Source organism: Arthrobacter sp. B1805, assembly GCF_002929745.1.
Classification (GTDB): domain Bacteria; phylum Actinomycetota; class Actinomycetes; order Actinomycetales; family Micrococcaceae; genus Arthrobacter_D.
Genome location: NZ_PJIQ01000002.1, coordinates 170369 through 285236, shown reverse-complemented (window position 1 = coordinate 285236; position 114868 = coordinate 170369). Strand labels below are relative to the sequence as shown.

At 67.8% G+C, this 114868-nt stretch carries 109 protein-coding genes, 1 tRNA gene, 1 pseudogene and 1 riboswitch (2 of these 112 cut by a window edge); of the genes and pseudogenes, 46 read left to right on the top strand and 65 right to left on the bottom strand.

The window, feature by feature from the left end; all coding sequences use genetic code 11:
• From CXQ96_RS03975 to CXQ96_RS03965, 3 genes are all read right to left on the bottom strand, one after another.
• A protein-coding gene (locus tag CXQ96_RS03975; protein ID WP_104116727.1) for a carbohydrate ABC transporter permease crosses the window boundary here: on the bottom strand, positions 1-246 show its beginning. It extends 756 nt beyond the left edge of the window; the window shows 246 of its 1002 coding nt (coding positions 1-246); it begins with the start codon at positions 244-246; its stop codon lies off the left edge, out of view.
• The gene (locus CXQ96_RS03970; RefSeq protein ID WP_104116726.1) at positions 239-1138 is read right to left on the bottom strand and encodes an NAD(P)-dependent oxidoreductase; all 900 of its coding nucleotides are present in this window, start codon (positions 1136-1138) and stop codon (positions 239-241) included. Before CXQ96_RS03970 ends, CXQ96_RS03975 begins: the two co-directional genes overlap by 8 nt.
• 67 nt (positions 1139-1205) lie before the next feature.
• On the bottom strand, positions 1206-1973 hold the full coding sequence (locus CXQ96_RS03965; protein ID WP_104116725.1) for an RraA family protein: 768 nt from the start codon (positions 1971-1973) through the stop codon (positions 1206-1208).
• Between the two features lie 193 nt (positions 1974-2166).
• Between CXQ96_RS03965 and CXQ96_RS03960 the strand changes: the two genes are divergently transcribed.
• A complete protein-coding gene (locus CXQ96_RS03960) occupies positions 2167-2880 on the top strand; it encodes a GntR family transcriptional regulator (protein WP_104116724.1) in 714 nt (237 codons plus the stop codon).
• A gap of 49 nt (positions 2881-2929) precedes the next feature.
• Here the strand turns inward: CXQ96_RS03960 and CXQ96_RS03955 are convergent, their stop codons facing one another.
• Positions 2930-4012, bottom strand: coding sequence for a TerC family protein (locus CXQ96_RS03955; RefSeq protein ID WP_104116792.1), 1083 nt, complete (start codon positions 4010-4012; stop codon positions 2930-2932).
• Between the two features lie 224 nt (positions 4013-4236).
• On the opposite strand from CXQ96_RS03955, the gene CXQ96_RS03950 reads away from it, so the two are divergent.
• The 7 genes and pseudogenes from CXQ96_RS03950 to CXQ96_RS19030 all read left to right on the top strand — a co-directional run.
• Complete coding sequence (locus CXQ96_RS03950) at positions 4237-4938, top strand: MSMEG_4193 family putative phosphomutase (protein ID WP_104116723.1); 702 nt, start codon at positions 4237-4239, stop codon at positions 4936-4938.
• A 15-nt stretch (positions 4939-4953) separates the two neighbouring features.
• On the top strand, positions 4954-5505 hold the full coding sequence (locus tag CXQ96_RS03945) for a DUF3090 domain-containing protein (protein WP_104116722.1): 552 nt from the start codon (positions 4954-4956) through the stop codon (positions 5503-5505).
• Positions 5505-6272 (top strand): SCO1664 family protein, encoded by a 768-nt coding sequence (locus tag CXQ96_RS03940; protein WP_104116721.1) that lies wholly within the window; start codon positions 5505-5507, stop codon positions 6270-6272. Before CXQ96_RS03945 ends, CXQ96_RS03940 begins: the two co-directional genes overlap by 1 nt.
• Before the next feature lie 374 nt (positions 6273-6646).
• On the top strand, positions 6647-7168 hold the full coding sequence (locus CXQ96_RS03935; RefSeq protein ID WP_258058819.1) for an HAD family hydrolase: 522 nt from the start codon (positions 6647-6649) through the stop codon (positions 7166-7168).
• A gap of 136 nt (positions 7169-7304) precedes the next feature.
• Positions 7305-8273 (top strand): 5'-nucleotidase, encoded by a 969-nt coding sequence (locus tag CXQ96_RS03930; RefSeq protein WP_104116720.1) that lies wholly within the window; start codon positions 7305-7307, stop codon positions 8271-8273.
• Between the two features lie 248 nt (positions 8274-8521).
• Positions 8522-9424 (top strand): hypothetical protein, encoded by a 903-nt coding sequence (locus CXQ96_RS03925; RefSeq protein ID WP_104116719.1) that lies wholly within the window; start codon positions 8522-8524, stop codon positions 9422-9424.
• Positions 9425-10016: 592 nt separating this feature from the next.
• Positions 10017-10493 (top strand): annotated as a pseudogene (locus CXQ96_RS19030) (helix-turn-helix domain-containing protein); the annotation flags it as partial.
• 169 nt (positions 10494-10662) lie between these two features.
• Here the strand turns inward: CXQ96_RS19030 and CXQ96_RS18765 are convergent.
• Positions 10663-11136 carry a hypothetical protein gene (locus CXQ96_RS18765; protein WP_258058818.1) on the bottom strand — a complete coding sequence of 158 codons (474 nt, stop codon included), beginning with the start codon at positions 11134-11136 and terminating at the stop codon, positions 10663-10665.
• A gap of 139 nt (positions 11137-11275) precedes the next feature.
• On the opposite strand from CXQ96_RS18765, the gene CXQ96_RS03915 reads away from it, so the two are divergent.
• Entirely contained in the window at positions 11276-11662 is a 387-nt protein-coding gene (locus CXQ96_RS03915) for a hypothetical protein (RefSeq protein WP_104116717.1), read from the top strand.
• A 743-nt stretch (positions 11663-12405) separates the two neighbouring features.
• Here CXQ96_RS03915 and CXQ96_RS03910 read toward each other — a convergent pair.
• A complete protein-coding gene (locus tag CXQ96_RS03910) occupies positions 12406-13434 on the bottom strand; it encodes a LacI family DNA-binding transcriptional regulator (RefSeq protein WP_258058817.1) in 1029 nt (342 codons plus the stop codon).
• A gap of 95 nt (positions 13435-13529) precedes the next feature.
• On the opposite strand from CXQ96_RS03910, the gene CXQ96_RS03905 reads away from it, so the two are divergent.
• From CXQ96_RS03905 to CXQ96_RS03885, 5 genes are all read left to right on the top strand, one after another.
• Positions 13530-14468: a carbohydrate ABC transporter permease gene (locus CXQ96_RS03905; RefSeq protein ID WP_104116716.1), complete on the top strand. Its 939-nt coding sequence runs from the start codon at positions 13530-13532 to the stop codon at positions 14466-14468.
• 71 nt (positions 14469-14539) lie between these two features.
• Positions 14540-15409 (top strand): carbohydrate ABC transporter permease, encoded by an 870-nt coding sequence (locus CXQ96_RS03900; protein WP_219816081.1) that lies wholly within the window; start codon positions 14540-14542, stop codon positions 15407-15409.
• Positions 15410-15458: 49 nt separating this feature from the next.
• Positions 15459-16808, top strand: coding sequence for an ABC transporter substrate-binding protein (locus CXQ96_RS03895; protein WP_104116714.1), 1350 nt, complete (start codon positions 15459-15461; stop codon positions 16806-16808).
• Positions 16809-16962: 154 nt separating this feature from the next.
• On the top strand, positions 16963-19011 hold the full coding sequence (locus CXQ96_RS03890; RefSeq protein WP_258058816.1) for a beta-galactosidase: 2049 nt from the start codon (positions 16963-16965) through the stop codon (positions 19009-19011).
• A 44-nt stretch (positions 19012-19055) separates the two neighbouring features.
• On the top strand, positions 19056-22247 hold the full coding sequence (locus tag CXQ96_RS03885; RefSeq protein WP_104116713.1) for a glycoside hydrolase: 3192 nt from the start codon (positions 19056-19058) through the stop codon (positions 22245-22247).
• 111 nt (positions 22248-22358) lie between these two features.
• Here CXQ96_RS03885 and CXQ96_RS03880 read toward each other — a convergent pair whose 3' ends face one another.
• Positions 22359-22745, bottom strand: coding sequence for an STAS/SEC14 domain-containing protein (locus CXQ96_RS03880; protein ID WP_104116712.1), 387 nt, complete (start codon positions 22743-22745; stop codon positions 22359-22361).
• A gap of 283 nt (positions 22746-23028) precedes the next feature.
• On the opposite strand from CXQ96_RS03880, the gene CXQ96_RS03875 reads away from it, so the two are divergent.
• Positions 23029-25287: a bifunctional diguanylate cyclase/phosphodiesterase gene (locus CXQ96_RS03875; protein ID WP_181036340.1), complete on the top strand. Its 2259-nt coding sequence runs from the start codon at positions 23029-23031 to the stop codon at positions 25285-25287.
• Between the two features lie 422 nt (positions 25288-25709).
• On the opposite strand, the gene CXQ96_RS03870 is transcribed toward CXQ96_RS03875, so the two are convergent.
• The 4 genes from CXQ96_RS03870 to CXQ96_RS03855 all read right to left on the bottom strand — a co-directional run bounded on the left by CXQ96_RS03870 (position 25710) and on the right by CXQ96_RS03855 (position 30273).
• Positions 25710-26081, bottom strand: coding sequence for a hypothetical protein (locus CXQ96_RS03870; RefSeq protein ID WP_146070804.1), 372 nt, complete (start codon positions 26079-26081; stop codon positions 25710-25712).
• 68 nt (positions 26082-26149) lie between these two features.
• Positions 26150-27946: a S8 family serine peptidase gene (locus CXQ96_RS03865; RefSeq protein ID WP_146070803.1), complete on the bottom strand. Its 1797-nt coding sequence runs from the start codon at positions 27944-27946 to the stop codon at positions 26150-26152.
• A 269-nt stretch (positions 27947-28215) separates the two neighbouring features.
• On the bottom strand, positions 28216-28914 hold the full coding sequence (locus CXQ96_RS03860) for a TetR/AcrR family transcriptional regulator (protein WP_104116708.1): 699 nt from the start codon (positions 28912-28914) through the stop codon (positions 28216-28218).
• Between the two features lie 45 nt (positions 28915-28959).
• Positions 28960-30273 carry a DUF3500 domain-containing protein gene (locus CXQ96_RS03855; RefSeq protein WP_104116707.1) on the bottom strand — a complete coding sequence of 438 codons (1314 nt, stop codon included), beginning with the start codon at positions 30271-30273 and terminating at the stop codon, positions 28960-28962.
• Positions 30274-30492: 219 nt separating this feature from the next.
• Here CXQ96_RS03855 and CXQ96_RS03850 point away from each other — a divergent pair, with 219 nt between their 5' ends.
• Genes CXQ96_RS03850 through CXQ96_RS03825 form a run of 6 tightly spaced genes read left to right on the top strand, consistent with a single transcriptional unit; the run spans position 30493 to position 39396 of the window.
• Positions 30493-31989, top strand: coding sequence for an amino acid permease (locus CXQ96_RS03850; protein WP_104116706.1), 1497 nt, complete (start codon positions 30493-30495; stop codon positions 31987-31989).
• 43 nt (positions 31990-32032) lie between these two features.
• On the top strand, positions 32033-32908 hold the full coding sequence (locus CXQ96_RS03845) for an urea amidolyase associated protein UAAP1 (protein WP_104116705.1): 876 nt from the start codon (positions 32033-32035) through the stop codon (positions 32906-32908).
• On the top strand, positions 32905-33570 hold the full coding sequence (locus CXQ96_RS03840) for an urea amidolyase associated protein UAAP2 (RefSeq protein WP_104116704.1): 666 nt from the start codon (positions 32905-32907) through the stop codon (positions 33568-33570). The genes CXQ96_RS03845 and CXQ96_RS03840 overlap by 4 nt, the downstream gene beginning before the upstream one ends.
• Complete coding sequence (uca, locus tag CXQ96_RS03835; protein WP_104116703.1) at positions 33567-37310, top strand: urea carboxylase; 3744 nt, start codon at positions 33567-33569, stop codon at positions 37308-37310. The genes CXQ96_RS03840 and uca overlap by 4 nt, the downstream gene beginning before the upstream one ends.
• Positions 37307-39166, top strand: coding sequence for an allophanate hydrolase (gene atzF / locus CXQ96_RS03830; protein ID WP_104116702.1), 1860 nt, complete (start codon positions 37307-37309; stop codon positions 39164-39166). Before uca ends, atzF begins: the two co-directional genes overlap by 4 nt.
• 2 nt (positions 39167-39168) lie before the next feature.
• Positions 39169-39396 (top strand): hypothetical protein, encoded by a 228-nt coding sequence (locus tag CXQ96_RS03825; protein ID WP_104116701.1) that lies wholly within the window; start codon positions 39169-39171, stop codon positions 39394-39396.
• Positions 39397-39416: 20 nt separating this feature from the next.
• Here the strand turns inward: CXQ96_RS03825 and CXQ96_RS03820 are convergent, their stop codons facing one another.
• The 4 genes from CXQ96_RS03820 to CXQ96_RS03805 all read right to left on the bottom strand — a co-directional run bounded on the left by CXQ96_RS03820 (position 39417) and on the right by CXQ96_RS03805 (position 43340).
• Positions 39417-40223, bottom strand: coding sequence for an ABC transporter ATP-binding protein (locus CXQ96_RS03820; protein WP_104116700.1), 807 nt, complete (start codon positions 40221-40223; stop codon positions 39417-39419).
• Positions 40220-41278: an iron chelate uptake ABC transporter family permease subunit gene (locus CXQ96_RS03815; RefSeq protein WP_104116699.1), complete on the bottom strand. Its 1059-nt coding sequence runs from the start codon at positions 41276-41278 to the stop codon at positions 40220-40222. Before CXQ96_RS03815 ends, CXQ96_RS03820 begins: the two co-directional genes overlap by 4 nt.
• Positions 41275-42240, bottom strand: a complete 966-nt coding sequence (locus CXQ96_RS03810; protein WP_258058843.1) for an iron ABC transporter permease — start codon at positions 42238-42240, stop codon at positions 41275-41277. Before CXQ96_RS03810 ends, CXQ96_RS03815 begins: the two co-directional genes overlap by 4 nt.
• A 77-nt stretch (positions 42241-42317) precedes the next feature.
• Positions 42318-43340, bottom strand: coding sequence for an iron-siderophore ABC transporter substrate-binding protein (locus CXQ96_RS03805; protein ID WP_104116697.1), 1023 nt, complete (start codon positions 43338-43340; stop codon positions 42318-42320).
• A gap of 267 nt (positions 43341-43607) precedes the next feature.
• Between CXQ96_RS03805 and CXQ96_RS03800 the strand changes: the two genes are divergently transcribed.
• Positions 43608-44006, top strand: a complete 399-nt coding sequence (locus CXQ96_RS03800) for a VOC family protein (protein WP_104116696.1) — start codon at positions 43608-43610, stop codon at positions 44004-44006.
• A gap of 27 nt (positions 44007-44033) precedes the next feature.
• Here the strand turns inward: CXQ96_RS03800 and CXQ96_RS03795 are convergent, their stop codons facing one another.
• From CXQ96_RS03795 to CXQ96_RS18315, 3 genes are all read right to left on the bottom strand, one after another.
• Complete coding sequence (locus CXQ96_RS03795) at positions 44034-44846, bottom strand: YsnF/AvaK domain-containing protein (protein WP_181036339.1); 813 nt, start codon at positions 44844-44846, stop codon at positions 44034-44036.
• Positions 44847-44926: 80 nt separating this feature from the next.
• Positions 44927-45106, bottom strand: a complete 180-nt coding sequence (locus tag CXQ96_RS03790) for a hypothetical protein (RefSeq protein WP_104116694.1) — start codon at positions 45104-45106, stop codon at positions 44927-44929.
• 11 nt (positions 45107-45117) lie between these two features.
• A complete protein-coding gene (locus CXQ96_RS18315; protein ID WP_181036338.1) occupies positions 45118-45285 on the bottom strand; it encodes a hypothetical protein in 168 nt (55 codons plus the stop codon).
• Between the two features lie 82 nt (positions 45286-45367).
• Between CXQ96_RS18315 and CXQ96_RS03785 the strand changes: the two genes are divergently transcribed.
• Positions 45368-46405, top strand: a complete 1038-nt coding sequence (locus tag CXQ96_RS03785; protein ID WP_104116693.1) for a helix-turn-helix domain-containing protein — start codon at positions 45368-45370, stop codon at positions 46403-46405.
• Here CXQ96_RS03785 and CXQ96_RS03780 read toward each other — a convergent pair.
• From CXQ96_RS03780 to CXQ96_RS03770, 3 genes are all read right to left on the bottom strand, one after another.
• Entirely contained in the window at positions 46392-47318 is a 927-nt protein-coding gene (locus CXQ96_RS03780; RefSeq protein ID WP_104116692.1) for an AEC family transporter, read from the bottom strand. The two genes, CXQ96_RS03785 and CXQ96_RS03780, sit on opposite strands and share 14 nt — an antisense overlap.
• Before the next feature lie 76 nt (positions 47319-47394).
• Positions 47395-48036, bottom strand: coding sequence for an alpha/beta hydrolase (locus tag CXQ96_RS03775; RefSeq protein ID WP_104116691.1), 642 nt, complete (start codon positions 48034-48036; stop codon positions 47395-47397).
• 111 nt (positions 48037-48147) lie between these two features.
• Positions 48148-48453, bottom strand: a complete 306-nt coding sequence (locus CXQ96_RS03770) for a DUF4193 domain-containing protein (protein ID WP_087072246.1) — start codon at positions 48451-48453, stop codon at positions 48148-48150.
• Positions 48454-48744: 291 nt separating this feature from the next.
• Here CXQ96_RS03770 and CXQ96_RS03765 point away from each other — a divergent pair, with 291 nt between their 5' ends.
• Both CXQ96_RS03765 and CXQ96_RS03760 read left to right on the top strand, forming a co-directional pair.
• Entirely contained in the window at positions 48745-49539 is a 795-nt protein-coding gene (locus tag CXQ96_RS03765; RefSeq protein ID WP_104116789.1) for an SDR family NAD(P)-dependent oxidoreductase, read from the top strand.
• A complete protein-coding gene (locus CXQ96_RS03760; protein ID WP_258058813.1) occupies positions 49536-50399 on the top strand; it encodes a DNA-3-methyladenine glycosylase in 864 nt (287 codons plus the stop codon). The genes CXQ96_RS03765 and CXQ96_RS03760 overlap by 4 nt, the downstream gene beginning before the upstream one ends.
• Here CXQ96_RS03760 and CXQ96_RS03755 read toward each other — a convergent pair.
• Positions 50396-51592: a CdaR family transcriptional regulator gene (locus CXQ96_RS03755; RefSeq protein ID WP_104116690.1), complete on the bottom strand. Its 1197-nt coding sequence runs from the start codon at positions 51590-51592 to the stop codon at positions 50396-50398. The genes CXQ96_RS03760 and CXQ96_RS03755 overlap by 4 nt on opposite strands.
• 96 nt (positions 51593-51688) lie before the next feature.
• On the opposite strand from CXQ96_RS03755, the gene CXQ96_RS03750 reads away from it, so the two are divergent.
• Together CXQ96_RS03750 and CXQ96_RS03745 are read left to right on the top strand one after the other, a co-directional pair.
• The gene (locus tag CXQ96_RS03750) at positions 51689-52801 is read left to right on the top strand and encodes a ferredoxin reductase (protein WP_104116689.1); all 1113 of its coding nucleotides are present in this window, start codon (positions 51689-51691) and stop codon (positions 52799-52801) included.
• A gap of 21 nt (positions 52802-52822) precedes the next feature.
• The gene (locus tag CXQ96_RS03745; protein WP_104116688.1) at positions 52823-53968 is read left to right on the top strand and encodes an acyl-CoA desaturase; all 1146 of its coding nucleotides are present in this window, start codon (positions 52823-52825) and stop codon (positions 53966-53968) included.
• Between the two features lie 180 nt (positions 53969-54148).
• Here CXQ96_RS03745 and CXQ96_RS03740 read toward each other — a convergent pair whose 3' ends face one another.
• Together CXQ96_RS03740 and CXQ96_RS03735 are read right to left on the bottom strand one after the other, a co-directional pair.
• Positions 54149-54646, bottom strand: coding sequence for an SRPBCC domain-containing protein (locus CXQ96_RS03740; protein WP_104116687.1), 498 nt, complete (start codon positions 54644-54646; stop codon positions 54149-54151).
• Between the two features lie 12 nt (positions 54647-54658).
• Complete coding sequence (locus CXQ96_RS03735; protein ID WP_104116686.1) at positions 54659-55006, bottom strand: metalloregulator ArsR/SmtB family transcription factor; 348 nt, start codon at positions 55004-55006, stop codon at positions 54659-54661.
• Positions 55007-55076: 70 nt separating this feature from the next.
• A riboswitch (TPP riboswitch) is annotated at positions 55077-55184 on the top strand.
• 9 nt (positions 55185-55193) lie between these two features.
• On the opposite strand from CXQ96_RS03735, the gene CXQ96_RS03730 reads away from it, so the two are divergent.
• The 4 genes from CXQ96_RS03730 (at position 55194) to CXQ96_RS03715 (ending at position 60353) form a co-directional block, all read left to right on the top strand.
• Complete coding sequence (locus CXQ96_RS03730) at positions 55194-56486, top strand: MFS transporter (RefSeq protein WP_258058811.1); 1293 nt, start codon at positions 55194-55196, stop codon at positions 56484-56486.
• 145 nt (positions 56487-56631) lie between these two features.
• A complete protein-coding gene (gene pta, locus CXQ96_RS03725; protein ID WP_104116684.1) occupies positions 56632-58713 on the top strand; it encodes a phosphate acetyltransferase in 2082 nt (693 codons plus the stop codon).
• Between the two features lie 33 nt (positions 58714-58746).
• A complete protein-coding gene (locus tag CXQ96_RS03720) occupies positions 58747-59862 on the top strand; it encodes an acetate/propionate family kinase (RefSeq protein ID WP_104116683.1) in 1116 nt (371 codons plus the stop codon).
• 152 nt (positions 59863-60014) lie between these two features.
• A complete protein-coding gene (locus CXQ96_RS03715; protein WP_104116682.1) occupies positions 60015-60353 on the top strand; it encodes a YnfA family protein in 339 nt (112 codons plus the stop codon).
• A gap of 27 nt (positions 60354-60380) precedes the next feature.
• Here CXQ96_RS03715 and CXQ96_RS03710 read toward each other — a convergent pair whose 3' ends face one another.
• Positions 60381-60692 (bottom strand): AzlD domain-containing protein, encoded by a 312-nt coding sequence (locus CXQ96_RS03710; protein ID WP_104116681.1) that lies wholly within the window; start codon positions 60690-60692, stop codon positions 60381-60383.
• The gene (locus tag CXQ96_RS03705; protein ID WP_104116680.1) at positions 60689-61426 is read right to left on the bottom strand and encodes an AzlC family ABC transporter permease; all 738 of its coding nucleotides are present in this window, start codon (positions 61424-61426) and stop codon (positions 60689-60691) included. The genes CXQ96_RS03710 and CXQ96_RS03705 overlap by 4 nt, the downstream gene beginning before the upstream one ends.
• Before the next feature lie 98 nt (positions 61427-61524).
• Here CXQ96_RS03705 and CXQ96_RS03700 point away from each other — a divergent pair, with 98 nt between their 5' ends.
• Positions 61525-62715, top strand: coding sequence for a zinc-dependent alcohol dehydrogenase (locus CXQ96_RS03700; RefSeq protein ID WP_104116679.1), 1191 nt, complete (start codon positions 61525-61527; stop codon positions 62713-62715).
• An 86-nt stretch (positions 62716-62801) separates the two neighbouring features.
• On the opposite strand, the gene CXQ96_RS03695 is transcribed toward CXQ96_RS03700, so the two are convergent.
• Positions 62802-64634, bottom strand: coding sequence for a glycoside hydrolase family 15 protein (locus CXQ96_RS03695; protein WP_219816077.1), 1833 nt, complete (start codon positions 64632-64634; stop codon positions 62802-62804).
• Between the two features lie 21 nt (positions 64635-64655).
• Positions 64656-65528 carry a glycerophosphodiester phosphodiesterase family protein gene (locus tag CXQ96_RS03690; RefSeq protein ID WP_104116677.1) on the bottom strand — a complete coding sequence of 291 codons (873 nt, stop codon included), beginning with the start codon at positions 65526-65528 and terminating at the stop codon, positions 64656-64658.
• Positions 65529-65649: 121 nt separating this feature from the next.
• Here CXQ96_RS03690 and CXQ96_RS03685 point away from each other — a divergent pair, with 121 nt between their 5' ends.
• On the top strand, positions 65650-66897 hold the full coding sequence (locus tag CXQ96_RS03685) for a DUF445 domain-containing protein (protein WP_104116676.1): 1248 nt from the start codon (positions 65650-65652) through the stop codon (positions 66895-66897).
• Between the two features lie 55 nt (positions 66898-66952).
• Here CXQ96_RS03685 and CXQ96_RS03680 read toward each other — a convergent pair whose 3' ends face one another.
• Positions 66953-67738: a hypothetical protein gene (locus tag CXQ96_RS03680; RefSeq protein ID WP_104116675.1), complete on the bottom strand. Its 786-nt coding sequence runs from the start codon at positions 67736-67738 to the stop codon at positions 66953-66955.
• Positions 67739-67928: 190 nt separating this feature from the next.
• Positions 67929-68195 carry a GlsB/YeaQ/YmgE family stress response membrane protein gene (locus CXQ96_RS03675; RefSeq protein ID WP_104116674.1) on the bottom strand — a complete coding sequence of 89 codons (267 nt, stop codon included), beginning with the start codon at positions 68193-68195 and terminating at the stop codon, positions 67929-67931.
• Between the two features lie 347 nt (positions 68196-68542).
• Here CXQ96_RS03675 and CXQ96_RS03670 point away from each other — a divergent pair, with 347 nt between their 5' ends.
• The 5 genes from CXQ96_RS03670 to CXQ96_RS03650 all read left to right on the top strand — a co-directional run bounded on the left by CXQ96_RS03670 (position 68543) and on the right by CXQ96_RS03650 (position 73229).
• Positions 68543-68800 carry a DUF6458 family protein gene (locus CXQ96_RS03670; RefSeq protein ID WP_104116673.1) on the top strand — a complete coding sequence of 86 codons (258 nt, stop codon included), beginning with the start codon at positions 68543-68545 and terminating at the stop codon, positions 68798-68800.
• A gap of 188 nt (positions 68801-68988) precedes the next feature.
• Positions 68989-69756: a DeoR/GlpR family DNA-binding transcription regulator gene (locus CXQ96_RS03665; RefSeq protein WP_104116672.1), complete on the top strand. Its 768-nt coding sequence runs from the start codon at positions 68989-68991 to the stop codon at positions 69754-69756.
• Positions 69753-70775, top strand: coding sequence for a 1-phosphofructokinase family hexose kinase (locus CXQ96_RS03660; RefSeq protein ID WP_104116671.1), 1023 nt, complete (start codon positions 69753-69755; stop codon positions 70773-70775). Before CXQ96_RS03665 ends, CXQ96_RS03660 begins: the two co-directional genes overlap by 4 nt.
• Positions 70775-72901, top strand: coding sequence for a fructose-specific PTS transporter subunit EIIC (locus CXQ96_RS03655; protein WP_104116670.1), 2127 nt, complete (start codon positions 70775-70777; stop codon positions 72899-72901). Before CXQ96_RS03660 ends, CXQ96_RS03655 begins: the two co-directional genes overlap by 1 nt.
• A gap of 49 nt (positions 72902-72950) precedes the next feature.
• Positions 72951-73229, top strand: a complete 279-nt coding sequence (locus CXQ96_RS03650) for an HPr family phosphocarrier protein (protein ID WP_104116669.1) — start codon at positions 72951-72953, stop codon at positions 73227-73229.
• Between the two features lie 276 nt (positions 73230-73505).
• Here CXQ96_RS03650 and CXQ96_RS03645 read toward each other — a convergent pair whose 3' ends face one another.
• The 5 genes from CXQ96_RS03645 to CXQ96_RS03625 all read right to left on the bottom strand — a co-directional run bounded on the left by CXQ96_RS03645 (position 73506) and on the right by CXQ96_RS03625 (position 77571).
• On the bottom strand, positions 73506-74243 hold the full coding sequence (locus CXQ96_RS03645) for a hypothetical protein (protein ID WP_146070800.1): 738 nt from the start codon (positions 74241-74243) through the stop codon (positions 73506-73508).
• Complete coding sequence (locus CXQ96_RS03640; protein WP_104116787.1) at positions 74225-74959, bottom strand: hypothetical protein; 735 nt, start codon at positions 74957-74959, stop codon at positions 74225-74227. Before CXQ96_RS03640 ends, CXQ96_RS03645 begins: the two co-directional genes overlap by 19 nt.
• A 137-nt stretch (positions 74960-75096) precedes the next feature.
• On the bottom strand, positions 75097-75300 hold the full coding sequence (locus CXQ96_RS03635; protein WP_104116667.1) for a hypothetical protein: 204 nt from the start codon (positions 75298-75300) through the stop codon (positions 75097-75099).
• Between the two features lie 253 nt (positions 75301-75553).
• The gene (locus tag CXQ96_RS03630; RefSeq protein ID WP_104116666.1) at positions 75554-76822 is read right to left on the bottom strand and encodes an endonuclease/exonuclease/phosphatase family protein; all 1269 of its coding nucleotides are present in this window, start codon (positions 76820-76822) and stop codon (positions 75554-75556) included.
• A gap of 125 nt (positions 76823-76947) precedes the next feature.
• Positions 76948-77571 (bottom strand): hypothetical protein, encoded by a 624-nt coding sequence (locus tag CXQ96_RS03625; protein WP_146070799.1) that lies wholly within the window; start codon positions 77569-77571, stop codon positions 76948-76950.
• A 197-nt stretch (positions 77572-77768) separates the two neighbouring features.
• On the opposite strand from CXQ96_RS03625, the gene CXQ96_RS03620 reads away from it, so the two are divergent.
• On the top strand, positions 77769-78524 hold the full coding sequence (locus CXQ96_RS03620) for a ZIP family metal transporter (RefSeq protein WP_104116664.1): 756 nt from the start codon (positions 77769-77771) through the stop codon (positions 78522-78524).
• Between the two features lie 55 nt (positions 78525-78579).
• On the opposite strand, the gene CXQ96_RS03615 is transcribed toward CXQ96_RS03620, so the two are convergent.
• Positions 78580-78653 (bottom strand) — tRNA-Lys (locus tag CXQ96_RS03615).
• 145 nt (positions 78654-78798) lie between these two features.
• Here CXQ96_RS03615 and CXQ96_RS03610 point away from each other — a divergent pair.
• The 3 genes from CXQ96_RS03610 (at position 78799) to CXQ96_RS03600 (ending at position 81289) form a co-directional block, all read left to right on the top strand.
• Entirely contained in the window at positions 78799-79446 is a 648-nt protein-coding gene (locus CXQ96_RS03610) for a hypothetical protein (RefSeq protein ID WP_104116663.1), read from the top strand.
• Between the two features lie 214 nt (positions 79447-79660).
• A complete protein-coding gene (locus CXQ96_RS03605) occupies positions 79661-80278 on the top strand; it encodes a DUF47 domain-containing protein (RefSeq protein ID WP_104116662.1) in 618 nt (205 codons plus the stop codon).
• The gene (locus CXQ96_RS03600) at positions 80279-81289 is read left to right on the top strand and encodes an inorganic phosphate transporter (RefSeq protein ID WP_104116661.1); all 1011 of its coding nucleotides are present in this window, start codon (positions 80279-80281) and stop codon (positions 81287-81289) included. It abuts the gene before it with no gap.
• 73 nt (positions 81290-81362) lie between these two features.
• Here the strand turns inward: CXQ96_RS03600 and pstB are convergent, their stop codons facing one another.
• From pstB to pstS, 4 genes are all read right to left on the bottom strand, one after another.
• On the bottom strand, positions 81363-82142 hold the full coding sequence (pstB, locus tag CXQ96_RS03595) for a phosphate ABC transporter ATP-binding protein PstB (RefSeq protein WP_104116660.1): 780 nt from the start codon (positions 82140-82142) through the stop codon (positions 81363-81365).
• A 30-nt stretch (positions 82143-82172) separates the two neighbouring features.
• Positions 82173-83279, bottom strand: coding sequence for a phosphate ABC transporter permease PstA (pstA, locus tag CXQ96_RS03590; RefSeq protein ID WP_104116659.1), 1107 nt, complete (start codon positions 83277-83279; stop codon positions 82173-82175).
• Positions 83280-84212, bottom strand: a complete 933-nt coding sequence (gene pstC, locus CXQ96_RS03585; RefSeq protein ID WP_104116658.1) for a phosphate ABC transporter permease subunit PstC — start codon at positions 84210-84212, stop codon at positions 83280-83282. It abuts the gene before it with no gap.
• A 147-nt stretch (positions 84213-84359) separates the two neighbouring features.
• Positions 84360-85478, bottom strand: coding sequence for a phosphate ABC transporter substrate-binding protein PstS (pstS, locus tag CXQ96_RS03580; RefSeq protein ID WP_104116657.1), 1119 nt, complete (start codon positions 85476-85478; stop codon positions 84360-84362).
• Positions 85479-85701: 223 nt separating this feature from the next.
• On the opposite strand from pstS, the gene CXQ96_RS03575 reads away from it, so the two are divergent.
• The 3 genes from CXQ96_RS03575 to disA all read left to right on the top strand — a co-directional run bounded on the left by CXQ96_RS03575 (position 85702) and on the right by disA (position 89625).
• Positions 85702-86829 (top strand): FUSC family protein, encoded by a 1128-nt coding sequence (locus tag CXQ96_RS03575; RefSeq protein ID WP_104116656.1) that lies wholly within the window; start codon positions 85702-85704, stop codon positions 86827-86829.
• 62 nt (positions 86830-86891) lie between these two features.
• The gene (gene radA / locus CXQ96_RS03570) at positions 86892-88277 is read left to right on the top strand and encodes a DNA repair protein RadA (RefSeq protein ID WP_104116655.1); all 1386 of its coding nucleotides are present in this window, start codon (positions 86892-86894) and stop codon (positions 88275-88277) included.
• A 271-nt stretch (positions 88278-88548) separates the two neighbouring features.
• Entirely contained in the window at positions 88549-89625 is a 1077-nt protein-coding gene (disA, locus tag CXQ96_RS03565) for a DNA integrity scanning diadenylate cyclase DisA (protein WP_104116654.1), read from the top strand.
• An 88-nt stretch (positions 89626-89713) separates the two neighbouring features.
• On the opposite strand, the gene CXQ96_RS03560 is transcribed toward disA, so the two are convergent.
• Positions 89714-90475 (bottom strand): hypothetical protein, encoded by a 762-nt coding sequence (locus CXQ96_RS03560; RefSeq protein ID WP_104116653.1) that lies wholly within the window; start codon positions 90473-90475, stop codon positions 89714-89716.
• 86 nt (positions 90476-90561) lie between these two features.
• Between CXQ96_RS03560 and CXQ96_RS03555 the strand changes: the two genes are divergently transcribed.
• A complete protein-coding gene (locus CXQ96_RS03555; protein WP_104116652.1) occupies positions 90562-91581 on the top strand; it encodes an A/G-specific adenine glycosylase in 1020 nt (339 codons plus the stop codon).
• Between the two features lie 98 nt (positions 91582-91679).
• Here the strand turns inward: CXQ96_RS03555 and dhaM are convergent, their stop codons facing one another.
• From dhaM to dacB, 24 genes are all read right to left on the bottom strand, one after another.
• The gene (gene dhaM / locus CXQ96_RS03550; RefSeq protein WP_104116651.1) at positions 91680-92429 is read right to left on the bottom strand and encodes a dihydroxyacetone kinase phosphoryl donor subunit DhaM; all 750 of its coding nucleotides are present in this window, start codon (positions 92427-92429) and stop codon (positions 91680-91682) included.
• Positions 92426-93076 (bottom strand): dihydroxyacetone kinase subunit DhaL, encoded by a 651-nt coding sequence (gene dhaL, locus CXQ96_RS03545; RefSeq protein WP_104116650.1) that lies wholly within the window; start codon positions 93074-93076, stop codon positions 92426-92428. The genes dhaM and dhaL overlap by 4 nt, the downstream gene beginning before the upstream one ends.
• A gap of 2 nt (positions 93077-93078) precedes the next feature.
• On the bottom strand, positions 93079-94080 hold the full coding sequence (dhaK, locus tag CXQ96_RS03540) for a dihydroxyacetone kinase subunit DhaK (protein ID WP_104116786.1): 1002 nt from the start codon (positions 94078-94080) through the stop codon (positions 93079-93081).
• Positions 94081-94332: 252 nt separating this feature from the next.
• A complete protein-coding gene (locus CXQ96_RS03535; RefSeq protein WP_104116649.1) occupies positions 94333-94512 on the bottom strand; it encodes a CsbD family protein in 180 nt (59 codons plus the stop codon).
• A gap of 131 nt (positions 94513-94643) precedes the next feature.
• Complete coding sequence (locus CXQ96_RS03530; RefSeq protein WP_104116648.1) at positions 94644-95153, bottom strand: amino-acid N-acetyltransferase; 510 nt, start codon at positions 95151-95153, stop codon at positions 94644-94646.
• A 35-nt stretch (positions 95154-95188) separates the two neighbouring features.
• Complete coding sequence (locus CXQ96_RS03525; RefSeq protein WP_104116647.1) at positions 95189-97213, bottom strand: prolyl oligopeptidase family serine peptidase; 2025 nt, start codon at positions 97211-97213, stop codon at positions 95189-95191.
• 168 nt (positions 97214-97381) lie between these two features.
• The gene (locus CXQ96_RS03520; RefSeq protein WP_104116646.1) at positions 97382-99889 is read right to left on the bottom strand and encodes an ATP-dependent Clp protease ATP-binding subunit; all 2508 of its coding nucleotides are present in this window, start codon (positions 99887-99889) and stop codon (positions 97382-97384) included.
• 122 nt (positions 99890-100011) lie between these two features.
• On the bottom strand, positions 100012-100341 hold the full coding sequence (locus CXQ96_RS03515; RefSeq protein WP_104116645.1) for an Lsr2 family protein: 330 nt from the start codon (positions 100339-100341) through the stop codon (positions 100012-100014).
• An 83-nt stretch (positions 100342-100424) separates the two neighbouring features.
• A complete protein-coding gene (locus tag CXQ96_RS03510; RefSeq protein ID WP_308662430.1) occupies positions 100425-100586 on the bottom strand; it encodes a hypothetical protein in 162 nt (53 codons plus the stop codon).
• Positions 100587-100623: 37 nt separating this feature from the next.
• Positions 100624-102126: a lysine--tRNA ligase gene (gene lysS, locus CXQ96_RS03505; RefSeq protein WP_258058810.1), complete on the bottom strand. Its 1503-nt coding sequence runs from the start codon at positions 102124-102126 to the stop codon at positions 100624-100626.
• A 59-nt stretch (positions 102127-102185) separates the two neighbouring features.
• Positions 102186-103118, bottom strand: coding sequence for a pantoate--beta-alanine ligase (gene panC, locus CXQ96_RS03500; protein WP_258058808.1), 933 nt, complete (start codon positions 103116-103118; stop codon positions 102186-102188).
• Between the two features lie 61 nt (positions 103119-103179).
• Positions 103180-104145, bottom strand: coding sequence for a Rossmann-like and DUF2520 domain-containing protein (locus CXQ96_RS03495; protein WP_104116642.1), 966 nt, complete (start codon positions 104143-104145; stop codon positions 103180-103182).
• The gene (locus CXQ96_RS03490; protein ID WP_258058807.1) at positions 104132-105877 is read right to left on the bottom strand and encodes a PH domain-containing protein; all 1746 of its coding nucleotides are present in this window, start codon (positions 105875-105877) and stop codon (positions 104132-104134) included. Before CXQ96_RS03490 ends, CXQ96_RS03495 begins: the two co-directional genes overlap by 14 nt.
• Positions 105874-106389, bottom strand: a complete 516-nt coding sequence (locus tag CXQ96_RS03485) for a PH domain-containing protein (protein ID WP_104116641.1) — start codon at positions 106387-106389, stop codon at positions 105874-105876. Before CXQ96_RS03485 ends, CXQ96_RS03490 begins: the two co-directional genes overlap by 4 nt.
• Positions 106382-106867 carry a DUF3180 domain-containing protein gene (locus tag CXQ96_RS03480; protein ID WP_104116640.1) on the bottom strand — a complete coding sequence of 162 codons (486 nt, stop codon included), beginning with the start codon at positions 106865-106867 and terminating at the stop codon, positions 106382-106384. Before CXQ96_RS03480 ends, CXQ96_RS03485 begins: the two co-directional genes overlap by 8 nt.
• A gap of 6 nt (positions 106868-106873) precedes the next feature.
• Positions 106874-107365 carry a 2-amino-4-hydroxy-6-hydroxymethyldihydropteridine diphosphokinase gene (gene folK, locus CXQ96_RS03475; RefSeq protein ID WP_104116639.1) on the bottom strand — a complete coding sequence of 164 codons (492 nt, stop codon included), beginning with the start codon at positions 107363-107365 and terminating at the stop codon, positions 106874-106876.
• Positions 107362-107769, bottom strand: a complete 408-nt coding sequence (gene folB / locus CXQ96_RS03470; protein ID WP_104116638.1) for a dihydroneopterin aldolase — start codon at positions 107767-107769, stop codon at positions 107362-107364. The genes folK and folB overlap by 4 nt, the downstream gene beginning before the upstream one ends.
• Positions 107766-108677 carry a dihydropteroate synthase gene (gene folP / locus CXQ96_RS03465; protein WP_104116637.1) on the bottom strand — a complete coding sequence of 304 codons (912 nt, stop codon included), beginning with the start codon at positions 108675-108677 and terminating at the stop codon, positions 107766-107768. Before folP ends, folB begins: the two co-directional genes overlap by 4 nt.
• A 10-nt stretch (positions 108678-108687) precedes the next feature.
• Positions 108688-109305 carry a GTP cyclohydrolase I FolE gene (gene folE / locus CXQ96_RS03460; RefSeq protein WP_104116636.1) on the bottom strand — a complete coding sequence of 206 codons (618 nt, stop codon included), beginning with the start codon at positions 109303-109305 and terminating at the stop codon, positions 108688-108690.
• A 66-nt stretch (positions 109306-109371) separates the two neighbouring features.
• The gene (gene ftsH, locus CXQ96_RS03455; RefSeq protein ID WP_104116635.1) at positions 109372-111429 is read right to left on the bottom strand and encodes an ATP-dependent zinc metalloprotease FtsH; all 2058 of its coding nucleotides are present in this window, start codon (positions 111427-111429) and stop codon (positions 109372-109374) included.
• A 167-nt stretch (positions 111430-111596) separates the two neighbouring features.
• Positions 111597-112148, bottom strand: coding sequence for a hypoxanthine phosphoribosyltransferase (hpt, locus tag CXQ96_RS03450; protein WP_104116634.1), 552 nt, complete (start codon positions 112146-112148; stop codon positions 111597-111599).
• 3 nt (positions 112149-112151) lie between these two features.
• Positions 112152-113255 (bottom strand): tRNA lysidine(34) synthetase TilS, encoded by a 1104-nt coding sequence (gene tilS / locus CXQ96_RS03445; RefSeq protein WP_104116633.1) that lies wholly within the window; start codon positions 113253-113255, stop codon positions 112152-112154.
• Entirely contained in the window at positions 113248-114384 is a 1137-nt protein-coding gene (locus CXQ96_RS03440; RefSeq protein WP_104116632.1) for a zinc-dependent metalloprotease, read from the bottom strand. The genes tilS and CXQ96_RS03440 overlap by 8 nt, the downstream gene beginning before the upstream one ends.
• Positions 114385-114485: 101 nt before the next feature.
• Positions 114486-114868, bottom strand: the 3' portion of a protein-coding gene (dacB, locus tag CXQ96_RS03435) for a D-alanyl-D-alanine carboxypeptidase/D-alanyl-D-alanine-endopeptidase (protein ID WP_258058804.1). Its footprint extends 1057 nt past the window's final position; only the last 383 of its 1440 coding nucleotides appear in the window; its start codon lies beyond the right edge, outside the window — the gene reads right to left on this strand; the stop codon is at positions 114486-114488.

Sequence of the window (114868 nt, the reverse complement as noted above, 5' to 3'; positions counted from 1 at the left end):
CGAGAGGAGGTCGTACCTCGTGAAGGACAGGTACAGGGAGTAGAGCATCGGGCCGATGGTCAGCAGCAGGAGGCCGACGATCCAGGGCGACAGGAACCCGAAGGCGACCCACGCCTCCCGCCGTGAACCTGACCGGCGGGACGCCGTCCGGCGCTTCGTGCCGGTGCCCCCGCCGTCGGACGGACCGCCAGCGAGCGGCGGCGTGTCCAGGAGGGCGGCCTGTGCGGTTCTGGTGACGTCAGTCATCGTTGTCCTTCCCGTCGTGGTCGTGTTCCTCGCCGGCCGCTGCGTCCCGCGCGTGGGACTCGACGTAATCCGGCAGCAGCTGGCTCAGGAGGGCTGCGAAAGGGGCGGAGGTTTCTGCTGTCCGTGCAGCGGTGAGGAACTCGAAGAGGTCCTTGCTCCAGGGCCTGTCCTTGACCGCTGTTCCGCCCGCGGAGTACGCGGCCGCCGTGTCGTCGAAGAACCCCCAGTTGGTGGCCACCCATGACGCTCCGGTGGAGGTGGCCACGGCCTTGAGCACCGTCTCGGGAGCTACCCCGTACTTTCCCGCCACGTCCAGCGCCTCGTGGGCACCGGCCAGCGCGGAGAACATCATCATCTGGTTGGCCAGCTTGGTGGCCGCTCCGGTGCCCGGAGCGCCGGCCAGCAGCACCTCGCTGCCGACGGCACGCACCACGTCCTCGACGGCGTCGAAGTCCTCGCGCTCCGCTCCTACAAACACCGTCAGGTCGCCCTTGCGTGCCCTGGCCGAACCGCCACTGACGGGAGCGTCGATGAAACGCGTCCCGTGCTCCCGGGCCGTCGCGGCGAGGGACTGGGCCGATGCCGGGAGGATGGTGCTGTGGACGATCACCGCTCCGTCGGTGCTGGTGGCGAAGTACCCCCGCTCCCCCAGCAGGATGGACTCCACGGCGGCGTCGTCCGGAACCACGAGCACGAGGACGTCCGCGGACGCGAGCTCCTCGACGGACTCGGCGCTCTTCGCGCCGGCGTCCACACAGGATCGGGCTTTGTCCGGCGCCGGGTCGAAGACGGTGAGGGGCCAGCCGTCGTCGAGCAGGGCGTGTGCCATCGGCAGGCCGAGGTTCCCGAGTCCGGCGAGGCCGATCGTTGTGGTGCGTGGCTTCGTTGCCATACTTCCTCCGGAAGCGTTGCAGTGGTGCCGGGCGGGCCCGGCACCACTGACTGACAGTGATGGGGAGTTACAGGCCTTCGTAGTAGGCGACGACGGCGTCGATGTCGACGGAGCTGTCCTTCGGCCGGCCCTGCGCCTTGTACAGCTTCGTGCGGGCGTGCATGTCCGCCAGCAGGATCGCGCGGGCGTGGGTCGCCACTTCGTGGGCCACGGCGGCGGGGACGACGATGATGCCGTCGTCGTCGCAGCCGACGATGTCCTCGGGCTGGACCTGCACTCCGCCGCAGGCGATGGTCGTCTGGACCTCAACGACCTCGATACGGCCCGGGATGATGGTGCGTCCGCGTTCCCGGACACAGATGGGGTTGCGCTGGAGGGTCACCTCGCCGGTGTCGCGGCAGTAGCCGTCCGTGATGATGCCCGCTGCGCCTGCGCCGACGGCGGCCATGACGTTTTCGGAGCCCCAGAAGCCCACTTCGCGGCCTCCGCCGGAATCCATGACGATCACGTGGCCGGGTCGCAGGTCCGCCGGGAGCTTCTTGTGGCCGTGCTTCTCGAACCAGATGCGGTGGGCCTCGACGATGTCCTGGGTGGAGTCCAGCTTCCACATGGGCTTGTTGGACGGCACGCAGCGGATGGTTGCCGCGTGCCCCCAGAACTTCATGCCGTACCAGAGGGGGTGGATGGCGGGGTCCATGAGGTTGATGTCGAAGTAGCCGATGCCATCGAGGGCGTCGGCCACGTCCGCCACGCGGAGGTGCTTGTACAGGCTGTTGAGGTTCTCGGGATCGGCCTTCTCGTAGTCGGGGGCCGTGCTGTTGGTCAGCGTCGTCATGGGACACCTTTCGCTTCTTCGGGAACAGTTGTCGCGCAGCGACCTGCCATCGATCTGCTGCCGGGTTTCGCGTCAGTGATCCGTGTCACTTTCTCGCTTGCATATTGTCTACAGCATTCAGTCGACATAAGACAAGAGCCAGCGGCATAATGGACGGAACGTCTCATCCTCAACCCTCGATGGAGGATCCCCCGTGGTCACGTCCACCAGTGCCTCCGCCCCGTCGGTCTCCGGCCGCATCAAGTCCTCGAGCCTCGTGGACCTCGCGGCCGAGGCCATCCGCAAGCAGATCCTGTCGGGGTCACTCGGCCCGGGCGACCGCCTCATCGAGGAACGCCTGACCGAGGAGTTGGGCATCAGCAGGCCGCCACTGCGGGAGGCGTTGCGCATCCTGTCGCAGGAAGGGCTTATCGAGACGCGTCCACGTCAGGGCTCCATCGTCGCCACCCTCACGGACCAGGACGTGTTCGAGATCCTGACCCTGCGCTCCGCCCTCGAGAAGCTCGCGGTGGAACTCGGCGTGCCCGTGTCGGACCCGCACAGGCTCGAGCGCTGCCGGCATGCCCTCGAACAGATGGAGGACTGCGCGCGGCGCGAGGACAGGGCAACGCTCGTGGAGCGAGGGTACGCCTTCCATGCGTCGATCGTCGCCCTGGCCGGGCACCGCCGGCTGGAAACCACCTACGCCTCGGTGCAGCAGCAACTGCTGCTCTGCATGGCGCGGAACCTGTACGTACGGGAGCACTACCACGAGAACCTCGTGGACCACGTGGCCCGGCACCGGTTCCTGCTGGAGCTGATCGAGGCGGGCGACCCGCAGGCTGTACTCGCGGAACTGGCCGTGCACGGGGAGCGGTCGTTCACGGAACCGCAGCCGGGAAAGCCGGACGGACGCCAGAACACCTAGGGAAGGCACCGGCGCCGGCAGGTACCTTCCCCAGGATGAGCTGACAGTTTTACCGTGAGGATCCCGCGGTCGAACTCCGGGTCTCGTCGGACTCGGGATCATCGGTCCGGTCCTCGGAGTCAGCGGTGGTCATGCTTCCGCCCTCCACCTGGTCGCGGGCGAGCCTGGCGTCGTCGCCCCGGGTCTTCATGAGGCTGGCGACGGTGGCGACGGCGATGGTGGCGCCGATGAAGAGCAGCGAGAACCAGATCGGGATCTCGGGTACCCAGAGGAGCGGCTGGCCACCGTTGATGAAGGCCAGCTCGTTGACGTGCAGGGCGTGGAAGACGAGCTTCACGCCGATGAACGCGAGGATGACGGCGAGCCCCTGGGCGAGGTAGACGAGACGTTCAAGCAGTCCACCGATGAGGAAGAACAGCTGGCGCAGGCCCATGAGCGCGAAGGCGTTGGCCGTGAAGACGATGTACGCCTCGTTCGTCAGGCCGTAGATCGCGGGAATGGAGTCGACGGCGAAGATGAGGTCCACGAAACCGATCGCGATGATCGTGAGCAGCATCGGCGTGACGAAGCGGGTGCCGCCCTTCTTCACGGTGAGCTTGTCCTCGTGGTACTCGTCGGTGACGGGCAGCACGCGGCGGACGAGCTGCATGAACCTGCCGTCGGCCGGGTTGGCGTCGTGGCTGCCGAACGCCTGCTTGTAGGCGAGGAAGAGCAGCAGGGCGCCGAAGATGTAGAAGATCCAGGAGAAGTTCTCGATCAGTCCCGCGCCGATGGCGATGAACCCGCCGCGGAGGACCAGGGCGATGATGATGCCGATCATCAGCACCTTCTGCTGGTACTTCTTCGGAACCGCGAAGCCCGTCATCACGATGAGGAAGACGAACAGGTTGTCGATCGACAGGGCCTTCTCGGTGAGGTAGCCGGCGAAGTACTCGCCGCCGTACCTCCAGCCCGAGACGACGCCGATACCCACGCCGAACAGCAGGGCGAGGCCGATGTAGAACGCGGACCAGCGGGCCGATTCGGCGATGGTCGGTTCGTGGGGTTTGCGCACGTGCGCGAAGAACTCGTAGACGAAGAAGAGGATCGTCACGGCAAGCGTGATCAACCAGATCAGGGGTGTGACCTGCATGAGGGGTGCTCCCAAGGGTAGGCGTCGGGCATAGGCGCCAAGGTCTCCTCCGCCCGGCCAGAAGCCGGAGCCGATTGCCCGGGATGCAACGGTGCATCCGTAGTGACGGGTCAATCGCAGTCGGGAGTACTCCCCTTGATACATCCAGCCTAACGGACGCTCTGCTGTTCCCGTTCCCGAGGTGCTGCGCCCGACGCCGTCGGGCGGGTGGTTAGGCTGGGTGGATGGCGACAGTGATTCTCGTGCGGCACGGCCGCACCACAGCGAATGCGTCCGGTCTGCTGGCCGGTCGGACCCCCGGCGTGAGCCTCGACGACGTCGGCCGCGACCAGGCGGCCGCCGCCGGAGCGCGGATCGCGGCGGTGCCCGTCGTCGGGGTCGTGTCGAGCCCCCTCGAGCGCTGCCGGCAGACCGCGCAGTTCATCCTCGACCGCCAGGGCGGAACGCCCCAGTCAACGCTCGACGACGATCTCACCGAATGCGACTACGGCCAGTGGCAGGGCCGCACGCTCACCGACCTTGCAACCGAGAGCCTGTGGTCGGTGGTGCAGTCGCAACCGTCCGCCGTCACCTTCCCGGGCGGTGAGTCCATGGCCACGATGCAGGCCCGGTCCGTGGCTGCGATACGGCGTCAGGACGCAGCCTTCGAAGCCGAGCACGGGCCGGGGGCCGTGTGGGTGGCGGTGAGCCACGGTGACATCATCAAGTCGATCCTCGCCGACGCGCTCGGCATGCACCTCGACCTGTTCCAGCGCATCACGGTGGGCCCCGCGTCGGTGTCGATCGTGCACTACGGTGCGAGCCGCCCGAGCGTGTACGCGACCAACACCGACGCCGGGGACCTGTCCTGGCTGGCCGCCAGCGTCGCCCCCGCCGATGCGCCGGTCGGCGGTGGCGCAGGGCACACGGCGCCACCGGCCCGTTGAGCCTAAAATAGACCCATGCCTACAACTGTTCACGAGTTCGCCTGGCCTGATCGCGTCGTCGTCGGCACCATCGGCGTTCCGGGGCAGCGCACGTTCTACCTGCAGGTGCGCACGGGGAAACAGATCGTCAGCATCGCGATGGAGAAGCAGCAGTCCGCGCAGCTCGCCGAGAAGATCGACGAGATCCTCGACCAGCTCATTACCCTCGACGGCAACCCCTTCAGCGTTCCCGCCAGCACTCCCATCGAACTCGTCGACAATGACCAGCTCGAACCCGTTGAGGAGCAGTTCCGCACCGGTGTCATGAGCCTTGGCTGGGATCCGACGACGGCGCAGATCGTCATTGAGGCGTACCCGATCGCCGATCTCGAGACGGAGGACGAAGTCTTCCCCGAGGACGACGACGTCGACGCGTCCGAGGTGCTGCGGGTGCGCATGCCCGTCGGGACCGCGCGGGCCTTCGCCAAGCGCACCCGGGAGATCGTGGGCGCCGGGCGTCCGATCTGCGTGATCTGCGGCCAGCCCATCGACGCCGACGGGCATACCTGCGCCATCCCTGAGGTCTGATGCCGGCGCCGGACCTGGTGACCGCCGAGCTGACGCTCACGGGGCGCATCACGACGGCGTCGAACGCCACCTTCCTGGGCAGCATCGGTGACACGACGGTCGTGTACAAGCCGATCAAGGGCGAGAAGCCGCTGTGGGACTTCCCCGACGGTCAGCTGGCTTACCGGGAGGTAGCTGCCTACCTGCTGTCGGAGGCCCTCGGCTGGAACATCGTGCCGCGCACCTGGCTGCGCGACGGCCCGTTCGGTGAGGGCATGGTGCAGCTCTGGCAGGAGACGGACCCCGACCAAAGCGCGGTGGACCTCGTCGCTGCGGACGACGTGCCGGAGAACGGCTGGAAACAGGTGCTCGAAGGTCAGGACGAGAAGGGTCGGATGGTCGCTCTCATTCACGAGGACACTCCGGCGCTAAGACGCATGGCGGTGTTCGACGTGATCGTCAACAACGCTGACCGCAAGGGCGACCACATCCTGGCTATGAGCGACGGGCACCGGTACGGCGTGGACCACGGGCTCACCTTCCACAGCGAGCACAAGCTGCGGACGGTGCTGTGGGGGTGGCTCGGTGATCCGCTGAGTGCGGAGGAACTCGAGGGCGTCGACCGGGTCAACTCCGGTCTCGACGGTGACCTGGGCCAGGACCTGGCGGAGCTGCTTACTGACGAGGAAGTCGCTGCGCTCGCCGCCCGCTGCGCGCGGTTGCGCTCGGCAGGTCGATTCCCGGCTCCGCGTGGCGAGATGCCAGCGGTGCCCTGGCCGCTGTTCTAAGGGGATTGCTGCAGAGCTTCACGCGTAGCCCCGGACGCGGCCCTATGCCCTGCGGGGAAACGGGACTCATCAACGGAGAGCGGCAGTGGTGCATAGATTCTGACTCTGAGTATTGCTACACAGAAGTGCGTTGGAGGAGCCGGGCAGTGTCGATTCTCGAAGTCGCCTGCACAACTTCCCAAAGTCGCCTGCACGGGCGCAGACCGACCGGCATACGGACGCCCGAAAGTGCTGGCAGGATTGCACGATGACGAAAATACGCTTGCCGGCTGAAGTGCGTGCCGTGGTGTTCGACGTCGGAGAAAACGCTGGTTGATGAATCGCGCGCGTGGTCAGCCCAGGCAGCGCGGGCTGGAGTTACGCCGTTTACGTTAATGGGGCTTCTTGGTGCACTCATCGCTCGGGACGAGGACCACCGACGTGTATGGGACATACTCGGGGTCGAGCGTCCAACCGCACCGCCACCGATCGAGCAAGCCGACCTGTACCCCGACGCGCTCACTTGCCTGCGCGCCGCTAAGCGAGCGGGCCTGTCGATCGGTATTGCCGGCAATCAACCAGCTGGTGTCGAAGCCCAGCTACGCGATGCTGGCTTCGATGTGGACTTCATTGCGTCCTCTGCCGCGTGGGGCGTAACGAAGCCTTCACCAGAGTTCTTTTCTCGAGTAGTTACCACAGCACAGCTTGATGCCCGGCAAATCCTTTACGTTGGTGACCGTCTCGACAACGATGTCCTGCCAGCCCGTAGGGCCGGTATGCGAACTGCGTTCATTCGTCGTGGCCCGTGGGGGCACCTCCACGCCCAACGCCCGGAGGTCGGTCTGGCCGACCTGCAGATCGAATCCCTGACTGAACTCTCTATGGCCTTCATCCAGCCTGGGACGTTGCCTCTTTGATCTAGATGCGCTGATGGACCGGCTTGCGGGCAGGCTAAAAGAACTGAGATCCCTCAAGCATCGAGTTACGTCCGGTAGCGTGATTGGAGGATGTTTCGCGGGGGAGCAGGAGCAACATGGCATACGATCTGGAAAAATGCTTGTAGTAGGAGTAGCTTCAAGTGCGCTCTTCGATTTGTCAGATGCTGACTCTGTTTTTCGCGAGCACGGGGAAGCGGTCTATCGCGAATATCAGGAAACTCATATCGACGAGGCGCTAGAGCCAGGGGTCGCTTTCCCTTTCATCAAGCGCCTTCTCTCGCTAAATGACCTTGCGCAAGGCGAGGTTCCGCTGGTGGAAGTCATCGTGCTCTCACGCAACGACCCGGAGACCGGCCTTCGCGTGATGCGATCCATAGCGCACCATGAGCTACCCATATCGCGCGCAATTTTCATGCAAGGACGATCGCCCTTCGCTTTCATGGGCGCTCTCAACATGTCCTTGTTCTTGTCTCAGAACAAGAACGACGTTCGGATCGCCATATCCAAGGGTTTTGCCGCTGGTCAGGTACTGGGCTTGCCCGCAGCCGATCTTGACGGCACTGACCTTCGCATCGCCTTCGACTTCGACGGAGTCCTCGCCGATGATTCGTCGGAACGGGTCATGCAGGCCGAAGGTTTGCCAGCGTTCCACGAAAACGAAACAAAACGTCTCACAGAGCCTCTTCCTGAGGGCCGGTTGTTTGAGTTCCTCCGCGGCATCAACCGCATTCAAGACATCGAGGAAAAGCTTGTGGAAGACCAAGCCGACTATAACCGCCGAGTACACGTCGCCATCGTTACAGCTCGTAACGCACCGTCTCATGAGCGAGTGGTTAGAACACTTCAGTCGTGGGGCGTTCGGGTCAATGATGCGTTCTTCCTTGGTGGAGTCGAGAAAGCCAAAGTATTGCGCGTCCTCAAACCACATGTGTTTTTTGACGACCAGTTGCGCCACCTTGAGGGTGCGGCCGATGAGATCCCCAGCGTGCATGTTCCGTTTGGAATTGTGAACGAACCATCAGATCCTGAGCTCAAGGATGAAGGGGACGCTGACAGCATGGTTGCGGCTGGCCTTAGCGGTTGACGCTCCATGACATGCGGGAATGTGACAGTGGAGGATCGCTTTGCGGGACCAACCGTGCACTGTAGTGGCTACTGACCCCGCCAGTTACCCGTCAAAAACTTCCGCCATCTTCGAAAAAGTCCACACTTCGGGTGTACTCGGCGCAACGCGACAACCGCCACCTTGGCCAGCTGTCGCCTGGCCAACTACTAGTCCATCTACCGGTAGTCGGAGAAGATGACGAGACGACACATCTAGAAGGGTGCGCAATGAGTATTCGGGCAGCAGCAGAGCAGTACGCGACCAACGACGTGGGCCTAGTCCTTGAGTGGGTGCTGCAAGAGGGCGACGGGACCTCGGAAACTCCTCCGTGGATGAGTGAGTACGACCGACTCGATATGAACAAAATTTTGATCAGCGCGGGGCTGATTCATAAGGAGCAGTCCGCTGCAGGAGAGTGGACGTTATCGACTCAAGGCCGGAAGATCGCCGAAGAGTTGGCTGCTGGTCGAAAGCCGAATGGCTGGCTTAGGCGTCAACTCATCATCCGCGCAATGCTGCGATGGATCGACGAGGAGGAACCACGGTTCGTTGCGGATTTCGTCGGCCAGTTGGTGGATGGCGTTGAGGTGACAGAACCCGAGGTCAACAGAGCGCTTAAGTACTTGAAGGATCATGACTTAGTGACGGGCAACGTTGTCGGCGACACCCTAATGACCCCGCGACTCACCGCTCTGGGTGATCGGGTAGGGGATCATGACGCCCTCCCCCAGCAGTTGCTGGATCAGACAGTAGGCGTGACGAATGATCACAGCAGTCACATAGATCAGAGCAACAATGTGAACGTTCAGCACAGTAACGTCGGTGCTGTGAGCGCAGGTAATAACGTCGTTCAAAGTGGTAACAGCGTCTCGGCTCAAGAGACAGAAGAACTGCTCGAGTTGATCAAAAGTATGAGGGAGCAGCTGGCCGCTCGATCAGATGCACCACCTTCGAGTGACGCCAAGCTAGATGCCTTGGAGGAAGCGGCTAGCGCGCCGTCCGCAGATAGATCACATCTGAAGGAGCTGTTGGGCGCCTTCCTCGCGTCTATCGGTACGAAGCTGGCTGAGAGTTCTTGGGCGGGAGTGGTGAAGTCCGTAGCGATGGTTGCTGCGATTATTGGGCTGTAGTAGGACCTGACAGGCCGGTCGTGTGCGACTTTTTCCCCGCTTCATGATGTTGCGACCAAAACGATCTGCCGTGAGTAGACCCAGGGCGCGGCCGGAAGGCCCAAGCTATGTATGGTGTGGGCGGCGGTTCGTCGCAGGTGATCCGCGCTCGAGGCTCTGAGGGTGCGACGAACCGCCCCGGCACCTAGGCGACGTCACCCCCTTCGCTCCTGTCGCTGGGCTTGCCGTGCTGGGCGGGTGGTACCCGCCCAGCACGGCGCCCATTTCTCCTACTCGGCGGCTAGTCCGTAGGCCATCAGTTCTTCTTCGGCGTGATTGTCCGCGAACGTCTCGCCTCCCTCGTGATCCTCGCTTTCGTCCAGCTCGTCGGTGTCCAGCTCGTCCGACACGTTGGTCCCATCAGTCGGCTTGGTGCCCGGTGATCGATCTTCTTAGGGAGCAGTCTCACTAGGTAGCGCGTAGGCCTTTCTCAACACTTGATTTGCCGTCGGTAAGCCGATCGTGAGCGTGCCTGCTCACGTCATCCAAGCTCACGGAGTAACGGTCTGGCTGCTTGAGGGGGGTCTGCATTACCGTCATCACTACTTCGACGATGGGGTCGGTGATGGATGAGGTCCAAGGATCTGTGGATGAGCGCGGTCTTCTGACCGCGAGCGATGAAGCATGGAACCAGGCGGTCCGGGCGGCTGCTGTCATCGGCCCGCTTGCAGCTCTTCCCCGTGTTGGTCGTGGCCAGGTAGGTGACGCGGCTGCGGCGTTGGGTGTGTCGTATCGGCCGGTGTATGTGCTCCTAGACCGGTGGCGTGAGGGTGGGTGTCTTGTCTCGGGTTTACTGCCGGCACGATCCAGCGGCGGCCGCGGCCGTACTCGCCTACCCGATGCTGTCGAGGCTATTGTCATCGCAGCGATCCGGAAGGGGTTCCTGACCCAGCAGAAGAGATCGGTCGCGGCCGTCCACAGGGACATCGTCGCGGCGTGCCGCGCTCAGGGGTTGCCGGCGCCATCGCGGATGACGGTCGAACGCAGGATCGCGCAGTTGGATCCGGTTGAACGGGTCACGCGGAGGCAGGGGCCGGACGCAAGGCGGTCGCATCTGTCGGCTGCGGGCCCGGTTCCGCCGGTGCGGCGTCCGTTGGATCAGGTGCAGATTGATCACACCGTCGTGGATCTCATCGTGGTCGATGCGCGTCACCGTCTTTCGATCGGTCGCCCGTGCGCAACTCTTGATGGTGAACTGTTCACCAGACACCTTTGTCACCCCTCGAACGACGGCCTTTCGACTGTGTCGACGAGTCCAGGCCCTTTTCCGGGTGGTAGTGCTTTTTGTCGTAGAGCTTGTCGTACGCCGTTCCGGTGTACTTCCAAACCTTCAGGGCCGAAGGCGTCGTTCCTGTGACGGTGCCGATGGCAGCTGCTACGGGGAGGTAGACCAGCAAGTAGACCATGACGATTGAGTACACGACTGTCACGACGAACTGGAGCGCAGCACGAACATGAGGATCGTGGTCGAACGGGACTGTCAGCCTGAGTTCCGTCGCGGCATATTGAAGCAGTTCCTCGCTTTGCCCCAAACGTTCGAACTGCCGCTCTAGCTCAGTGATTCCAACCCGATCCTCATCCTTTCGGATGGACTCGACTAGGGCATCGAATCGGGGTCCTTCAAAATCTCGAAAGATACCCCCAGGCCACTGGCTTTCGATTGCTTCTGCCACCACGTCATGGAGTTCGCCGCTCTTAGCGGTGTCGCTAAGTACATCCGCTGCATCTCTCAGGGAGTGGGGTGGGACTCGCTCGCTTAGCTTTTTAGGGACTGGTTGGCGTAGCGGAGCCTGTCGCGAGTCTCCGAATGCCGTGTTCGCCGGTAGGGACCCGACTGACCGCATAAGCGACTCAACAGCCGAGCGCCCCGACGCCATCGCAGCCACATCGGCAGTCAACGTACTCACCGGCAACGAACCAATCGACCGCATAAGCGACTCAACAGCCGAGCGCCCCGACGCCATCGCAGCCACATCGGCAGTCAACGTACTCACCGGCAACGAACCAATCGACCGCATAAGCGACTCAACAGCCGAGCGCCCCGACGCCATCGCAGCCACATCGGCAGTCAACGTACTCACCGGCAACGAACCAATCGACCGCATAAGCGACTCAACAGCCGAGCGCCCCGACGCCATCGCAGCCACATCGGCAGTCAACGTACTCACCGGCAACGAGATTTGCTTCAATGCTTGTTGAGCTGCTGATCCGCTGACACGATCATAGGCATCTCGGAAAGGCTTGCCGTTGGCACGGTCGAAAGCATCTCGGAAGGCCTTCCCACTCGCTTGGTCGATTGTTCTTTGGGTAATCGAATCGTCAGAATGGCTCACTAAGCGATTGTCCCCCACGCCAACGACATGGCACTGTCATCACTTGTCGATGAGGCAGCTGCGGGCCGCTTGGACAAGCCTCCTGTCCACAGGTGCACGGCATAAGCTCCCTCACGCTCCGCTGCTTATCCCGCACACAGGGGGATAGCAGGAACCAGGGGCCCGCCTGCACACACCCACCTGAGTCACCGACACGGGTAGCTCACCTCGAGCGAGCGGTGGCCGTGCACAGCCTCCACGGGTGCGGGGTGGGCCAGAACAAGCACTACCAGCAGAACCACGAAGAGTTCGTAGCGGGAAAACTGCTGGTCTTCTTCACGCGCAGGATCGACCGCTGTGCAAGTTCACTTTTGTGTCATCGATCCCTTGGGATACAAGCCGCGCCGGCGTGCCTCCGCCCTTCCCTCAGCTGATACTGCTCTCCCATACCGAAGAGCTCTCCTTACCGCCAAAACTGTCCAAAGCCGTGCACCTGTGGGTGAACCTCCAGATTTCCGACCCGTACGACGCGGGGTCGGATTACGAGACGGTTCTAAGGTCCTGCCGGCTTGAGTCCGAGGGTACGCGGTGATCGCCAGATAGACCTACCGAAGCTCGGGCGCAGCGCCGTCAACGCGCAGAGGTGCTCTCCCGCACCACCAGCCGCGTCGGCACGAGCTCCCGCCCCGGCTCCGTCGAGTTGTCCCGCATCTGCTTCAGCACCTTGTCCACGCAGCGCCGGCCCAGCTCCGCGAAGTCCTGATGCACCGTCGTCAGAGGCGGGCTGAAGGAGGTGCTGTCCGGGATGTCGTCGAACCCGACGATCGAGACGTCCTGCGGCACCCGAACGCCTTTCTCGTGGAACGCCCGCAGGATCCCCAGCGCCATCTGGTCGTTCGCCGCGAACACCGCGGTGCAGTCCGACTCCGCCAGTGTCAGGCCCGCGACATACCCCGAGTCCGCCGACCAGTCGCCGCGAAGCAGCGGCGGCTCGATAGAGCCACGAGCGGCAAGGGTCTCGCGCCACGCGTTGACGCGCCGTTCAGCAGCAAAGGACTCCGACGGCCCGGCCACGTGCCACACGGTCTCGTGCCCGAGGTCCAGCAGATGCTCCACAGCCTTCTGGGCGCCGTCGGCCTGGTCAGTGTCGATCACGCTGTAGCCGTCGCTCGCGTTCGAGTCCACCACCACGGCGTGCACGCCCGGAGGCAGCGGCACCGTCGCGGCATCCAGCAGGTGCACCTCCATCACCACGATGATCGCGTCCACCGCCAGCTCGTTCAGCCGCGAGAACGCTCCCCGCACACCGGCCTGCGTCGGCGCGGACACGGGGATCAGCGTGACGACGTAATCCTCCTCCGCGGCCCTCGCGGCAATCGCCTCCAAGGTGCGGACGTTGCCGGTGGTGGAGAGCGTGAAGAGCAGGACGCCGATGGTCCGGAAGCTCCCCCGCTTCAGCGCCCGCGCAGCACTGTTGGGCCTGTACCCGAGCTCGTCCATCGCGCGAATGACCTGCTGCCGCGTTGACTCGACCACACCCGGGCTGCCGTTGGACACCCGGGACACCGTCTGCGCCGAGACGCCGGCCAGGCGGGCGACGTCGGACATGGACACGCGACGTTCCTCTCGGACGAGGTGTTGACGCGGCGTGGAGGACATGTGACCATCGTAACAACAATGTTTGCGCAAACATCCAACTCGAAGCCCTGCTATGTTTACGCAAACATCACCGACAGAGTCAGAAGGAACCACCCATGACGACGGCGTCACCACCACCGGCCGCGCTCGGCACGCAGCCCAAGCCCGCGAAGCGAGCGCAGAAGCGCACCCAGAAGCGATCCTGGTCCGGCTGGCTCTTCATCGGCCCCTTCATGGCGGTCTTCGCGGTCGTCTTCCTCGCACCCATCGCCTACTCGATCTGGCTCAGCTTCTTCCGCAACCAGCTCGTGGGCGGCAACGGCTTCGTGGGCCTCGCCAACTACTCCCAGGCGCTGCAGGACTCCCAGTTCTGGTCCTCGCTCCTCCGCGTGACGCTGTTCCTCGCGGTGCAGGTGCCCGTGATGCTGCTGATCGCCCTCCTGGTGGCCCTGGCCCTGGACAGCGGCAGGCTCTACGGGAAGTCCTTCTTCCGGATCTCGATCTTCCTGCCGTACGCGGTTCCCGCCGTCGTCGCCAGCCTCATGTGGGGCTTCATGTACGGAACGCGGTTCGGCCTGGTGGGCAACATCAACAGTGCGCTCGGCATCAACCTGCCGAACCCGCTCTCCCCGGACCTGATCCTCGCCTCGATCGGCAACATCGTCACGTGGGAGTTCATCGGCTACAACATGCTGATCTTCTACTCGGCCCTCCGCGTGATCCCGAAGTCCCTGTACGAGGCCGCGGAGATCGACGGCGCCAGCCAGTTCCGCCTCGTCACCGCTATCAAGCTGCCCGCCATCCGCGGAGCCCTCGTGGTCGCGGCGATCTTCTCGGTGATCGGCAGCTTCCAGCTCTTCAATGAGCCGGCCATCCTGCAGAGCCTCGCGCCGAACTCCATCTCCACGTACTTCACCCCCAACCTCTACGCCTACTCGCTGAGCTTCTCCGGCCAGCAGTACAACTACTCCGCCACCGTGGCCATCATCATGGGCGTCATCACCATGGTCATCGCCTACGCAGTCCAGCTGCGCGGCATGCGGAAGGAGAGCTGACCATGAGCGTCGCCGTCGAACCCGCCCACACCCGCAAGGACCACCAGAAGCAGAAGCCCGGCTACGTGCGCATGAAGAGCACGCGCCGCGGCGTGGACAACCCGAGGCGCAGCGTCCTGCTGACCGTCCTCACGGGCATCGTCCTCATCTACAGCCTCATCCCGCTGGTCTGGCTGTTCATCAACTCCTCGAAGACCCAGGCAGATCTCTTCACCTCGTTCGGCCTCTGGTTCAGCGGCGACTTCGCCCTGTTCGGCAACATCGGCGACACCCTCACGTACGACGACGGCATCTTCGGCCGCTGGTTCCTCAACACCGTGCTGTACGTGGTGGTGGGCGCCGGCGGAGCGACGTTCCTCGCCGTCCTCGGCGGGTACGCCCTCGCGAAGTTCAACTTCCCTGGCAAGAAGGCCGTGTTCGCCGTCGTCATCGGCGCGGTGGCCGTTCCCGGCACCGCACTGGCGGTCCCCACGTTCCTCATGTTCAGCGAGATGGGCCTGACCAACACCCCATGGTCGGTGATCATCCCGTCCCTCATCTCGCCGTTCGGCCTGTACCTGATGTGGACGTTCGCCTCCGAGGCCATCCCCACCGAACTGCTGGAATCGGCCCGCATGGACGGCGCCGGCGAGTTCCGCACGTTCTTCCAGATCTGCCTGCCACTGCTGGGCCCTGGCATCGTCACGGTGTTGCTGTTCACCATGGTCGCCACGTGGAACAACTACTTCCTGCCGCTGATCATGCTCAAGGACCCGGCCTGGTACCCGCTGACCCTGGGCCTGAACGCCTGGAACGCGCAGGCGTCGACGGCGGGCGGTGAGGCGATCTTCAACCTCGTCATCACCGGTTCGCTTCTCACCATCCTGCCGCTCATCGCAGCGTTCCTGCTGCTGCAGCGCTACTGGCAGTCCGGCCTCAGCGCCGGCGCCGTCAAAGAGTAATCCCCTCCCGTTACCCCTTCCGAAAAACAATGAAGTGAAAAGGAACCCCATGAAGAGCAAAATCTCCCCGGCGGTGCTGCGCGGTTCGGCACTCGCCCTCGCGGCAGCCCTCACCCTCACCGCATGCGGTGGCGGCGGGAACGACGCCGGCGGCGCAGCACCCGAGGAAGTCAGCGCGGACGACGTCCAGGCAGCCCTCGAGGAGGGTGGCGACCTCACCATCTGGGCGTGGGAGCCCACCCTCGAGAAGGTCGTCGAGGACTTCGAGGCCGAGCACCCGAACGTGAACATCGACCTCGTGAACGCCGGAACGGGCAACGACCAGTACACCGCGCTGCAGAACGCGGTCGCGGCCGGCTCGGGCGTGCCCGACGTCGCGCAGATCGAGTACTTCGCGCTTCCCCAGTTCGCCCTGGCCGAGTCCGTCAAGGACCTCACCGGCTACGGCGCTGGCGACCTCGCCGACACGTTCAACCCCGGCCCGTGGAGCTCCGTCCAGGCGGGCGAGGGCATCTACGGCCTGCCGATGGACTCCGGGCCCATGGCCCTGTACTACAACACCGAAGTGTTCGAGAAGCACGGCGTCGAGGTCCCCACCACGTGGGACGAGTACGTCGAGGCAGCCCGCGCGCTCCACGCCGCGGACTCCAGCATCTACATCGCCAATGACACGGGCGACGCCGGCCTCACCACGAGCCTCATCTGGCAGGCAGGCGGCCAGCCCTACAAGGTGGACGGCACCGACGTCACCATCGACTTCTCCGACGAGGGTTCCACCAAGTTCGCCGAGACCTGGCAGCAGCTGCTCGACGAGGACCTCCTCTCGCCCATCACCTCCTGGAGCGACGAGTGGTACCAGGGCCTCGGCAACGGCACCATCGCCACCCTGGCCACCGGCGCCTGGATGCCCGGCAACTTCACCTCCGGCGTCCCCGCGGCGTCCGGCAAGTGGCGCGCGGCACCGCTCCCCCAGTGGGAAGAGGGCGGAACCGCGAGTGCCGAGAACGGCGGCAGCTCTCTGACCATCCCGACCGCGAGTGAGAAGGGCGCCCTCGCGTACGCCTTCCTCGACTACGCGAACGTGGGCGACGGCGTGCAGACCAGGATCGACGGCGGCGCGTTCCCCGCCACCGCGGCGGCCCTCGAATCGGAAGAGTTCCTCAACGCCGAGTTCGAGTACTTCGGCGGCCAGCAGGCCAACCAGATCTTCGCCGAATCCGCCCGCAACGTCCCCGAAGGCTGGTCCTACCTGCCCTTCCAGGCGTACGCCAACAGCATCTTCAACGACACCGCCGGCCAGGCCTACGTCTCCGACACCCCGCTGACCGAGGGCCTCAAGAGCTGGCAGGACGCCAGCATCAAGTACGGCTCCGAGCAGGGCTTCACCGTCTCGGAGTAGACGTCCCAGCAGCTCGACCAGACCCGGGTCGGGCGGGAGCTCGCGCACCCGCCCGGCCCGTTCCATATCTGCTACAACCCCGCTGCACCGAACCCGCAGCGGGAGCACCACCCGTGCATCGAACGCCTCACGAATCGCCTCTAGGAGCTGTACCGTGTCAACACCCACCACCCACCGCTGGCTGCGCTGGCCGTCCGAGCCCAACCGCAAGCGCATGGCCTTCGGCGCCGACTACAACCCGGAGCAGTGGCCGCGCGAGACGTGGGACGAGGACGTACGGCTCATGCGTGAGGCCGGCGTCAACGTGGTGTCCCTCGCGATCTTCTCCTGGGCGCGCCTGCAGCCCGAGCGGAACACCTGGAACTTCGCGTGGCTGGACGAGGTCATCGACCTGCTGCACGCCAACGGCATCGCCGTCGACCTCGCGACCGCCACCGCTTCCCCGCCACCGTGGCTCGCGACCGAGCACCCCGAGATCCTGCCCGTGACGGCCGACGGCGGCACCCTCTGGCCGGGCGCGCGCCAGCACTGGCGCCCCACCAGCCCCGTCTTCCGCGAGCACGCGCTGAACCTCGTGACCGCGATGGCCGAACGATACAAGGACCACCCCGCGGTCTGCGCGTGGCACGTCTCCAACGAGCTCGGCTGCCACAACATCTACGACTACTCCGACGACGCCGCCCGCGCCTTCCGCACCTGGCTCACTGAGCGCTACGGCAGCATCGACGCGCTGAACGACGCGTGGGGCACCGATTTCTGGTCCCAGCGCTACACGCGGTTCGAGCAGATCCTGCCCCCGCGGCAGACCGCCTCGCACCCGAACCCCACGCAGCAGCTCGACTTCAAGCGGTTCTCCTCGGACGCGCTCAAGCAGTACCTGCGCGAGGAACGCGACATTCTGCACCGCATCACGCCAGGCATCCCCGTCACCACCAACTTCATGGTCATGGGCGAGACCAAGGGCATGGACTACGCCGACTGGGCCGCCGAGGTGGACTTCGTCTCCAACGACCACTACTTCGTGCCCGGCCCGCAGGCCGTCGACGAGCTCTCCTTCTCCGCGAACCTGACCGGCAACATCGCCGCCGGCAAGCCCTGGTTCCTCATGGAGCACTCCACGAGCGCCGTGAACTGGCAGCCCATCAACACACCGAAGAAGCCCGGCGCACTGCGCCGCGACTCCCTCACGCACGTGGCCCACGGCGCTGACGCCGTCTGCTTCTTCCAGTGGCGGCAGTCCAAGGCCGGCGCCGAGAAGTTCCACTCCGCGATGGTCCCCCACGCGGGCGAGGACAGCCCGATCTTCCGCAGCGTCGTCGACCTCGGCCGTGAACTCGGCGAGCTCTCCGCCGTCGTCGGATCCCGCCGCAGCAAGGCGCCGGCCGCGATCCTCTTCGACTGGAACTCGTGGTGGGCCTCCGAGCAGGACTCCCACCCGTCCGACCGTCTGCGCTACAAGCAGGAAGCCCTCGACTGGTACTCCGCGTTCCTCGCCCTCGGCATCCGCGCCGACGTCGTCCCCTCCGCAGCAGACCTCAGCGGCTACGGGCTCGTCGTGGCGCCCATCCTGCACTCCGTCCCCGCGGCCCTGAAGGCGCGCCTCGAGGACTACGTGACCGGCGGCGGGCACCTCGTGGCCAGCTACTTCAGTGGCATCACCGACGAGAACGACCACATCTGGCTCGGCGGCTACCCGGGCGCCCTCGCGGACCTCCTCGGCGTGCGCATCGACGAATTCGGACCCCTGCTCGACGGCGAGACCGTGCAGCTGGACAACGGCACCACCGCGACGCTCTGGGCCGACCGCGTGCTGCCTCGCGCCGACGGCGTCGAGGTCCTCGCGCGCTACACCACGGGTGAGCACTCCGGCGACGCCGCCGTCACGCGCCGCACGGTCTCCTCCGACCCCGGAGCAGGCAGCGCGGCCTACGTGGGTGCGCGCCTCGGCGCGGCAGGCATCGAACCCGTCCTCGCGGACCTCGCCGCCCGCGCCGGGATCGAGAGCGAGCTTCCCGCCGACCTCCGCGGCGCCGTCGAGCAGGTGCTGCGCACCGACGACGACGCCGACTACGTCTTCCTCATCAACCGCACCGACGAACCGGTGGACATCGCCGGCGTCGACGGCGACACCCTCACGGGCGAGGAGTCCAAGCTGGCTCCCCGCTCCGTCGCCGTGCTCTCGAGGAAGGGACGCACCACCTAGCAGTGCCCCTGCAGTTCATCCCTTTGCTGGAAGGAACATATTCAATGACGAATCGATCCAGGCGCGCCACTCAGGCCGCCGCCGTGGGGGTGGCCGCCGTCCTGGCTGCCGCCTCCCTCATCGGGGGTGCGGCGCAGGCCGCTCCCCCGGCTCCCCCCGCACCTGCGGCCGTGCCCGACGGCGCCCTCACCCTCACGCCCGACCCCTCCTACCAGGGCGAGGAGTTCGAGGGCTGGGGCACGAGCCTCGTGTGGTTCGCGAACGCGACCGGCGATTACCCCGACGAGATCCGGAACCGCCTCGCCGAGCTGGTGTTCGGGCCCGAGGGGCTCAACCTCAACATCGCGCGCTACAACATCGGCGGCGGCAACGCGCCGGACGTCAAGGACTACCTGCGCCCGGGCGGTGCCGTGGAGGGCTGGTGGAAGGCGCCAGAGGGAACCACGCGCGAGGACACCGACTGGTTCGACCCGGAGGACCCGGCCGACTGGAACCTGGAGGCGGACGCCACGCAGCGGTGGTGGATCGACCGCATCAAGCAGGACATCACGCACTGGGAGGCGTTCAGCAACTCGCCGCCCTACTTCCAGACCGTCAGCGGCTACGTCTCGGGCGGTTTCAATGCCACCGCGGACCAGCTGAAGACCGAGAGCATCGACGACTTCAACGCCTACCTCGTCCGCGTGGTCGAGGAACTCGAGGACGCCCACGGCATCACCGTCGACACGCTCGACCCGTTCAACGAGCCCAACACCAACTACTGGAGCACGCGACTCGACGCGAGCGGCCAGCCGGTCGGGGGACGCCAGGAGGGCGCGCACATCAGCCCGCAGCTCCAGCAGCAGGTGCTGCGGAACCTCGCACCCAAGCTCGACGCCGCCAGCACGGACGCCACCATCTCGGCGATGGACGAGACCAACCCGGGCACGTTCGCCACCAACTGGAACAGCTACCCCGAGGACGTCCGCGCCCTCGTGGACCAGCTCAACGTCCACACCTACGGCACCGGCCAGCGCACCACGGTGAGGGACATCGCCAAGGGCGAAGACAAGCCGCTGTGGATGAGCGAGGTCGAGGGCTCCTGGGGCAACGGCCAGAGCTTCACGAGCATGGAACCGGGCCTCGGCATGGCCAAGCGCATCACCGATGACCTCCGTGAGCTCGAGCCCAGCGCCTGGGTGTTCTGGCAGCCCGTGGAGGACTACGACAACATGAAGCCCGGCGGCGAGAGCGCTGCCGGCGCCAACTGGGGCAGCATCCAGATGCCGTTCGACTGCACCGATGCGGACACGCTCGAGAGCTGCCCCATCTACACGAACACCAAGTTCAACACCGTGCGCAACTACACGCACTTCATCAGGCCCGGCGACCGCCTGGTCCAGGTGAACGACGTCGACACCACCGCCGCCATCACGGAGACCGGTGCTGCCGTCGTCCACATCAACGAGTCCACCGACGCCAAGCCCGTGGTCCTCGACTTCTCGAAGTTCGCGTCCGTCGCCGCCGGCGCGACCGTGACCCCCGTGGTCAGCGACGCCAACGGAGCGCTCGTCGAGGGCACTCCGGTCGCGATCGAGGGCGGCTCCGCCGTCGTCACCGCGCCCGCCGAGTCCGTCACGACCTTCGTGGTCGAGGGCGTCTCCGGGATCGCCGAGGACGCGGCCGCCATCCAGGACGGTCACGTGTACCGGCTGCAGGGTGTGCAGAGCGGCAAGTCGATCGAGCCGACCGGCACCACCGCCGTCATCAGCGCGAGCGACCCCGGCGACGCCGGCCAGCTGTTCCGCTTCACGAGCCTGGCCGAGGACAACACCAACCGCGAGCGCTACTCCATCACCACGCTCGACGGCGCCTCGCAGCTCGCGGACGAGGGCGGCGCCGCCGTCGTCGCTCCTGCGGGAGCCAACCCGCGCGCGGAGTGGATCGCCTCGACCACCGGCGACGGCACCTACACGTTCGTGAACGCCGAGACAGGCCTGCTGCTCGAAGTGGGCGGCGGCTCGACGGCCGAGGGTGCTGCCGTGACCCTGTACATCGCGAACTCCGGCGCCAACCAGCGCTGGACGCTCATCGACGAGACCGTGCTGTCCGTGCAGGACGCCACGGTGTTCACCGTCCCGGGCATCGCACCCGTGCTGCCCGAGACCGTGACACCGGTGTACCGTGACGGCGAGCGCGGCGCGATCCCGGTCGAGTGGAAGGTCCCGAACGACAACCGCTGGAAGAAGCCCGGCACCGTCAAGGTCAAGGGCATCGCAACCGACCTCACCGGCACGCAGTTCCCCGTGGAGCTCACCGTCACCGTGGACACGCTCGTCTCCACGCAGCCGGCACGCGCGAAGGCCGTCGTCAACGGCCTGCCGACGCTGCCCGCGACCGTCACTGCCGTCGGCAGCCAGGGCGGAACCGTGGAGCGACCCGTCAGCTGGAACACCGCCGTCGGCTACCCGGCCCCCGGCGTGTACGAACTGGCGGGCACGGCCGACGACGGCAACGGCGGCACGCTTCCGGCAACCGTCCGCATCCAGGTCACCGAGGGCACGCTGGACAACGTGGCCGACGACGGCAACGGCGGCACCACCGCCCGCGCGACCTACACCGAGCCGGGTTACGGCACGGCCGGCCTGTTCAACGGCGACACCCGCGACAAGGCGTGGTCCAACTGGCGCTCCGGCACCAAGAACGCCGCCGACACGCTGACGGTCACGCTGCCGAAGGCGCAGACCCTCGGGGGCGTCGTCGTCCACTTCTTCCGTGACGGTTCCTCGGACAGTTACGCGCAGACCGTGCAGCTGCAGGTCCAGGGCGCCAACGGCCAGTGGACCGATGCGGGCGGGCCGGTCGCGGTGCGCGCGGGCTCTCCCGCGCCCGCGGTGACGCTGCCGATTGCGAGCCTGACGGCGTCGAGCGTGCGGGTGGTCATGACCGCCCGGTCGCAGACGCACATGGTGGTCAGCGAGATCGAGGTGCTCGGCTCCGTTCCGGCTGCCTCGTCGGATGCGGCTCTCGCGTCGATCAGCCTCGACGGTACGCCGATCGAGAGCTTCGATCCTGCGGTCACGGAGTACTCGGTGCCCGCTCGGGGCGAGGTGCCAGCGGTCTCGGTCGTCACCGCGGACCCGTACGCCACGGCTACCGTGACGCAGCCCTCGGGTGGGGACCGCACCGCCGTCGTCACCGTGACGAGTGAGGACGGTACCGCCACGAGCACCTACCGGGTGGACCTCACGAAGTAGTAGCTACTCCAGATCGACACGACGGGGCGTCCGCAGCAGCGGGCGCCCCGTCGTCGTTCCGCGGAACAACCGCTGAGCATGCGCGGAGCGTCTCCCGGCGTAACAGGTGCGTCAGGCGCTGTGCGGGTGGTTCGTGAGCCAGGCGCGCGCCTCGTCGTAGTCATCGAAGTGGCGGGTGGGATACGGCGGTTCGTGTACCTGTCTGAAGTACTGGCTCAGGGTTCGATCGACAGCCGAGGGGCCCACCAGTGCCAAGGCCGCTATGTTCAGGCCGGTCGCAAAATAGTGCAATGCGCCGCGGGCGAGGGACACCATCCCGTTGAGTTCCACGAGCATCGGCGGACACAGGTTCGGGCAGATCTGGTCGGCTCGCTTGATGAGTGCCACGGCCATGTCCTCGCTGACCGTCTCGCTGCTGCTCCACTTCACCCAGAGGATGCTGCCGCGCATCCCCGCCGTGAATGCTTCCACGTCCGTCACCTGTGGCTGACCGTCCACGCCGTCCTCCTCCGTGCCACATCTCCGTGGTGTCAGCAACACTACGTCCAATAGATGCGGGGCGTCGGGAGATACGGGTGACGTCGGGAAGCTGACCGGTGGTTCCGCACCCCGTCCTGACCGACTTGGCGCAATGCTTCGTGGTTCCTCGACAAAAACTCAGTGAGACTTCGTTTTCACCCGGCAGACTGAGGAGCAGCCGTGCCGAACGAGATAGGAGTGGTGAGGGTCGATGATTCGTCAGGAGCCCGTCGAGGTGCGCCGCCCTAAGGGCGGGGGTCCAATGGTGTGGTTTCTCGTCAGCCTTCTCCTGGTGGTCTCCGCGGCGTATGCGGCCGCTGTCGTCCTCAAACCCTCCGAGGAGTTCGATCCCCTGGTCGATGGCGCCCTGGGCCTCGTGGCCATGTGGGTGCCGGCCGCCGTGTCCTGGTTCACGGTCTGTCGGGCGGAAAGCCGCCGGCCGGACATCCTCCTCTCCGCGTGTGCCGTGTCCTGTTGGGCTGCAGGCACCACTTACTACGTGCTGTACGCAGCGGCCGGTGAGGATGTTCCCCTGCCGTCCCCGGCAGACTTCGGGTATTCCGGGTTCTACCTCCTGATGTTGGCTGCTCTCGCCTTCATCGTCCGCGACCGGCTTCGGGCCATGACGTGGTCGGTCATCCTGGACAGCGTCATCGGTGCCCTTGGAGCGGCTGCGGTGCTCTGCGTCGTCCTCGATCCGCTTCTGAACTCCACCATGGGCGGTCCCTGGACCCCCACGGCCTTGCTGGGGACGGGTTACCCGCTGATGGATCTCCTGCTGGTGGCGACCGTCATCGGGATCACCGCATCAACCGGGTTCTCGTTCGGCGAAGGGTGGGTCCTCGTTGTCCTGGGACTCCTGCTCTTCACTGGAGCCGATGTGACGTATGCCCTGTTGGAGCTGAACCATGATTACGTCCTCGGCACGCCCCTGGATGCCTCGTGGGCTGTCGGGCTGGCGCTGGTCGCAGCCTGGATTGCGCTTCAGGCACGAACCCCTGGGCGGCACAGCCGCCGGCGCGTAGCCGTCCCGGCACAGACCGTGCCCACGCTCGCAACGGTTGCCGGGTTGGGTGTCCTGATCCTGGCGTCCCAGGAGCGGGTCCTGGTGCTTGCCGTGGTCCTGGCCAGCCTCACTCTGACCCTTGCGATACTTCCGCTGGTGTTTCGCCAGCGGCTCCGGTTGTCACAGGCCACCACCCAGGCGCGCACGGATGAACTGACGGGCCTTCCCAACAGGCGGGCTCTCTACGCGGACGTGCCCGAACGGCTGGCAGCCGCCAGGCGTCGACGCAGTGCCGTACTGCTGCTGGATCTGGACAAGTTCAAGGAGATCAACGACGGCCTGGGCCATGACGTGGGGGACCGGCTCCTCGTTCAGGTGGCGGCGCGACTGTCCGGACAGCTACGGCCGACCGATCTGCTCGCCCGCATGGGCGGCGACGAGTTCGTGATCCACCTCGACAACTGCGGGCAGGAGCAGGCGCAGGCCGTCGCCCTGAAACTCAGGGCTGCCCTGGTAGAACCGTGCGACCTGGGCGATATCACTGTCCACGTCAGCGCGAGTATAGGGATTTCGTGCTACCCGGAGCAGGGCCAGGACCTCACCCTGCTGCTGCGCAAGGCCGACATGGCGATGTACTCGGCCAAGTCGACACGCAGCGGGCACGCCGTCTATGCCGACGGCGCGGCGGACCTCATCCCCCACCAGTTCCACACCGTGCAGGCCCTCAACGAGGCACTCCTCGAGGATCAGCTGATCCTTCATTTCCAACCGAAGATCGACCTCGCGACAGGAGCAGTGCGGGCCGTCGAAGCCCTGGTCCGGTGGGACCATCCAGCGCTGGGGCTACTCCAGCCCGAAGCTTTCCTCGCCCGGTTCGAGGAAGCCGGGCTCATGCCGGCGCTGACCAACGTCGTCCTGGGCCGGGCCCTGGACCAGGCCGCCGTGTGGGCGAAGGAAGGCCAGCCGCTGTCGGTGGCGGTCAATCTCTCCGCCTGTTCGGTCATGGACGCGCGCCTCCCTGCGCAGGTCGCCGAGATGGTCTCGGACCGAGGACTCACCCCGTCCGTACTCGTCCTCGAGATCACCGAGGACGTGCTGGTGGGTGATAGAAGCCGGGCGTCCACGACACTCTCGGCGCTTCGAGGAACGGGGGTGCGGATCGCGGTGGACGATTTCGGGAAAGGCTACAGTTCCCTGTCCTACCTCCGCGACCTGCCGATCGACGAGCTCAAGCTCGACAAGTCCTTCATCCTCACGATGATGGACGACACCCGCGCCACGGCGCTCGTGGTGTCGACGATCGACCTCGCGCACAGCCTGGGGCTCCAGATGACGGCGGAGGGCGTCGAGAACCTCGACACCTACCGAAGCCTCAGCGACTACGGCTGCGACTTCGCCCAGGGCTTCCTGGTGTCCAAGCCTCTGACAGCCCCGGAACTGGACGCGTGGTTCCAGACCCGAGGCCCCCTGCCTTCTGCCGCCGACTACGTTCCTACCGCTTCCCAGGCCGAATAGGGGGCTGCGCCGTGGTGCCGTTCGGAGGGATTTCGCTGGACAGCCGGGAACCTTCACTTCGGCACTCCAAGGAGGGCCCCCTTACCGGCATTTTCGAGTACCCGCCTGAGCAGATGGAGTAGCCAGTACTCGCGAAACCGGCACGGCCCTCCTCCTAGTGTTAACCGGGAAGATGCATTCCGTGCCCGCCGTTGTGCTGTGGCTGGGATGCCCTCTTCGTGCCGATCTTCTCTTGAGACCGGAAGATCACGGCACTGCGGCTTCCTCTGCCCCTTGGAGGCCGCCCCCAGTAAGTCGGCGGCGCCGAAGGCCCTCCTGAGACCAGGGACTTCATCAGGCGCCGCCGACTCCACGGACACATGTCGAGCGGGTCGGCCCGCCATGCGCCAACGGGTGGATCACCTTCACGGCCAATAGCGGCTTCACGGGCAATATCGGCGAAGCCAACCGATCGCTCTGGGTTCAGAGGTGAAGAACCGCGTGGGGTGCAGCGCCTGCTCCGCCCTCGCCGCGAGGACCCTGTCCATGGGGCCGGAACCGAGGAACGCGGCAGCGACTGCTCCTGTCTCCGTCGCGAAGGCCCGATGCGCATCGAGGCTCACGTAGCGGATGCCCCGGAAATCGATGAGGACCGCGTACGGCGCGTCGGCGGCGAGAACGGTGCTGCGGGCGAGAACATCCCGAGCAGCGGCTACAGAGATCTCGGCATTCGGGACCCATGCGAATCTGAGCAGACTTCGACCGATGCTGCTGACGCTGGCCTTTCCGCCCACGGCATCGCCATATCCCATCACGTGGCTGCCCTCCGTCCGGTGCAGGGGCTCATCCCCACCCGAACCCGGCGGCGTCGGGTTCGCGCTGATCAGTTGAGGGCTGTGATCGAGTTGGACCGCGATGACGCAGGGCTGCTGCCGACCCTATTGGTCGCCGTCACCGTGAAGGAGTATGTCCTGCCCGCAGTGAGACCTGTGATCCTCGCCGTAGTGGCGGTGCCCGCGATCGTGACGGCGCCGATTCTCTGGGTTCCGGAATAGGCGGTGATGGTGTGGCTGGTCAGTGCTGAGCCGCCGTCGCTGCCCTTGGTCCAGGAGAGTGACGCCGACCTGCTACCGGCGGTTGCTTTCACGGCGGTCGGAGCGGCAGGCGCTGTGGCGGCCAAGGGGGTGATGGTGTTGGATCTCGCCGACGCAGGGCTACTGCCGATGCTGTTGGTCGCAGTAACGGTGAAGGCGTACGCCTTTCCTGCGGTGAGGCCCGTGATTCGTGCGGTAGTGGCAGACGCCGGCACCGTCACGTTACTGATCACCTGGGTCCCGGAGTAGACCGTGATGGTCTGCCCGGTCAGGGCTGACCCGCCATCACTTCCCTTGACCCAGGACAGCGCTGCCGCCGACACCTCCGCGGTAGCGCTCACGGTGGTCGGCGCGGTCGGCGCCTTGGCAACGGGGGCAGGAGCGGGGGCAGGAGCGGGGGCAGGAGCGGGCGAACCCGCGTAGAGGAGCCTGTTCGGGGTTCCGGTACCGGCAGCCATCACCACGCCGGTGGTAGCCGTGCCGTTGAGCGTCGCCGCGACCTGCGCCGGGGCCATCGACGGCTGCTGGCCGAGCAGCAGCGCTGCTGCACCGGCAGCGTGCGGGGCGGCCATCGAGGTGCCGGACATCGTGGCCGTCGAGGTATCCGAGGTGTAGGACGCGGACAGTACGGACGCGCCGGGCGCGTACAGGTCGACACAGGACCCGAAATTCGAGAAGGAGGCCTGTCGGTCCGAGGAATCACTCGCCGCGACGGTCAGGGCTGCTGCCAGTCTCGCCGGGGAGGTGGAGCAGGCATCGGCCGCGGAGTTGCCCGCTGCCACGACGGCGGTGACGCCGTCGTTGATCACGCCCTGCAGTGCAGCGTCCACAGTAGAGCTCGCCGCACCGCCCAGGCTGAGATTGACGACGGCAGGGGTCCCTGCGGCGTGATGACCGGCCACCCAGTCCAGACCGGCGATGACGTCCGAAGTGTAGCCGGAACCGGTGCAGCCGAAGACCCGCACCGGGACGACCGTCGCGGCTTTCGCGACACCATAGGTGGCGCCCGCGATCGTGCCTGCGACGTGTGTGCCGTGCCCGTTGCAGTCGCCGGCACCTCGACCGTCCGCGATCGCGGACCAGCCCGTGCCGACGCGGCCGCCGAACTCCGCGTGGGAGCCGAGGACTCCGCTGTCCACCACGTACGCCGTGACGCCGGCCCCGGTCGTCGCCGTCGTGAACGAACCGGAGAGCGGCAACGTGCGCTGATCGATGCGGTCAAGTCCCCAGGGAGCTGGTTGCTGCGTCGCCGTCACTTCCATGACGGCGTCGACCTCGACGGCCTGCACCTGCGCCGACGCCGCCAGGTCCGCGGCCGCGGCCGGGGTGAGCGTGACGACGGCTGCACGCACCGCGTGGGAGAACTCCCGCTCCACCCGGATGCCCTTGCCGCGGAGAGCCCGTGCGGCGGCAGGGACGTCGGTGCCCGGGGCGTATCGGACGACATACCGGGCGGGCTTGTCTGCTGCAGGCTGCGCGACCTCCGGGGGTACCGGCACGACAGCCGAAGCGGCAGGCGTCACGCCGGCGAGCACTACGGAGGACAGCAGGGCGGCGGTGAGGATACGGGGCACCACAGGCAGCACGGAGGCCAGCTTTCACGTCGGGGATTTCCAGGGGAGGGACGGTGCGGGCATGCCCGCTACTTCACGGTAGAACGACGACGATCGGCATTCCCCTGATCTCGCACAATCCTGCGCGAAGCCTGACGATCATCGGGCTTTCGCTGCGCAACTGCCCGGTGTGCCCCGAGAAGGGCAGGCTCCGACACCGGTCACAGCCCTATCGGCCCGGAGCGCTCGCGGCCCTCGGCGCTGGTTCGTCCCCGGCCGCCCTGCTCGGCGCGGTCGCCTCGTCAGGCGTGCGGCAGCTCGCGTCCGAGCCGGTCGACGAGCTCCAGGCTCTGCTTCCGGATGGACCCGAGCATGCTGCCGGCTCCGCACAGGACCATCGCCGCGTCGGCCACCTGGAGTGGGGAAGCCGGCGTCACCTGCCCGTCGGCGCGAAGGCTCACGAGGGATTCGACCAGGCGGAAGGCCAGCTCCCCCTGGTGCTGGGGATCCCCCGGCCGGAGCGGTGCCGGGACGGCGGCGGCGCCGAGATTCCGGTATAGACCCCGCAGCTCCGCCCGATCCGCGAGGAAACCGCTGAAGCGCTCGTCCCGTGCCTCCGGCAGGTGGTAGAGGATGCCGACGTTCCACCGGCCGCTGCACAGTTGCGTGCCGTCGAACAGCGCGACGGCGTGAAGCCTGGCGGCCGGCGATGCCGCGCCCTCGTCCGTTGCCGGAACCTCGGCCACCGCCCGGGCGAAGGCGAGCCCTTCCGCGACCGTCCCGGCCAGGAGGTCCTCGAGGATGTCGTCCTTGGTGCCGAAGTGGTGATAGAGGGAGGACTGCCGCATGCCGACGGCGTCCGCGATGGCCCGCGTCGATGTCGTCGCGTAGCCCTGCGTCGTGAAGAGCTCGGCTGCCGCGTCGAGTATCTCCTCGCGGGCCGTGGCACCGGGTCGTGTCGATTGTCGCGCACGGGGGCGCCCTGGTCCGGCTAGTGTCACGCCCTCATTCTTGCACCCGGCACATCGGCTCCCGTGCGCTCCCGTCTAGCCGTTCGGCGGAGTTCCGCCGGGTGCGCCCATGCCGCCCATGCCGGTGGCCTCTTCCTGGGTGACACTGCCCGCGTAGTCGTTGGCGGGGTCGCGGTAGATGGTGTGGATGTGCCCCCAGCCACCGGTCACGACGCCGGCGACGTCGGCGCCTGCCGATCCCTGCTGGTTCGAGAACTCGATGAAGACATCGGGCCCGGAGATCTGGAAGTAGATCCCGTTCCCCTGCGTCATGTCGTAGACCGTGGCCCCGGACCAGTTGACGTAGGTCTCGTCGAGGGTTGCCTCGATCCCGGCGAGCGCATCGGCGGTCGTCTGCTCGTCCGCCAGGCCCACCCAGTTGGCGATCACGTCGAGGAGCAGTTGCTTCTGCTCGTCCGTGAGGTCCGAGCCGGGAATCCCGGTGCCCGTCGGGTAGTCGCACGTGCCGCCGGGAGCGCAGGTCAGGTTCGAGACCTCCGTGCCCTGGTAGAGGGCGGCCTGCTGCTCGGCGGTGAGGCTGTCGTAAAACGCGAACGCTGTCTCGTACATGCCGGACAGGGGCTGCACCTCCGTGCCGTCGGCGGCCGTATACACCGCGGGCTGCGAGCCGAGGTGGGTGGGGGCGAAGGTGATGGCATTTGCGGTGCCGTCGAGGGTGGCGTTGATGCCGAGGTGGTGGCCGCCGAACTGGACCTCCCATGCGCTGGTGTCGGAGGGGTCGCCGAAGAGGGCGATGTAGTACTGGCCGAGGGACGCCTCCGTGCTCGTGCTGTTCTCGAGGAGGTACTGGTCGCCGGCCATGATCCCGGTGACTTCCGCGTAGGCCTCCTCGCTGAGCAGCGATTCGAGGACGGCGAGTGCTGCCGCCTGCTGCTCCTCGGTGAGGGCGGTCAGGTTCAGGCCGGCCCGTTCGACGAAGGTCACCGGGAAGTTGGACCATGACGTGGTTCTCGTCGCGTCGTCGTAGGCGTACAGGACCTGCTCCTGCTGTTCCGCGGTGAGGGTGGCGAGGAAGGCCTGCGCTGCGGCCGCAGTGTCCGAGATCGTCCCCGCCGTCGTCGTCGCGCTGCCCGTCGTGACGCTGTCCCTGGCACTGTCCGTGGCGCTGTCCGTCGTACCGGAGGAAGCGGTTGAGGAGTCGGTGGCGGCTGACGCGGCGGAGGACGAGGATGTGGCGGCCGTCCCGGTGCCGATGGACGCCGGATCGGCGGACACGCTGCAGGCGGCGAGGGAACCCGCGAGGGTCAGGGCCGCGAGGGACGACGCGAAGCGGTACCAGAGGCGTCGCGAGGGGGACGTGGGCTGAGGGGCGGTGCGGGAAGTAGTCATGGGAACAGTGAAGTGGCGGACCCTATCCGCCCTGTAGGTGGGCGCTGTGTCCGACCTGTGAGGGCGAAACATCACGGAAACAACCTCCTCACACGCCTTTTACCTCCGGGAAACCCGAGCGGGACGTCGGATTGGAAAACTATCAAGTGATCGGTATTACGCAGGAACCGCGCTCCTGCTCCCGCCGGCACCCATCCCGTTCGAGCCCCGGAGACACCGATGACGATTCCAACCTCGACCCACACGGACGACGCCGACCTCACGTCCCTCGGCTACGAGCCCTCCCTGCACCGCAAGCTGGGCCGGTACGCCTCCTTCGCGGCGGGATTCTCCTTCGTCTCCATCCTCACCACGATCTTCCAGCTCTTCGCCTTCGGCTACTCGTTCGCCGGCCCGGCGTTCTTCTGGACGTGGCCCATCGTCCTCGTCGGGCAACTCCTCGTGGCCCTCAACTTCGCCGAACTCGCCGCACGGTATCCGCTTTCCGGTGCCGTCTACCAGTGGGCCCGGCGCATCGGCGGCGAGACGGTGGGCTGGTTCGCCGGGTGGTTCATGGCGGTGGCCCAGGTGGTCACCGCGGCCGCTGCTGCCATCGCCCTCCAGGTCGTGCTGCCGCAACTGTGGAGCGGCTTCCAGCTCGTCGGCGGGGACCCCGCGCTCAACACGGTCACGGGTGCAGCGAACGCCGTCGTTCTCGGTGCCATCCTCCTCGTGGCAACGACCGTCATCAACGCGATGGGCGTCCGGCTCATGGCGCACGTCAACTCCGTCGGTGTGACCTGCGAGATCGTCGGCGTCGTCGCCGTTGTCCTCGCCCTCATCACCGCGGCGCAGCGCGGGCCCGACGTCGTGATGGACACCACGGTGCTGCAGAGCTCGGACCTGGGCGCCGTCGGGGCGTTCCTGGTCTCCGGCCTCATGGCCGCCTACGTCATGGTCGGCTTCAACTCGGCCGGCGAACTCTCCGAGGAGACCCGCGATCCCCGCCGCACAGCACCGCGCACCATCATCTCCGCCCTCGTGATCTCCGGGATCGGCGGGGCCCTCATGATCATCACCGCCCTCATGGCGGCGCCGAGCCTCGACGACGGCCGGCTCGCCACCGAGGGTCTCCCCTACGTCCTGACCGCCGTGCTGGGCACCTTCTGGGGGAAGGTGCTGCTGGTCGACGTCGCCATCGCGATCTTCGTCTGCACCTTGGCCATCCAGACCGCGGGCTCGCGCCTCGTCTTCTCGATGGCACGTGACGGCAAGCTCCCCGCCTCCACGCTCCTGGCCACGGTCCACCCCCGCCGCGGAACCCCGATGTGGCCGTCGATCGTCATCGGCGCGCTCGCCGTCGGAGTCCTGGCCATCAATGTGGGCAACGCCGCGCTCTTCACCACGCTGACCAGCGTCTGCATCGTCATGGTCTACATCGCCTACCTGCTGGTCACCGTCCCGCAACTGGTCAACCGCCTGCGCGGCGACTGGGACCGCGTGGGGCAGACGATGCCGGCCGGCCTCTTCTCGCTCGGCCGCTGGGGCCTTCCCGTGAACGTCCTCGCTGTCCTCTACGGCGCCGTCATGGTCGTGAACCTCGCCTGGCCCCGCCCCGAGGTGTACGACCCCGCCGGCGAGAACGGGATCCTCCTCTACTCCGCGCCCCTCATGGTGACCGTCGTACTGCTCCTGGGTCTGTGGATCCGGAGGAGCATCACGGCCAGGGCCTCCTGAACGCCAGCCACCGCACCTCTGCCGCACTTCAGACAGGACCGACATGACACAGACCACCGACACCCCGGCAGGCACGGCCACCACGGCCGGAGCCCGGGCCCACGCCCGGGAGCAGCACCACCGCACCGCGGACACGATGCGCCACATCCCGCTGACCACCGCTCCCACCCGAGTCACTGGCGCGCTGCCCGATGGCGCCGCAGACAGCCTGGTCTGGTCGGAGACGCTCGCGTTCGGTCGCTACACGACCCTGCAGCTCGCCCGCGGCACACGCCTCCGGCTCACCGACTCCGGGGATTCGTGTGTCCACACCCTCCTGTACAGAGCCGGAGCACTCCACGAACGCTACAACGCGGCTGATTCCGTCAAGGTCCCGTGGCAGGCCTATCCGGGAGCAGGGCACCCGCTCCTGTCCGACGCCGGGCGCCTTCTGGCCACGATCGTCGAGGACACTTCGGGCAGCCACGATGCGCTGACGGGCGCCACCACCCTCGCCGGTAACACGGCGCGGTACGGGGCAGGCACGGCGCACAGTGCTTCACCCGCGGCGCGCGAACTGCTGACGCTGGGAGCACTGAAGAACGGACTCGGTCCGCGCGATGTCGCGCCGTCGCTCACCTTCTTCAAGGGCGTCCGGGTCGACGGCGACGGCGGCATCCGCTTCACGGGAAGCGCCGGCCCCGGAGCACACGTCGACCTGCTGCTGCAGGTGGACGCCGTCGTCGTGCTGGCCAACACCGCCCATCCGCTGGACCCGCGCGCCGACTTCACCGGCACCGCCGTGGACATCGCCGCGTGGCGGTCACCAGGGGACCTCGCCGCACTGGCGCACGGGAACCTGGTGGGGCCGTTGACGCCGGAGCACCAGCAGGCACTGAACAACACCGAGCACGATCTCGCCGCAAGGAGCACCCGATGACCACCACCCTCTCGCAGCCCGCGAGCAGCATCGCCCTCGCGCCGGGCGCCGTCGTCCTCGACGAGTACGTCGAGGCACGCGGGCCCTGGTCCGCCGTCGTCGCAGCCGGTGACGTCCTCACCATTGTGGACCTCGACGGCAACCAGGCCGTCGACTGCCTGCTCTACGCCGCCGAGGACACCACCGTTCGCTACTCCGCATCGGTCACCATCGCCCAGCAGCAGTCCATCGTCCTCACCACCGGCTCCGTGCTGCGCGCCGACACGGGGCTCGCGCTCATGACCGTCGTCGCCGACGAGGTGGGCGTGCACGACACCATCGGGGGCGCGTGCTCGCAGGAGTCGAACACCCTGCGGTACGGCCAGCACACCCGCGAGCAGCACGCCTGCGTGGAGAACTTCCTCATCGAGGGCTCCCGCTGGGGACTCGGCAAGCGGGACCTCGTCTCCAACATCAACTGGTTCATGAACGTGCCGGTCGACCCGGACGGTGCCCTCGGGATCGTCGACGGCCTCTCCGCTCCCGGCAAGCGCATAGCGCTCCGCGCCGAGGTGGACACCCTGGTGCTCGTCTCAAACTGCCCGCAGGTCAACAACCCCTGCAACGGCTTCAACCCCACGCCCGTCCGCATGATCGTCACCCGCCCGGAGAACATCGCATGAACCGCTTCGACACCCTGCTCGTCGCCAACCGCGGCGAGATCGCCTGCCGCATCATCGAGTCCGCCCGGAAGCTCGGCCTGCGGACGGTCGCCGTCTTCTCCGAGGCGGACCGCGGCGCCCGCCACGTCCGGCTGGCCGACGAGGCCGTGCTCCTCGGCCCGGCACCCGCCAAGGAGTCCTACCTGCGGGTCGACGCCCTGCTCGCCGCCGCCGCGTCGACCGGTGCTGGAGCCATTCACCCGGGCTACGGCTTCCTCTCGGAGGACGCCGAGTTCGCGGAGGCCGTCGAGGCCGCCGGGCTGGTCTTCGTCGGCCCCACTCCAGAGCAGCTGCGCATCTTCGGCACCAAGCACACCGCCCGCGACGCCGCGCAGGCCGCCGGCGTTCCCATGATCGCGGGGTCCGGACTGCTCGACGGCGTCGAGGACGCCCTCGCCGCCGCGCAGACCATCGGCTTCCCGCTCATGCTCAAGGCGACCGGCGGTGGAGGCGGCATCGGCATGACGGTGTGCCGCACGGAGGAGGAACTCGCGGAGAGCTTCCCGAGGGTCTCCCGGCTCGCCGGCGCGAGCTTCGGCACCGCCGGGGTCTTCGCGGAGCGGTACGTGGAGAACGCGCGCCACGTCGAGGTCCAGGTCTTCGGCGACGGAGCCGGCCGGGTGGTCAGCCTCGGTGACCGCGACTGCTCCCTGCAGCGCCGCCACCAGAAGGTCCTCGAGGAAGCACCTGCACCGGACCTGCCGGACGCCCTCCGCGAGGAGCTGCACCGCAGTTCGCGGGCACTCTGTGCGTCGCTCGGCTACCGCTCGGCGGGAACCGTCGAGTTCGTCTACGACTCCGCCCGGCAGGAGGCCTCGTTCCTCGAGGTGAACGCCCGCCTGCAGGTCGAGCACCCCGTCACGGAGTCGATCACGGGCGTCGACCTCGTCGAGTGGATGCTCCACCTCGCGCAGGGCGGACCCGACGCCGCAGCCGTCCTCGCCGACGTCCCCGACAGCGTGCCGGTCTCGGGCTGTTCCGTCGAGGCACGGGTGTACGCGGAAGACCCCGCCCGTGGCTTCCAGCCCAGCGCGGGCACGATCACCAACGCGGAATACCCCGCGGCGGAGCACGTCCGCGTGGACACGTGGGCCGAGACCGGCAGCGAGGTCTCCACCAACTACGATCCCCTGCTGGCGAAGATCATCACCTCCGGCACCACCCGCGACGAGGCCTTCGACCGGCTCGCCGACGCCCTGCGCGGCACTCGGATCGACGGCATCGAGACCAACCTCGGGATGCTCCGCACCGTCAGCACGCTCGACGTCGTCCGCGTGGCGGCGCACTCCACCAGCACGCTCGACGCCGTCGGCGACCCGGAACCACGCATCACCGTCGAGCGCCCGGGACTGCAGACGAGCGTGCAGGACTGGCCCGGCCGCACCGGCCTGTGGCAGGTCGGCGTCCCGCCGAGCGGTCCGATGGACGACCTCTCCTTCCGCCTCGGCAACCAGGCCCTCGGCAATCCGGAGGGTGCCCCCGGCCTCGAGTTCACGATGACCGGGCCCAGCCTGACCTTCTCGCACGAGACCACCGTGTGCGTGACGGGCGCCGACGTGCGCATCACGGTGGACGACGTCGTCGTTCACGCGTGGGAGCCGATCACGGTGCCGGCAGGCGGAACGCTCGACGTCGGCGCGGCGGAGGGAGCGGGTCTCCGCGGCTACGTCCTCTTCGCGGGGGGGCTCGACATCCCGCAGTACCTCGGCAGCGCGTCGACCTTCACGCTCGGCCAGTTCGGCGGACACGCAGGGCGCGTCCTGCGGACCGGCGACGTGCTGCGGACCGTTTCCGCGGAGGAATCCGGCGGATCACCGGTGCCGCTCGACGCCCGGCCCGCGCTGACGAGCCGCTGGGAGCTCACCGTCGTCGAGGGTCCGCACGGGGCCCCCGAGTTCTTCCAGCGCGAGGACATCGACGACCTGCTCGCCACGGACTACGAGGTGCACTTCAACTCCGCGCGCACCGGCGTCCGGCTCATCGGCCCGAAGCCGCGCTGGGCACGGAACGACGGCGGCGAGGCCGGCCTGCACCCCTCCAACATCCACGACACCCCGTACTCGGTAGGTGCCCTCGACTTCACCGGAGACACCCCGATCCTCCTCGGACCGGACGGGCCGAGCCTCGGCGGGTTCGTGTGCCCGGTAACGGTCGTGACGGCCGACCGCTGGAAGCTCGGGCAGCTCCGCCCGGGCGACACCGTGCGCTTCGTCCCGGTGCAGGCCGTCCAGGCGCCGTCGCTGCGGGACCTCGGTCCCGGGCGGCAGCTGATCCTGCCCGGCACGGCGGGATTCGCTCCCGGCGCACCGGCCGGGATGAACACCCGAGCGTCCCGCCGCGGCGACGGTGACGACGGCGTCCTGGCGCGCGTCGCCGAAGAACCGGGCAGGCCCGCCGTGACCTACCGCCGGTCCGGCGACGACAACCTCCTCGTCGAGTACGGCGACATGGTGCTCGACCTCGGTCTCCGGGCCCGCGTACACGCCCTGCACCAGGCCGTCGAGCAGATGCGGCTCGCCGGCGTCGTGGACCTCACGCCCGGCATCCGCAGCCTCCAGATCAAGGTAGATCCCTCCGTCCTTTCCAGCCGCCGCCTGCTCGAGGTGGTTCAGGACATCGAGAGCTCCCTGCCCGCCAGCTCGGAGCTCGTGGTGCCCAGCCGTTCCGTCCGCCTGCCCCTCTCCTGGGACGACCCCGCCACGCGTGAAGCGATCGAGCGGTACATGGCCGGAGTGCGCGACGACGCCCCCTGGTGCCCCTGGAACATCGAGTTCATCCGGCGCATCAACGGGCTCGAGTCCGTGAACGACGTCTTCGACACCGTGTTCGACGCCGAGTACTTGGTCCTCGGCCTCGGCGACGTGTACCTCGGGGCCCCTGTCGCGACGCCGCTCGATCCCCGGCACCGCCTCGTCACCACCAAGTACAACCCTGCACGGACCTGGACGCCGGAGAACGCCGTCGGCATCGGGGGCGCCTACATGTGCATCTACGGCATGGAAGGCCCCGGCGGGTACCAGTTCGTGGGCCGGACCACCCAGGTCTGGTCACGCTACGCCGATGCCGCGCCGTTCGAGCCGGGATCCCCGTGGCTGCTGAGGTTCTTCGACCGCATCTCCTGGTACCCGGTCAGCCCGGAGGAACTGCTCGACCTGCGGGCGGACATGGCCGCGGGTCGGGGCCGCGGCGTCGAGATCGAGGACGGGACGTTCTCCCTCGCGGAGCACGAGCGCTTCCTGGCGGACAACAGCGCGTCCATCGCGGAGTTCCGCGTGCAGCAGTCGGCGGCCTTCGCCGTCGAACGCCAGGCCTGGGCCGACGCCGGCGAGTTCGACCGCGCCGACGCCGCAGCCGCCGTCGTTCCCGACACCGAGGACCTCGTGGTGCCCGACGGCGCCTCCCTGGTCTCCGCGCCCTTCGCCGCCAGCGTCTGGAAAGTGGATGTGGCCCCGGGCGACACGGTGCTGAAGGGGCAGCCCCTCGTCTCGCTCGAGGCCATGAAGATGGAGACCGTCCTCAGCGCACCCTGCGACGGGCTGGTGTTGCAGGTCCTGCCCCTCGCAGGTTCGCAGGTCGTGGCCGGCGAGGCCCTCGTCGTGCTGGGCGCGTCCCCCGGGACGGAGCCCGGGACTGATCAGGACCCGTCATCCCGGCCGGAGCAGCAACCCGAAGCACGCGAGACGGAAGAGGTAGCCGCATGAGCACCCTGGCAACCGACCGGGTACGGGCCGCACTGGCGGCCGTGGACGCCGTCGACCGGCCCGAGATCTGGGTGACCCTCCGCACGGAGGAGGACCTCCTCGCCGAGGCCGCCGCCGTCGACGCGCGGATCAGCGGCGGCGAGGAGCTCCCTCTGGCGGGACTGGTGCTCGCCGTGAAGAACAACGTGGACGTGGCAGGCGTGCCCACCACCGCGGCCTGCCCGGGCTTCGCCTACCTCCCGGAGCAGGACGCGGAAGCGGTGCGCCGCCTGCGGGCAGCGGGCGCAGTGGTGCTGGGGGCCACCAATCTGGACCAGTTCGCCACCGGACTCGTGGGCACGCGCAGCCCCCACGGCGCGGTCCGCGACTCCCGGCGCCCGGAGTACATTTCCGGCGGGTCCAGCTCCGGGTCGGCCGTCGCCGTCGCGCTGGGACTGGCCGACATCGCGATCGGGACCGACACCGCCGGCTCGGGCCGCATCCCCGCCGGCCTCCAGGGGATCGTCGGTATCAAGCCGACCCTGCACGTCGTCCCGACCGACGGCGTCGTGCCGGCCTGCCGTTCCTGGGACGCCGTCACCATCCTCGCGCGGGACCTCGCGATGGCGGAACGCGCAATGGGCGTCATGGCAGGCGGCTCGCGGGCCTGGCCGTCCGGGGTCCGCCTCGCAGCCCCTGCGCGGCCGCGCGTCGCCTATCCCTCCGAGCTGCCCGAGCTGTCCCCCGCCTGGGCTGCGGAGTTCGGCCGTCAGGTCGCCCGGCTCGAGGCGTCCGGCGTCGAGGTCCGGCCCGTGCCGATCGATGTGTTCCTGCAGGCTGCGCGGCTGCTGTACGACGGCGCGCTCGTCGCGGAACGGTATGCCGCCGTCGGAGCCTTCGTGGACAGCGCAACCGGGGACGGCAATCCCGCGGGCCTCGATCCCACGGTCGCGGGCATCATCGGCCGCGCGGGAGCACTTCCCGCGCACCAGTACGTGACGGACACCGCCCGGCTGGCCGTCCTCGAACGGGAAGCGCTGGCACAGCTCGAGGGCTTCGACGCCCTTCTAGTCCCGACGGCACCAGTCCATCCCCTCCTTGCCGAGGTTGCTGCGGACCCCGTGGGCGTGAACTCGCGCATGGGCACGTACACGAACTTCTGCAATCTCTTCGACCTCTGCGCGGTGGCCGTGCCCGCGGGCGAGGTCGACGGCGCCCAGTTCGGCGTGACCGTCGTCGGACGCACGTTCGACGACGCCGTGGTGGCGGACATCGCCCGCCGGATCGAGCTCACTCCCGCTCCGCCCGCCCTCTTCGCCTCCGGTGCTGTCGCCCCGACGGGCACTGCCGGTCAGCCGTGGCCGCTGGCAGCCGGAGCGGCCGGCGTCCCGCTCGTCGTCGTCGGCGCGCACCGCCGCGGTCAGGTACTCGCCCGCGAGCTCGAGGCGCTCGGCAGCTACTGGGATGGTCCCGTGCGGCTGGCCGCCCGCTACCGCATGGTGGCCCTGGACACGGAGCCGCCCAAGCCCGGCGTGTACCGCGCGGACGACGGCGGCGAACTCGTCGCCGAACGCTGGATCCTGGCCGAAGCTGCACTCGGACGGTTCCTCGCGGCCCTGCCCGAACCCATGCTGCTCGGCTCGGTCCGCCTGACCGATGGCACCACCGCGGTCGGCTTCGCCTGCGACGCCGTCGCCGCCGCCAGTGGCCGCGACATCACGCACTACGGGGACTGGCTCGCCGCGACAGCAGCGGTTTCTGCCGGATCGGAAAGCCCGGAGCGGAAAGCGCCGGGCGAACCGGCCCACGGCGGCCTGCGTGATTTCCTCGTCACCGGGCTCTCCCGCGGCCTTCATGCCGATACCAGGCGCGGCTAGCCGTGGAACGCACCTCCGATGCGCACCTGCCCGCCGCACGCGCCGCCGTCGGCCGGGGCGGGAACGCCCAAGGGAGCAGGACCCGATGGTGGGAACGGATCACCGGCCGTCCCGGCGAGCGCCCGGCACGATCCGCTGTCCCGGACGCGAGGGCCGAGGTGGAGTGGCAGTACCTGTGGTTGCTCCCCGGTGACGCGCCCTACGCCGCGCCGCCGGTCAGCAGCTCCTAGCCACGTCGGACGGGCACGGCCTACCCCGCCGTGGTGTGGTGGCGCCCCAGTGGAAGCATGAGCGGCTTGTCTGAGGTGGGATCGCGGACCACTTTGCAGTCGAGTCCGAAGACCGCACGGATGGTGCCCTCGGTGAGCACCTCGTCGGGCGTGCCCACCGCGTGGATCCGGCCCGCCGTCAGTGCGATCAGGTGGTCCGCGTAACGCGCGGCCAGGTTCAGGTCATGCAGGACGATGACGATCGTGGTCCCACGGGTGCGGTTGAGGTCCGTCAGGAGGTCGAGCACCTCGAGCTGGTGGCTGACGTCCAGGAAGGTGGTCGGCTCGTCGAGCAGGAGCACATCGGTCTGCTGGGCCAGGGCCATGGCGATCCATACGCGCTGGCGTTGCCCTCCGGACAGTTCATCGACGGGCCGGTCGGCGAGCGCGGCGGTGTCGGTCGCGGTGAGGGCGTCGGCGACCGCCTGGTCGTCCGCGGGCGTCCAACGGGAGAACAGGCCCTGGTGCGGGTGCCGCCCCCTGCCCACGAGGTCGGCCACGGTGATGCCCTCCGGCGCGGTGGGCGACTGCGGGAGGAGGCCGAGCGTCCGTGCGAGTTCCTTCGCGGGAATCTGGTGGACCGCGCGCCCGTCCAGCACCACCTGTCCGCCGCGGGGTGACAGGAGCCTCGACATCGCACGCAGCAGGGTCGACTTGCCGCACGCATTGGCTCCTACGATCACCGAGATGCTGCCCATCGGCACCTCGAGGTCGAGGTGCTCGATGACGGTGCGGGCTCCGTAGCCCACCGTCAGTTGCTGGACCTGGAGAGTGTGGGCCGATGTCATAGCGAGCCTCCCGCGCGGTTCGTCCGCACAATCAGATAGACGAGGTACGGCGCCCCGAGCACGCCGGTAATGACTCCCACCGGGTAGCGGACGCCGAAGGCGTACTGCCCCAGGAAATCGGCCATGACCACGAGCAGGCTGCCGACCAGGGCGCTGGGGATGAGCAGGGACCCTCCCGGGCCGACGATCCTGGCGGCGATCGGACCGGAGAGGAACGCGACGAAAGCGATAGGCCCTGCGGCCGCTGTCGCAAAGGCGATGAGCCCCACGGCAGCGATGATCACGAGGATCCGCGTGCGCTCGACCCTGACACCCAGGGCCGCCGCGGTGTCGTCCCCGAGTTGGGACGCGGTCAGGTTGCGGGACTGGGTGAGCAGGATGGGCATGAGGACGGCGAGCGCGATGGCAACGGGCACCACCTCGGACCACCTCGCACCGTTCAGGCTGCCCGTCAGCCACCGGGAGGCCTCCTGCAGGTCCCACTGGGCGGCCCGGCTCAGGACGTAGGCCGTCACGCTGTCGAGCATGGCGGCGATGCCGATGCCGATCAGGATAAGCCGCGTCCCCACGACGCCGTCCCTGAAGGACAACCCGTAGACCAGCAGCGCTATCCCGAGGCCCGTGGCGATCGCGACGACGGACACCTGGGTCGCCCCGAGGCCGAGCGTGATGATGGCGAAAGCCGCCGCGGCACTCGCGCCCGCACTGATGCCGATGATGTCCGGACTCGCGAGCGGATTCCGGAGCATGGTCTGGAAGGTGACGCCGCCGACACCGAAGCAGAGTCCGGCGATCACCGCGAGCGTGGCCCGGGGCAGCCGAAGCCGCCCGACGGTGAAGCCGGCACCGCCGACGTCCTGGCCCAGGAGAACGCCGAGGACGTCCTTCGGGGAGTAGTAGGTCTGCCCGAAGGAGAGTGAGGCCGCGAAGGCGATGACGATGAGCGCGGCGAGCACGCCGATGACCGTGCGCCGCCGCCCGGTGCGCCGCCGTCGTCCCGCTGCGATCTCCGCGGCCGAAATCCCTGCCCGCGGGGGTGCCTGCAGAGTCGTCATAGTTCCCGGACCTTCTGGCGGCGGACGATATGGATGAAGAACGGCGCACCCACGAGCGCGGTGATGATCCCGACGTCGATCTCCTCGGGGCGCGCAACGATGCGTCCGAGGACATCCGTGGAGGTGAGCAGGACTGCCCCGAGGACCGCGGACATCGGCAGGAGCCAGCGGTGGTCCACGCCGAAGAGCAGACGGCATGCGTGCGGTACGACGAGCCCGACGAAACCGATGGGCCCCGTCACCGCGGTCACGGCCCCGCAGAGGAGGACGGCTCCGAACGCGGCCGTCCCGCGCGCGACGGCCACGCGTTCGCCGAGCCCCGCAGCGAGCTCGTCACCGAGGGCGAGGGAGTTCAGGGAGCGTGCGGAGACGAGGCTGAGGACGAGGCCCCCGACCAGGAAGGGCAGGACCTGCGTGATGCTCTGCACGGTGGCGCCGCCGACGCCACCGATGAGCCAGGACCGTACGCTGCCCGAGATGTCCCCGCGGGGTAGCACGATGGCACTGATGAGCGAGGTGAGCGCTGCCGAGGTGGCTGCACCCGCCAGCGCGAGCTTGAGGGGAGTGGCTCCCCCGCGGCCCAGCGAACCGACGACATAGACGAACACCGCCGTGACGGAGGCGCCCGCGATCGCGACCCAGATGTAGCCCGTCGCCGAGCTGAGACCGACCGTCGCGATGGCCACCACGACCGCGAGGGAAGCACCCGTGTTGACGCCGAGGATCCCGGGGTCGGCCAGGGGGTTCCGGGTGACGCCCTGCATGACCGCGCCGGAGAGGCCCAGCGCTGCTCCCGCCAGCACGGCCAGCACCGTTCGCGGGATGCGCTTCGCCACGGCCGCCTCGTTGAACCCGTCCGTCGACCCGCCGAGGGCTGCCACGACGTCCGACAGTGGGACGTCCCGGGAGCCGATGGTGACCGATGCGAACAACGTGACGCCCAGGATTCCTACCAGGACCAGGAGCCAGAACGGCCGAAGCCGCCGGAGGTCCCGCACGTCGGCGGAACCTTCGGCGGCCCGGACAGCGGAACCAGCCACTACGACTTGTCTGCGGCTTCCGAGATGAGCGTGAGGTAGTCCTTGAGCACCCAGGAGATGGACAGCGGGGTGGGGTTGGCCGCGGTGCCGACCGGCGTGGTGCTCGGCAGGTTCACGATCGCCTTGTTGGCCACGGCGGGGATCTGCGAGAGCAGCGGGTCGGCTTCGAGGGTAGAGACGAGCTCGTCGTCGCCGTAGGTCACGATGATGTCGACGTCGTCGAGCACGTCTGCCTGTTCGGTGCTGATGGTGCCGGAGAACAGCTCTGTTTCGGCCGATGCCGTCGCGACGCTCTCGGGAGTCGCCAGACCGAGGTCCTCGAAGAACATGGCGCGCGTGTCATGCGTCGTGTAGTAGCTGACCTCGCTGAGGTCGGTGGGATCGACGTGCGTCATGAACATGGTCTTCTTGCCCGCGATCGTCGGGAATCCCGCCGTGGCATCGCTGATCTGCTGGTCGAGGTCCGCGATGAGCTCCTTGCCCTCCTGGGCCATGCCCATCCCGGCGCTGTTGAGTTCGATCATCTCGCGCCAGGGGGTACCCCACGCGGTCTCGGGGAACGCGACGACCGGAGCGATCTCGCTCAGGGTGTCGTAGTCCTCCTGCGTCAGGCCCGAGTAGGCCGCGAGGATCACGTCCGGATCGGTGTCCGCCACGCCCTCGAAGTCGATGCCGTCGGTCTCGTCGAACAGGACCGGGGTCTCGCCGCCGAGCTCGTCGAGCCTTTCCGAGACCCACGGGAGGATCCCGTCACCGTTGTCGTCCCCGAAGGTCGCCGCGGCCATGCCGACCGGCACGACACCGAGTGCCAGCGGGACTTCCTGGTTGGCCCATGCGACCGTCGCGACACGCTCCGGCTTCTCCGGGATCGTGGTCGTGCCGAACGCGTGCTCGACCGTGATGGCTCCGGCGCTCGATGACGCCGCATCCTCCGTGCCGTCCGCGGGTGTGGCGCAGGCGGCGAGGACGACGGTCATGGACGCCGCTGCGGCGAGGGCGATGAGTTGTGGGGCGCGGCGCATGGAAGCCTTCCGGATGGTCGATCGGGCGGGTACCGGGTACCGCCGGTTCGAGGGAAGCCGCAAAGCACCAGGTAAGGATGACCTTAGCAGCATTAGCGCACGCATCCGTGACGTTATTCGGGGCGCTCTTCAGGTGTGATTCTCAGGGCCGTCCTCCAGGGCGTCCTGCCACACCGCGCCGGGCACAGGTCGACTCCCGGGATCAAAGCGGACACAGGCTGTCCGGAGTGGGGTGCGCGGAGGACCCCGCAGGAGCACAATCACCGCATGACTCTGCGCTGGTACTCCACCGTCATCGAATCCACCGACCACCGCGTGCTCGCACGCTGGTGGGCCGAGGCGCTGGGCTGGGAGGTGATGTTCGAATCCGACGACGAAGCGGTCCTGGTCCCGCCGTGGGCGCGGGAGCTCGGTTCGACGCTGGCTTTCGACCAGGTGCCGCCGGGGCTCGTGTTCGTCCTCGTCGAGCACGAGAAACAGGGCAAGAACCGGCTGCACCTCGACTTCGCCCCGCACACCAGCCAGGACCGGGCCGCGGAGCTCGACCGGCTCCTTGCCCTCGGCGCCGTGCGGGTGGATGTCGGACAGGGCCCGGACGTCAGCTGGGACGTCCTCGCTGATCCCGACGGCAACGAGTTCTGCGTCCTGTCCTCCCGCGACTCCTAGCGGGCCTTCCAGTGCCGGGGCCGGGTGCTACGGCTCGATCCGCTCCGTCTCGATGACTTCCTTGCGAACCTGGCCGCTGACGACCTCGTCCTGGGTGTGCACCTCACGGGCGATCCGGACGCGCTCGATCGGCACGACGTCCACCTCGACGCGCGGCTTTTCCTCGTAGAGGACCATCTCGACGACGTCGCCGTTGAAAGCTGTCCCGACGGCGTTGTAGAGGCGCTCACGCTCGGCATCGGTGAAGGAGCCCTCGCCGTCGTCGTACAGCGGTGCCCCGTCCCTCACCGGTACGCGCTCCACGACGAGTTCCTCACGCCGGATCTGGACCGTCAGCGTCACGTCCTCGGTGACGACGCGCTTGACGAGGCGGACGCGCTCCGTCTCGCGCAGTTCGGTTCCCACGCGAAGTTGCTCCTCGGAGCGCGTCATCGCGTAGTCGTCGCCCTCGGGGCGGGAGGAGCGGGTCCCGGCCGGCTCACCCACGGACCGACCCTGGCCGGCGAGCTCCTCGTCCTTCGTCGCCATGAGCCCGTAGTAGCGCAGGAGGTGCTGCTCCTCCGCCGGACTGAGGTGCCCGTCCTGGGACATCTTCGGGGAGTCGTAGACCTTGGAATGCGAATAGGGGAGGCGCACGTCGCGTCCGTCGAGGGTTGCACCCTGCAGTGGCGCGAAGGATTCCGGATTGCCGGCCTTGTGCGTCGCGACGGTGACCCAGCTGGGTTCCCCCGTGGCGTCGTCGACATAGAGCTGCCCCATGGGGCCGAGCACCGCGCCGTCCTCGCTCAGCACGTTCGCGCCGGCGTTCATCGATTCCTTCATCTGTTCGAGCGTGATCATGATGGCCCTTTCGAAGAGGTTGCTCCCCTCACCGTAGGTCCCACCCGACCCGATAGCAAGCATGCTTACTACCGCATCGGTCACCGGAGCGGCAACCGGTCCTGGAGCGGGGCCCACACCTCGAGCCCGCGAAGAAGGTTCCGCCACGCGTCGAGCACGGTCCAGTCCCGGAGTGCCAGCCGTTCAGGCCTCGGCGTGACCCAGCGCCCCGCCATGGTGAAGGCGGAGAGGACGAGGCCGACGATCACGATGAGCGACATGACCGCCCCCCCTAGGCTTCGCGCCGGAGCGCGTAGGCGGAGCTCGGCAGGGACTCCGCGTTCCAGTCCGCGTGCGACGGCGGGCAGTGCGACGGCGAATCCGCCGCGACCGCACGCAGCAGGCAACGTACCAGGAGTGCCGTCAGGGTGATGGCCAGAAGGATCAGCAGAATGTTCATGCTTCGATCCTGATCCCGCGACTATCGGAAAAAGAGTGGCAGGATCGACCCATACCGCTAAAAAACTGCCATACTGCAGTGCATGCTCACCAAGGTCGCCGTGATCGTCCTGCCGGGTCTGTCCCTCTTCGAGTTCGGGGTGGTCTGCGAGGTCTTCGGACTCGACCGCTCCGGCCTCGGCGTCGGGCTCCCCGCCTTCGACTTCCGTATCTGCACACCGCACCCCGGCGCGATCCGCACGGACGCGGGCGTCACCCTGGCGGTCGACGCCGGACTCGAGGGGGTGGAGGATGCCGACCTCGTCGTGATGACCCCGTTCCCCGCCGGCTCGGCCGTGCCCGCCGAGGTCCTGGACGCCCTCCGGGCCGCGGACGCCCGCGGTGCCCGCGTCTTCTCCGTGTGCTCCGGAGCCTTCGCCCTCGCCGAAGCAGGGCTGCTCGACGGACGCTGCGCGACGACGCACTGGCGGTATACCCGCAGGCTCGCGGACACCTATCCCGGCACGCGCGTGGACGAGAACGTGCTGTACGTCGAGGACGGCAACGTGCTCACCAGTGCGGGAACCGCTGCGGGGATCGATGCGAGCCTGCACCTGATCCGCCAGGAGTTCGGGCCGAAGGCGGCGACCGCGATAGCGCGAAGCATGGTGGTCCCGCCCCACCGCGACGGCGGCCAGGCCCAGTTCATCGAGCGGCCGATCCCGCAGGAGTGCGGCGCCTCCATGGAGGAACTGCTGATCTGGCTGGCCGACCACCTCGACCAGGACATCTCGGTGGCGATGCTCGCCCGTCGGCTGCACATGAGCGAGCGCACCTTCGCGCGGCGCTTCCGTGCGGAGACGGGCACGACGCCGGCCGCATGGCTGACGGGCCAGCGCCTCCTGCGGGCACAGTCGCTGCTCGAGGAGACGCGGCTGACCATCGACGCCGTCGCCCGCGCATCGGGTTTCAGCCAGGCCGTCCTGCTGCGGCACCACTTCCAGAAAGCCCTCGGCGTCAGTCCGGCCGCGTACCGCAGGACCTTCAGGGGATCGGAGAAGGGCTGCGATCTCGACCTGCACGACCTCGAGGAGCAGTTCGGCGGGCAGCGCGCGGGGACGGGCGCGATCAGCCGGCGATGACCGGGATGACGAGGAACACGAGCGGCAGGTAGAGCACCCCGGCCACCGTCTGGAGCGTGATCGTCGAAGCCATCAGGCGCGAGTCGCCGCCCAGTGCCCGCGCCATGACGTAGGCCGAGGACGCCGTGGGCAGGGACAGGAAGAGGATCACCGTCGCGGCCGGTTCTCCCGTGAGCCCGAACACCAGGCACCCTGCGATGCCGAGCCCGGGCATCACCGCGAACTTGACCACGGTCGCGAGCCCCACGGCACCCAGGTTGCGCCCCATGCTGCGCAGCTCCAGTGCCGCGCCGACGCACAGGAGGCCGAGGGGAAGCGACGCACTGCCGAGGGTCCGCACGAGCTCGGCCGTCCCCGGCAGCAGGCCGATACCCGTGACGTTCAGCAGGATGCCGACGACGCAGCCCGCGATCAGCGGATTCGTCCCGATGCTCCGGACCGTTCCGCCCACGCTCAATCTCTCCGAGCCGTAGCGCGCGAAAGCGAGCGTGCAGATGACATTGACGAGCGGCACCAGGATGGTGTTCGCGATGGCGGCCAGCGCAACACCGTCGGTTCCGAACAGTGCGAGGGCGATGGACAGTCCGAGGTAGTTGTTGAAGCGGATGCTTCCCTGCATCACCGAGGTGAAGGCCGGCCCGTCGAGGTCGAGCCAGCGCTGCGCGACCACCAGCCCGGCCGCCGTCAGGACGACCGGACCGGCGAGGATCGGGGCCATCAAACCGATCGGCAACCCCGAGAGGTCAGCCGTCGCCGTGCCGCTGATGAACAGCGCCGGCAGGAGGATGAAGTAGCACAGGCGTTCGGCGGGCGGCCAGAACGCCGGAGCGAGGAAATTCCGCGCGCGGAGTCCGTACCCGAGGGCGATCAGGGCGATCACCGGCCCCAGTGCCACGAGGGCCTGGGCGATCACCGTGCTGGTGGCAGCGGGTGGGTCCGGGCGGCGAGCGTCCAGCCCCGAGAGGACGCTCCGCTCACGGTCGGACCGGTCACCAACCCTGGGCCTGGAGCCACTCGGCCGCCAGGCGGCTCCACTGCTCGGCTGCGCCGCTGCCCTCCGCCAGCCCGAGGCCGTGCTCTCCCTCCGCGAAGACGTGCAGGGCATGCGGGACCGCATGGGCGGCCAGCGCCTGGCCGAGCAGGTACGCGTGCTCGACGGGCACGGCCTCGTCCTCCGCCGTGTGCCAGACGAAGAACGGTGGGGCATCAGGGGTGACGAGGCGATCCAGTGACGTCGCCGCACGGAGCCGGCCATCGGCGTCGGGCCCGATCAACTCGTCCTGCGAGCCCCGGTGCGTCGCCAGCTGCATTGAGACGACCGGGTAGCAGAGGACGGCGGCGTCCACGCGTTCGTCGTCGTGCTCGCGGCTCGCGAGCGCCGCGTGCCCGGCGAGGTGCCCGCCGGCGGAGAACCCGAGCAGTGCGAGACGTTCGACGCCGGCGGAGCGGGCACGCCGGACCTCCGCGCGTACGGCGTCGACCGGTCCGGGATGCCTCGTCTGCACGGGGTAGGAGAAGACGCCGGCCGACAGGCCGAAGGAGCGCAGCCGCTCGGCGACGACCTCCCCCTCGTTGTCCGACAGCATGGTGTAGCCGCCTCCGGGCAGGACGATGACGTGTGAGGACTCCATGGCACCACCGTACTGCGATCGGGCCGGTGCTGGATCAGCCCTGACTCCCGCGGTTAACGGACAGAGCCCCCGGCCATCGGACCAGGGGCTCGGGTACGTCCGGACGCGCTGTCAGCCCTCGCACTCCGTGCAGAACTTGTCGCCGTTCTTCTCGCGCGCAAGCTGGCTGCGGTGGTGCACCAGGAAACAGGACATGCAGGTGAACTCGTCCTCCTGCTGGGGGATGACCTGAATGAGGAGTTCCTCGTGGGAGAGGTCGGCCCCGGGGAGGTCGATGCCTTCAGCGGTTTCGCCGTCCTCGACATCGATCAGCGCGGTCTGCGTGGTCGCGCTGCGCTGTGCCTGGATAGCCTCGAGTGACTCGTTGGCCGGCTGGTCTTCCGGGCGAACGCGTGGCTCGTCGTAGTCGGTTGCCATGGGGGTAGATCTCCTTCTATGGGCGGGAATGACGCCCAGATGCCACTCTCAACCTCGGAAGAGGCGGAAGTATTCCATATACCGGGAGCAATATACCCGGTTCGGCCGACTCTTTTTGCCAGCATGCGCAACCCCGTTCCTCCCTACCGCTTTGTGACGCGGAGGCGTAGAAGGGCTACGTCGTGGCGGTATGCGCCGCTCCAGTGGATCGCGCCCCCGGGGAGCGGTGGGCCGCGCGTCGTAGGGTTGATACCTGCCCCCTTCCCGAACGTCTCAGGAGCTCCCATGGCATTGTCAATCGACCTCAGCGGCAAGACGGCGCTCGTCACAGGTTCGACGCAGGGCATCGGACTGGCCATCGCGGCGGGCCTTGCGGCGGCGGGCGCGCGCGTCGGCGTGAACGGTCGCAGCAACCGCAGCGTCGCCCGCGCGATGGAGGCGATCCGTGCGGACCTGCCCGACGCCGATCTCGTGGCCGTCGCCGCCGACGTCACCCGGGACGACGGCGTCGCGAAGGCCCTGGCCGTCCTGCCCGCCGTCGACATCCTGATCAACAACCTCGGCATCTTCGGTGCGCAGCCGGCCCTGGAGATCGACGACGCCGAGTGGCGCCGCTACTTCGAGGTCAATGTGCTGACCGCCGTCCGTCTCACGCGCTCCTACCTGCCCGGCATGGTGGGTGCCGGCTGGGGCCGCGTCCAGTACATCGCGAGTGATTCCGCCGTCGTCATCCCCACCGAGATGATCCACTACGGCGTCTCGAAGACCGCGCTGCTCGCCGTATCCCGGGGATTCGCCAAGGAGGCCAAGGGCACGGGCGTGACGGTCAACTCGATCATCGCGGGCCCCACGCACACCGGCGGCGTGGAGGACTTCGTGTACCAGCTCGTCGACAAGGACCTCGAGTGGGAGGACGCCCAGCGGCAGTTCATGAAGGACCACCGCCCCCAGTCGCTGCTCGAGCGCCTCATCGAGCCCACGGAGATCGCCAACATGGTGACCTACCTCGCCTCACCGCTGGCATCGGCCACCACCGGAGCAGCCGTGCGTGTGGACGGCGGATACGTGGACGCCATCCTTCCGTGAGCCGGTCCGCGGTCCTCCGCCCGAACGGCGCCCTCGACCCGGGGCCGATGGCCGCGATCCTCGCCAACCACGCCATTCCCGGCTGTGAGCTCACGGATCGCGCCGCGCGGGTGCACACACGCCTGCTCTCGACGCCGGGCGGTCCACGCCGGGTCACGGTCACCATACGGTCCGACGACGTCCAGCTCACGGCGGACACGGAGGACGACGGCGAGTTCACCCACCTCGTGCGCACCACCCGCACGTGGCTGGACCTCGATACCGATACCGGGGCCGTAGCCCGGGCCTTCGACGCCGACCCGCTCCTCGGACCCCTGGTCCGCGAGCGCCCGGGGCTCCGCGCGGTGGGCTACCCGGAGCCCTTCGAGGCCGCGATCATGACCGTCCTCGGGCAACAGGTGTCCATCGCCGCGGGCAGCACGTTCGGCGGGAGACTCGCGGCTGCGTACGGCTCGCCGTCGGCCTCCGGCCTCACCGTGTTCCCGACGCCCCGGGCGCTCGCCGACGCTCCGCAGGAGGACCTGCGCAGTGCCGTCGGTGTCACCCGGACGCGCGCCGCGACCGTGCAGAACGTCGCCCGCGCCGTCGTCGACGGGCTGGTTCTCGATCCCGAGGCCGATCCTGTGGCGCTCCGCAGGGCGTTGCTCGCCATTCCGGGTATCGGTCCGTGGTCCGCGGACTACCTCGCGGTGCGGGTCCTGCGGGATCCGGACGCCTTCACTCCGGGCGACCTCGTAGCGCGCCGGGCCATGGGCAATCCGAGCATCCGCGATGCCGGAACGCTGTCCGAGTCCTGGCGCCCGTATCGCGCCTACGCCCTCTTCCATCTCTGGACGTCGGCGACCTACAGCGCGCCCTAGGCTGAAGCCCTGCGGCTCCGGAGGGCGATCTCGAGCTCGAAGCGCACCTTCGGATCCTTCAGCTCGTCCCCGAAGAGTTCGCGCAGCTGCAGGACGCGGTAACCGACGGTCTGCGCGTGGATGCCGAGCTCCTCCGCGATCGGCGCCCGCTGCCCCCAGTGCCGCAGCCAGGCGAGCAGCGTCTCCTCGAGCTTCTCGCGCTGGCCGTCGGCGAGACCGTCGAGTGGGGCCAGGCGGCGGTGGGCGAGCTCCGCGGTGGCCGAGGGCTCCGCGGCCAGCACCACTTCCGTGAGGTGTTCGTCCGCCCAGACGGGCGGATCGTCGTCGCCCTCGCGAGGCGGGAGCATCGACGCCGCCAGGACGGCCAGGCGCAGCGACTGCGCGACCTGCCTCAATCCGCCGGTGGGGCCGATCGCCGCGCTCCTGCCGGCCAGCACGCGGTCGAGTTCCGTCCGCGTGGCCGGCCCGCGATCCGGGACGAGGGCGACGACGTCGGTCTCGCGCTCGATGACGATCGCGCCGCGTACGAGGCGCTGCCGCAACCCCTGGGCGCGGTTCAGCGGCAGGGTCACGACAGCGAGCTGTGCGGGCACGGCCCAGTCCGCGAGTGACGCGGCCTGACGCAGCGCTGTCTCGTCCGCTCTCCCGAGCAGCAGCAGTTCCAGCAGTTCGGCCCGACGGCGGTCGACCGCCCCGGCGTGGTCGGACTGCTCGAAGGCGTACGCCTCGGCGCTGACCGCGGAGAGTTCGTCGATGTACGCCATGATCGATTCGCCGAGGTTCACCACGACCGCGGAGCCGAGACCCATCTCCATCGACCGCCGGGACATCTCGCGGAAGGTCACCCGCGCGCCCATCCGGTACGCGCCGAGCAGCGAATCCATGCTGCGTCCCTGGCGGAACTCACCCCGGCCGAGGCCTGCCACCAGCTGGCGGCTCTGGTCGGACAGGGCGGGCAGCCTCGTACCCGGCAGGTCGAGGAACCGCTCGAGGGCGACGGCCACTCCCAGGCGCAGTCCCCGCCCGAAATCGCCTTCGATCGGCCGGGCGTAGGCAGGAACCAGCTGGGGAACGGTCTGGATGATCGCCTCGACGAGGTCCGGAGTCAGGGGGCGCAGCTTGTCGCTGACATCGGGCGGCAGCGCGAGCCAGGGCGGTTCGGGTGGAGCAAGTGCTGCCTTGGCCGGATCCATATTCCCCTCCCGTCTATCACGTCAAGATAATTCTGCTCCACCAACTGTATGTCGTAAGCGAAGAAATTTAGCGGGAGAGGTTATAGCGTTAAGCCAATGATCCGGTTCAAACAGCTGGCGCGAGCAGCAAACGCGCTCATCACCCCGCTCACGCCGGAAGACTTCCTGTCACTCTTCGATCCGGTGCACTCCTCCCGTCAGCTCCGCGGCGTCGTGACCCGCGTGGTGCGCGAGACCGAGGACTCCGCCACCATCTACTTCCGCCCGGGCAAGGGCTGGCATGCGCACCAGGCCGGGCAGTGGGCGCGCATCGGCGTCGAGCTGAACGGCGTGCGCCAGTGGCGGTCCTATTCTCTGAGCAACGCGGCGGGGCACGATCCCGCCATCACCGTGAAGGACGCCGGTTCCGTCTCGCATGTACTCGTGCGCGATACGAAGCCGGGTGACATCCTTTTCCTCGCGCCACCCCAGGGCGACTTCATCCTGCCCGAGCACCCGAGGTCGCTGCTGATGCTCACGGCAGGCAGCGGCATCACCCCGGTCATGTCGATGATCCGCACGCTCATCCCGCGCCGACCGGACGCCGACGTCGTGCTCATCAACTCGAACAGCACACCGGAGAAGAGCCTGTTCCGCGAGGAACTCGACGAGCTGGCCGACCAGTTCCCCAACCTCACCGTGCGTCACTGGTTCACGAGCGCGCGCGGCAGGCTCGAGTTCACGGCGAAGACCATCGCGGATCTCTGCCCGGACTGGCGGTCCCGTGCCGCTTTCGCGTGTGGGCCCGAAGGGTTCCTGAACGCCGCGGAGGAGCTGTGGGAGCGTGAGGCCGCCCTCGAGACCGCTCGCACCGTGCCGGAGGTCTCAGCAGGAGCAGCCGCACGGGTGGCCCCGAGCGGCACGCTCACCATCGAGCGGTTCACCACGGACCTCACCGCCGGCGCCGGCCATGACGGAGGCCTCGTCACGTTCGAGCAGTCCGACCGCGAGGTCCAGGCCGACGGCGACACCCCCCTGCTCGACATCGGCGAGGACGCCGGCATCCTGATGCCCAGCGGCTGCCGCATGGGCATCTGCCACAGCTGCCTGATCCCGCTGCGGTCCGGTCAGGTCCGTGACCTCCGGACCGGTGAACTGCACAACGAGCCCGGCCAGCTCATCCAGACTTGCGTCTCGGCAGCCGCCGGGCCGGTCAACCTCGACCTTTAGTCCCCCACCAGAGGAGTCCCCATGACCACCACGCTGACCCGCCCCGGCGCCCTTGCGGCATCCGGGCACCCACTGGTCCGTCCCGATGCAGCGAAGCACCTGACGGACGAGCAGGTCGAGGAACTCGGCCGCGAGCTCGACGCCGTGCGTGACGAGATCCTCGCCAAGCGCGGAGCGTCCGACGCCGCCTACATCCGCCGCGTCATCAAGGTGCAGCGCAGCCTCGAGTTCGCGGGCCGCGGCACGCTCCTGTTCAGCAAGTACAAGCCCGCCTTCTTCGCCGGCACGGCAATGCTGAGCATCGCCAAGATCCTCGAGAACATGGAGATCGGCCACAACGTGCTGCACGGCCAGTGGGACTGGATGCGCGATCCGGACATCCACTCCACCACCTGGGAGTGGGACTTCGTGACGCCCGCGCGTTCGTGGCAGCACACCCACAACGACCTGCACCACCGCTGGACCAACGTCATCGGCAAGGACAAGGACATCGGGTACAACCTGCTCCGCATGGACCCCGACCAGCCGTGGCGCCCGTTCAACATCGGCAATCCGCTGTACAACGCGATCTTGGCGCCGGTCTTCGAGTGGGGCATCGCCCTGTACGACCTCGAGATCCCGGAGTACAAGGAGGGGATCAAGTCCAAGGAGGACATGAACCGCGACCTCAAGGCGCTGGGCAAGAAAGCCTTCAAGCAGTTCGCGAAGGACTACGCGGCCACTCCCGCCGTCGCGATGCTGACCGGTTCCGGCAAGCAGGCCCTCTACGGCACCCTCGCCGCCAACGCCATCCGCAACTTCTGGGCGCATGCCGTGATCTTCTGCGGCCACTTCCCGGACGGTACGGACACGTTCACGGAGGAGGAGGTCGACGGCGAGACCCGCGGCGACTGGTACGTGCGGCAGATGATCGGTTCCGCCAACATCTCCGGCTCCAAGTTCATGCACCTCATGACCGGCAACCTGTCCCACCAGATCGAGCACCACTGCTTCCCCGACCTGCCCTCCAACCGGTATGCCGAGGTTGCAGTGAAGGTCCGTGACATCTGCTCGCGGTACAACCTGCCGTACACCACAGGCCCCCTGCCCAAGCAGGTCGGCTCCACCTGGGCGAAGATCTTCAAGCTCGCCCTGCCGAACCGCCGGCCGAAGACCGCTACGGCCTAGGATCCACGCTCTCCTGCCGGCGTGGCCCGAGCGGCCACATCGATCCACTCCACGTGCCGCCGCCCGGTTCTCCGGACGGCGGCGCGGGTGCGTCGGGCCCTCCCTGGCACGTGAGGCCGCGTCAGCCAAGCGGTGGCGGCAGAGACGGCGTCGAGTCCTCCTCCGGCAGGGGCAGGCCGGTCAGACGGGAGCGTCCTCGGCGAGCAGGACGTCCACCTGCCCGAGGGCGAGCGTTAGGCCCTCCTCCATGCCCATCTCGACCATCTGGTTGAGCTGCTCGAGGGATTCGAACGTGGTAGTCATGGTCATGCGTGTCCGTCCACCGAGGTCCTCCAGCTCCACCGTCGCGTGGGTCTCCCCCATCTCCGCCACGGGGTCGCCTTTCTCGTCGGCGAACCCGTCGTCGAATGTCAGGCGATGGGGCGCCTCGATGCCGGTGATGCGCCACCAGCCCCGGGCCTTCTCCCCGTCGGGTCCGGTCATGAAATAGGCCGCGCGGCCACCGGGTTCGAACTCGTAGGCGTCGAACGTCGCGGGCCATGTCGGCGGGCCCCACCACCGTTCGAGTTGGCGCGGGTCCTCCCAGATCTGCCACACGCGCTCCACCCCGGCGTCGAATTCGGCGACGAGCCTGAAGCTGAGCGCTTCGGTGTCCTTCTGGGTGCTGATGACTGCCATGATGCTGCTCTCCTAGTCCTCATCCTCGGCATCCTCGGCGAGGATGTCCGCGATCTGATCGACCCGCTGCCGCCAGATCCTCTCGTAGTCGTCCAGCAGACGGCGCGCACGCTGCACGCCGTCGACCTGTCCGCGCACGATCTGCTCCCGTCCGCGCTTCTCCTTCGAAACGAGTGAGGCCCGCTCGAGCACGGCCACGTGTTTCTGCACCGCGGCGAAACTCATGTCGTACTGCTCGGCCAGCCCGGATACCGAATACTCGGCGACCAGGACGCGCGCCACGATGTCCCGCCGTGTCGCGTCGGCGAGCGCGTGGAAAAGGCGGTCCACCTCGTCCTCGCTCGCCCGTCCTACAACCATGTGGTTGTACGTTACGTGGGGGAATGGACCGGGTCAAGGGGTGCACCTGCAGACGTGGCAGGATGGAGCCACCTATTCCCGCGGGAGCCCCGGCAAGGGCTGAGAGGAAGCTGCTGCAGCTTCGACCGCCGAACCTGCTCCGGATCATGCCGGCGAAGGAAGCGAGAATGCAATGCCCCATTCCTCCATGTCATCCAGGTCATCCACCAGCGGCGTGCAGGCCGACGACAACCGGCGGGCACGTCATGCAGTCCGCGGTGGGATTCTCGGGAACTTCGTGGACCAGTTCGACATCTTCCTGCCCGTCATCGCCCTCGCGCCGGCTGCGAGTACCCTGCTGGGCGCGGAGAACGTCATCGCGACCGCCGGGCTCGTGTTCACCGCAACGCTCATCGGACGACCCCTCGGAGCGGCGATCTTCGGGCCCGTCGCCGATCGCGTGGGAAGGACGGCCACCACCAGGGTCGCCCTCGCAGGCATAGCCGCAACGACCCTGCTGATCGCCGCCGTGCCCGGTCACGAGGTACTGGGCTGGGGCACCGTGGCGCTGATCCTCACTTTGCGGTTCCTCGGCGGGGTGTTCCTGGGAGGCGAGTACACCTCGGCCGTGCCGCTGGCCATGGAGTGGTCCGCGCCGCGGCGACGCGGACTGGCGAGCGGCCTGATCATGGCGATGTCCCCGGTTGCCAACGCGAGCATCGCAGCCCTCGTCCTGGTCCTGCTGGCCGTTCTGGACCCGGCCTCCTACGCGGCCTGGGGCTGGCGCGTGCCGTTCGTCGTCGGCGGCCTCCTGGCGCTTGTCATGCTCGGGTACTACCGGCGCCAGGTGGCGGACGCTCCCGCCTCCCACCAAGCCCCCGCACCGGCCTCGCCCCTGCGGGATGTCCTCGTGGGACCCGACCGCCGCGTGTTCGTGCAGACATTCATCCTGATGACCGGTCTCTGGCTCCTGACCTATATGGCCATCCCCACCCTCACGGCCGAACTCACGCGCGCCGAGGTCTTCGACGGCCGCGGCGTCACCCTCGCCCTGCTCTGCGCCACAGCTGTCTCGGCCGTCGCCATGGCACTGTGTGGACACCTGTCCACCCTCGTGGGACGGCGCCGCTTCTTCATCGGCTTCGGCCTGCTGGCCGCCGTCCTGGCTCCCCTAACCTTTTTGGCGATCTTCGCCGTCGACTCCCCCGTTGCCGTCGTCGCTCTCTGCGCCGCCCTGCAGGTGGTCACGGTCTCGGTCTACGGGCCGGTCGGCGCCTACCTGTCGGAACGGTTCGCCGGGGGCGTCCGGTCCAGCGGCTACGGGCTCGGCTACAGCCTGTCGATCATCGGCCCGGCGCTCTACCCCTACTACCTGCCGCCCCTGCAGGAGGCTTTCGGCACCTACGGGCCGGTCGCCGTCCTGCTCGCCATCGCCGGTCTGCTGGTCGCACTGGGCGGTTACCGGGGGCCGGAGACGGACACCCGGGCGCCGCTCCGCTGAGAACGGGGCGGCGCCTGGCGGGGAGGAAACGCCGACAAGTCGCGGAACGAGCGAGCAGCAGCGCCGTGCCGGCACCCCGAAGGGCGTTCCCGACGACGTGATACCCGTTATGGCGGGCACCAGAGGACCCTGCAAGACTGGCCCCATGACCCGCGGAATATATGTGAGCGCCATGACCAACGGCTCCGGGAAGTCCCTGATCTCCCTGGGCCTCGCCGACATGCTGCACCGGCACGCCGACCGCGTGGGGTTCTTCCGGCCCATCGTCGAAGGCAGCGACCCTGCCGCGGATCCGATGGTGCGCCTCATGCAGCGTGCGTTCGACCTCCCGGCGAACCGTGCCCGCGGCGGCCTCACCCGCGCCGAGGCCCGCGCCCTCCTCGTGACCGGCGACCGCGCCGAGATCGACGCCCGCTGCGTCGCCATCTACAGCGAGATCGCGGCGGAGTGCGACGTCGTCATCGTCGAAGGGACGGACCTCTCCGGCAACGACGCCGCTGTGGAGTTCGACCTCAACGCCCGTCTCGCCAACAACCTCGGTGCCATGGTCCTCGCCGTCGTCGGGGCCAAGGACATGTCGGTCGAGGAGGCGGCGGACACCGTCGACGTCGCCCGCCGCGAACTCGACGCCGCGAAGGTGTCCCTCCTGGCGATGATGGTCAACCGGGCAGCGGACGACGCCGTGACCGCGATCAGCGAACACGTCCGCCCGGGCCGCTCCGGCCGCCCTGTCTACGTCATCCCGGAACTGACCGAGATCTCGCAGCCCACCGTCTCCGAGGTGTCGACGGAACTGGGGGCGCGGCAGATCGCCGGCAACTCGAACCTGGAGCGGGACGTCACCAGCGTGCGCGTCGCCGCCATGAACGTCGGCAACTTCCTGCACCTGCTGACGGACGGCGCCCTCGTGATCGTGCCGGGTGATCGCGCGGACGTCCTCGTGGCAACCCTGGCGTCCTCGTTCTCCCCCGAGTTCCCGGTGCCCTCCGGCATGATCCTCACCGGAGGGCTCGCGCCGGACCCGAACATCCTCGCCCTCCTCGCACAGGCACCGTTCCCGGTCTTCTCGCTCGACGACGACACCTACACCGCCGCGCGCCGCGTGAGCGAGGTGCGCGGCGAGATCGCCAGCGGGCTCCGCCGGAAGGCCGCAGCGGCGCTCGGGGCCTGGTCCCGGCAGGTCGACGAGAACGAGCTGCTGGAGCGCCTCGAGCTGCCCCGACCGGTCACCATCACCCCGCTGCGCTTCCTCCACGAGCTGATCCAGCGGGCACGGTCGGAACGCCGGCACATCGTGCTTCCCGAGGGTGAGGACGTGCGCGTCCTGAAGGCAGCCGAGATCCTTCGCCGCCGTGACGTCTGCGACCTCACTGTCCTCGGCCCGGAGGCGCGCGTACGCGAGCTCGCAGCGGGCCAGGGCATCGATCTCACCGGGCTCACCCTGATCGACCCGGCGGCCTCCGAGCTGCGCGAGGAGTTCGCTGCCGAATATGCGCAGCTCCGGGCGCACAAGAACGTCTCCCTGGACCAGGCCCGTGAACGGATACTCGAAGGGGCATACTTCGGCACGATGATGGTGCAGCTCGGCAGGGTCGACGGCATGGTCTCGGGCGCCGCCCACACGACCGCGAACACCATCCGGCCCGCGCTCGAGTTCGTGAAGACGAAGGACGGCGTGAAGATCGTGTCGTCGGTGTTCCTCATGCTGCTGCAGGACCGCGTGCTCGTGTACGGCGACTGCGCGGTGAACCCGGAACCCAACGAGGAGCAGCTCGCGGACATCGCGATCGCCTCGGCGGAGACGGCGGCCCAGTTCGGGGTCGAGCCCCGCATCGCCATGCTGTCCTACTCGACCGGAGAGTCGGGACACGGCGGAGCTGTCGACGAGGTGCGACGCGCCACGGAGATCGTGCGCCGGCAACGCCCGGACCTCGCGGTCGAAGGACCCATCCAGTACGACGCCGCCGTCGACGCCTCGGTCGCGGCATCCAAGCTCCCCGGGTCGTCCGTGGCCGGCCAGGCGACGGTGTTCATCTTCCCTGACCTGAACACGGGCAACAACACCTACAAGGCAGTGCAGCAGTCGGCCGGGGCGGTCGCCGTCGGCCCGGTGCTCCAGGGGCTCCGCAAGCCGGTCAACGATCTCTCCCGCGGCTGCACGGTGGAGGACATCGTCAACACGGTCGCCATCACCGCCGTGCAGGCCCAGCAGCCCGCCGCCTCCTAGCCGTTCCCGCCGCCCCCTACAGGACAGGACCCCATGCTCATCCTCGTCATCAACTCCGGCTCATCCTCGCTGAAGTACCAGGTCCGCGAGGGCGACGACGTCCTGGCGGAGGGCCTGGTGGAGCGCATCGGCGAGGCCGAGGTGCCGGACCACGCAGCCGCACTGGACCGGGTGGACCAAGAGGTCTCCAGGGCGCTCGACGGCCGGGAGATCGACGCCGTCGGCCATCGCGTGGTGCACGGCGGTGAGCGCTTCAGCGAACCGGTGCTGATCGACAACGAGATCACCCGCGCCATCGAACGGCTCAACCCGCTGGCCCCGCTGCACAACCCCGCTGCCGTCACCGGCATCCGGGCCATCACCGACAAGTGGCCGAGCATGCCGCAGGTGGCGGTGTTCGATACGGCGTTCCACCGCACGCTGCCCGAGCGCGCGTGGCGTTACGCGGTGCCCGACGAGCTCTACCGGAAGTTCGGTATCCGCCGCTACGGCTTCCACGGCACCTCCCACGCCTACGTCGCCAGGGGCGCGGCGGAGCTGATGGGTACGGACACGTTCACGGGTGTCATCGCCCATCTCGGCAACGGCGCCTCCGTCACGGCCGTTCGCGACGGCGAGAGCATCGACACATCGATGGGTTTCACTCCCCTCGAAGGCCTCGTCATGGGAACGCGATCGGGCGACATCGATCCGTCCATCCTGCTGTTCCTCCTGCGCGAGGGATATTCGGAGCAGGACCTCGATACGCTGCTCAACCGCAACAGCGGACTGAAGGGCCTCACGGGCACCAATGACATGCGCTCGGTATCGGAGTCCGCGGACGCCGGCGAGGATCGCGCGAAGGTCGCCATCGACGTGGCCTCGTACCGCCTGGCGAAGTACGTGGGCGGGTACCACGTCGCGGTCGGCGGCGCCCAGGCACTCGTGTTCACGGCCGGCATCGGGGAGAACGCGGGCGCCTTCCGCAGCGCCGTCGTCTCGAAGCTCGGCGCCCTCGGCCTCGAGCTCGACGAGGAGAAGAACAGCAAGCGCAGCAGGGAGGCGCGGACCATCAGCACGCCGTCGTCGGCCTTCCCCGTGCTCGTGGTGCCCACGAACGAGGAGGCGGCCATCGCGGAGGCGACCGCCGCCGTCGTCGCCCGCTCCTAGTCGACGCAGCTCGCGCTCACGGGAGGCAAGCCGGCCCTGTCGTGCCGGCGTGGCGTTGCGGTGCGCGGACAACCCCCGGCACAGCGCGCCAGCGGGGCGACCCCACCGCCGGCGCAACCGTGTGGCGCACCCAGCTCCGGCAGACTGGAACCATGACGATCCTCCGGATGACCCTTCTGTTCGTGCTCGCTGCGGGTGCCGAGATCGGTGGCGCCTGGCTCATCTGGCAGGCGGTCCGCGAGGGCAGGCCCTGGTGGTGGGCGGGGCTCGGCATCACGGCGCTCGGAGCATACGGCTTCGTGGCGACCTTGCAACCGGACCCGAACTTCGGGCGGATCCTCGCGGCCTACGGGGGCGTGTTCGTCGCGGGGTCGCTGGCGTGGGGCGTGCTCGTCGACGGCTTCCGGCCGGACCGCTGGGACCTTCTCGGCTCGGCGGTCTGCCTCGTCGGTGTTGCGCTGATCATGTTCATGCCTCGCTCGAGCCCGTGAGCTGGGCCCGCTGTCCAGCTCACGGGCTTACGCTGCGCCGAGCAGCCGCGCGACCGCGGCCGCCAGCGCCCCGACCGCGACCACCACGAGGAACGGAGCCTTCAGCCATAGCGCGACGGCGGCCGCACCCAGGGCTGCCACGCGTGCGTCGAGCACGAGCGACTGACCGGACGCGAACGCGTTCACGGCGGTCAGGGCGGCGAGCAGGCCGATCGTCAGCGAACCCGCGACCCTCAGCATCCTCGGGTTGTCCAGCAGCTTCGCGGGCACGAGGAACCCGAGGAACTTCGTGGCGATCGACACCGCGCACGCGAGCAGGATCCAGCCCCAGAGCGTCATGCTGTCCCCTTCCCCGCGGATCCGGACTCCGAGGGGTAGGGTTCGACGTCGGGTTCGAGTCCTTCCGTCGCAGGGCCCAGACCCGAGAGCCCGAGGAGGGCGGCCACCACGGCGGCGATCAGGATGGGCACGCCCGGCGGCACGAGCGGCACCGCGACGAGCGTGACCACCGCGCAGACAACCGCGATGGCGGCAGGCTCCTTCGCGCGGATACGGGGCCAGAGCAGTCCCAGGAAAGCCGCGACCGCCGCTCCGTCCAATCCCCATCGCGCCGGGTCGCCCATGGCGTTGCCCGCGAGGGCGCCGACGAGCGTGAAGACGTTCCACAGGACGAACACGCCGATGCCCGCGGCCCAGAAGCCCCGGCGCTGCTCGGCCGGGTCGGCCTGCCCCGTCGCCGTCGCCACCGACTCGTCGATGGTCAGATGGGCCGCCGGCAGCTTCTGCCAGCGCGGGGGACGCAGGAGGACGTTGACCTGCATGCCGTACACGCCGTTCCGGATGCCCAGCAGGGCGGACGCCGACATCGCGGAGATCCCGCTCCCACCACCTGCGATGACGCCGATGAACGCGAACTGGGAGCCGCCGCTGAACAGCAGGAGGCTGAGCGCCATGGTCTGGGCGAGATCCAGCCCCGCAGCGACGGACAGGGCACCGAAGGACAACCCGTACAGACCGGTGGCGATGGCCACGGAGAGGGCGACGCGAACCGCCGGAGACTGGAGAAGGACCACCCGACAAGGCTAGGTGACGGCCCGGTCGGCTTTCCATTCGGGGAGAAGAGGTGAATAGTAGGAAAGGAAAGCCTACTTACTACCCGGAGGAGCACCACATGAAGGCAGTGACATGGCAGGGCAAACGCACCGTCAGCGTGGAGAACGTGCCCGACCCCACCATCCAGGAACCGACGGACGCGATCGTCCGCATCACCTCGACCGCGATCTGCGGGTCGGATCTCCACCTCTACGAGGTGCTCGGCCCCTACATGCACAAGGGTGACATCCTCGGTCACGAGCCGATGGGCATCGTCGAGGAAGTCGGATCGGCTGTCACCAACCTCAGGGTGGGCGACCGCGTCGTCGTGCCGTTCAACATCTCCTGCGGCTACTGCTACATGTGCACGCGGGGCCTGCAGTCGCAGTGCGAGACCACACAGGTGCATGACAAGGGGTCCGGAGCCTCCCTCTTCGGCTTCTCCGAGCTCTACGGATCGGTTCCCGGCGGCCAGGCCGAGTACCTGCGTGTGCCCTTCGCCGACTACGGACCCGTGAAGGTCGGGCACGACCTGCCCGACGAGCGCTACCTCTACCTCTCGGACATCCTGCCCACGGCGTGGCAGGGCGTCCAGTACGCGGACGTCCCGCAGGGCGGCGTGCTCGCGGTGTACGGACTGGGCCCAGTGGGCCAGTTCGCCGCGCGCATCGGCAAGTACCTCGGTCACCGCGTGATCGCCGTCGAACCCGTGCCCGAACGCCGGGCCATGGCCAAGCGCCACGGGATCGAGACCATCGATTTCTCGAAGGACACCGCCGAGGAACTGCGGAGCATGACCAGCGGGCGCGGACCGGACGCCGTCGTCGACGCCGTCGGGATGGAATCGCACGGATCACCCGTCGGCGCCTTCGCGCAGAACGCCGTTGGCATCCTGCCGGACAGGCTGGCACAGAAGGTGATGGAGACCGGCGGAAGCGACCGCGTGAGCGCCCTCCACTCGGCGATCGACGCCGTGCGCCGCGGCGGCACCGTGTCCCTCAGCGGCGTCTACGGCGGTGCCGCGACACCGATGCCGATGCTGTCCATGTTCGACAAGCAGATCCAGTTCCGGATGGGCCAGTGCAACGTGCGCCGCTGGACGGACGAGCTCCTGCCGATCGTCGAGGATCCCTCGGACCCGCTGGGCGTCACCGACCTCATGACGCACGAGGTCTCGATCGACGAGGCACCGGCGGCCTACCGGAACTTCCAGAAGAAGACGGACGGCGCCATCAAGGTCGTTCTCAAGCCCCAGGGCCTGACGGTCTAGTCTGTTCGACGGCGAAGGCCGGCCCGGCAGGGGCCGGCCTTCGCCGGCTGCCACAGGTCATCCCGGTCGCCCGAGGCCAGGCGCGGTCACTCCCGGGCGATCGACTCGTAGGACCCTGCCTCACCACGGGCCATCTGCAGGGCATCGGCCGCGCGCACGAGCCCCAGGTGCGAGAACGCCTGCGGGAAGTTCCCCGCCATCCGCTTGTTCTCGGCGTCATACTCCTCGGACAGCAGACCGAGTTCGTTGCTGTAGCCGACGAGCTGGTCCATGAGCCGCGTCGCTTCGTCCAGCCTCCCGCCGTGCGCGTACTGTTCCACGAGCCAGAAGGAGCACGCGAGGAACGGGTGCTCTCCCGGCTCGAGGCCGTCGTCCGAGTTAGCCGTGCGGTAGCGGAGCAGCAGCCCGTGCGGGTCCAACAGGTCCTTCTCGATCCGTGCGACCGTGCCGAGCATCATCGGATCGTCGTAGTCGAGGAAACCCACCTGCGGCAGTTGCAGCAGCGATGCGTCAACCTCCGTGCCGCCGTACACCTGGGTGAACGAACCGAGCTCGCGATTGAACCCGCGCGCGAGGATCTCTTCGCGCAGTCCGTCACGGATGGTTGTCCAGTGCTGCAGCGGTCCACTCAGCCCGTGGTCCCGTACCGCCCGGACCGCACAGTCGAAAGCCGCCCACATCATCACCCGGGAATGCGTGAAGTACTGGAGGTCGCCGCGCATCTCCCAGATGCCGTGGTCGCGGTCGTCGAGGTGCTTCTCCGCGAACCCCAGGAGCGCGCGCTGCAGGGGCCAGGAGAAACTGTCCTCGGTGACGCCGTGGCCGCGCAGCTTCTCCAGGGCCACCATCACCTCCCCGACGACGTCCGCCTGGTACTGGTCCACAGCGCCGTTGCCGATACGTACGGGAGCGGAATCGGCATAGCCCGGCAGGTGGTCTAGTTCGCGCTCGGGCAGGTGCCGCTCCCCCGCCACGCCGTACATGATCTGCAGGTCCTCGGGATCGCCGGCCACTGCGCGCAGCAGCCAGTTGCGCCAGCCCAGCGCCTCGTCCGCGAAGCCGTGCGTCATCATGGCCTCGAGCGTCAATGCGGCGTCGCGAAGCCAGCAGAACCGGTAGTCCCAGTTCCGGGCACCGCCGAACTGCTCGGGCAGGGAGGTGGTCGGGGCCGCGACGATGCCGCCGGTGTCCTCGTGGGTCAGCGCACGCAGCACGAGCAGCGAGCGCTGCACGGCGTCGGCGTACTCGCCGTCGTCCAGGCAGCTGGCACCCCAGGCCCGCCAGTAGCTGATGGTGCTGTCCAGGGCTTCGTCCACATCCTGTGCCGGGGGCTTGTCACGGTGCGAGGGGTACCAGACCAGCTCGAGGTCGACGACGTCGCCTTCGGACACCTCGAACGTGCCCTCGTGGCGGTGATCGGTGGCTCTCAGCCGGGGTCCGCGCAGCAGCAGTGCGTCCGGACCCGCGATGGCGAGGAGCACCGGCACGCCCTCCTCCGTCCCCTGGCTGACCCACGGGACGATCTCGCCGTACCCGAAGCGGATCTCGAGCTCCTGGTGGACGGTGACGGTGCCGCGCAGTCCCTGCACCCGCCGGATCACGTTCGCGCGCCGGTCGGTCACCGGCATGAAATCGGTGATCAGCACCTCGCCCCCGGCGGTCCTCCAGCGGGTCTGGAGGACGAAGGTCGAGTCGATGTAGCTGCGCTCCACCACCTCGGCGTCCGGGGACGACGGCGCCACGAGCCAGCGTCCGTGCTCGGGCGTGCCCAGCATCGCGGCGAACACGGATTCGGAGTCGAACCGGGGGAAGCAGAGCCAGTCGACGCTGCCGCTGCGTGAGATGAGCGCACCGGTGTGGAGGTCGGAGACGAGCGCGTAGTCCTCAATCGGTGATTGCATTTTCCAACTCAACCACACGCGCCCGTCGTGGTCGTACGGTTACTCCTGGTTGCCCTCGAACGCCATCCGGATCCTCGCGGGATAGTCCGTCGTCATCTCCTGCACGCCGAGATCCGCGAGGAACCGGGCGTCCTTCACGGTGTTGACGGTCCAGGCCCGCACCCGCACGCCGTCGCGGACCCACTTCCGCACGCGCTCGGGGTGATGACGCGCGTACCGCACCCCCGGTCCCACCATGCCCACCTCGTGGTGGTTGACGAGCTGCTCGCCCTCCTTCAAGGCCCTGCGCATCAGGGTGATGAGGGCACCCTCGGCGATCGGCCCGAAATGCAGTGCGTCGCGCACTTCCTTCGGGCTGACGTCGGATACCAGCTGGCAGAGCATGTGGTGCGGTGCCGACTCCGCCAGTTGGCGCATGGAGTCCGGATTGAAGCTCATGAAGCTCACCTCGATGTTCCCGAGCATCGATGACTCCGGGTCCCACCCCTCGTCCATGAGGAACGCGATCAGGGACTCCTCCAGCCGCAGGCCGAACGGGCTCGGATGCTTCAGCTCGATCGCCAGCTTCACAGGACGTCCGGCCCGTCGCAGGATCAGCAGGAGGTCGGCCAGCGACAGGAACTGCTCCGAGCCTCCGCCGTACTCCGCCGGAATGCCCGCGCCTTTCCAGGAGGCGACGTCGAGCGTCCGCAGTTCGGCGAGCGTCAGGTCGGCGACGGGGCCGGCACCGCTGGTCGTGCGGTCCAGCGTCGTGTCGTGGATGCACACCAGGTGTCCGTCGCGGCTGAGGTGCACATCGCATTCGACGCCGTCCGCGCCGTCGGAGAGCGCCTGGAGATAAGCGGCGCGCGTATGTTCGGCGTAGGTTCCGCTGCTGCCACGGTGGGCGAAGATCACTGGGGGCACAGGCATTCCTCACGTCGGTGGGTTGTCCGTACCACCGTACGGGAGCACGTGTTCGGCGCACCATCGGCCCACCCGTCGGGACGCATCGCGCACCACCATCGATAGACTCGGGAGGGTGGACGCTCAGATGACAGGCACCGATGCGGAGCGTGCCGCCGCCCTCCGCCGCATGAAGCTGCTGGCCACCGGACTGCTGGCGGTCATGGCGATCATCTTCGTGGTGGCCTTCGCACTCCAGGACGCCTATCCATGGCTCGAGTACGTGCGCGCAGCAGCGGAGGGTGGCATGGTCGGCGCCCTGGCCGACTGGTTCGCAGTGACCGCCCTGTTCAAGCATCCGATGGGGCTCAAGATCCCGCACACAGCGATCATCCCGCGCAAGAAGGACCAGATCGGCGAGTCCCTCGGACAGTTCGTCGAGGAGAACTTCCTGTCGGAGGACGTCGTTCGCGCCAAGCTCGACTCGGTCGGAATCGCCCAGAAGGCCGGCGCCTGGCTGGAGAAGCCGGAGAGCGCGGACCGCGTGGCCGCCGAGGGAGCGGCACTCATCCGCGGCATGTTCACGGTGCTGAACGACGACGCCGTACAGGGCGTCATCGAGTCGATGGTGCGCAAGCACGTCCTCGAGCCACCCTGGGGTCCACCCATCGGCGGCATAGCGGAGCGGATCTTCGCCGAGGGACACCACCACCGGCTCGTCGACCTGCTTGTGGACCGCGCGGGCGACTGGGTGGACGCGAACTACGCCGTGGTCACCAGGGTCGTGGCACAGCGCTCACCGTCGTGGGTCCCGCGGCTCGTCGACGGCGTGGTCGGCGACCGCGTGCACGCAGAACTCTCGAAGTTTATCCGCGCGGTGCAGGACGATCCGCAGCACGATGTACGGCTCGCGATCGACAAGTACCTCCGCGACCTCGCACAGGACCTCCAGCACAAGCCCGAGACCATTGCCAAGGCGGAGGAGATCAAAGGCCAACTGCTCGACGATCCCCGCGTCCGCGACCTGACCGCCCGCACCTGGGCAACGATCAAGAACGCCCTCCTGGAAGCGGTCAACGACCCGGACAGCGAGCTGACGTCCAACTTCAAGGCGGCCGTGCGTGATTTCGGGTCACGCCTGACGAACGACGCCGAACTCGCCGGCAAGGTGAACCGCTGGATCGCGGACGGAGCGTCCTACGCCGTTCGGACCTACCGCAGCGAGATCGCCGGGGTCATCTCGGAGACGGTGGGCCGCTGGGATGCCGAGGAGACCTCGCGCAAGATCGAACTGCAGGTCGGCAAGGACCTGCAGTTCATCCGGATCAACGGCACGGTGGTCGGTTCGCTGGCCGGGCTGTCCATCTTCGCCGTGGCGAACGCGATCTTCGGTTAGGCCCGTCCATAGGGGCAAAAGGCGCCCGACGGCAGGAACTGCTTTCGCCGGCGGCTCAGGCCTGCTGCTGCCGGGTGCCCGGCTCGGGAAGCTGCAGCACGTCGGCCAGCTCCCCGGGGATGGTCTGAGGCAGCGGGCCGAAGGCCTCGCGCGTCGTGCGGATCACGGCCTTGCCCATGAGGTGGTTGCCCGTACCGCCGATCACAGCGCCCGCACCGAAGGGCAGGGCGCGTCCCAGCATGAAACCTCCCTGTTTGGCGAGGAACTTCTTGAGGAACCGCCGCTGGATGGAGGCGGTCAAGGTCTTGACCATCGAGGACGGCGCCGACTTGTTCACCAGTTGGCCCCAGTACTGCGGAGCACCCTGGCCGGCGGAGGCGCCGAGGACCGACCGGATCAGCGCGGTTCCCTCCTCACCCATGAGGATCGCCATGACCATGGCACGGGAGCGCTCGGGATCCTCGGTGTTCACACCGTGCAGTTCGGCGATCGAGTCCGCGTAGAGGGCCGTCGCTTCGAGGAAGCCGATCGTCGCCGCTGCCGACAACCCGAGTGACGCGATCGTTCCGACGGCGGGGACCGCAGCAGTCGCTCCCACGGCGGCTCCAGCAGCCGTCGTCGCGCGGAGATAGTCACGCTCCAGGAGGCGGGCGAGCTCGGCGGGGGACGCCTCCGGGTGTCGGCGACGGAGCCGGTTCAGGTTCGAGATGATCAACGGACGCTGGACGTCGAGAGCCCGCTCGATACCACGGAGGATGGCGGGCTTGGGGTTTCCGTCCTTGTCGAACAGCGTTCCGTTCGCAGCCTTGACGGCTGGGTTTTCCTTGTTTCGGCCGAACATGGTGGTTCCTCCCGGACTGGGCTGGATCGGATCGGTAAGCGGTCTGTGATGAGTGTAGGGGCGCCGCGCGAGAGGACGGGGCTTTCTTCTCCTGGCGCACGGGCCGTGAACAGCGAAGGGCGCCACCGTTGGTCGGTGGCGCCCTTCGGCAGCTGTTCCCCCCAAAGGTCCAGCTACATGCTGCTGATGCTTAGACGCGCGAGCCGCGCTTGGTGATGGCGCCGTAGATGACGAGCACGATCAGCGCACCGATGACTGCGAAGAGGATCGACATCAGCGAGAAGGTGCCACCGAGATCGACGCCCAGGAGGCTTCCGCCGATGAATCCGCCGAGGAAAGCCCCGATGACGCCGAGCAGCATCGTGATGAAGATTCCGCCACCCTGCTTACCGGGCAGGATCAGCTTGGCGAGTGCTCCGGCGATGAGGCCGAGGATAAGAAAACCGATGAAACTCATAAGGTGCTCCTTGAGTGATTGTGAGCTTCCCATCCGCGGACGGGATGCTGCCGAATATTCTGATGCACCGAAGCGCAACTCTTAACGATTGTACTTCATCAGCATGCTTAGAGTGCAATCCTAGCACCGTACTAATCGCGCTTCTCAAGTCGTCCCGGTGAATCTTTCCCAAAATGTAGCGTTGCGACTCCGTGGACCCTGATCGACCGAGAACCGCAGAAGGACGGGAGTTCGCCCGTATGATGACCAGCAGTGGGGCCGGTTCGGCGACGATCCGCGCGCACGGTGAAACCCGTTGGGGGATTTCTCGAAACACATACGAACGTCAACCCGAAGGAGCTTTTCTAATGCGAATCGGTTCATCTATTTTCCTCATTGCACTCGGTGCAATTCTTGCTTTTGCCATTCGGGCCGACGTCATCAGCATCGTCGACATCAACCTCGTGGGGTACATCCTGATGGCGGTCGGCGTGCTCGGCCTCATCGCCTCCCTACTCCTCGCAGCGCCCAGGAGGCAGAACCGCATTTCCGAGTCACGGTCCGTCGTCGACCCGCACACGGGCGAGACCGTCACGAGGAACGAGACACGCGACACCGGCCTCTAGTCCGCCGGAGAACTTGCGGCCGCACCTTAGAAGGGGCCGGAGCGGGCAACCGCTCCGGCCCCTTCGTCATCTGTGTTTGCTTCTGGGGCGGGGAAAACCTGTTGACGATGCGCGCCAACCACAGATAGAGTCACTCAAACACAGATAAACCCACACGCTGCGGAGCAGTCGGAGACAACGGAGTCCTCATGTTCGCCGAAGAACGCTATCGCCAGATCAGCGAGCTGGTGCTCGCCGACGGCCGGGTCACGGTAGCAGCCCTCTCTTCCCGCTTCGGCATTACGAAGGAGACCGTCCGTCGCGACCTCGCGCTCCTCGAGGAGGACGGCGTGCTGCGTCGCGTCCACGGTGGCGCCATTGCCGGCAGCGGTGCGACGACACACGAGCCGAGCCTCTCGAGCCGCTCCTCCCAGCACTCCCCGGAGAAGAAGCGCATCGCGCAGGCGGCACTGGCACTCACTCCCGACACGGGCGCCGTCGTGCTCGACGCCGGCAGCACCACCGGCGCCCTCGCCGAACTGCTCGTCGAAGAGGCGCGGTCGGATCTCTCGGTGGTCACCCATTCCGTTCCGATCGCGGCCCTCGTCTCCGGTGCCGGCCTGAGTGTGGAACTCGTCGGCGGACGTGTCCGTGCCCTCACCAGCGCGGCCGTCGGCAGCAGCACCGTGGCACACTTCGCCCGGCTCCGCGCCGACGTCGCGTTCATCGGCGCGAACGGCCTCGCCACCGGCTTCGGCCTCAGCACGCCCGACGTCGATGAGGCCGCGGTGAAGACGGCGATCGTGCGCTCCGCGCGGCGAGTGGTGCTGCTCTCCGATTCGTCGAAGTTCAACGAGGAGACACTGGTCAGTTTTGCCCAACTGGAGGATATCGATGCACTCATCACAGACCGGGCGCCCAGCGCCGATCTTGCGGCGGACCTCGCCGACGCCGACGTGGAGGTGATCGTCACGTGATCCTGACCCTCACAGCGAACCCCAGCATCGACCGCACGGTCGAGCTCGCTGCCCCGCTCGTCCGCGGGGCCGTGCAGCGAGCCGTGCACGTCGTACAGGAAGCGGGCGGAAAGGGAGTCAACGTCAGCCGCGCCCTCGCCATGTCCGGCACCCGGACGCTCGCCGTCGTCCCGGGCGACGACGACGACCCCGTCCTCGCCGGGCTGCGCAGCGTCTCCGTCCCGTTCCGCAACGTGCCGATCGGGGCAGGGCTGCGCACCAACACCGCAATTACCGAGCACGACGGCACCACGACGAAGATCAACGAGCCCGGACCGGCACTCAGCGCGGCACATCTCGAGGAACTCCTCGCCGTCGTCGTCGCCGAGAGCGATGGTGCGGACTGGCTCGTCCTTGCCGGGTCGCTCCCGCCCGGTGTCCCTCCGACCTTCTATACGAGGGTCACAGCGGCCGTCCGGGAGGCCTACGGCCTGTCGGCGCCGCTCGTCGCCATCGATTCCTCCGGCGAACCCCTGATCGAAGCCGCCGCCGGTGTACCTGCACCGGATCTCCTCAAGCCCAATGCCGAGGAGCTCAGCGAGCTGACGGGCATCGGGACGGGTGATGAACTCGAGAAGGACCATGAACTCGCCGCGAAGGCCTGCGCGGTGCTCATCACCGCCGGGGTGGGAGCGGTGCTGGCGACCCTTGGCTCCAAGGGTGCCCTGCTCGTGACGAATGCGGGAGCATGGCACGCCGTGCACCCGCCCGTCACGGCGCGTTCGACGGTCGGTGCGGGAGACTCCGCGCTGGCCGGCTATCTGCTGGCGCACAGCGCAGGCGAACTCCCGGAGAACTGCCTGCGCCAGGCGGTCGCCCACGGGTCGGCGGCCGCCGCCCTTCCCGGTTCCACCGTTCCATCGCTCGACCAAACCACGCCGGCCGCCGTCGCGGTCACTCCCCTCAAGATCACATTGCCCGTGATCGAACCAAGCGCAACCGGGTCCACCGCAGGGCCCCTCGCACAGGAGGAATTCTGATGTCCGATCTCATCACTCCGGAGCTTGTGGCTCTGGACCGGAACCTGGGGAGCGACCGCTCCTCGGTGATCCGTCATCTCGCGGAGCAGGTCGCCGCACAGGGGCGCTCCACGGAGGTGGACGGCCTGTTCGCCGATGCGCTCGCCCGGGAGGAGAAGACCGCCACCGGCATACCCGGCGGCATCGCCATCCCGCACTGCCGCTCCACGGCGGTGTCGGAAGCGACACTCGCCATGGCACGCCTGTCTCCCGCCGTGGACTTCGGCGCCAAGGACGGCCCCGCCGACCTCGTCTTCTTCATCGCCGCACCCGAAGGTGCCGACCAGGAGCACCTGAAGCTGTTGTCCAAGCTCGCGCGGTCGCTGATCAAGAAGGACTTCACCGCGTCATTGCGGGCCGCACGGACCCCGGACGACGTCGTCGCTCTCGTCAACGGGGCACTCGGGCTCGGTGACGCGCCGGCCGGAACAGCCGCCACCAGCTCGACGAGCCGGTCGGAGAACGCTGCCCGTGCCGGTGAAGCGGCCGCGACGCTCGGTACGTCACCCGCTGGCACCGACACGACCGGACCGGCCGTCGGCCATGGCCGTTCAGAGGGCGGCACAGAGGGCAGCACCGGGGGTGGCACCGACACCGGGGTCCGCCGCCTCGTCGCCGTCACCGCGTGCCCGACCGGCATCGCCCACACCTACATGGCCGCCGACTCACTCGTCGCGGCCGCAAAGGAGCGGGGAATCGACCTCCAGGTCGAGACGCAGGGCTCCTCCGGTGCCACTCCCCTGGATCCCGCAGTGATTGCAGCGGCCGACGCCGTCATCTTCGCCGTCGACGTCGATGTCCGCGACAAGCAGCGCTTCGCCGGCCTCCCCGTCATCAGTTCCCCCGTCAAGCGCGGCATCGACGAGCCCGGCGTGATGGTCGAGGAAGCTGTCGCAGCCGCCCGGAACCCGAATGCGCGACGGGTCGCCGGCACTGCCGGCGGCAACGAACAGACGGACGACGACGGCGCCAGGGACAGCATCGGCAGCACCCTCAAGCGGGCCCTGCTCACCGGCGTCAGCTACATGATCCCGTTCGTCGCGGGAGGTGGGCTGCTCATCGCGCTCGGCTTCCTCCTCGGGGGCTACCTGATCACCGAGACGGCTGACACCGTCGTCCTGGAGAACAGCCTCACGAACCTGCCCGCGGGTGGGCTCGGCGAGTACCTCGGCGCCGTCGCCTTCAAGATCGGCCAGTTGTCCCTCGGCTTCCTCGTCCCGGCCCTCGCAGGCTACATCGCGTACGCCCTCGCTGATCGTCCGGGTATCGCACCAGGTTTCGTCGCCGGTGCCGTTGCCGGATTCATGGGCGCAGGGTTCCTCGGCGGCATCGTCGGCGGCCTGCTCGCCGGCTACGTCGCCATGATGATCGGACGCCTCTCGGTTCCCCGATGGCTCCGCAGCCTCATGCCGGTCGTCATCATCCCGCTCGTGGCGTCCATCGTCGCTTCGGGCCTGATGTTCCTCGTGCTGGGCGGCCCCATCGCCGCGATCACCACCGGACTCAACACCTGGCTCTCGGGCCTCACCGGGACTGCCGCCGTCGGCCTCGGCGTCATCCTCGGGCTCATGATGGCCGTCGACCTCGGCGGTCCGGTCAACAAGGTGGCCTACTCCTTCGCCGTCGCCGGTCTGAGCGCCGGTTCCATCGACAACCAGGCGCCCTGGCAGATCATGGCCGCCGTCATGGCAGCCGGTATGGTCCCACCTCTGGCCATGGCTCTGGCCACCACCATCGATCGTCGTCGCTTCACGGTGGCGGAACGCGAGAACGGCAAGGCGGCCTGGCTGCTGGGCGCGGCGTTCATCTCCGAGGGGGCCATTCCCTTCGCCGCCGCCGATCCACTCCGCGTCATCCCTGCTTCCCTGGTGGGATCGGCTGTCACCGGTGCCATCGTCATGGGGACCGGAGTGACGTCGCAGGCACCGCACGGAGGCATCTTCGTCTTCTTCGCCATCGGGAACGTCCTGATGTTCGTCCTCGCGATCATCGTGGGAACGGTGGTCTCGGCCCTCGCCGTGATCGCGCTGAAGCGCTACGCCACCCGCAAGAAGGACACCCCCGTCGTCGAGCCGGTTGCAGCCTGACCAGCAGTCCGCTTGGCTGTACTGGAACCAACTACAGAAGGAGCACATCATGGCAGAACGCAAGGCGACGGTAGCGAGCCGCGTCGGACTGCACGCCCGGCCCGCGTCGATCTTCGCCGAGGCCGCCGGCGAGCTTCCCCTCGAGGTCACCATCGCCATGGACGGTGAGCCGGCAGAGGAAGCTATGGACGCCTCCAGCATCCTTTCTCTCATGAGTCTCGGCGCTTCGAACGGCGACGTCGTCGTCCTGCGCGCCGAGGGTGAGGGCGCGGAGGAAGCGCTCGAAGGCCTGGCCCTCATCATCGAGACGGATCACGACGCCGAGTAGGCACTCAACGAGAAAGGGCACTCTTCGCCGCAATGTCTGGCGAAGGGTGCCCTTTTCGGCGTTCTGCGGGCTTAAGAACAAGTAGGTGGGTCCACCCGTTCTCATGGACTCACCTACTTGCCGGATAACAATCCGCTGACCCCCCACGGACAGCGGCAGTTACATAATCATTATTTTTGCACAGGATCATGAATACGTGAATACCGGCAGGACACGATTCGGTCACACTCGCCCCTGCGATGCAGCAGGCGGTGTCCATGCTCGCGGCGCGGACCTTCAGACGAGTTTGTTCGCCTGCCGGGTGCGCCTCCGGCCGAGGGTGTGGCTCAGCCAGATCAGGCACAGACCCACCACTGTCAGCACGATCGCCGAGAACGGGAGAACGATGTCCCACGCCATCAGGTTCACCGGCGTAAGCCTCAGGAGCACGAACACCACAACAATGGAAAATGAACAGGCGAGGAACGCAGAGGCAACCCTGTGGATCGTGCGGGCCTCGTGATCGAGAACCGCCGCCACCGCGGGGATGACCAGGCAGGCCGCGACGTAGCCGGGGTAGAGGCGCCCCGCCGCAGCATAGTGCTGCACCGTGTCCTGGTCCCCGAAGTCGCGAAGCGCCGTGGAACTGCCGGAGAGCTCACTCGTCACGAAGAAGTACAGCGTTGCAGCGACCACCAGGGCCAGGATGGTCACTCCGACAGGTCCGACGACCAGTCGACGGGCCAGGTTCGAGTCGAACGCTGCGGCCATCCTGATGCCGAGGAGCAGGAAGACGGCGTACAGCATCAGCCGGAGCAGCAGGTTCGCGATGTTCGCGCCCCCCAGGAAGCCGTCGACCGCCAGATAGATGGGCTCGATCGACAGGGCGACGGCGACCGTGAGCAGGACGAGCGCCGCGAAGATCGTGCGTCCATGCCGCTTGCGCAGTCCCGGGATCCGCACCGCCGCTCCCACGACGCACAATCCCAGGGCGACCCACTGGATGGTCAGCGCCGTCATCCGAGGTTCTCCCACATCGCGCGATCCTTGCCGTCGTCGAGCTCGGCTCGCCGGATCTGCTTGCCGAGCACGTCGAGCCGGTCCCGGGCCAGGAACACGAGGTCCAGGTCCGCCAGCGCGCACAGGGCGCGCGCCCTGCCGTCCGGCGGCCATCCGCCCTCCACAGGGGTCAGCAACCCCGTCACCACCAGTCCGCTGGTCAGGGACACCCCTGCTATCCGCGCCGCCTGCACTGCGATCTCCGGAGCGAGGCGGCCCGCAGTGAGTTGCGCCGAGAGGTTCTGACGCGCAACACCGGTGCTCTCGGCAAGTCGCTGCCGAAGATCCCCCGGATCCACGGCTTCGACCCATGCACGAACCGAATTGCGGTGCGGGAAGGAGGCGAGGTCCAGTTGCAGATCAGTGCCCGCACACTCCCTGTCCTCGCTGCGCGCCACGAGCAGTCGCAGGATGTCGATGTGCGAGACCTGACTGACGAGCTCGGCGTCCGTCGGGGGCTTGATGCCATCCGGAAGGTCCTCGTAGCCCTCGAAGACGGCGAGCGCATTCACCGGCGGGAGCCCGTACCCGCGGGCGATGGCGACGACGGTTGGCACCGAGACCTTGCCCCGGACGAGTTGCTGGGCGAGCGTTGATCGCTTTATTCCCGCAACGCGACATACGTCGGACACCGTGTCCTGCGGTGCGATCCGGGAACGCCACAGCTGGAACGCTTTGGCTGTGACGGCCATCATCACCTTTCGATTGGACTTTTCGGTCTGTCGTCGCAGTATACTGATATGGCTGGCTCCGATTTCTGCGATTCCCCCATACGCAGAACTCGGAGCCAGCTCCACTTTAACCGTTCGGCAGCTGTCCCGGTTCGGGCCTACCAGCGCACTTTCTTCTCCTTTTTGCCCTGCTTGCTGCTCTCCTGCGCGGCCTTCGTATGGCCTGCGCCGGTTGCGGCCGTCGGGGCAGCGCCGTGATTCTTCTTGGCGAGCGCGAGTTGCGCCCGGGGATCGTCCTGCAGTTTCCGGGCCGCCGTAGCCTTGGCGGCACCGGGCTGATTCTTTTTCGGGGTGCTGGTCATGGTGTACCTTCCTGGTGCTTGCGCCCACCGGAAGCTCCAGACCAGGCACCACGGCACGCGTCAGGACGCGGCGTAGGTGCTCGAACATGGACACGATCAGTGGACGCCCTTGGAGTGCTGTCATCGACAAGTGGCGCTGAACTCGGCAGGAGCCGGCTCAGTTACTGAAAAAGAAGTGTCCTCATGATTTCGACGGTACACCCGCCGTCGCGCGAAGGACAAGGGTCGCTCGAAGCCAGGGCGCCCGCGAGGCCTACCTCTGTTTGGTGCCGCTCACGACGACGTCGGCGTAGACCAGCCGGTGGTCGCTCGTGGGGAAGGGGAAGATCCCGGTCAGCTCCGAACCGGGCGAGCCCACGCGCGGCCAGAAGACGCCCGATCCCGAGACGCGCAGGGTGCGCGAGGGAAGCACGTAGTCCGCCCTGATGTTACCGGCATTCCGATCCTCGAAATCGGCCGTGTCCAGACGCGGATCGCTCCGGTGGCCCGCGTTCGCGCCACCCTGCAAGGCGGCAGCCTCCGTGGCTCCGGACGAGGACGGCTGGGGGTCCTGCACCAGCTTGTTGCCGAGGAGCTGGTCGATCGCCCCGGGCAGTGAGTCCCCATCGAAAGGGTCGCTGTTCTGGTCACCGAGGATCACGAAACGATCGCCGCGCTTGAGACCGCCCGTAACGCCGCCGTCGTCGTAGATGTAGGAGGCACTGGGGCCGCCGGTCACGTAATCGGACCAGAACCGTATCTCGTCACTGTTGCGCTTGCCGTTGCGGTCCTCCTTGCCATCGAAGACGGGAGGAGTCGGGTGGCTTGCAAGGACGTGGACCGTCTTCCCGCCGACGCTCAGCGGGACGTCCCAGTGCGATTTGCTGGACAGGGGAAGGACGTCGAGCTCGGCCTCCGAGTACCAGTCACCCTGCTCCGCGGTGGCCGGGTTGTCGGGAAGGAGCGCGCCTGGCATGTCCTTCCACAGGAAGTGCTGGAATGTCCGGACCGACTCCGTCTGGATCGGGTACTGCGAGTAGATAACCATGCCGTACTGGCCCTCGAACGCTCCAAATCCGAGCGCATCCTCAGCCCCACCGACCGTGCCGTCGTTGTTGAGGTCCAGTCCACTGGGTACGCCCGTGTTCGACGGGGCGGTATAGACGTACGGGTAGTCCAGGGCCGCCTTGCCATTTTGGCTGACGCGGAGGTAGTTCCGGTTGAAGAGGTCGGCCGCGGTGCCGCCGGCGTCGTAGTCGAACTCGTTGAGCAGGACTACGTCGGGCCGGGTGATCTGGAGAACCTCGGCGATCGCCCTGGCCTGGGCGTTCTCCGGCGTACCGAGGTCCCGCACGAGATCGCCCGCGGCCGATCGATTGAGACTTGCGTTGTAGGTTGCGATCCGCAGATTCTGCTTGGTGGCCAGCCCATCGGGAACCACGGAGCGTGTGTCGCCCGGTGGATCTGCAAGTGCCCCTGGCGCACTCATGACGAGGAGGGACACGGCCAACAGGCCGGCCGAGCATCGCGCCAGGACACGCATGGTTCCCCCTCGCATCATGAGACCGGCATCGCCCGGAGGGGACGTTCGGCACCGGAGGTCGTTCGCTCCGGTAACTTGAGCCTAGCCCGCGAAGTCCGCCGGTAGGGGGCCCCTCAGGTAACGATTCAAAGTCGACCAGAAGCTGCCCCGAGCCGTCCGGACAGCCTTGTACCAGACGAGCGGACCTGATGCTCGGCAGCGTCGAAAGCATGCTCCAGACGCATCACCGCTTCCTCGTACCGGCGTGCGGCGACGGCGCCATGCGAGCCCGGTGCCGCTCCGGCGTCCCGCTCGGCGCCTGCTGCGCGAAGCGCTCGGACCACCGGCCGGCATGCAGGGTCACCGGTGCGATGCATCCCGGGAAATGCGATCGCCTTCGCGGGATCGACGTCGTAGTCCACCCAGCGCGCGACGACCTCGTCATGCCTACGGCACAGGTCCGCCCAGACCTCGCCACGTGCCGATTCCTCGGCGAGGCGTCTGCGCTGCGCGTGCCGCAGCCAGGCCCATGCGGCGGCCGCCGGGATCGAGGCGGCTGCGACGGCTGCGGCAAGCCACGCGGGGCCGACGGATAGAAGGGCGGCTCCGGCGCCGGCTACGACGACGACGCCGCCGAACACTATCCAGAAGTAGTCGTCGACCGCTCGGTTGCAACGCGACGCGACGTCGAACCGCCATGCCGTGACAGCGGCAGCACCCGCCATGGCGACGCATGCCGCCATGCTTCCGATCAGGCCTACGGCGTCCATCGATTCCTCCTCGATCGGTGCCGGGAGCCTTCCGGCGCCCACCACAACCCCGTTCCTCGTACAAGTGCAAACGAGCGAGCGCGATGAGTCAATCCCTGGCCGAACTGCTGGATGTCGTGCCCGCGCCGGCCTGCTGTGACAGGCTGGGCCAGGTTTTTTCGTCGTCGTGCCTGCTAGGCACCGGAAGGAGGCGCTCCGTGCCGTTGTGGCTGCAGGCGTTCGGATGGGGATCTGTCGCCGGAGGTGCGCTGGTCCTCGGGGCCGCCATCGCATGGAAGTGGAAGGTGCCGCCACAGGTCGTGTCCTTCGTGATGGCGTTCGGTGCCGGCGTCCTGATCTCCGCCCTCGCCTTCGAACTCGTCGACGAGGCACAGGAGGTGGGCGGGCTCGTGCCCACGGCGCTCGGATTCCTGGTCGGAGCGGTGACCTACGTCGGAGCGAATGCAGTGTTGGCGCGCAGGGGCGCGCAGCACCGCAAGCGGTCGGGTGGGCAACAGCCGTCGGAGAGCGACGACGCCGGCAGCGGCAACGCCATCGCACTCGGGGCCCTGCTCGACGGCGTTCCGGAGTCGGTCGTCCTCGGGCTCGGCCTCGTGGCCGGCGGGGTGGTGAATCCCGCGGTGCTCGTTGCGATCTTCATCTCCAACGTCCCGGAGGGGCTCTCGAGCACCGCCGGAATGAAGAACGCCGGCCGCAGCTCCCGGTACGTCTTCGGATTGTGGGGCAGCATCGCGCTCACGTCCGGCATCGCCGCCCTCGTGGGCTACTCGCTTCTGGCGGGGGCGTCGGGCGTGACGGTCGCCTTCATCACGGCGATCGCAGCCGGTGCGATCCTCGCGATGGTCGCCGACACCATGATTCCGGAGGCCTTCGAGCGGCAGCACCTGCTCACAGGGCTCATCGCCGCCCTGGGGTTCCTCACGGCGTTCGTCGTCCACGAGGTCTCCGCCTAGACCCGGACACGCAGAAGGACCCCGGACGATTCCGGGGTCCTTCCTCGTTCACGGGTGGGCCCTGTGGGGCTCGAACCCACGACCCACGGATTAAAAGTCCGTTGCTCTAGCCAACTGAGCTAAGGGCCCGCCACTCCGTCCACGCTCGGCCCCTCCGAGGATGGGACATCCGTGCGCCGACGACCCGCTCACTTTATCGCAATCGTGCCCGGTCGGAGGAATGCGCCCGCACCTTGGCATCCGGTGCGAATGTGCGCAGGAGTATCCTCGTTCCATGGACGGCGACTACACGAACAACACCCCGCGGCCCCACAAGCCGAAGCCATTCGCTCCCGCGGATTTCGAGGTTTTCGCGGGTGGAGTCGATCCTTCACGGGTCTCGGAGGCTGCCCACATGGCCGCGCACGCCCTGGTGCACCACGGTCGCGACGCCGACGATCCCGACGTGACACGCCGCCTCGTCGAACTGGCCGACCAGCAGGGCCTCGAAGCGATAGCGGAGATGTGGGCCGAGAGCCCGGCACGCTCACTACCCGGCGCTCTGTGGCGCCTCTACGCGCTGCGCGCCGCAACGCAGCAGAATCCCGAACGCATCGCCGCCTACTTCGCCTCCGGTAAGGAGGTGGCTCAGGTGTCGAAGGTCGTGGCCGGCGTCGCCGAACCGCCGGGCGCTACGGAAATGACCACGATGGCGGACACGATCCTGTCCGGGGCCTTCGAAGGGGACTTCGACGTCGCCCTCGAGCGGTTCGCAGCTTTCTGCCGGGTCGTCGCGCTGGGCCAGGCCAATCACGCCGACGACACCGAGCTCGCCAACGGCCCCCGCGCATCGAAGCTCACGCGCAACTCACACCAGCTCATCAAGACAGCCGAGGATCTCGAACACGCCGCCGCGTCGTGGCGGCGGGGAGAACTCGACTGAACCGCTCGCTGGGGCTGATGTTGACAGCGGCACCGTGGACGGCAAGACTTAACTCGGCGTCGGACCGTGGAACCCCCGGGCTTCAACACTCAGCCGCTTCGAGCGGCCTTCCGCCGAGAGGCGCTCCCGGTTCGGCGCCACTACTTTGCCCTCCGGCACCCAGCACGGTCGCTGGAGGCACGCCGATCCGCCCATATCCTTCGAGGAAGACTCCGTGAAACTACGCCTCTTCCCGCAGGAGAACGCTGGGCTCGAACTGCTCTCGAGCATGGCCCAACAGCTCGTGCTCGGGGTGGGGACGATGTCCGCCATCCTCGGCGCATCCACCCAGGAGTACGACCGCCTCTCGGAGGAACTGCACCAGCACGAGTCCGCCTCGACGGACCTGCACTTCGCCCTCCTGACCTCGATGCGGACCTCCTTCATCAATCCGCTCCCGCGAGAAGACCTCTACGTCCTGTCCCGGCTGCTCAACGAAGCCATCGAGAAGCTCGATGGCGCCGGCGAGCTGATCGCCCTGTACAAACTGAGCAAACTGAGCCAGCGGGCCGCCGACCAGCTCGAGGTCATCAACCGGCAGGCCGAGCTGACCGCCGTCGCCATGCAGCGGCTCGGTTCGATGGAGGACCTCGAGGAGTACTGGATAGAGATCCTGCGGCTGGCGAGGCGGGCCGAGCGTACCCACCGGAGCTGGTGCGCCGAGCTCCTCAATGACCACAAGCCCCTCGTCTACGCACGGCACCGCGATGTGGCGAACCAGCTGGTCGATGTCACCAAGGACATCCGGAGAGTGGCCACCCAGGTGGGCAGCATCCTCGTCAAGGAATCGTAGGTGGAGCTCCTCCTCCTGGGCGCGGTGATCGTTGCCGCTGGCGGTTTCGCCTTCCTCAACGGCTTCCACGATGTCTCGAACTCCGTTGCCACAGCCGTCCGGACGCGCGCGCTGACGCCGACCCTGGCCGTCCTGCTCGCAGCATCGTTCAACCTCGTGGGGGCTCTCCTCAGCACGTCCCTTGCACTCTTCTTCACCGATGCGGGCATCGGTCTCCCCTCGGGCCCGACCGGGCTCGGTATCCTCATCGCGGCGCTCGTCGCAGCATGTATCTGGGGTGTGTTCACCTGGTATCGCGGCAAGCCCTCGTCGTCGACGCACGCCCTGCTCGGAGGCATCATCGGGGCGGGTGCAGCGTCGCAGGTGACGAACGGCCCGGCGATGAACGGTGCGGGTGAGGCGCTCCTGCTGCAGATCGCACTGCCGCTCGTGCTCTCGCCTGTCGTCGCCTACCTCCTGGCGTACGCTGCGGTCTTCCCCGCGACGTGGCTGCTGCGCCACGGCTCCCCCGCGAAGGTGAACCGTGGCAACCGCATGGCGCAGTCCGTTCTCGCCGGGGCGTTCGCGCTCGGGCACGGACTGCAGGACGGCCAGCGCACCATGGCGGTGATCCTGCTGGCGCTCGTGGGCGCGGGTCACGCGACCGGGTCGGACATGCCCCTCTGGGTGCAGGTCTTCGCCGCGGTGCTGCTGACAGCGGGGTCCCTGTTCGGAGGCTGGCGTATCACGCATACGCTCGGCAACCGCCTGGTGCACATCGACCCGCTGCGGGGGATGACCGCCCAGGGCGTCAGCTCGGCGATGCTGTTCATCGGGGCCATCTCCCTGCACTTCCCGCTGTCGAGCACGCACACGATGACGTCGGCGATCGTCGGCGCGGGAGCGAACCAGCGGTTCGCATCCGTGCAGCGGCCGCGCGCCATCCGGATCCTCGCGGTGTGGCTCGGCACGGCACCCGTCACCGCCCTGTTGGGAGCCGTCTTCTTCCTCGCCCTGAGCCCGCTGCTCTGACCACCAACGACGACGGCGGCCCCCTTGGGAGCCGCCGCCGTCGTTCTTCTGCGCTGTCGGGGAGACAGCCTTCCTATCCGAAGCGACCGGAGACGTAGTCCTCCGTGGCCTTCACAGCCGGCTTGTTGAAGATGGTGGTGGTGTCGCCGTACTCGATGAGCCTGCCCGGCTTGCCCGTACCTGCGATGTTGAAGAACGCCGTCTTGTCGGAAACCCGCGCCGCCTGCTGCATGTTGTGGGTCACGATCACCACGGTGTACTCGGCCTTGAGTTCGTTGATGAGGTCCTCGATGGCCAGGGTGGAGATGGGATCCAGTGCAGAGCACGGCTCGTCCATCAGGATCACCTGGGGAGATACCGCGATGGCGCGGGCGATGCACAGGCGCTGCTGCTGCCCACCCGAGAGACCCGAACCGGGACGGCCGAGGCGATCCTTGACCTCGTTCCAGAGGTTCGCGCCCTGGAGGGACTTCTCGACGAGCGAATCGGCGTCGGACTTGCTGATGCGCTTGTTGTTCAGTTTCACGCCGGCCAGCACGTTGTCACGGATGGACATCGTGGGGAACGGATTGGGCCGCTGGAACACCATGCCGATCTCGCCCCTGACGGTCACGGGGTCAACAGCGGTGTCGTACAGGTTGTCGCCGTCGAGCAGCACCTCGCCCTCGACGCGTGCGCCGGGAATGACCTCGTGCATGCGGTTGAGGGTGCGGAGGAAGGTCGACTTGCCGCAGCCCGACGGACCGATGAATGCGGTCACAGAACGGGCTTCGATGTTGATGTTGACGTCCTCCACGGCAAGGAACTTGCTGTAGTAGACGTTCAGGTCCTTTACGTCGATTCGCTTGGACATTGCTTCCTTATCGGTAGGTACCGCGCGTGGTCAGCGGCTGGTCTTGGGGGCGAAGAAGCTGGCGACGAAACGGGCGCCCAGGTTCAGCAGCATCACCATGAGGATCAGCAGGAGGGCCGCGGCCCAGGCACGCTGCGTACTCGGATCCGGCGATGTCGGGGAGGTCGGAGTGAGGATCTGGTAGTAGATGAAGGTGGGAAGCGTACTCATCCAGCCACTGAACACGTTCGTGTTGATGGAGCTCGCGAACCCTGCCGTCACAAGGATAGGTGCGGTCTCGCCGATCACGCGCGCGATTGAGAGCGTTACGCCAGAGGCGATACCGGAGATGGCCGTCGGGATGACCACCTTCGTGATCGTGCGCCATTTACGGACGCCCAGCGCGTAGGACGCCTCGCGGAGCTCGTTCGGGACGATCTTCAGCATCTCCTCGGTGGAGCGCACCACGACGGGGATCATGAGGACGGAGAGGGCGACCGCAGCGACGAACCCGGTCCGGGTACCGGGACCGAACAGCAGCGCGAAAAGCGCGGCCGCGAACAGGCCGGCAACGATCGACGGGATGCCTGTCATGACATCGACGAAGAACGTGATGGCCTTCGTGAGGTTCTTCCCCGATCCGTATTCGACGAGGTACACAGCGGTGAGCAGTCCGATCGGCACGGAGATGAGCGTCGCCCACAGCGTGATCTGGAGCGTACCGAGAACGGCGTGGTAGGCGCCGCCCAGCACGGGCGTCCCGTTCTCCACGGCCTGGTTGTCCACCGCACCCGTCAGTCCGTTCATGGACGTGAAGAGGAAGTTGTAGCTGAGGCCGGGGACGCCCCGTTCGAGCACGGTCCAGATGACCGAGATCAGCGGCAGGAGCGCGACGAGGAAGGCACCGTACACGAGGAACGTCACGAGGCGGTCCTTCGCCTTGCGCTCGCCTTCCGCCACGGCGGTGACGATGGTTGCCGCGACCACGAAGACGATGGCGGAGATGATCGCCCACCCGACGACCGTGAAGCCGATCAGGGACGCAATCGCCGCTCCGAGGATGACCGAGGCGCCGAGGACGACCCACACGGCGTACGAGGGAAGGTGCCCGCGCGTGAGCTGGGACTGGCGACGTTGGAGCGTCTGGTTCGCTGCCATTTAGTTAGCTCCCGAGAATTCTTTGTGCCGGGTGATGATGAAGCGGGCGATCATGTTGACGATCAGCGTGATCACGAAGAGCACGAGGCCTGCTGCGATCAGCTCGTTCAGACGCAGGCCGAAGGCCTCGGGGAAGTTGAGCGCGATCTCGGCCGCGATCGTCTGGTTGCCTGTCTTGATGAGGCTCGCGCCGAGGGCGCCGGGCGAGAGCACCAGCGCAACCGCCATCGTCTCTCCCAGAGCCCGGCCGAGGCCGAGCATCGCCGCACTGATGATTCCGGGTCGGGCGAAGGGCAGGACCGCCATCCGCACCATCTCCCAGCGAGTGGCGCCCATCGCGAGCGCTGCCTCCTCGTGGAGGGTGGGCGTCTGGAGGAAGATCTCCCTGCTGAGGGAGGTGATGATCGGGATGACCATGACCGCGAGCACGACGCCGGCGGTGAGCATGGTCTTGCCCGTCTGGCTTGCAGGACCCGCGAAGATCGGAAGCCAGCCTAGGTTCTCGGCGAGCCACGCGTAGGCCTTGGCCATCTGCGGAGCGAGCACGATGTACCCCCAGGCGCCGTAGATGACGGAAGGGATCGCCGCCAGCAGATCGATGACGTATCCGAAGGCACGGGCGAGCCGGCGAGGGGCGTAGTGGGAAATGAAGAGGGCGACGGCGATACCGACGGGTGTCGCGATCAGCAGGGCGATGGTCGCCGCGACGACCGTGCCGACGACGATCGGCAGGATGTACGCCGAGAAGCCGTTGCCTCCGGTGACCTCGGTGGGATCGGCGGAGAAGGTGGGCGCCGCCTGCACCAGCAGGAAGACGGCGACACTGAACAGAACTGCCAGGATCAACACGCCGGCGGTGAGGGATACTCCGGAAAAGATCTTGTCGCCTGCGCGACCTCGATCGGTCGACGCTTTCAGCGAAGTGGTTGACACGTCTTTGCCTTCCAGGCGGTCGATTTCAAGTGCAGTGACGGCCCGGGCGAGCCGGACCTAAAGAGAAGGCCACTGCCGATTCCAGCCGTAAACGGCGGACGGTCCCGTCCGGTCTCCATTAGACCAGACGGGACCGGGAAGCTTCTGCTAGGAAGCAACCTTGATGGAGTCGATCGCCGACTGCGCCTTCTCGCTCAGGGACGTGGACAGCGGGGCGTTGCCGGCGGAAGCCTCGGCCTCGGCCTGGCCCTCCTCGCTGATGACGTAGGATCCGAAGGCCTTGACGAGGTCGACGGTCTCCTGGCTGTCGTAGCTGGTGCAGTAGACGTGGTAGCTGACGAGCACGATCGGGTAGGCACCGGATTCCGTGGTGTCGCGCTCGAGCTCGAGGGACATGTCCAGGTCAGGGCGGCCCTCGACCGGCGTGGCGACCTCCACTGCCTTGGCGGCTGCGTCGGAACTCAGCTCCGTGTACTCCTCGCCGACCTTGACCTTCACGGTGCCGAGATCGCCGACCGCGGAGGCATCGGCGTAGGTGATGGCGCCGTCAGTCGCAGTGACGGTCTGGACGACACCCGAGGTGCCCTTGGCGTTCTCGGACTGCAGGTCGGCGGGCCATGCGCCCTCGACCTCGTAGGTCCAGTCCTCGGGAGCGGCTGCGGCGAGGTAGTCCACGAAGTTCTCCGTGGTGCCGGACTCGTCGGAGCGGTGCACGACGGTGATCGGGGTGTCAGGCAGCTCGACGCCCTCGTTCTGGGCTGCGATCGCGGGATCGTTCCAGGTGGCGATCTCCTTCTTGAAGATCTTCGCGATGGTCGAGGCATCGAGGTTCAGGGACTCGACGCCTTCGAGGTTGTATGCCACGGCGATCGGGGAGATGTAGGCGGGGATGTTCAGAGCGCCGTCAGGTCCGCAGACTTCCTGCGCCTGGGTCATCTCTTCGTCCTTCAGGTAGGCGTCCGAGCCGGCGAACTGGGCGCCGCCACTCAGGAAGGCCTTCCGGCCTGCGCCGGAGCCGTCCGGCGAGTACTGCACCATGGCACCCTCGTTGGCGGACTCGAAACCGGTCTTCCAGGCTTCCATCGCAGAATTCTGCGAGGAGGCACCGATGCCGGTCAGGGTTCCGGTCACGGCGGTGCCCGCGGCGGAGGACGCGCCTCCGGTTGCGGCGGGCTCGCCGGTGGCGTTGTCGGAACCACAAGCGGTCAGCGCCAGCGCGGCTACGGAGATAACTGCCGCAGCGCGGCCAAAGCGAAGAGCCTTCACTAGATTTTGCCCCTTCCAGGGATGTGTTCATCGGTGCACGAGTGGCACTCGGTAGAGATGTACGCGTTCTTGTACATGCTTGAAGCTAGGGACTGCAGGTAAAGAGACTGACCAGCCGAGATGAACGGAAGGTGAACAGCACAGGTCCATTGCCCAGTACGGCTGGTCCGCACTTGCGAATGAGACGAAGGTCTCCTTCTGCTGCACCTCCTAGACTGGGTTCATGCCGCCGCGTCAGGGAGTCTCCGCCGCTTTCGCCTTCCTGCGCAAGCGCTCCCGCATCGGCCTCAAACGAAGTTCCAACTCCGTCGTCACCGCCCTGCAGATGACGGTGTGTGCAGTGGGCGCGTATGCCTTCGCCGAGCAGGTCCTCGGGCACAACGGTCCGCTCTTCGCGGCGACGTCGTCGATGATCTCGCTGGGCTTCTCGCGGGATCCGCGCCTGCGCCGCGTGCTGGAGGTGGGGATCGGCTGCACTCTCGGCATCTCCGTGGGGGATCTGTTGCTCACCTTCTTCGGCACCGGGATCTGGCAGGCCGCCGTCGTCCTGTTCATCTCGATCCTGCTGGCCCGCTTCCTGGATAGCGGCACCATCTTCACGACGCAGCTCGGGCTGCAGTCCCTGCTGGTCGTGCTGCTTCCGGCGCCGGAAGGGGGCCCCTTCACACGCAGCGTCGACGCGATCGTGGGCGGCCTCTTCGCCCTCGTGATCACGATGCTGCTTCCCCGCGATCCGCGCCGCGAACCCAAGACCAATGTCCGCGGACTGCTGTCCGAACTGTCCGCAGTCCTCCGGGAGAGCGCAGCCGCCCTGCGGGACAGCGACTCCACCCTGGCCTGGCACGCCCTGATCCGCGCACGGAACTGCCAGTCCCAGCTGGACAGTCTGACCGGGAGCATGCGCGCCGCCCAGGAGGTCGCCCGCATTTCGCCCGCCTACCGCCGACACCGCGGCGAGCTCGGGTCGCTTCGCACTGCCGTCGACTCTATCGACCTGGCCATCCGCAACAGCCGCGTGTTCTCACGGCGCCTCACCTCCGCGATCAACCACGCAGCCCTGACCGACGACGCGATCGAGAGCCTCGGTCAGTCGCTCGAGGACACCGCCGACGCCGTGGACCTCCTCAGCCGGGCCCTGTCCGCCCGGGACTCCGCCGAGCGCCGCCTCAATCTGCGCCAGGCCCGGAACGAGCTCGCCGCGGTGGCCACCGATCTCCATCCGGAAACCCTGCACATCAGCCGACTCGAGGGCGAGGGCCTTGTGCTGCTCCTCCGGCCGCTCGTGGTGGACCTGCTCGAAGCGACGGGCCTTTCGCACGAGGATGCGGCCGACTACCTGCCCCGGCTCTGAACCGCACACATATATAGTGCTTCGAGCATGGCCTGTCGGTGCCCGCCGGTAGCCTGAGAAGCATGGCCACGAAGACATCTCCCGCCGCGCGTGCGGGACGCAGCAACACCCCGAGCTACCGTTGCGCCGAGTGCGGCTGGACGACGGCGAAGTGGGTGGGCCGCTGTGGTGAGTGCCAGGCCTGGGGAACCGTCGAGGAGACGGGCCAGGTGGTCGCGCGCACCACGGCTGCCACGGCGGTGACGACTCCTGCACGGCGGATTGCCGAGGTCGACGCAACGCTGTCGGGCTTCCAGCCCACCAGGATCGACGAGCTCGACCGCGTGCTGGGCGGAGGGTTGGTGCCGGGGGCGGTGATCCTGCTGGCCGGGGAGCCCGGCGTCGGGAAATCCACCCTCCTCCTGGACGTCGCTGCGCGGGTGGCGCGGCTCGGCAAGGACGTCCTGTACGTCACGGGTGAGGAATCCGCAGCGCAGGTCAAGCTGAGGGCGGACAGGATCGATGCCGTCGCGGACTCCCTCTTCCTCAGCGCCGAGACGGACCTCGGCCAGGCACTCGGCCAAGTGGAGAAGATCGATCCGTCCCTGCTCATCGTGGACTCCGTCCAGACCCTCAGCAGCGCGGCGGTGGACGGCAGCGCAGGTGGGGTGACGCAGGTGCGCGAAGTCGCGGCGTCCATCATCGGAGCGGCGAAGGCACGCGGCATGACGACGCTGCTCGTGGGGCACGTGACGAAGGACGGCTCCATCGCCGGTCCGAGGCTCCTCGAACACCTCGTGGACGTCGTCTGCCAGTTCGAGGGCGAGCGCCACTCGCGCCTGCGGCTGCTGCGCGCCGTCAAGAACAGGTACGGTCCGACCGACGAGGTGGGGTGCTTCGACCTCACCGATGGCGGTATCGAGGGCCTGGCCGACCCCAGCGGGCTCTTCGTGTCGCGTACCAAGGACCCGGTGTCCGGCACGTGCATCACCGTCACGCTCGAGGGTCGCCGCCCCCTGCTCGCCGAAGTCCAGGCGCTGCTCGCGGAATCCCCCAATGCGCAACCTCGGCGGGCGACGAGCGGGCTCGACAGCTCGCGTGTCGCCATGTTGCTCGCAGTCCTGCAGAGCCGTGCTTCCGTGAGCCTGCACAAGGACGACAGCTACGTGGCGACGGTCGGCGGCGTGCGACTCACCGAGCCGGCGACGGATCTCGCCGTCGCCCTGGCGATCGCCTCGGCGAAGACCGACCACCCCCTGCCCGCCCGGCTCATCGCATTCGGCGAGGTGGGTCTCGCCGGCGAGGTGCGTCCCGTCCCCGGCATCGGCAGGCGTATCCAGGAAGCGGAGCGGCTCGGGTTCACCCATGCGATCGTTCCCGCATCCCCAGGGGGGACGGGTCCGGTGCCGAAGGGCTTCTCGGTGCGCGAGGTGTCGACGCTCGCGGAAGCACTGGCTCTCCTGTTCTAGGCGTACCGGTGGGACCGCTAGCGGTTGTCCGCGGAACAGCAGGTGGACCAGCCGCGTGCAGCTGGGTCTGACTGTCCTTCGAGCCGCGGCGGGCCGTGCCGGAGTGTTACAGATCTGCGACAACGGGCGGTAAGGCGGTTTCCGTGCGCGCCAGTAGTATTATGTTCGGTTGAGCGGGACACCGTCAGCCATCGCTCGCCGTCCGAGTCTCGACGGCGGCCGCCCGACTGCGCCGGGCCTTCAACAGCGCAGGCGGTGAAAGGATAGGCCCATGGTCCGCAGTCCCGAGGACTCGCTCAAAGCCACCCTCGCCAGAGTAGCCCCGGGAACGCAGCTGCGCGATGGTCTGGAGCGAATCCTGAGGGGCCGTACGGGCGCGCTGATCGTCCTCGGCTTCGACCGGACCGTCGATTCGATCTGCTCGGGCGGCTTCGACATCGGCATCGAGTTCTCACCGACACGCCTCCGCGAACTCGCGAAGATGGACGGTGCCATCGTGTGCGACAAGGACGCGAGCCGCATCCTTCGCGCCGCTGTCCAGCTCGTACCCGACCACACCATCGAGACGCAGGAATCCGGCACACGCCACCGCACTGCCGAGCGCGTGGCGAAACAGACCGGCCTGCCCGTGATCAGCGTCAGCCAGTCGATGCAGATCATCGCCCTGTACATCGACGGACTGCGCCACGTCCTCGAGGGGTCCGAACCCGTTCTCGCCCGTGCCAATCAAGCTCTCGCCACCCTCGAGCGCTACCGCGCCAGGCTCGACCAGGTCACGAACTCGCTGTCGGCGCTCGAGATCGAGGCGATGGTCACCATCCGTGACGTCGCTGTCACCCTGCAGCGCCAGGAGATGGTGCGCAGGATCTCGGAGGAGATCTCACAGTACGTGCTGGAACTCGGCGTCGACGGTCGCCTGCTGTCACTTCAGGTCGAGGAGTTGACCACGGGCCTGGGCCCGGGCAGCGAGATGGTGTTGCGGGACTACATGGACCTCGGCTCCAGCACGGCGCCGGTCGAGGAGCGCGTCGCCACACTTCAGGGTTTCAGCTCGGCAGACCTGATCGACCTCGGGACCATCGCGAGCGTCCTGGGGTTCAACCCGTCGGTCGACTCGCTGGAGGCGGTCATCCAACCGAAGGGCTACCGCCTGCTCTCGGGCATCAAGGCCGTGCCCCCGGCTGTCGCGAACCGCCTGGTCGACCATTTCGACGGGCTGCAGAACCTCATGGCCGCGAACATCGAGGATCTCATGGCGGTAGACGGCATCGGCGAGCAGCGTGCACGTACCGTCCGGGAAGGCCTCTCCAGGATCGCCGAGACGAGCCTCCTCGACCGTTTCATGTAGCGGGTGCCACCGCAGCCCCGCCAGGACCCGGAATCGACGTGGTCCTGGAACTGATCCGTCACCCCGCTCCGGGGACGAAACCGAGGTCCTACTGCAGCGTGAACTGCACCGCTTCGCTGCTCCTTGCGCCGAGCCTCGTAATCAGGGAGTAGGTCCCGGACCCCGGTTCGTCGGCCACGACGGTGCACCCCGGGACGGTGCGGTTGCGGGACCATTCGAACGTCGCGCGCTCCTCCCCGCCGGGAGCAATGGTGCGCTCGAGATCCTGGGAAGCCTGCTGACAGTCGATGGATGAGAAGACCCGCTCGTCGTCCCTCGTCAGGACGAACTCCATCTGGGAGGTACCGACGTTGACCGTGCAGGGCGCCACGCCGTTGTTGCGGACGACGAGCGACAGCGAGGGTTTCTCGCCCGGCTCATAGGCCTGTTTGTCCGTCTCGGCCACGACGACGACGGACGCGGACTCACAGGCATCCGGATCGGCGTCCGGCATGGCCGAGGGCTCCGGCGTGGTGGCGCTGGGTGAGGGCACGGCACTGGGGTCTGCACTGGGACCTGCACTTGCCGGGGCGGACTCGGACGGGACGGCACTGCCCGGGTCAGTGCTGGCAGTCGCCGCAGGGTCGCCCGCTGGTGACGGCGTCGCCTCCGACGTGGTGCTTCCGCCGGCCAGGGCATCCGAGCCGCGACCGAGCATCCCCGCCAGCGTCGCGCCACCGACGGCGATCGCCGACACCACGAGGAGCGCCAGGATGATCACCGCAAGCCTGCGCCGACGGTACACGGCGGGGCTCGATCTCCGCCCGCCGCTGAACCGCCTGCCCGTCCGGTGATCACCACTAGATGCCATCCATCAAGGCTAGGGAGCGCTCCTCGCATTCCTTCCGGCACCACGCCGGTGGATACAGTATTCACGACAAGGACACAGGAGCAACCATGAGCATCGACCCCGGAACCGCCGAGGGTTCCGCGCGCGCCGACGGCGCTGCCGGTGGCGCTGCACACTCGCTGGAGGACCTCCACCGTCGGATCAGCGACTGGTTCACCGCGGCTGCCCGCGACCTGCCCTGGCGCGAACCATCGTGCTCGCCATGGGGCATCCTCGTCAGCGAGGTCATGCTGCAGCAGACCCCGGTCGTGCGCGTCCTGCCGGTGTGGCGAGAGTGGCTCGAACGCTGGCCCGCTCCCGCGCACCTCGCGGCAGAACCGTCGGGAGCCGCCGTCCGGCACTGGGGCCGGCTCGGGTACCCCCGCCGGGCCCTCCGCCTCCACGCCGCTGCGAGTGCGATCGTCTCGGATCACGGCGGCGTGGTGCCTGCCACGTATGACGAACTCCTGTCCCTACCGGGGGTCGGCACGTACACCGCAGCCGCAGTGGCCGCTTTCGCTTTCGGGAAGCGCGAGACCGTCGTGGACACCAACATCCGGCGCGTCCATGCCCGCCTCGTCGGGGGCAGTGCGCTCCCTGCTCCGGCGCTGACGGCTGCCGAGATGAAGCGGGCGGTGACGCTCCTGCCGGACGACGACGCCGGGTCCGTCCGTTGGAATGCCGGAGTGATGGAGCTCGGAGCGGTCATCTGCACGGCCCGCGCCCCTCTGTGCGACGCATGTCCCGTGGTGGACGCGTGCGCCTGGGTTGCAGCTGGGCGCCCGGCTCCGGAGTACGTGCCCAAGGGGCAGGCGTGGGCCGGGACCGACCGACAGGTGCGCGGCGCGATCGTCGCCGTGCTGAGGGACGCCGTCGGCCCTGTGCCACGCCCCCTCCTGATGCAGGGTCCGGTGGACCTGGTCATCGATACCGTGGCGAGTGGAACCGGCACGCCGGGCCGCCCGGACGCCCTCACGCGACTGCACAGTCTACGTGCTCCCGGCGAGCAGCTCGAACGTGCGCTCGCCGGGCTCCTGACCGACGGGCTCGCTGAGGAGACGCCGGCCGGGATCTGCCTGCCCGGCTAGGAGCCGCTGACGGAGCATTACGTGCTGCCCCGATGGGAAGGCGCCCCGGCGCTCGGAGGCCCCTGCCTCCCGACCGGTTGCCAGGTACGGCCCAGCCGTCAGTCCGACTCGCCGAAGCCCGATTCGACGGCCTCACCGATGAAATCCACGGCGGCCTGCGCATCGGGGCCATTGGCCTCGGCGGTGACCGTCCGGCCCTGACCGAGACCGAGGCTCATGAGGAGCATCACCGACTTGCCGTCGACACCGTTCACCGTCACCTCGGCATCGAGCTCCGCGAGCCCGGTGGCCAAAGCGGCAGCAGGCCGGGCGTGCAGGCCCATCTGGTTCGGCAGTACCCACGCCCCGCTGGCCGTCGGCCCTCCTGCCGATGACGGCGCTTCGTCGGCGTCGCCCTGTCCCGGAGCGGCCGCAGCATGGCTGACGAATGGTTCGAGCTCCTCGGGCCGGATGGAGACGACGGCGCCCTCCGCCGCCCGGAGCACCTCATCGAGTGTGGACCTGCCCTGTGCCTGCACGGCCGCCGCGACCGCACCCTCCACGAGGGCCGCCTGTGCCAGCCGGACGGACGCGCGTGCTTCCGGCTCCAGGAATTCGAGCACCATCTCAGCGGTCATGACGGCCGACCCGAGATCGGTCAGGATCACCACCCCGTCACCACCCGAGGCGCGCTCGATCGCGGCCTGCACGCGGTCGAAGCTCGTACCGATGCGAGCGGGGCGGCCCTCGCCGTCGTCCGCTCCCCCGGCCGCGACGATGACGACGTCGGGCGCCATCTGGGCTGCCAGTTCGACGACGCCCTCCGCGATCTTCTCGCTGTGCGAGACGACGACCAGCCCGACGCTCATGCCACCGCCCCACCAGCGGAGTCCGCAGCAGCCTGCAGGATCAGGGCGGTCGACACGGCGCCGGGGTCCTGGTGGCCCGCGCTGCGCTCACCGAGGTAGCTCGCCCTGCCCTTGCGTGCGATCAGGGGTTCCGTCGCCACAGCACCCGCATGGGCGGCGTTGGCGGCTGCGGCGAGGACGTCCGGGGCGTTCGCTCCTGCCTGGGCGGCAGTCTCTGCAGATTCCGAGGCAGGCGTCCAGGCATCGACCATCGTCTTGTCTCCTACCTCCGCCTTCCCTCGCGCGACGATGCCGTCGCGTGCAGCCCTGATCATCGCGGCGGCAGTCTCCGCGTCGATCACGTCGGCGTCACCGACGGAGGTCGCCGCGCGCAGGAAAGCAGTCCCGTACAGCGGACCGGCAGCGCCACCCACCGTCGACATCAGGGTCATCGCGACCTGCTCGAGGACGGCCGCCGGGGTGGACGGCACATCAGCGGAATCGAGTTTGGCGACGACCGCGCTGAACCCGCGGTCGAGGTTCTCGCCGTGGTCGGCATCGCCGATGGCGCGGTCGAGGTCGATCAGCAGTGCGCGGTTCTCGGCGACGACGCGGGCCGTCTCCCGCACCCACCGGACAGCCCACTGGGCGTCGAGGTCCGTCGTCATCCTCATGCCCCCCAGCGCAGCGCTGCGGTGTTGACGGGGGTGTCCCAGAGTTCGAGCATCTCGTCGTCGACCCGCAGGATGGTCAGCGACGCACCCTGCATCTCGAGCGCGGTAATGTAGTTCCCGACGAGGGATCGCTCGATCGTCACACCGAGTCCATCGAGCAGCTGAGCGACCTTCCGGAACACGATGTACAGCTCGCTCGCGGGTGTTCCGCCCATGCCGTTGACCAGCACGAGCGTGCGGTCTCCCGCTGTCAGCCGGAGATCCGCGACGATGGGGTCGAGAAGTCGCTGCGTGATGCCGTCGGCGTCCTCCATGGCGATGCGGTGCCGCCCCGGCTCCCCGTGGATGCCGATACCGATCTCGATCTCGTCCTCAGCGAGCTCGAAACTCGGCACCCCGGCATGCGGAACCGTGCAGGCGGCCAGGGCGACACCCATGGAGCGGACGCTGTCCACGACACGCTGCGCCACCGCGGTGACGCCATCGAGGTCGTCACCGCGTTCCGCGGCGGCCCCCGCGATCCGTTCAACGAAGACTGTTCCACCCACGCCTCGCCGGCCGGCGGTGTACAGCGAATCCTCCACGGCGACGTCGTCGTTCACGAGCACGGAGCGCACGGAGACGCCGTCAGCTTCGGCCATCTCGGCCGCCGTCTCGAAATTCAGGACGTCACCGGTGTAGTTCTTGACGATGTGCAGGACACCGGCACCACCATCGACCGCAGCCGTGGCAGGGATGATCTGATCGGGAGTGGGGGAGGTGAAGACAGCTCCCGGGACAGCCGCGTCGAGCATCCCGCGACCCACGAAGCCCGCGTGGAGCGGCTCATGGCCGCTGCCGCCACCGGAGACGAGTCCCACCTTGCCCTGAACCGGCGCGTCCTTGCGGGTGATGAAGAGAGGGTCCGGATGCACGGTCACGAGGTCGGCGTGGGCCAGACCGAATCCTTCGACGGACTCGTCGACCACGGCTCTGGGATCATTGATGAGCTTTTTCATGACGGCTGCTCCTTGGCTGTGAACGAACACTACGACAGCCTGCAGCCCGCCTTCCATGGACCACCCCGGCCACTGGAAACGTTACCGCCCGTTCCTGCCCCTGCCTATAGCAGCACACGGCTATCCGGGTGCCGCCCCGTCACCTCGGGCCAGCCTGTCCGAAGCCCGTTAAACGCCTGAGGAAGGGGCCCGGAATCGGGCGCCCTCCCTCAGAAGGCCGGCGCGCACGCTTCTCCGTGCGGCCCGGCTGGGTCAGCGACCCTGCTTGAATGCGTCCTTGACGTTCTCGGCCGCGTCCTTGACGTTCGAGCTGGCCTGGTCCTTGTGGCCCTCGGCCTCCATGCCCTCGTCGCCGGTCGCCTTGCCGAGGCCTTCCTTGAGCTTGCCGCCCAGGTTCTCGCCCTTGTTCCCGATCTTGTCATCCAGTCCCATAGTCGGACCTCCTTCAGCTCGGTGTACGGCCACCGGTTCCGGTGGCGTGCCGGCACTCCCACAGGAATGCTAAGCAGTCTTACCTTATCCCCGCCGAGCTGCGGAAAGCCAGCCCTGCCCCGCCGCACCGCTCACAGCTGGCGGATCATCCGCGTGTTGCCGAGAGTGTTCGGCTTGACCCGCGCCAGGTCGAGGAACTCCGCGATGCCTTCGTCGTGCGAGCGGAGCAGCTCGGAGTAGATCCGGGGATCGACGGCTGACTGGTCCGCCATCACCTCGAAACCGTGGCGCCGGAAGAAGTCGACCTCGAACGTCAGGCAGAAGACGCGGTTCACGCCGAAGGCCCGTGCCTGCTCCAGCAGTTCCTCGACGAGGGCGTGGCCGACTCCCCGACCGCGCGCGGCAGGAGAGGTCGCCAGTGTGCGGACCTCGGCGAGGTCCTCCCACATGACGTGAAGCGCTCCGCAGCCCAGCACCTCGCCGCCGTCGGACTGTGCGATCCGGAACTCGGGCAGTCCCTCGTAGTAGGCCACCGTCTCCTTCGCCATCAGGATGCGCTCCTGGGCGAGCGGCTCGACGAGAGCCTTGATAGCGGGAACATCGGTGGTACGGGCCGGCCGGATCGTGAAGGACAGGGTCATCCACCCAACTCTACTGAGCGCGCGCTGCCCCGCGCCTACAGGCCCAGCTCGGTCGGTAGGTCCCGCTCCTCCCCCAGGACATTGGACGCCAGGAATGCCTCGACGACCCCGTACCAGATCTTCGCGTGCTGGGGCTTGAGGATCCAGTGGTTCTCGTCCGGGAAGTAGAGGAAACGGTGGGGCGTACTGCCCGCGTCGTCCGCAGGCAACCGGGACATGGACAACAGCTCGTACCAGAGCCGGAGGCCCTCCCCGATCGGGACCCGATAGTCCTTGTCGCCGTGGATGACGAGCATCGGTGTGCTGATATCGGCCACGAACCTGTGTGGTGAATTCTCGTCCCTGGCCTCGGGCGTCATCTCCCGCTCCCAGTAGTAGGCAGCATCCGTCGTCGGCCCGAACTGGTCGAGCGACCACAGGCTTGCATGGGTGACGATCGCTGCGAAGCGGTCCGTGTGTCCGGCGATCCAATTGGCCATGTAACCGCCAAAGCTGCCACCCATCGCTGCGATACGCGACCCGTCGATGTCACTCCTCGCCACCAGACCGTCCGTTGCGGCCATCAGGTCGGTGTACGGGGCGCGGCCCCACTGACCCCACCCGCGGTCGACCATGTGCTGGCCGTACCCCGTGGACAGCGCTGGATCGGGCAGCAGGACGGCGTACCCGCGTGCCGCCATGATCCACGGCGACCAACGCCACGTCCAGGCATTCCACGACCCGATCGGGCCCCCGTGGATCCACAGCAGCGCCGGTACGGGCGATTCGGCAGACGCACCGTCGGGCAGCACGAGCCACGATCTCACCGGCTGACCGTCCTCGCCGACCGATTCGATCCGCTCGAGGGACCCCGGCAACGCCGGCCGCTCCGCCGGGTTGAGCAACCGCTCGGTCGCACCGGAGGCAAGATCTATGCACACGGCCTCGGCCGGGAACAGGTAGGAACTGCGAAGGGCGTAGGCCATCGTGCCGTCCGGGGACACCTGGACGTCCGAGTATGCCGCGGCGTCCTCCGTCACGCGGCGGACGCCGCCCGTGGCGACGTCGATCACGAAGACGGGTGCTCCGCCGTCGTCGTCCGCTGTGACCACGAGGCCCGAGCCGTCGGGTAGCCAGGCGAGCGGGGACGGCCATCGATCCCACTCCTCGGCCAGCGGCGTCGGAGCGCCGCCGTCCAGGGGAAGCAGCAGCAGACTCGTCTGCGGTGCAAGCTCGGCAGTGGTGCGGCGGTCCTTGACCACCACGAGGTACCGCCCGTCCGGGCTGACGGGTCCCGGCTCGTAGTCGTTCTCCCGATCGTCGAGCAGGACGGCGAGCCCTTTCGTCCCGAGGTCGACCCGGACGAGGACGGTCCGCTGCGAACCGCGCTCCTCCGGCACGGTCAGGGACGTGAAGAGCGCGGATCCGTCGGGGCTCAGCACCGGGTGGGCTTCGCGCAGCCCACCGCGGGCGGACGGGATGAGGTCGTCGAGAGACCGTCCGCCGTCGTCGTCGATGCCCTGCAGAGCGAAGTACCGCGGTTCGTCCGGGCCGAGATCGGCGTCCCAGAAGCGGACAGGATAGCCGGAGTGCAGGATGGCGGTCACACCCGACTCCTTGCGGGCCTTGCGGCGCTCGGCGTCGTCCCCCTCGTTCGCCGATCCGGCGAGCGAACTTCCGGTCACGACGACGACGTCCGTTGCGTGCGCCGTCGTCACCCCGGCGACGCCTCCATCCCTCGCCAAGAGCAGCGACGCTTCACCACCCGTCGCCGGGAGGCGCCAGAGCGAAGGGCGTTTCTCGCCTTCTGAGTCGTCGGGATCCGGTCGCGCGGAGGTGAAGAGCAGGTCCCCGCTCGAGAGGAACGCGGCGCCGGACTCGCCGTCGGAACTACGGGTCAGCCGCCGCGCGGGCTTCTCCCCGGTGGGGTCCACCTCCCACAGTGCTGTGTGATAGGCGGTCTTCCTGGGGTTCAGGGTGGCCACGGACGTGACGAGACGCGTGCCTTCCCTGTTCAGCACGAGCCCGCTGAGGCGCGGTAGTGCGACGAATTCATCGAACGACGAAAAGGGTGTGGTCATGGATCATCCCTATCACCGCCTGTGGCTTGCGTCACGGCATTCCACTCAGGGATGAATTGGTTGCTGGAGGCACCGGGTTGTCGGCACCACGAGTACTCGTTAAACGGAGAACCCGCCCTGGCTAACAGGGCGGGTTCTCCGTGGAGCAGTCGGACCGGGCGGCCGGTCCTACTCGGGGACGGTGGCCTCGAGCGCTGCCGGAGCGTCTTCGAGCTCCTTGGGCGCACCGTGACCGATGAAGGTGAAGCGTGCGTCGACGCCCTCACCCTCTACGTCGATATCGATCCGCTCGCCCGACTTGATCTCCCCGAAGAGGATCTTTTCGGAGAGCTGATCCTCGATCTCGCGCTGGATGGTGCGGCGCAGAGGCCGGGCACCCATCGCCGGATCGTATCCGCGGGTTGCGAGGAGGACCTTCGCAGCCGGGGTGAGCTCGATCGTCATGCCCTTGTCCGCCATGCGGCGGCTGAGGCGCTCGAGGAACAGGTCCACGATCTGGACGATCTCGTCCTGGGTGAGCTGCGGGAACACCACGGTGTCGTCGACGCGGTTGAGGAACTCCGGCCGGAAGTGCTGCTTGAGCTCCTCCTGGACCTTCGCCTTCATCCGGTTGTAGCTCGTCGTCGTGTCGGAGCCGGACTGGAAGCCCGTCATGACACCCTTCGAGATGTCGCGCGTACCGAGGTTGGTGGTCATGATGATCACCGTGTTCTTGAAGTCCACCATGCGGCCCTGGCTGTCAGTGAGGCGTCCGTCCTCGAGGATCTGCAGCAGCGAGTTGAAGAGATCGGCGTGAGCCTTCTCCACCTCGTCGAACAGCACCACCGAGAACGGCTTGCGGCGGACCTTTTCGGTCAGCTGGCCACCCTCCTCGTAACCCACGTAGCCCGGAGGGGCACCGAAGAGCCGGGAGACGGTGTGCTTCTCGGAGTACTCCGACATGTCCAGCGTGATGAGGGCGTCCTCTTCACCGAAGAGGAACTCCGCGAGCGCCTTGGCGAGCTCCGTTTTACCGACACCGGTGGGGCCGGCGAAAATGAAGGAGCCGCCGGGACGCTTCGGGTCCTTGAGGCCTGCACGGGTCCGGCGGATGGCCTGCGAGATGGCCTTGATCGCCTCGTTCTGCCCGATGACCCGCTTGTGCAGCTCGGCCTCCATGTTGAGCAGTCGCGAGGACTCGGCCTCGGTCAGCTTGAACACGGGGATACCGGTGGAGTTCGCGAGCACCTCGGCGATGAGTTCCTCATCCACCTCGGCGATGTCGTCCAGCCCGCCCGACTTCCAGCGGCGCTCCTTGTCGCTGCGCTCGTCGTGGAGCTTCTGCTCCTTGTCGCGCAGCGCAGCAGCACCCTCGAAGTCCTGGGAGTCGATAGCCGACTCCTTTTCGCGCTTGACGTCGGCGATCCGGTCGTCGATCTCCTTGAGCTCCGGTGGAGCGGTCATGCGGCGGATGCGCAGTCGCGCTCCCGCTTCGTCGACGAGGTCGATCGCCTTGTCCGGCAGGAAACGGTCCGAGATGTAGCGATCCGCCAGCGTCGCGGCGCTCGTCAGGGCGCCGTCGGTGATCGAGACGCGGTGGTGGGCCTCGTAGCGGTCCCGCAGGCCCTTGAGGATCTCGATCGCGTGCGCCACCGACGGCTCCGCGACCTGGATCGGCTGGAAGCGGCGCTCGAGCGCTGCGTCCTTCTCGATGTGCTTGCGGTACTCGTCCAACGTCGTGGCGCCGATGGTCTGGAGCTCGCCACGCGCGAGCATGGGCTTCAGGATCGACGCGGCGTCGATGGCACCCTCGGCGGCACCCGCGCCGACGAGGGTGTGGATCTCGTCGATGAACAGGATGATGTCGCCGCGGGTGCGGATCTCCTTGAGCACCTTCTTCAGTCGCTCCTCGAAGTCACCGCGGTAGCGCGAACCGGCCACGAGGGACCCGAGGTCCAGCGTGTACAGCTGCTTGTCCTTGATGGTCTCCGGCACGTCGCCCCGCACGATCGCCTGGGCGAGGCCCTCGACGACGGCGGTCTTCCCGACCCCGGGCTCGCCGATCAGGACGGGATTGTTCTTGGTGCGGCGGGAGAGGACCTGCATGACGCGTTCCATCTCCGACTCGCGCCCGATCACGGGGTCGAGCTTGGATTCACGTGCAGCCTGGGTCAGGTTGCGGCCGAACTGGTCCAGCACGACGGAGCCGGCGGGAGTTCCCTCCTGCTGCTGGCCACCTGTGGTGGCCGGCTCCTTGCCCTGATACCCGGACAGCAGCTGAATGACCTGCTGGCGCACGCGGTTGAGGTCTGCGCCGAGCTTCACCAGGACCTGTGCGGCGACACCCTCACCCTCACGGATGAGACCGAGCAGGATGTGCTCGGTGCCGATGTAGTTGTGGCCGAGCTGGAGGGCTTCCCGCAGGGACAGCTCCAGTACCTTCTTGGCCCGGGGGGTGAAGGGGATGTGACCGGAAGGAGCCTGCTGGCCCTGACCGATGATCTCCTGGACCTGCTCCCTCACGGCACCCAACGAGATGCTGAGCGACTCGAGAGCCTTGGCGGCAACACCCTCGCCCTCGTGGATGAGGCCAAGCAGGATGTGCTCGGTGCCGATGTAATTGTGGTTGAGCATGCGGGCCTCTTCCTGGGCCAACACGACAACTCGACGGGCACGATCTGTAAATCTCTCAAACATCAGACACACACTCCTAGCTAACGCGTATTTCGATGCTACGGGCACGGGGTTCGCTTTGGGTGCGTGTTCGCCACAGGCGAGATAACGCCCGAGGGCTTCCCCTCAGGCGTCAGGTGGGGGTGTCAGCGCTGGGCGGCGCGGTACGCCTCGACTATCTCGCTGTTGACCCGGCCGCGGGAGGAGACGTTGTAGCCGTTCTCCTTGGCCCACTCGCGGATCTGTGCTGCTTCCTGGTTGCGGGAGGGAGCCGGCTGGCTCGAACGCTGCTGCTTCGGCTGGCTGCTCCGGCGGGCCGCTCCGACGTAGGGTGCGAGGGCTTCGCGCAGTTCCGAGGCGTGCGCCTCCGACAGGTCGATCTCGTATTGCACGCCATCAAGACCGAAACGCACGGTTTCGTCGGCTTCCTCGCCGTCGAGGTCGTCAATCAAAATGATCTTTACCGTCTGCGCCACAATGGTCTCCTATTAGTTCCGCGATAATAATGCCCCCTGATCGAGTATGCGGCACTATTCAATGGAGGTCAAAGCGCGTATTCCTAACGTGGATCGATATCCTGTTCGCCATTCTTTTCCCGACCCGATTGCTGGTTGCGTGCATCCTCGGCGTCCCGCGTCTCCTCGGCGCGGGCCATGGCTTCGCGCTCCGCACGGTCCGCGTTGAATATGGCCCTGATCACGAAGTAGAAAAGGACTGCCAAGCAGGCTGAGGGTAGGAGGACTGCTACATATTCCATGCTACTGACCCGTTTCGGGCTTGAGGATGGGGAACAGGATCGACTCGCGAATTCCGACGTTGGTGAAAAGCATGACGAGCCTGTCGATTCCGAGCCCGATACCACCCATCGGTGGTGCTCCGTATTCGAGCGCCCTGAGGAAATCCTCGTCCAACTGCATTGCCTCGTCGTCTCCGGCGGCAGCCTGGCGAGACTGCTCCGTCAATCGTTCGCGCTGGATGACCGGATCGATGAGCTCGGAGAAAGCAGTGCCGCGTTCCATGCCTCCGATGATGAGGTCCCATGCCTCGATCAGGCGGGGATCCTCGCGGTGCGGACGTGCGAGTGGCTGGGCCGACGGCGGATAGTCGTAGACGAAAGTCGGTTGGATCAGCGTGGGTTCCACGATCTCCGAGAAGAGTTCGAGCACCACCTTTTCGGCGCCCCACTCCGGATGGAGCGACACCTCATGGCGCTCCGCGATGGACTGCAGTTCCTCGAGGGCGGTGTCCGGAGTGACGTCCTGCCCTACGGCAGCGGAGAGCCCGGGGTAGACGCCGAGCCAGGCCCATTCGCCGTCGAGGTCGATGGTGCCCTTGGCGGTCTCGATGGTGCGCGACCCGAGCATGTCGGCGCAGGCCAGGATCATCTCCTTCATCCGGTCCGCCATGACGAACTGGTCCGCGTAGGCCTCGTAGCACTCGAGCATCGTGAATTCGGGGCTGTGCGTCGAGTCGACTCCCTCGTTGCGGAAGATCCGGCCGATCTCGTAGACGCGATCGATCCCGCCGACGACGGCGCGCTTCAGGTACAGCTCGAGGGCGATCCGGAGGGTCATCTTCTGGTCGAACGCGTTGAGGTGTGTCTCGAACGGACGGGCCGTCGCCCCGCCGTGGACGAGCTGGAGGATGGGCGTCTCCACCTCGATGTAGTCGCGCTGGTTGAGCGTCTCGCGGAGGGTGCGCGTGATGGCGGCCCTCGTCCGCACCATCTGGCGGGCCTCCTCTCGGACCATCAGGTCGACATAGCGCTGGCGTACGCGGGTCTCCTCGTTGACGCCGACATGGAGGGTCGGGAGCGGCCGCAACGCCTTCGACGCCATGGACCAGCTGTCTGCCATGACGGACAGCTCACCGCGCCGGGAGCTGATGACCTCGCCGTGCACCTGCACGTGGTCGCCCAGGTCGACCAGGGACTTCCAGTCGGCAAGACTGTCCGCGCCGATCTCGGCCAGGCTCAGCATGACCTGCAGCCTCGTGCCGTTCCCCTCCTGCAGGGTCCCGAAGCACAGCTTGCCCGAGTTGCGGATGAAGACGACGCGCCCGACGACCGAGACCTGCCGCCCGCTCGACTCCCCTGTTCCGAGGTCGGCGAACTGCTCCCGCACTTCGGCGAGGGAATGCGTCCGAGCCGGCTTGACCGGGTAGGGCTCCATCCCGGCGTCGAGCAGGGCTGCCCGCTTCTGCAGCCGGAAGCGCATCTGTTCGTTGAGGTCGTCCGCGGGGAGGGTGTCGTCGTGGGTCACGGAAGACAAGTTTACGGCTCACTACCGGGAGCGCGGTGTGCGGTCCACCCCGGCAGGGCTCAGCCCGCGTTCGGCAGGAGGGTGTTATCGATCAGCCGGACGGCCCCGACCCGCGCAGCGACGACGGCCAGCCGCTGTCCCGCACGCTCGCCGTCGTCCCCCGGCACAGCGAACGACGACGGATCGACGACCTCGAGGTAGTCGAGGTCCACGAGGTCCTCGGCGGCGATATCGGCCCGGGCCGAGTTCAGATCGAGAGGTTCACCCCGCGATGCCCGGTCATGGAGGCCCCGCAGCACCCTCGACAGCACCAGGGCCGCGCTCCGCTCGTCATGCTCCAGGAACCGGTTCCGGCTGGAGAGCGCCAGGCCGTCCGCATCACGAACGATCGGTACGCCCTGGATGCTGACCGGGACGTCGAGGTCCAGCACCATGCGGCGGATGAGCGCGAGCTGCTGCGCGTCCTTCTCGCCGAAGTACGCGCGATAGTCCGCCGTGGTGCCCGGCAGCCCGAGGTTGAGGAGCTTGGCGACCACCGTCAGCATGCCGTCGAAGTGGCCGGGCCGCGACGCTCCCTCGAGCACCTCGCCCATGCGACCGGCACTCACGCGGACCAGCGGCTCGCCGCCCGGGTACATCTCCTCGACGCCCGGTGCGAACACGACGTCGACGCCACACGCGGCCAGCAGTCGAAGGTCGTCGTCGAGCGTGCGGGGGTAGCGGTCCAGGTCCGCCTGGTCGCCGAACTGCAGGGGATTCACGAAGATCGAGACGACGACGACGTCGTTCGCGCGGCGAGCGGTGCTCGCGAGTGACGCGTGGCCCTCGTGCAGCCCGCCCATGGTCGGTACGAGACCAAGTGACGGCGGGACGTCACTGGAACCCCGACGGTCCCGAGCACGCTCCAGCAGCTCCGCCGTCGCCGCACGGAGCTTGGCAGCGGAGGAGACGAGGAGAGGGGTGGCCGGGCTGTCGGTGCCGGTCGAGGTCACGGAGTGGTCCTTTGCAGACGGAGCGGGGCGCACGGGCGCCATTGCGGTTCAGGCGGGTGGGTCAAGCGGGTGGGTCCGATGCCACATCCGGCGGGTCTCCCGGGGTGGTGCTGGTCGGCCCTCCCGTACCAAGCACGTCGGCGAGCGCCGCGAGGATCGCCTCGCCCTGTACGGGCGACAGCACGCCGCGCTCGAGCGCGCGGAGAGCGGTGGCGCGGGCCATGCCGAGGTACGCCTGCCGCGTGTCCGCGGCGTCATGACCGTCCAGGGCCGCCCTGTGGGCGCGGACGGTCCCGGCATCTCCGCGTGCCACGGGCCCTGTCAGCGCACTCTCACCGGAGGAAAGGGCGTTCTCGAGGGAAGCCTTCATCAGCGGGCCTAGCATGCGGTCGGGATGCTGGACACCGAGATCAGCGAGCACCTGGGCCGACTGCGCCGCGATGGTCACCAGGTGGTTTGATGCGTGGGCGAGGGCCGCGTGGTACAGGGCCCGGGACTCCTCATCGATGACCACGGGCTCGGCGCCCATCTCCACGACGAGGGCCTGGGCGATCGGAAGCACCGCCGACGGGGCCGTGATCCCGAACATGCTGTCCGGCAGGCGGCCGAGGTCGAGGCTGAGCCCCGTGAAGGTCATGGCCGGGTGGATGGCGAGCGGGATGGCACCGGCAGCACGCGCAGGGGCGAGCACGGAGGTACCGTAACGCCCGGAGGTGTGCACCACGAGCTGTCCCGCCTGCCAGGCCTTCAGCTGAGCGAGACCCTCCACCAACGTCGGCAGGGCGTCGTCGGGCACCGTGAGCAGCACCAGCTCGGCGCGCTCGATGATGTCCGGCACCTCGAGGACGGGCACTCCCGGCAGCAGGTTCTCCGCGCGCTCACGACTCGCCTCCGAGACGGCGGAGACGCCGACGACGGCATGACCGGCGGATCTCAGTGCGGCACCCAGGACCGAGCCGACCTTCCCGGCTCCGACGATGCCGACCCCGAGCCGCCCGGGCCGACGGGTTGCGTCAGCGATGGCCATCGGCAGCATCCTCACTCGTGGTCGCCGGAACATACCTCGGCACGTCGGGCATGACCTCGGGCTCGAGCTCGTCCTCGAGCCTGGCCCCGGGCCCGGGGACGACCGTGGGATCGACCTCGTGCACGAACTCGCTGGGCACCTCGTTCGAGGACTCGTCCTCCTCCGCCGTGAGGTGCTGCGGGGAGGCGGACGCAGCGCCGTCCGCCGGACCGTCGCCGATGCTCCGGGACGTTGCTCCGGCGACTGCGGAACCCCTTGGAACGGGCTTCATCCACTGCTCCGGACCCCCGTGTCGCCGTGCCTCGGCCGCGCGCGCGGCCTGCCCGTGGAAGAGCTCCCACGCGGTTGCGGTATCGGCGAGCAGCACGCGGGGGTTCACGGGACCAGGCGTGGTCTGGAACTGCAGGTTCGACACGTGGAAACGCCGGTCCACCGGGCCCTGCTCGATGGACAGCGACTGCGTCCGCTCGTGCGGAACGACGACGAGCTGACGCCACAGGACGCCCGAGCGCATGAGGACGGCCGTACCCGTCACCGCGAACCCGTTGCGACGCCAGGCGAGCGGCGCCAGCCACCGGGCACGGCGCGGCGTCGTGACGAAGCCCTCAACGCCGTCGCGGCCGGTCATCCCCGCGGTGAACACCTCGACAGGGCGCGGCGTCCCGGGGTCGGGCAGGACGAGGGCGAGGATCTGCAGCACCTCGTCCCTCGTGCCCACGGGCAGCAGCGTGGCCCGCGCCTGCCCCTCCGTCGAGGCGGACAGGCCGTACCCGGCGACGTTCACCGTGACGCGGTACCACCCCTTCAGCCGCCACAGCGGGGACTGGATGATGCTGAGCGCCTGCACCCGTCCCGGCGGGACGGTCTGTGCTCGGGTATCGAGCAGGCCGTAGCGCACGCGGATCCCGTCGGGGGATGTAGCCGCACGGAAGTTGTAGCCGGTGTTCAGCGCCGACCAGTAGGCGCCGACCACGCCGATGAGGATGGGGATGAACGATGTCGCGATGATGGGCGTTTCGAACACGATGCCGAGCGTGATGACGACGACGACGGCCACGACCAGCGCGATGGTGGTTCCGGACAGGACCGCTGCCCCGATGACCCGCGCCGGCGGAATCGCCACCACCTCACGCTCGGGCGCCTCGACGATCTCCTCGGGATGCTCCGGATCGGGGACCACACCGGCTGCCCGGGCCAGGATCGTCGCACGCAGCTTCCTCGCGTCGTCGAGCTTGAGGAAGGCGAGCCGGACCGCGGACTCGCCCGCATCCGCCACCTCGAACTTGAGCTCGGCGAGGCCGAAGATCCGTGCGAGGAACGGCTGCACGATGTCGATGGCCTGGACGCGGTCGAGCCTCGCCTGCCGCTGCTGCCGGAAGACGACACCCGAATGCACCCGCACGTGCTCCGCCGTCACCTGGTAGCGCGTGAAGTACCAGGAGACGAGGAAGATGGCGGCGATGACCACCACCACTCCCACCAGGATCCCGACCGCCACCAGGAGACCCACACCCTCGGGTAGCGGGTTCCGCCCCCTCGTCTCCGTGGCGAAGAGCCCCTCGAACCAGTCCCTGCCGACGAAGTAGAGGATGGCGACAAGAGCGATCCAGCCCCGCACGAGCGGTGAGATGAAATGGACGCGGTGCCAGACGTCGGTGGCGCCGCCGACATCCGGGCTCGTCGAACCCGTCGGCAGCGGAACGTCGCCGGGAGGCTCGGGGGCCGTCGTCACAGCCCGGCCAGCCTGGCTTCTCCCCGCGCGGACAGTTGCTCACGGAGCCTCGTGCCTTCGTCCGTCGGCAGACCGGGGATGAACGCATTCGTCGCGGGGGATGCGGTGTGGAGTTTGAGGGTGCAGATCCCGAAGGCGCGCTCGAGGGGACCGACAGCGACGTCGACGTACTGCATGCGACCGTAGGGCACCACCATCGTGCGCTGGAAAAACACTCCCTGACGGACGAGGAGGTCGTCATCGCGTTCGGCGTAGCCGATGGCCGCGACCTGGCGGGGCAGCAACACTCCGCGCCAGATGGAGATGACCAGGACGAGACCGGGTAGCCCCCAGGCGATCCAGAGAGGCGGGAAGGAGTCCCAGACGCCCGTGAGGCGGAGCACCAACGGAACGCCGGCGATCACGAGCCAGACCAGCGAACCGATGAGCCAGCCCAGCAGCCTGACGCGCAGGTACTTCGGTGAGACCCTGGACCATTCGAGCCCGGACGGATCGATCGGTTCCCTACGCATACTCCCCCTCGGTGTTGCCCGGAGCGCCCGTGCCGTCGTCGTCCGGCGGGAGCCGGCAGAAGTTCTCGACAACCAATCCCACCATAATCATGAGGATCCCGCCCACCATCAGTGCCACGGACCCCCACAGGGGAGCCATCGTCGATCGGACCGACAGGAGGGTCAACTGATCGACGAAGATGCCTGCGTGCCACCCCAGGCTGAGCGCGCCCGCGTAGGCACACGCCTGCGCGAGGATGAGCGTGCGCGTGGCGAGGAGGGGATTCAGGGGACGGTCGCGTTTGCCGTTGCGCCACTGGAGCACGCGGCGGCCGAACACCAGCGTGATGCAGAGGATCGCAGCCGTCGTCACGAGCGACGTCAGGGGCAGGGTCGGCGTGCCGTACCCGTTGCGAGTGGCCAGCCAGTTCACCAGCCAGGCGGCGAGCCCGGCCACCAGACCGACGAGGGCCAGCCAGCGGAACCGAAGAGGCGTCATCGCGACCTAGACTCCCTCGAAGGGGATCAGTCCGCTGATGTCCGCAGCTTCCGCGGCCAGTTCCGCGACCGGACGGCCCTCCAGCTCGGCACCGGCGTCCATCCACGCCCACGGCTGCAGGACGAAGGCTCGGGACGCCGCACGGGGGTGCGGGACGGTCAGGACGTCGTCGTCGGACGTCCAGGATCCGTAGGTGATGATGTCGACATCGAGCGTACGGGGACCCCACCGCACGGTCCGCTTGCGGTGGTGCTTGTCCTCCACCGACTGGCAATGGGCGAGGAGCTCGTACGGGCCGAGGCTGGTCTCCACCTCGATCACCATGTTCAGGTAGTCGGGCTGCTCCGGTCCGCCGACGGGCCTGGTCCGCACGACGGGCGAGACCGCGTGCAGCCGGACGTTATCCGGCTCCACGAGATCGGCGACGGCGAGCACCAACGTGTCGTTGCTGGCACCGAGGTTGCTGCCGAGCGCGAGGACCGACCGGACGCTGCTCACGCGCGGCTCCGGCGCAGGGTGACGGCGACATCGCCGAAAGGCACGTCGATCGGTGCCTTCGGCTTGTGGACGGTCACATCCACGGCTGCAACGGGGAAGGTAGCCAGGACCGCCGTGGCGATGGTCTCTGCAAGGGCCTCGATGAGATCGAACGGCTCCCCGCCGATGATGCCGTGCACCAGTTCGGCGAGTTCGCCATAGTGCGCCGTCCGCGCCAGGTCGTCGCTCGTGCCCGCCGGTTGCAGATCAAGATGGAGCACGATGTCCACGACGAAGGGCTGCCCGTCGCGCCGCTCGTGGTCGAAGACGCCGTGGTAGCCCTTTGCCGTGATGCCCCTGAGCACCACTGTGTCGAGGTGCCCCGAGGGCGAACCGGTGCGGACCGGGACGGACTGTCCGTTCACCGCCGTGGACCAGCCGCAGCTGCAACCTTGACGGCGTCGAGTGTCGGTCCGGGGGTGTGCACGCGCACTCCCCAGATGCCGGAAGCAGCGGCCAGGGTCGCGACGGCGAGCGAGGCGTGGTCGCGCTCGGCGGGTGCGGCTGCCTTGCCCGCCGAGGTGAGCAGGGTTCCGAGGAAGCGTTTGCGGGAGGCACCGACGAGCACCCGGTGACCCAGCCCCGTGAACACATCGAGGTTCCGGAGGATCGCCCAGTTGTGGTCGTCCCTCTTGGCGAAACCGAGGCCCGGATCGAGGATGATCTTCTCCGCGGCGACTCCCGCGGCGACGAAGCGGTTCCGCAGGTCGGCGAGTTCCGCCGCGACCTCGGAGACCACGTCGCGGTAGTCCGCCATGCTGTCCATGGTCGTCGCGGTTCCCCTGCGATGCGTCAGGACATAGGGGACGCCGCGCTCCGCGACCAGGGCCGGCATCGCGGGATCGTAGTCAGCCCCCGAGATGTCGTTGACGATCCCTGCGCCGGCGTCCAGCGCCTGCCGTGCCGTCTCCGCGTGCATCGTGTCGATGCTCACCAGGGCGCCGGCCGTGACGAGTGCCCTCACGACGGGGAGCACGCGCGCCAACTCCTCCTCGACCGGTACCTGGCGGGCGTTGGGACGCGTCGACTCCCCGCCGACGTCGATGATGTCCGCGCCGCCGTAGTGCATCCGCAGGCCGTGGCTGATGGCGTCGTCGGTCGTCGCGTACTTGCCTCCGTCGCTGAAGGAGTCCGGTGTGACATTCAGGATTCCCAGGACGACCGTTCGGTCGGCCGGCAGATCGTCGAACGTCCGGGCGACGCGGACGGGCCGGATCACCGGCAGCGGCGAGGTTGCCGGCCCTGTTCCGGGCGCTGCAGCGAGAGAGTCCACGAGAGCGGTCCTACCTTCCGAGTATGAGGCTCATGGCCTCTGCGCGCGTCGCCGTCTCGCGGATCTGACCGCGCACGGCCGAGGTGACGGTCTTCGCCCCGGGCTTCCGTACCCCACGCATCGACATGCACATGTGCTCGCACTCGATGACGACGATCGCCCCCTTGGGCTTCAGGTACTCCATCATCGCATCGACGATCTGCGTGGTCAGCCGCTCCTGCACCTGGGGGCGTCGGGCGTAGACCTCGACGAGCCGCGCGAGCTTACTGAGGCCGGTGACTCGCCCGTCCGCCGACGGGATGTAGCCGACATGCGCAGACCCGTGGAACGGCACCAGGTGGTGCTCGCACGTCGAGTAGAAGGGAATGTCCTTCACCAGCACGAGTTCCTGGTGGTTGATGTCGAAGGACGTCGAGAGCACCTCGCCCGCATCCTGGTGCAGGCCGGCGAACATCTCGGCGTAGGCCCTTGCGACACGCTTGGGAGTCTCGAGCAGTCCGTCGCGGTCGGGGTCCTCGCCGATGGCGGCCAGGATCTCCCGCACGGCCCGCTGGATGCGCGGCTGGTCCACGGGCGATCCGGTCGCGACCAGGGCGGCGTCCACCACTTCGTCGTCAAAATCTGTCATGGGTTGTTCCCCCTTGTCGGCACTACCCAACGGCAGCCCCCTGGCTACCGGCGTATCGCTGCGGGACTAGCTGTCCCTGCCATCCTTCGGGCTTCCGCCCGATTCGGGCGAGGGAAGCTCCGAGCCCTGGACATCGAAATCACTGGGGATGTTCGCGTCTGCGATCTGGTCCTGGGGAGCGACGGACTCGGGTGCGGGTTGACCGCTCTCGAGCGCTTCCGCGCGTTCCTTCCGGGACGTCACCGGGGGCAGCGAGTGGACCGGCCGGGTCTGCTTCGACAGCCACACCTCGCGCAGGTCCCGCTTCCGGACATTGGAGAACACCTCGGCGATCTCGGCCTGGTTAAGCGTCTCGCGCTCGAGCAACTCGAGGGCGAGACGGTCGAGGACATCGCGGTTCTCGGTGAGGATCTGGTAGGCCTCGTCATGCGCGTTGTCGATCAGGCGGCGGACCTCCTCGTCGACCACGAGCGCTATCTGGTCCGAGTAGTCACGGTCACTGCCCATGTCACGCCCGAGGAAGGGCTCCCCCGCCCCCTGTCCTAGCTTGACGGCGCCGATGCGCTCGCTCATGCCGTACTGGGTGACCATCTTGCGGGCGGTTCCCGTGGCCTTCTCGATATCGTTCGACGCACCCGTGGACGGATCGTGGAAGACGATCTCCTCCGCCACGCGTCCACCCATGGCGTAGGCCAGCTGGTCGAGGAGTTCGTTCCGGCTGACGGAGTACTTGTCATCGCTCGGCATGACCATGGTGTATCCGAGGGCGCGACCACGCGGCAGGATGGTCACCTTGGTCACCGGGTCCGTGTTGCGCAGGGCTGCTGCCACCAGTGCATGCCCACCCTCGTGGTAGGCGGTAATCTTCCGCTCGAGTTCCTTCATCACGCGGCTGCGCTTCTGCGGCCCGGCGATGACGCGGTCGATCGCCTCGTCGAGGGCGCGGTCATCGATCAGCTGCGCATTCGATCGGGCTGTCAGCAGTGCCGCCTCGTTGAGCACGTTGGCGAGGTCCGCACCGGTGAAGCCCGGCGTTTTCTTCGCAACGCCCCTGAGGTCCACGCCGGGCGCCATGGGCTTGCCTTTCGCATGCACCGTCAGGATGTGCTCGCGGCCCCTCATGTCAGGGGCTTCGACACCGATCTGGCGGTCGAACCGCCCGGGGCGCAACAGTGCCGGATCGAGAACGTCGGGGCGGTTCGTCGCGGCGATGAGGATGACGTTGGTGGTGGCGTCGAACCCGTCCATCTCGACCAGAAGCTGGTTGAGTGTCTGCTCGCGTTCGTCGTTGCCGCCACCGACACCCGCGCCTCGGTGGCGCCCGACGGCGTCGATCTCGTCCACGAAGATGATGGCCGGTGAGTTGTTCTTGGCCTGCTCGAACAGGTCGCGGACGCGGGACGCACCGACGCCGACGAACATCTCGACGAAGTCGGAGCCGGAGATGGAGTAGAACGGGACGCCGGCCTCGCCGGCCACCGCACGCGCGAGGAGGGTCTTGCCGGTCCCGGGAGGACCGTACAGGAGGACACCCTTCGGGATCTTGGCTCCGAGGGCCTGGAACTTGGCGGGTTCCTGCAGGAACTCCTTGATTTCGAGGAGCTCCTCGACCGCCTCGTCGGCGCCCGCGACGTCGTTGAACGTCACCTGTGGCATGTCCTTCGAGATGAGCTTCGCCTTGGACTTGCCGAACTGCATGACCTTCGAGCCGCCGCCCTGCATCCGGCTGAGCAGGAACCAGAAGATGGCGCCGAGGATCAGGATGGGGAAGATCAGACCCGCGAGGCTGAGCAGCCAGTTGCTCTCGGCGGGCTGGTCGGTGAACCCATCCGTATCCGAGGTATTGATGGCATCGACGACACTCTCGGCGCGCGCGGTGCTGTAGAAGAACTGGACACTCTTGCCCATGTCCTCGTAATCCTCGCGGAGCGTCAGATCCACGCGCTGCTCGCCGTCGTAGATCTTGGCCTGCGCGACCTTGTCATCTTCGAGGAGCTGGAGCCCGATGTTGGTGTCGACGCGGGAGCCTCCCCCGCCGAAGACGCTGGGAAGCACCAGGAGGAGTGCAACGACCGCCAGGACGATCCAGAAGACCGGACCCTTGAAGATGTTCTTGGATTTCATACGTTTCAGGGCAGCAAGCCCTGTCCCTCCTGCTGATGCAAGTAAAAATGTGCGGGCGCACTGCCATGCGGGTGCCCGTGAAGCACCTCAACATATACCCTCTTCGACATTGACCACGCGCGGATTATGCCGATAGTTCCCTCTGGGCGTACCGCTGGGGCGGGGAACTATTCGTAGACGTGGGGGGCGAGGGTCCCGATGAAGTCGAGGTTGCGGTATTTCTCCGCGAAGTCGAGGCCGTAGCCCACTACGAATTCGTTCGGGATGTCGTAGCCCACGTATTTGACGTCGATATCCACCTTCGCGGCGTCCGGCTTGCGCAGGAGCGTGCAGATCTCGACCGAGGCCGGGCCGCGGGAGAGCAGGTTCGCCTTGAGCCACGACAGCGTCAGACCCGAATCGATGATGTCCTCGGCGATCAGGACGTGCTTGCCCATCAGGTCGGTCTCGAGGTCCTTGAGGATGCGCACCACGCCGGAGGACTGCGTCCCGCTGCCGTAGGACGAGACTGCCATCCAGTCCATGGTGATATGGGAGTGCAGTGCGCGCGCAAGGTCCGCCATGACCATCACCGCACCCTTGAGCACGCCCACGAGCAGGATGTCCCGGCCCTGGTAGTCGGCATCGATCTGCTGCGCGAGTTCGTTGATGCGCTGCTGGATCTCTTCCCTGGTGTAGAGGACATGCTTGAGATCTGACTGGACGTCGTTGGAATCCACCGATTACTCCTGGGTTGGCCGGCGCAACTGCTTCACGCCGGGGCCGTTGTTTGTGCCATTGGTACTTAGGACAAGGTTGCCATAGCTTGGTTCCCCCCGAAGAACTGCCCGTCCCCGGACCTGGCGGTACACGCTCACCTTGCCGCCCAGCTGCACGGGTCCGGCGGAGCCTTTCCGCTCGAGCAGCGACTCGGCTGCGCGGAGGCGCTCGAAACTCGGCTGGAACGCACCGAGTTCGAGTGCAGCGAGGGCCAGGACGCGCTGCCTCAGCGCGGCGGGCAGTCCCCTGAGACCGTCCTCGGGAAGCAGCACCGCGCCGTCGCCGTCCGCCCGTCTCAGCGATGCGTAGGCCTCGGCGCTCAACTGCTCCAGGAGGTCCGCATCCTGTCCAAGGATGGCCGCCGTGCGGGCCAGCGCCTGGGCGATGCCCGGGCCGAGCTGCTCTTCCAGGAACGGCAGGACCTCGACGCGCACGCGCGAGCGCGCGAAGGCGGGATCGAGGTTCGTCGGGTCGTGCCACGGGTCGAGGCCGTAGAACGCGCAGATGGCCTCGGTCTCGGCGCGGCGCAGTTCGAGAAACGGGCGGATGTACAGTCCCCGGCGGGCCGGCATCCCTGCGAGGGAGCGGGTACCGGAGCCACGCGCGAGCCCGAGAAGCACCTGCTCCGCCTGGTCGTCGAGCGTGTGACCCAGCAGGACGGCCACAGCCCCGAGCCGCGCGGCCGCTTCGTCGAGCGCGGCGTAACGGGCGCTGCGAGCGGCGGCTTCGGGGCCCATGCCCTCGCGATCGACGGAGACGCGGTGCACTTCGACGGGTGCGAGTCCGAGCTCCCGCGCCGCGTCCGCAGCCTGCTCCGCTGCCGATGCGCTACCCGGCTGCAGACCGTGATCGACGACGACGACGCCGACCCGGCAACGCCCGGTGCGCGCCAGGTGGACCGCCACGGCAGCGAGGGCCAGTGAGTCCGGACCGCCGCTGCAGGCCACGAGTACAAGGGGCAGGTGCGGCGGGGCGGCTGCGGGGTCAACCAATAGGCCGTCGAGGCTCGCGGCAAGCAGGTTGCGGGCAGTGCCGACAGCGGGGAGCAGCCGCGGGCGCCTAGCCATGGCGGCGCAGGCTCATCCTGTCGATCCACTCGTCAGCCGCGTGGATCTCACGCTCGGTGGGCAGGTGCGACGGCGATTCCCAGACGGCGTTGAAGCCGTCCATGCCGGTCTGGCTGACCACGCGGCGCACGAACTTCGAGCCGTCGCTGTACTGCCGCATCTTGGCGTCCAGGCCCATGAGCTGGCGGATGACCTTCTCGAGCGGGCCCCTGGACTTGCCGCGCGCATTGAAGCGGCGCCGGATGGTCTTGACCGACGGGACGATACTGCCGTCCACGCCGTCCATGACCACGTTGGCGTGGCCCTCGAGCAGGCTCATCACGGCGGTGAGGTGCGAGAGGCGGGCCTTGTCCTCCGGGTCCTGCAGGATCGACAGCACGCCGACGTTCTGCGGTTCCGGGTCGCCTCCCGCCGTGCTCTCCCCGCGTGATCGCGCCTTCGCTGCCGTGATGTTCCGCACCGCTGCTCCGAGCCGCTCCGAAAGGGAGTCCGCCTTGTCCATCAGCCCCGACGTCAGCTGCCCGATGTGATCGGTCATGTGGTCCTTCAACCACGGCGCGGCCGCGAACTGGACGCGGTGCGTCTGCTCGTGGAGGCACACCCACAGGCGGAAATCGGACGGGTCGACGTTGAGCTCCCGCTCGACCGAGATGATATTGGGTGCCACGAGCATGAGCCTCCCGCCCTGCCCGTTCCGCGACGGAACGAACGGATCGTACTGTCCGAGTACCTTGCTCGAGAGGAATGCGAGGATCGCTCCGAGCTGGGCACCCGTGACGGTTCCACCGAGGGCCAGGGATGCGGATTTCAGGACGTCCGGCCTGGACGCCGCGAGCTGGTCCAGTGCGGGTTCCATAAGGGTGCGGAAGCTCTGGGAGTTCGCCCTGGACCACGAGGCGCGATCGACGATCAGCAGTTCCGAGTCACGCAGGTCACGCGCGGCGTCGAGCCGGGAGATGGCGTGGACGTGGCCCACGGAGGCATCGGCCAGTTCGCGCATGTTCTGCACTGCTCGGGCGATGTCCGCGGGTTTCATCGTCGGTCCGGCGGGCGTCAACGACGCCGCGGTGGAGGCCGCGATATCCCAGTTGACCAACTGCGGGCGGGGTGCGGGCTCGTTCCTGGACATGCGCCTATTCGATCACATCCCGCTGACGGCGGCTCCCACGGTTCGCAAAGGATCGGGTCGGATCGGATTGGACCGGCGGCGCTTACAGGCCAGTGACGGTGCTAGCGGCAGCCGCACCGTGCCAGGACTGCCGCAGCAGCGTCGGCAGCGGCCCTGGCCTCGATCGTGGAGCCCTCGAGGCCCGCTGCGAGGAACGAGAACACGAGCAGGCGGCCATCGGCCGTGACCACGTGCCCGGAGAGTCCGGTGACGGCATTGAGCGTCCCGGTCTTCGCCCGCACTGTTCCCGCCCCGGCGGCCGCAGGCCCGGCGTCGGGCGTGAAGCGCTCCTCCAGCGTGCCCGTCAGCCCCGCGATGGGCAGCGATTGCGCGACGGCGGCGAGCCCCGGGTCGGTCGATGTGGTCGTGCCGCGCAGCAGCGCTGCGAGCTGATGGGGCGAGACGGCGTTGCGGACGGACAGACCGGCGGCATCGCCCACGATCA

Coding starts and splice junctions, on each gene's coding strand:
- CXQ96_RS03970 (WP_104116726.1), bottom strand. CDS start 1,138: ATGGCAACGAAGCCACGCACCACAACGATCGGCCTCGCCGGACTCGGG.
- CXQ96_RS03965 (WP_104116725.1), bottom strand. CDS start 1,973: ATGACGACGCTGACCAACAGCACGGCCCCCGACTACGAGAAGGCCGAT.
- CXQ96_RS03955 (WP_104116792.1), bottom strand. CDS start 4,012: ATGCAGGTCACACCCCTGATCTGGTTGATCACGCTTGCCGTGACGATC.
- CXQ96_RS03950 (WP_104116723.1), top strand. CDS start 4,237: ATGGCGACAGTGATTCTCGTGCGGCACGGCCGCACCACAGCGAATGCG.
- CXQ96_RS03945 (WP_104116722.1), top strand. CDS start 4,954: ATGCCTACAACTGTTCACGAGTTCGCCTGGCCTGATCGCGTCGTCGTC.
- CXQ96_RS03940 (WP_104116721.1), top strand. CDS start 5,505: ATGCCGGCGCCGGACCTGGTGACCGCCGAGCTGACGCTCACGGGGCGC.
- CXQ96_RS03935 (WP_258058819.1), top strand. CDS start 6,647: ATGGGGCTTCTTGGTGCACTCATCGCTCGGGACGAGGACCACCGACGT.
- CXQ96_RS03930 (WP_104116720.1), top strand. CDS start 7,305: ATGCTTGTAGTAGGAGTAGCTTCAAGTGCGCTCTTCGATTTGTCAGAT.
- CXQ96_RS03925 (WP_104116719.1), top strand. CDS start 8,522: ATGAGTATTCGGGCAGCAGCAGAGCAGTACGCGACCAACGACGTGGGC.
- CXQ96_RS03910 (WP_258058817.1), bottom strand. CDS start 13,434: ATGTCCTCCACGCCGCGTCAACACCTCGTCCGAGAGGAACGTCGCGTG.
- CXQ96_RS03905 (WP_104116716.1), top strand. CDS start 13,530: ATGACGACGGCGTCACCACCACCGGCCGCGCTCGGCACGCAGCCCAAG.
- CXQ96_RS03900 (WP_219816081.1), top strand. CDS start 14,540: ATGAAGAGCACGCGCCGCGGCGTGGACAACCCGAGGCGCAGCGTCCTG.
- CXQ96_RS03895 (WP_104116714.1), top strand. CDS start 15,459: ATGAAGAGCAAAATCTCCCCGGCGGTGCTGCGCGGTTCGGCACTCGCC.
- CXQ96_RS03885 (WP_104116713.1), top strand. CDS start 19,056: ATGACGAATCGATCCAGGCGCGCCACTCAGGCCGCCGCCGTGGGGGTG.
- CXQ96_RS03875 (WP_181036340.1), top strand. CDS start 23,029: ATGGTGTGGTTTCTCGTCAGCCTTCTCCTGGTGGTCTCCGCGGCGTAT.
- CXQ96_RS03855 (WP_104116707.1), bottom strand. CDS start 30,273: ATGACTACTTCCCGCACCGCCCCTCAGCCCACGTCCCCCTCGCGACGC.
- CXQ96_RS03850 (WP_104116706.1), top strand. CDS start 30,493: ATGACGATTCCAACCTCGACCCACACGGACGACGCCGACCTCACGTCC.
- CXQ96_RS03845 (WP_104116705.1), top strand. CDS start 32,033: ATGACACAGACCACCGACACCCCGGCAGGCACGGCCACCACGGCCGGA.
- CXQ96_RS03840 (WP_104116704.1), top strand. CDS start 32,905: ATGACCACCACCCTCTCGCAGCCCGCGAGCAGCATCGCCCTCGCGCCG.
- uca (WP_104116703.1), top strand. CDS start 33,567: ATGAACCGCTTCGACACCCTGCTCGTCGCCAACCGCGGCGAGATCGCC.
- atzF (WP_104116702.1), top strand. CDS start 37,307: ATGAGCACCCTGGCAACCGACCGGGTACGGGCCGCACTGGCGGCCGTG.
- CXQ96_RS03820 (WP_104116700.1), bottom strand. CDS start 40,223: ATGACATCGGCCCACACTCTCCAGGTCCAGCAACTGACGGTGGGCTAC.
- CXQ96_RS03815 (WP_104116699.1), bottom strand. CDS start 41,278: ATGACGACTCTGCAGGCACCCCCGCGGGCAGGGATTTCGGCCGCGGAG.
- CXQ96_RS03805 (WP_104116697.1), bottom strand. CDS start 43,340: ATGCGCCGCGCCCCACAACTCATCGCCCTCGCCGCAGCGGCGTCCATG.
- CXQ96_RS03800 (WP_104116696.1), top strand. CDS start 43,608: ATGACTCTGCGCTGGTACTCCACCGTCATCGAATCCACCGACCACCGC.
- CXQ96_RS03795 (WP_181036339.1), bottom strand. CDS start 44,846: ATGATCACGCTCGAACAGATGAAGGAATCGATGAACGCCGGCGCGAAC.
- CXQ96_RS03790 (WP_104116694.1), bottom strand. CDS start 45,106: ATGTCGCTCATCGTGATCGTCGGCCTCGTCCTCTCCGCCTTCACCATG.
- CXQ96_RS18315 (WP_181036338.1), bottom strand. CDS start 45,285: ATGAACATTCTGCTGATCCTTCTGGCCATCACCCTGACGGCACTCCTG.
- CXQ96_RS03785 (WP_104116693.1), top strand. CDS start 45,368: ATGCTCACCAAGGTCGCCGTGATCGTCCTGCCGGGTCTGTCCCTCTTC.
- CXQ96_RS03775 (WP_104116691.1), bottom strand. CDS start 48,036: ATGGAGTCCTCACACGTCATCGTCCTGCCCGGAGGCGGCTACACCATG.
- CXQ96_RS03770 (WP_087072246.1), bottom strand. CDS start 48,453: ATGGCAACCGACTACGACGAGCCACGCGTTCGCCCGGAAGACCAGCCG.
- CXQ96_RS03755 (WP_104116690.1), bottom strand. CDS start 51,592: ATGGATCCGGCCAAGGCAGCACTTGCTCCACCCGAACCGCCCTGGCTC.
- CXQ96_RS03750 (WP_104116689.1), top strand. CDS start 51,689: ATGATCCGGTTCAAACAGCTGGCGCGAGCAGCAAACGCGCTCATCACC.
- CXQ96_RS03745 (WP_104116688.1), top strand. CDS start 52,823: ATGACCACCACGCTGACCCGCCCCGGCGCCCTTGCGGCATCCGGGCAC.
- CXQ96_RS03740 (WP_104116687.1), bottom strand. CDS start 54,646: ATGGCAGTCATCAGCACCCAGAAGGACACCGAAGCGCTCAGCTTCAGG.
- CXQ96_RS03735 (WP_104116686.1), bottom strand. CDS start 55,006: ATGGTTGTAGGACGGGCGAGCGAGGACGAGGTGGACCGCCTTTTCCAC.
- CXQ96_RS03730 (WP_258058811.1), top strand. CDS start 55,194: ATGTCATCCAGGTCATCCACCAGCGGCGTGCAGGCCGACGACAACCGG.
- pta (WP_104116684.1), top strand. CDS start 56,632: ATGACCCGCGGAATATATGTGAGCGCCATGACCAACGGCTCCGGGAAG.
- CXQ96_RS03720 (WP_104116683.1), top strand. CDS start 58,747: ATGCTCATCCTCGTCATCAACTCCGGCTCATCCTCGCTGAAGTACCAG.
- CXQ96_RS03715 (WP_104116682.1), top strand. CDS start 60,015: ATGACGATCCTCCGGATGACCCTTCTGTTCGTGCTCGCTGCGGGTGCC.
- CXQ96_RS03710 (WP_104116681.1), bottom strand. CDS start 60,692: ATGACGCTCTGGGGCTGGATCCTGCTCGCGTGCGCGGTGTCGATCGCC.
- CXQ96_RS03700 (WP_104116679.1), top strand. CDS start 61,525: ATGAAGGCAGTGACATGGCAGGGCAAACGCACCGTCAGCGTGGAGAAC.
- CXQ96_RS03690 (WP_104116677.1), bottom strand. CDS start 65,528: ATGCCTGTGCCCCCAGTGATCTTCGCCCACCGTGGCAGCAGCGGAACC.
- CXQ96_RS03685 (WP_104116676.1), top strand. CDS start 65,650: ATGACAGGCACCGATGCGGAGCGTGCCGCCGCCCTCCGCCGCATGAAG.
- CXQ96_RS03680 (WP_104116675.1), bottom strand. CDS start 67,738: ATGTTCGGCCGAAACAAGGAAAACCCAGCCGTCAAGGCTGCGAACGGA.
- CXQ96_RS03675 (WP_104116674.1), bottom strand. CDS start 68,195: ATGAGTTTCATCGGTTTTCTTATCCTCGGCCTCATCGCCGGAGCACTC.
- CXQ96_RS03670 (WP_104116673.1), top strand. CDS start 68,543: ATGCGAATCGGTTCATCTATTTTCCTCATTGCACTCGGTGCAATTCTT.
- CXQ96_RS03665 (WP_104116672.1), top strand. CDS start 68,989: ATGTTCGCCGAAGAACGCTATCGCCAGATCAGCGAGCTGGTGCTCGCC.
- CXQ96_RS03655 (WP_104116670.1), top strand. CDS start 70,775: ATGTCCGATCTCATCACTCCGGAGCTTGTGGCTCTGGACCGGAACCTG.
- CXQ96_RS03650 (WP_104116669.1), top strand. CDS start 72,951: ATGGCAGAACGCAAGGCGACGGTAGCGAGCCGCGTCGGACTGCACGCC.
- CXQ96_RS03640 (WP_104116787.1), bottom strand. CDS start 74,959: ATGGCCGTCACAGCCAAAGCGTTCCAGCTGTGGCGTTCCCGGATCGCA.
- CXQ96_RS03635 (WP_104116667.1), bottom strand. CDS start 75,300: ATGACCAGCACCCCGAAAAAGAATCAGCCCGGTGCCGCCAAGGCTACG.
- CXQ96_RS03630 (WP_104116666.1), bottom strand. CDS start 76,822: ATGCGTGTCCTGGCGCGATGCTCGGCCGGCCTGTTGGCCGTGTCCCTC.
- CXQ96_RS03625 (WP_146070799.1), bottom strand. CDS start 77,571: ATGGACGCCGTAGGCCTGATCGGAAGCATGGCGGCATGCGTCGCCATG.
- CXQ96_RS03610 (WP_104116663.1), top strand. CDS start 78,799: ATGGACGGCGACTACACGAACAACACCCCGCGGCCCCACAAGCCGAAG.
- pstB (WP_104116660.1), bottom strand. CDS start 82,142: ATGTCCAAGCGAATCGACGTAAAGGACCTGAACGTCTACTACAGCAAG.
- pstA (WP_104116659.1), bottom strand. CDS start 83,279: ATGGCAGCGAACCAGACGCTCCAACGTCGCCAGTCCCAGCTCACGCGC.
- CXQ96_RS03575 (WP_104116656.1), top strand. CDS start 85,702: ATGCCGCCGCGTCAGGGAGTCTCCGCCGCTTTCGCCTTCCTGCGCAAG.
- radA (WP_104116655.1), top strand. CDS start 86,892: ATGGCCACGAAGACATCTCCCGCCGCGCGTGCGGGACGCAGCAACACC.
- disA (WP_104116654.1), top strand. CDS start 88,549: ATGGTCCGCAGTCCCGAGGACTCGCTCAAAGCCACCCTCGCCAGAGTA.
- CXQ96_RS03560 (WP_104116653.1), bottom strand. CDS start 90,475: ATGGCATCTAGTGGTGATCACCGGACGGGCAGGCGGTTCAGCGGCGGG.
- CXQ96_RS03555 (WP_104116652.1), top strand. CDS start 90,562: ATGAGCATCGACCCCGGAACCGCCGAGGGTTCCGCGCGCGCCGACGGC.
- dhaM (WP_104116651.1), bottom strand. CDS start 92,429: ATGAGCGTCGGGCTGGTCGTCGTCTCGCACAGCGAGAAGATCGCGGAG.
- dhaL (WP_104116650.1), bottom strand. CDS start 93,076: ATGACGACGGACCTCGACGCCCAGTGGGCTGTCCGGTGGGTGCGGGAG.
- dhaK (WP_104116786.1), bottom strand. CDS start 94,080: ATGAAAAAGCTCATCAATGATCCCAGAGCCGTGGTCGACGAGTCCGTC.
- CXQ96_RS03535 (WP_104116649.1), bottom strand. CDS start 94,512: ATGGGACTGGATGACAAGATCGGGAACAAGGGCGAGAACCTGGGCGGC.
- CXQ96_RS03530 (WP_104116648.1), bottom strand. CDS start 95,153: ATGACCCTGTCCTTCACGATCCGGCCGGCCCGTACCACCGATGTTCCC.
- CXQ96_RS03525 (WP_104116647.1), bottom strand. CDS start 97,213: ATGACCACACCCTTTTCGTCGTTCGATGAATTCGTCGCACTACCGCGC.
- CXQ96_RS03520 (WP_104116646.1), bottom strand. CDS start 99,889: ATGTTTGAGAGATTTACAGATCGTGCCCGTCGAGTTGTCGTGTTGGCC.
- CXQ96_RS03495 (WP_104116642.1), bottom strand. CDS start 104,145: ATGGCCATCGCTGACGCAACCCGTCGGCCCGGGCGGCTCGGGGTCGGC.
- CXQ96_RS03485 (WP_104116641.1), bottom strand. CDS start 106,389: ATGCGTAGGGAACCGATCGATCCGTCCGGGCTCGAATGGTCCAGGGTC.
- CXQ96_RS03480 (WP_104116640.1), bottom strand. CDS start 106,867: ATGACGCCTCTTCGGTTCCGCTGGCTGGCCCTCGTCGGTCTGGTGGCC.
- folE (WP_104116636.1), bottom strand. CDS start 109,305: ATGACAGATTTTGACGACGAAGTGGTGGACGCCGCCCTGGTCGCGACC.
- ftsH (WP_104116635.1), bottom strand. CDS start 111,429: ATGAAATCCAAGAACATCTTCAAGGGTCCGGTCTTCTGGATCGTCCTG.
- tilS (WP_104116633.1), bottom strand. CDS start 113,255: ATGGCTAGGCGCCCGCGGCTGCTCCCCGCTGTCGGCACTGCCCGCAAC.
- CXQ96_RS03440 (WP_104116632.1), bottom strand. CDS start 114,384: ATGTCCAGGAACGAGCCCGCACCCCGCCCGCAGTTGGTCAACTGGGAT.